The organism is Knoellia tibetensis, from assembly GCF_048606415.1.
Taxonomy (GTDB): Bacteria; Actinomycetota; Actinomycetes; order Actinomycetales; family Dermatophilaceae; genus Knoellia; species Knoellia tibetensis.
This window is the reverse complement of the sequence record NZ_JBMBWF010000002.1, coordinates 284,798-400,140: the sequence shown is the minus strand read 5'-3', so window position 1 is coordinate 400,140 and position 115,343 is coordinate 284,798. Positions and strand designations below refer to the sequence as shown.

Below are 115,343 nucleotides of genomic sequence, written 5' to 3'. Positions count from 1 at the left end.
GCTCGTCTGCATCCTCGGTGGTGACGGGTCGATCCTGCGCGCGGCCGAGCTCTCCCGCGGATCCGGCGTGCCACTGCTCGGCGTCAACTTCGGGCACGTGGGCTTCCTCGCCGAGGTCGAGCGTGACGACCTCGACGTCACCGTCGAGCGCATCGTCGAGCGCAGCTATGCCGTCGAGGAGCGGATGACCCTCGAGGTCATCGCCTTCCACGACGGCGAGACCGTCTTCGAGAGCTGGGCCCTCAACGAGGTCACCGTCGAGAAGGCCTCCCGCGAGCGGATGATCGAGCTCACCGTCGAGATCGACGGCCGGCCCCTCTCGACATGGGGGTGCGACGGCGTCGTCATGGCCACGCCGACCGGGTCGACGGCATACGCCTTCTCCGCCGGTGGGCCCGTCGTCTGGCCGGACGTCGAGGCGCTGCTCCTCGCCCCCATCAGCGCGCACGCCCTCTTCGCGCGGCCGCTCGTCGTCGGTCCCGAGAGCCAGCTCGCCGTCGAGGTGGTGCCCGGCACCCAGGGGTCCGGGGTCGTCTGGTGCGACGGCCGCCGAGCCGTCGACCTGCCCCCGGGCTCGCGCATCCAGGTCCACCGAAGCGGCGACCCCGTGCTGCTCGCCCGGTTCGCCGCGTCGCCGTTCACGGACCGGCTCGTCGAGAAGTTCGACCTCTCCGTCCACGGGTGGCGCGGCGCCGCCCGTCGCGCCAACAGCTCCGACCCCGAGGCAGGCTGACGCGAGCCGTGCTGCAGGAGATCAGGATCAAGGACCTCGGCATCATCGACGAGTCGCTCATCGAGTTCGGGCCGGGGCTCACCGTGCTCACGGGCGAGACCGGTGCCGGCAAGACGATGGTCGTCACGAGCCTCGGGCTGCTGCTCGGCGCCCGCTCCGACTCCGGTCTCGTGCGCGAGGGCTCGGACCGCGCAGTGATCGAGGGCGTCTTCGAGGTGCCCGCCGACCACCCGGCCACGATCCGTGCCGTCGAGGCCGGCGGCGACGTCGACGACAGCCTCGTCCTCGTCCGTTCGGTCAGCGGGGAGGGCCGCTCGCGCGCCCACGTCGGCGGGCGCAGCGCTCCCGTCGGGGTCCTCGGCGAGCTCGGCGAGCATCTCGTCGCCGTCCACGGGCAGGCCGACCAGTGGCGTCTGCGCCGCCCCGAGGAGCACCGCGAGCTGCTCGACGCGTTCGGCGGGGCGGGGCTGGGACGGGTGCGGACGGCATACGACGAGGTGTATGCCGCCCACGCGGCTGCCGTGACCGAGCTCGAGTCCCTGCGTGCCGCCGCGCGCGAACGCGCGCAGGAGCTCGACCTGCTCCACCGCGGTCTCGAGCGGATCGAGGCCCTCGAGCCACAGCCCGGCGAGGACGTGAGCCTGCGCACCGAGGACGAGCGGCTGGCCCACGCCGAGGAGCTACGCTCGGGCTCGTCGCAGGCGCAGGTCCTCCTCGCCGGCGACGACGACGCCCTCGGTGGAGGGAGCGCAGGAGTCATGGGCCAGCTGGCCGAGGCGAGGACCGCACTGTCGCAGGTGAGCGACAACGACCCCGCCCTCGCGGAGCTCGAGCGCCGGCTCGTCGAGGTGTCGCACCTCGTCACCGACCTCGCGTCCGACCTCTCGGCCTATGTCGCCGACGTCGACCTCGACCCGGGCCGGCTGGCGTGGGTGCAGGAGCGCAGGGCGGCCCTCAGCGACCTCACCCGCAGCTACGGCGACACCGTCGACGAGGTGCTCGCCTGGGGTGAGGCGTCGGCGCGCCGGGTCCTCGAGCTCGAGGGCGACGACGACCGCATCACCACGCTGGAAGCGACGGTGACCCGGCTCGAGGCCGAGCGCACGGCGGCCGCCGCAGCCCTCACCGCCGCGCGCCAGAAGGCGGCCAAGGCCCTGTCGAAGCGGATCGGCGAGGAGCTGCGCCACCTCGCCATGGGCTCGGCCACCGTCGTCGTCGGGGTCGAGCAGTCCGGACGCCTCGGCCCGCACGGCGCCGACGACGTCGAGATCGGGCTCGCCGCCAACGTCGGCAGCACCCCACGCAGCGTGAGCAAGGTCGCGTCCGGCGGTGAGCTGTCGCGCGTCATGCTGGCCATCGAGGTCGCGACGGCTCAGGCCGACCGGTCCCGCGCCGTCCCGACGTTCGTCTTCGACGAGGTCGACGCGGGTGTCGGTGGACGGGCCGCCCTCGACGTCGGTGCCCGGCTCGCGGCGCTCGCGACGAGTGCGCAGGTCATCGTCGTCACCCACCTCGCGCAGGTGGCGGCGCACGCCGACAACCACCTCGTCGTCTCCAAGGCGGACGACGGCAAGGTGACCCGCAGCGGTGTGCGTCGCGTCGACGGCGACGAGCGGGTGAGCGAGCTCGCCCGGATGATGGCGGGTAGCGAGAGCGAGGCGGCCCTCGAGCACGCACGCGACCTTCTCGGCGACGTCGCGAGGACCCCGGCCTGACGGGGTCCGGCGACCGCAGGGGTGCACGGCGGGGAGTCGTGAGCGTGGCACGATGGGCGGGATGCCCTTCACGACTCGCCTTCGACGACCTCGCGACCCCGGACCAGCCGGTGTGGGCGGGCCTGCGCGCGTCGACCCGCGCACCAAGGACCTGACCAAAAGGCTCCGGCCGGGCGACGTCGCCGTCATCAACCACGTCGACATCGACAAGGTGAGCGCCGAGGCCCTCGTGGCGTGCCGGCCCAGCGCGGTCGTCAACGCGGCCGAGTCGATCTCGGGGCGCTACCCGAACCTCGGCCCCGAGATCCTCCTCGCCGCTGGGATCCCGCTCCTGGACGCCGTCGGCGAGGACGTCATGACCGTCGACGAGGGGACGATGGTCCGGGTCGAGGGCGACGCGCTGCTCACCGGGGACACGGTCGTCGCGACGGGCCGGGCCCTCGATGCCGCCATCGTCACCGAGTCGATGAGCGAGGCGCGGTCGGGGCTCAACACCCAGCTCGAGGCCTTCGCCGCCAACACGATGGAGTACCTCAAGCAGGAGCGCGCGCTCCTCCTCGACGGCGTCGGCGTGCCCGACATCGAGACCGACCTCGAGGGACGGCACGTCCTCATCGTCGTGCGCGGCTACCACTACAAGGAGGACCTGCAGATGCTGCGGTCCTACATCCGTGAGTACAAGCCGATCCTCATCGGCGTCGACGGGGGAGCCGACGCCATCGTCGAGGCCCGCCACAAGCCGGACCTCATCGTCGGCGACATGGACTCGGTCTCGGATGCCACCCTGCGCTGCGGCGCCGAGGTCGTCGTCCACGCCTACCGCGACGGCCGGGCCCCCGGTCTGGACCGCGTGCGCCAGCTCGGCGTCGAGCCCGTCGTCTTCCCGGCGACCGGCACGAGCGAGGACGTCGCCATGCTGCTCGCCGACGACAAGGGCGCGACGCTCATCGTCGCCGTCGGCACGCACGCCACGCTCGTCGAGTTCCTCGACAAGGGCCGGGCGGGCATGGCGAGCACCTTCCTCACCCGCCTGCGCGTCGGCGGCAAGCTCGTCGACGCCAAGGGTGTCTCGCGTCTCTATCGTTCCCGCATCTCGGGCTGGTGGCTCGTCGCCATGGTCCTCGTCGGGTTGTGCGCCCTCACCGCCGCGCTCTGGGCGACGCCCGGCGGCAAGGTCGTGCTCCAGGTCCTCGGCGCCCGCCTCGACGACCTCTGGTCCGCTCTCGGAGGAATTGTCACGTGATCGACTTCCGCTATCACCTCGTCTCGATCGTCTCGATCTTCATGGCCCTCGCCGTGGGGATCGTTCTCGGTGCGGGCCCACTCAAGGGCACGATCGGGGACACCCTGACGCAGGAGGTGACCCAGCTGCGCGAGGACCGCACCGCGCTGCGGGCCGAGCTCGACGCCGCCCGCAAGGCGGGTGTCGCCCGCGACGGCATGACGACCGATGCGCGCGCCCGTCTCGTCGGTGGCACCCTCACCGGCTCCACGGTCGCGCTGGTCGTCCTGCCCGGGGCCGACGCGGACCACGTCGACGGCGTCGTCGACACCCTCGGTGCCTCCGGCGCCACGGTCGTCTCACGCACGACGGTCGACGAGTCCTGGGTGCCCGCCGACGATGAGGCCGGACGCTCGCAGTCCCAGCTCGCCACCGAGCTGCGTCGCTCCCTCGGCCTGCCGGTCGCCGGTGCGTCGGACACGGCGCCGCTCGACGACGTGCTCGCCGCCTCCCTCGTCGCCGCGGAGACCGGAGCGGTCACGGATGCGGGCAAGGCCGCGCTCGACGCCCTCGTCTCCGCCAACCTCGTCGACCTCGACAGCGCAGACCTGCGCCGCGCCAGCAACGCCGTCGTCATCGGCGGGCTCGTCAAGGGTGACGTCGTGGCCGAGCGGGATCGGGGGGCGAACCGCCTCGCCGGGCTCGCGCTCGCGCTCGACGAGGCCGGCAAGGGCGCCGTGCTCGCCTCCGACGTCGGCGTCACCGGGTTCGCCGGTGCCTCGTCGGTCGTGCGCGCCGCCCGTGGCGACGCCGGGACCTCCCGCAACCTCTCGACCGTCGACGACGTGAGCCTGGCGCTCGGCCAGGTGAGCGTCGCCTACGCCCTCGTCCAGCAGAACGCCGGCGGCGTCGGCCAGTACGGCCTCGGGGACGGAGTCTCCGCCGCCTACCCGCCGGTCCCGGCACCGTGAGCCGCCGGACCCTCGTCGCGGGCCTCGTCGCCGCGGCCGCCGCGGGTGGGCTGTCGGTGGCCCGGCGCTCGCTGCCCGCTGACGTCCGCGCACCGTGGGAGCGCACGAACCACGCCGGAGCGACCGTCACCCTCCTCGAAGGACCCGTGTATGCCGTCGCGGCGGCGGCGGGTGCCCTCGCCGGGGGTGCCCCGGCAGCGCCCGGTGTCGTCGCGGCCCTCGGCTCGGCGGGGTTCGGCGCCCTCGACGACCTCGCCGGGAGCTCGGACAGCAAGGGTCTCAAGGGCCACCTCGGCGCCCTCGCCCGTGGCGAGGTGACGACCGGGGCGGTCAAGATCGTCGGCATCGGCGCGACCGGGCTCGTGGCCACCGTGCTGGCCGACCGGGGCCGCGGCCGTGGGATGCTCGCCACCCTCGTAGGCGGCGCGGCCGTCGCCGGCGCAGCCAACCTCGCCAACCTCCTCGACCTCCGCCCAGGTCGCGCGCTCAAGGTCACCGTGCTCGCGGGCGTGCCCGCGCTCCTGCCACCCGGCGTGGCGGGTGCGGCCACCGCCGCGGCCGCCGTCGGCGCCGCCGCCGGCACCCTGCCCGACGACCTGCGCGGCAGGTCGATGCTCGGCGACACGGGGGCCAACGCCGCCGGCGCCCTGGTCGGCCTCGCCCTCGTCGAGCGCACCGGGCTTCGCGGGCGTCTGCTCGCCCTCGCCGTCACCGGCGGCCTCACCGTGCTCTCCGAGAAGGTGTCGTTCAGCAAGGTCATCGACGACACCCCCGTCCTGCGCCGCCTCGACCGCTGGGGTCGCGCGTGAGCGCCAGGTCCGTCGGACAGTCGGTGGCCAAGGCGGCGCTCGTCGTCGCCGTCGCGACCCTGCTCGCCCGCGTCGCCGGCTTCGCCCGCACGATGGTCTTCTCCGGCAGCGTGGGCACGAGCCCGGTCGGTGACGCCTACCAGACCGTCAACACCCTGCCCAACGTCGTCTACGAGGTCGCCGCCGGAGGCGCCCTCGCCGCCATCGCGGTGCCGCTCGTCGCGGGCCGGCTCGGCGCGGGTGCGCGTGAGGACGCCGACCGCAGCGCATCGGCCCTGCTCACCTGGGCCGTCGTCGTCCTCGTGCCCCTCTCGGCGATCGTCTTCCTCGCCGCGCCGTGGCTCAGCGACCTCCTGCTCGACGACACCACGCGCCCGGGCAGCGTGGCGCTGGGCACGACGATGCTGCGGATCTTCGCGCCACAGGTCGCGCTCTACGGCATCGGCGTCGTCCTCGCGGGTGTGCTTCAGGCCCACCGGCGCTTCCTCGCCGCCGCCCTCGCGCCGCTCTTCTCGAGCCTCGTCGTCATCGTCGCCTACGTCGCCTACGGGAGCCTCGTCCCGACCCCGGTCGGCGCCGACGAGGTGGGGGACAGGGCGGTCTGGGTCCTCGCCGGCGGCACGACGCTCGGTGTCGTCGTCCTCAGCCTGCCGCTGCTCGTGCCCGCGCTGCGGACGGGCACCCGGCTGCGGGCCACGCTCTCGTTCCCGGGCGGCCTCGGCCGCCGCGCGGCACAGCTCGCCGGCGCGGGAGTCCTCGCGCTCGCGGCCCAGCAGGCGGCGGTCGCTCTGACGCTCTGGCTCACCCACGCCCCGCGCACGCTCGACACTGGTGTCGTCAACGTCTACGCGATCATCCAGGCGATCTACCTCCTCCCGTATGCCGTCCTCGCGGTACCCGTGGCCACGGCCGCCTTCCCGGCGCTGGCCCACGCCGAGGGGGCCAGCACCGAGGGCGCCGAGCCGGCCGCCGCCGCCACGCTCTCGCGCAGCCTGCGCGGGATCGTGCTCCTCACCTCGGGAGCCGCCGCCACCCTCATCGCCGTCGCGCGCCCCGTCGGGGAGTTCTTCCTCGCCTGGGACCGCGGTGCGACGGGTGCGGGCCGGGACGCCCTCGCGGCCCTGCCCGGGGGTCTCGCGGCCTATGCCCCGGGGCTCGTGGGCTTCAGCATCGCGGCCCTGCTCACCCGCGCGCTCTACGTGCGGGGCGAGCCGATGCACGCCGCCGGTGCCGTCGCCGTGGGTTGGCTCGTGGCGGGCCTGCTGCCGCTCGCGTGGATCCCGACCGGGTCCGACGCCGGATCGACCCTCGGTCTGCTCGGCATCTCCTCGACCCTCGGCATGACCGGATCGGCGCTGGTGCTCGCGCTCCTCGTCCGTCGCGCCTGGGGTGCCGAAGCCCTCGCCGGAACCGGCCGCACGGTGGGCGCGGCGGTCGTCGCGGCGGCCGTCGCCATCGCCGTCGGCGACACCGTCGGCCGGGCACTCGACGGCTCGGGCCTCCTCGGCTCCCTCGTCGCCGGTCTCCTCATCGGTGCTGCCACGATGGGGGTCCATCTCGTCGTCATGTCCCTCGCGGACCGGGCCGGCTTCCGCCAGCTCGTCGAGCGGGGCCGACGTCGTCGTCAGCACCAAGGGCAGGAGCAGGGGCAGTGAGGGTCGCTCTGGTCATGGGGACGAGCGCCGGCGGCACCGGTCGCCACGTCCACGACATCGTCTCCGGGCTCGTCGGGGCCGGGCACGACGTCGTCGTCCTCGCGCCCGAGGGCGAGCTGGACCGGTTCGACTACGCCGGGACCGGCGCTGCGACCGTGGGGCTCGCCGTCTCCGACCGGCCCCATCCCGTGCGCGACGCGCAGGCGGTGTCGGTGCTCCGCTCGGTCTGCCGCGGCGCCGACGTCGTCCATGCCCACGGCGCCCGGGTCGGTGCGCTCGCAACCCTCGCCCTCGCCGGCCAGGACGTGCCGCTCGTCGTCACCCTGCACAACGCGTCGCCCGGCGGCGGTCTCGCCGGTCGCGTCCACGCCGTCCTCGAGCGGGTCGTCGCCAGGGGAGCGGACCTCGTCCTCGGGGTGTCGGCCGACATCGTTGCCACGCAGCGTCGCCTCGGTGCGTCCCGAGCCGAGCTGGCAGTCATCGCCGCCCCGCCTCCGCCGTCCGTGACCCGTGACCGCTGGGCCGTGCGCCACGACCTCGGCATCGAGCCGCGCACCCTGCTCCTCGTCACGGTCGCAAGGCTCGCGCCACAGAAGGACCTCGGCCTCCTCGTCGACGCGGTCGGCGAGATGCTCCAGCGGCACGACATCGACGTCGTCGCGGTCGTGGCCGGCGACGGCCCGGACCGCGAGCGGCTCCAGGCTCGCATCGACTCGGCCGGCGTGCCGGTCCGGCTGCTCGGGCAGCGCGATGACGTCGCCGACCTCATCGCCGCCGCCGACGCGGTCGTCTCGACGGCCCGGTGGGAGGGGCAACCGGTCGGCCTGCAGGAGGCGCTGCACGCCGGGGCCGCGATCGTCGCGACCGACGCCGGCGGCACGGGCGCCGTCGTCGGCGACGCGGCCATCCTCGTGCCTGTCGGGGACGTGGCCTCGATGGCCCGCGCCCTCACCGACGTCCTGCTCCACGGCGCCGTCCGCGACGACCTGCGGTCGCGGTCCATCGCCCGCGGCGGTGAGCTCCCGACGAGTGCCGACGCGCTCGAGGTCGCGCTCACGGCATACCGGTCCGTCCTGCCCTGAACCACGGCAGCGGAGGCCGCGCCGGAGAGTCGTGGTGAGCGTGACCGGCGGCATGACGTATTGTTGAAGCCCGTGGTGGCTCAGACGAAACAGATCTTCGTGACCGGAGGCGTCGCCTCATCGCTCGGCAAGGGCCTCACGGCGTCAAGCCTCGGATTCCTGCTCAGGGCACGCGGTCTGCGCGTGACGATGCAGAAGCTCGACCCTTACCTCAACGTCGACCCAGGGACGATGAACCCGTTCCAGCACGGTGAGGTCTTCGTCACCGACGACGGTGCCGAGACCGACCTCGACGTCGGCCACTACGAGCGGTTCCTCGACCGCAACCTCGTGGGCAGTGCGAACGTCACGACCGGTCAGGTCTACAACCAGGTCATCGCCAAGGAGCGCCGCGGCGAGTACCTCGGTGACACGGTCCAGGTGATCCCGCACATCACCAACGAGATCAAGGACCGCATGCGGGCCCAGGCCGCCGGTGCCCACGGCGTCGACGACCGCGAGGCGCCCGACGTCATCATCACCGAGATCGGCGGCACCGTCGGCGACATCGAGAGCCTGCCCTTCCTCGAGGCAGCCCGCCAGGTGCGCCACGACCTCGGCCGGGACAACGTCTTCTTCCTCCACGTCTCGCTCGTGCCCTACCTCGCACCGAGCGGCGAGCTCAAGACCAAGCCGACACAGCACTCCGTCGCCGCGCTCCGCCAGGTCGGCATTCAGCCGGATGCCCTTGTCCTGAGGGCGGATCGCGAGATCCCCGAGCCGATCAAGCGCAAGATCTCGCTCATGTGCGACGTCGACACCGAGGGTGTCGCGGCCGCAGTCGACGCGCCGAGCATCTACGACATCCCCAAGGTCCTGCACCGCGAGGGCCTCGACGCCTACGTCATCCGGCGCCTCTCGCTCATCTTCCGCGACGTCGACTGGACCGACTGGGACCGCCTTCTCGGCCGGGTGCACCACCCCGAGCACGAGGTCGAGGTCGCCCTCGTCGGCAAGTACATCGACCTGCCCGACGCCTACCTCTCGGTCACCGAGGCTCTGCGCGCGGGCGGGTTCCACCACGACGCCAAGGTGCGCATCCGCTGGGTCGCCAGCGACGAGTGCCAGACCCCCTCGGGGGCGCAGAAGTCCCTCGGCGGCGTCGACGCCGTCCTCGTGCCCGGTGGCTTCGGCGTCCGCGGCATCGAGGGCAAGCTCGGCGCCCTCACGTGGGCCCGCGAGCACCGCGTGCCCACCCTCGGCATCTGCCTCGGCCTGCAGTGCATGGTCATCGAGTTCGCGCGCAACGTCGCCGGCATCGAGGGCGCGAGCTCGACCGAGTTCGACCCCGAGACCCCGGCTCCCGTCGTCGCGACGATGGAGGAGCAGAAGGCGTTCGTCGAGGGCGCGGGTGACCTCGGCGGGACGATGCGCCTCGGTTCGCAGCGCGCCGACCTGCGCGAGGGCTCGGTCGTCGCCCAGGTCTACGGCGCGACGAGCGCCGACGAGCGCCACCGCCACCGCTACGAGGTCAACGAGTTCTACCGCGAGCAGCTCGAGTCCGCCGGTCTCGTCATCTCGGGCACGCACCCCGAGCTCGGGCTCGTCGAGTTCGTCGAGCTCGCCCGTGAGGACCACCCCTACTACGTCGCGACGCAGGCGCACCCCGAGTTCAAGTCGCGCCCGACCCGCGCGCACCCCCTCTTCGCCGGGCTCATCGGCGCGGCCATCGAGGAGCAGCGCGCCGCGCGCCTCGTCGAGGTCGAGCGCCCCAAGGTCCCGGTGGAGGCCGACGCCCCGTGACGTCGCAGCCGCTCCAGGACGACCTCGACCCGCAGCCTGTCCGGCACAGCGAGGTCGTCATGGAGGGCCGCGTCTGGGAGGTCGTCCGTGACGAGGTCGACCTCGGCGACGCCGGGACGCACGTGCGCGAGTACGTCCGCCACCCCGGCGCCGTCGCCGTCGTCGCGCTCGACGACGAGGACCGCGTGTGCCTCGTCCAGCAGTACCGCCACCCCATCCGCACCCGCGACTGGGAGATCCCCGCAGGGCTCCTCGACGTCGCGGGGGAACCGGCGTGGAAGGCGGCTGCTCGCGAGCTCCACGAGGAGGCGGACCTCACCGCCGGCCGATGGGACCTGCTCGTCGACCTGCACCCGTCACCCGGTGGCCTCGACGAGGCGATCCGGGTCTTCCTCGCCCGTGACGTGCAGTCGGTCGCGGAGGACGAGCGCCACGCCCGCGAGGCGGAGGAGCACGGTATGCCGGTCGCCTGGGTCGCGCTCGACGACGTCGTCGCCGCGGTGCTCGCCGGTCGCCTCCAGAACGGCATCCTCGTCAGCAGCCTCCTCGCCGCGCACGTCGCGAAGGAGCGGGGCTGGCGGGACCTGCGCCCGCACGACGCCCCGTGGCCGCAGCGCCCGGATGCGCAGGGTCCCGACGCGCAGGGTTCCGATGCGCAGGGTTCCGGCAGCGCGGGCGGCGCGTGATCCCCGGCGGCAGCGGGCCCTGCCCCTGCGGCGGCGTGCCCGCGGGTGCTGCGCTCAGCGCGTGCTGCGGGCCCTACCTCGCGGGGGAGTCCTGGCCACCCACCCCGGAGGCCGTGATGCGGTCGCGCTACACGGCATACGTCGTCCGTGATGAGGACCACCTCTTCCGCACGTGGCACCCCGCGACCCGGCCCGAGCGGGTCGAGGCCGACGCGAGCCTCACGTGGACCGGTCTCGACGTGCTGTCGGCGACCGAGGGCGAGGAGGAGGGGACGGTCGAGTTCGCCGCCCACTGGACGTCGGGGGAGGGTGCGGTGCGGCAGCGCGGAGCCGTGCGCGAGCTGAGCACGTTCACCCGGCGGGCCGGGCGGTGGTTCTACCGCGACGGCGTCACGTCCACCGACTGACGGCCGCACACGCCTCGTAGCACCCGAATCCGGTTCGTGCCCGTGGGGCGCGACTCCGTAGGATGACGGGCGTTCATCCACCCCCGTCCCGAAGGACCCCCCGTGCTCCGCACCCATGAGGCCGGCACCCTGCGCGCCGACCACACCAGCTCGACCGTCACGCTCACCGGTTGGGTGGCCAAGCGTCGGGATCACGGCGGAGTGGCGTTCATCGACCTGCGTGACGCGAGCGGTGTCGTCCAGGTCGTCGCGCGCGACGAGGTCCTCACGGGCGCCGCGCACGACCTGCGCGCCGAGTTCTGCATCAAGGTCACGGGTGAGGTCGTCGCGCGCAGTGAGTCCAACGTCAACGCCGAGCTCCCCACGGGTGAGGTCGAGGTCGTCGCCTCCGCGATCGAGGTGCTCGCCCCCAGCGCGCCGCTGCCGTTCCAGATCGACGAGCGCGTCACCGTCGGCGAGGAGGCGCGCCTCAAGCACCGCTACCTCGACCTGCGCCGCCCCGGCGCGTCGTCGGCCGGTGCCGCGATCCGGCTGCGCTCGCGCGTCAACGCGGCCGCCCGCACGGTGCTCGGCGAGCGCGACTTCGTCGAGATCGAGACCCCGACGCTCACCCGCTCCACGCCCGAGGGTGCCCGCGACTTCCTCGTGCCCGCGCGTCTCGCCCCAGGCTCGTGGTACGCCCTGCCGCAGAGCCCGCAGCTCTTCAAGCAGCTGCTCATGGTCGCCGGCATGGAGCGCTACTACCAGATCGCCCGCTGCTACCGCGACGAGGACTTCCGCGCCGACCGCCAGCCCGAGTTCACCCAGCTCGACATCGAGATGAGCTTCGTCGAGCAGGAGGACGTCCTCGAGCTCGGCGAGGCGATCGTCAAGGAGGTCTGGAAGCTCATCGGCGTCGACCTGCCGACCCCGTTCGAGCAGATGACCTACGCCGACGCCATGGCGCGCTTCGGCTCGGACAAGCCGGACCTCCGCTTCGGCAACGAGCTCGTCGAGTGCACCGACTACTTCAAGGACACCCCGTTCCGGGTCTTCCAGGCGGAGTACGTCGGCGCCGTCGTCATGCCCGGCGGCGCGAGCCAGCCGCGCAAGCAGCTCGACGCGTGGCAGGACTGGGCCAAGAGCCGCGGCGCCAAGGGCCTTGCCTACGTCCTCGTGCAGGAGGACGGGGAGCTCGGTGGACCGGTCGCCAAGAACCTCTCCGACGAGGAGAAGGCCGGCCTCGCCGCCCACGTCGGCGCGAAGCCCGGCGACTGCGTCTTCTTCGCCGCGGGACCGACGAAGTCCTCGCGCGCCCTCCTCGGCGCCGCGCGCCTCGAGATCGGCAAGCGGTGCGAGCTCATCGACGAGGACGCGTGGAGCTTCCTCTGGGTGCTCGACGCGCCGCTCTTCGAGCCCGCCTCCGAGGCCGTCGCCGCCGGTGACGTCGCCGTCGGTGGGGGGGCGTGGACGGCCGTGCACCACGCCTTCACCTCGCCCAAGGCCGAGTTCCTCGACACCTTCGACACCGACCCGGGCCCGGCGCTCGCCTACGCCTACGACATGGTCTGCAACGGCAACGAGATCGGCGGTGGCTCGATCCGTATCCACCGCCGCGACGTGCAGGAGCGGGTCTTCAAGGTCATGGGCCTGTCCGACGAGGAGGCACAGGAGAAGTTCGGCTTCCTCCTCGACGCCTTCGCCTTCGGTGCGCCCCCGCACGGCGGCATCGCCTTCGGCTGGGACCGCATCGTCTCCCTCCTCGCCGGCACCGAGTCGATCCGCGACGTCATCGCCTTCCCCAAGTCCGGTGGCGGCTACGACCCCCTCACCGCGGCCCCGGCGCCCATCACGCCGGAGCAGCGCAAGGAGGCCGGCGTCGACGCCAAGCCCGAGGCACCGGGCGAGAAGGCCTGATGTCCTCGGCGGCCGACCTCTCCGTGCAGGCGCGGCCGCTGGACTCCGCGCGCCCCGTCGGCGTCCTGCTCTGGGACGCCGACGGCGTGCTGCAGCACCCACGCCACGAGTGGCGGCCGCGGCTCGAGGACTGGGGCGGCCCGGGCTTCGCCGAGGCGCTCTTCGCCGCCGAGATCCCGGCCCTGCGCGGTGAGGAGCCGTTCCGCGAGTCGCTCGCTCGGCTGCTGCGCGAGCGACCCGAGGTCACCGCCTCGCTCGACGACCTCCTGGGCCTCTGGGAGCAGGTCGACGGTGACCCGGCCGCTGTGGACCTCGTGCGCGAGGTCGCCGAGTCGGGCGTGACGTGCGTCCTCGCGACGAACCAGCAGGACCACCGCAAGGCCTTCCTGCGCCGCACGTTCGGCTACGACGACGTCTTCTCGCGCTCTTTCTACTCGTGCGACCTCGGGGCGATGAAGCCCGAACCCGCGTACTTCGAGCGGGTCCTCGAGGGCCTCGGCATCGCCCTCGAGGACGCAGGCACCGTCGGGTTCGTCGACGACAGCCTGGCCAACGTCGAGACCGCGCGCGGTCTCGGCATCCGCGCGGTGCACCACGACCCGGCCTCCGGCGTCGCGGGCCTTCGCGCCGCCCTCGGGTGGGCCGCATGACCGAGCACCCCGCCGGCCAGCCCGCCGCCTCGTCCGGCAGCGTCCCGGCCGCCGTGCACGACGCCGTCCAGCGCTACGCCCAGCTCCAGCCCGAGCTGCGCCGGGTGGCCGACCAGTTCGTCACGATGGTCACCGCGTTGCTCGACGACGCCGGCATCAACTACGTCAGCGTCACCGGCCGCGCCAAGAGCGTCGCCTCGTTCGCCGGCAAGGCGTCGCGGATGATCGGCGACGTCCCGGCCTACGCCGACCCGCTCACCGAGATCACCGACCAGGTCGGCGTCCGCGTCGTCACCTACCTCCAGCGCGACGTCGCCGCGGTGGCCGACCTCCTCGCGGGCGAGTTCAGCGTCCTCGACGACCGCGACCTCGGTCGTGAGACCGCGCAGCAGGGTCGCTTCGGCTACTCGAGCCGGCACCTCCTCGTGACGCTCGACGGCGAGGCGAGCGACCCGGCATACGCACACCTCAAGGGGCGCTCCGCCTCGGTGCAGGTGCGCACGATCCTCCAGCACGCCTGGGCCGAGTTCGAGCACGACGTCCGCTACAAGGGGTCCGTCCCGGCCGCCGACGTGAGCGACCTCGACCGCCGGTTCACGCTCGCCGCAGGCCTGCTGGAGCTCGCGGACCGCGAGTTCACGGCGATCAGCGACCGACTCCAGACGGCCGGACCGCTGGACACCGGCAGCCTCGACGACGACCCGCGGATCGCCGGTGCCGACCTGGCGGCGTTCCTCACCGCGCAGTTCAGCGACGCAGGGTGGTCGCGCACGGACCACTACTCGTGGATCTCCGGCCTGCTGCTCGAGCTCGGCATCACCTCGCTCGACGAGCTCGGTGGCCTCCTCGGCACGGTCGACGCGCAGGGCATCAACGAGCGGATGGACTACCGCTACCCGGCCGGAGCCGTGCGCCGCCTCGACGACGTGCTCCTCGCCGTCTTCGGCCCGCGCTACATCAACCTCCACGGCAACGCGCACCGCGTCGAGTCGCTCACCGCCCGACTCGAGAAGGTCCGCGGCTCCCAGCCCTGACCGGGAAGCCGGTGCGCGCCCGGAGCCCGACGGCGTAGCCGAGCCGCTCGTAGAGACCACGCGCGTGGTCGTTGTCGGCAAACACCCCGAGCGTGCACGCGCCGGTCCGCTCGAGGCCGTCCCGCGTGAGGTATGCCGTCACGGCTGCTCCCAGCCCACGTCCCCTCTGCGTTCGGTCGACGACGATGCCGCCGATGAGGGGGACGTCGGTGTTGCCCGGCTCGGTACAGCCGCAGGCGACGAGCCGGCCGGACTGGCGCACGACCACCCAGCGCTGGTCGGGGTGCCGGCCGGGCAGTGCGTGCGGCTGCTGGTTGTGCGTCCGCACGAAGTCGGTGAGCTCGTCGTCGTCACCGTCGTGGGGGGCGACGTCGCGCTCGGCCGGGATCGCCGGTGGGGGAGTCGTCGTCCACGTGCGGTCCCATGCGTTGCCGCCTCGCAGGTCGAGCCCCTCGCGCAGCGGCTCGTAGGCGTCTGCGGGTGCGGTGACGTGGTCGGGTGCGAGCCGTTCGACCCAGGCGCGGGTGGCGTCCTCGGCGGCGAGGGCGGTCACGCCGTCCGGGTCGCCGAGGACGATGACCCCGAGCCGGCCGTCCGACCAGTGCTGCGCCCACGCGACGGTGCTGGAGCCGATGACGCGCAGGCCGGGGTCGACGACGGTGGGCGCGAGGTCGAAGCGGGCGAAGGCGTGGTCGGCGGTCGCGGCGACGAGCTCGTCCCGGGACTGGAGCGGCTCGACGCCGCGACCGGACCGGCTCACCGGGTGAGGAAGGAGACCAGGGCCTCGTTGAACTCGTCGCGGTGGCTCGTGTTGATGCCGTGCGGGCCCTTCTCGAGGACGACGAGCTCGCTGCCCGCGACCTGCTCGTGGGTGCGCTGGCCGGACACCTCGACCGGCACGATGGCGTCGGAGTCGCCGTGGATGACGAGGGTCGGGACGGTGACCTTGGCGAGGTCGCCGGTGAAGTCCTCGAGCCACGATGCGATGCACGCGACGGCGGCGTCGAGGTCGGCCTGCGCGGCGAGCGCCTTCGCCTCCTCGCGCTGCTCCTGCGTCACCTTGAGCTCGCCGTCGGCGCTGAAGAAGTTCGTCGTGAACTCGTCGAGAAAGCCCTCGCGGTCGGCGCGCAGGCCTTCCTGCATCTTCTCGGCCTCCTCGCGGGGGAGCCCACCGTCGGGGTTCTCGTCGCTCTTGAGCAGCCACGGCGGGATCGCGCCCGCGAAGACGAGGCTGTGCACGCGGTCCTCGCCGCGCGTGCCGACGTAGCGGGCGACCTCGCCGCCGCCCATCGAGAACCCGACCAGCGAGACGTCACGCAGGTCGAGCCGCTCGATCAGGTCGGCGAGGTCGGAGGTGAGCGAGTCGTAGTCGTAGCGGCCGTCGGGGTCGGGCGCGGACTGGCCGAACCCGCGCCGGTCGTAGGTGATGACGCGCAGGCCGGCCGCGGTGAGCGCGGGGACGGTGTCCTTCCACGAGGCGCCGGACAGGGGCCAGCCGTGGATGAGGACGACGGGGCGACCGTCGCCGCCGGTGTCCTCGTGGTGCAGCGGCGTGGAGGTGGAGGTCGTGTCGGACATGTGTCACCTTTCGTGGAGCCGGACAACATCAGGGCACCTTCGACCCTAGGCACGGAGTTCGGCACACGCTCAACGGGCGCCTGGTGTGATGCGGGTCACATGTCATCCCCTCCGGCTAGGGTGCTCGGGTGTCTGCTGCCGACCTCTTCGCCTCCACCGACGGCGGTGGCGCGTCGACGCTGCCGCCGCTCGCGGTCCGGATGCGGCCGGCGAGCGTCGAGGAGGTCCGCGGTCAGGGCGAGATCCTCCGCCCCGGCAGCCCGCTACGCCGGCTCATCGAGGGCTCGGGCGGCACCGCCGGCCCGCTGAGCGCGATCCTCTGGGGCCCGCCCGGCACCGGCAAGACGACCCTGGCCCACCTCGTCGCCACCGCCGCCGACCGCGAGTTCGTCGAGCTCTCCGCGGTCACTGCCGGCGTCAAGGACGTGCGGGCGGTCATGGAGGCCGCGGCCCGCAACCGCGACCTCTACGCGCGGCAGACCGTGCTCTTCCTCGACGAGATCCACCGCTTCACCAAGGCGCAGCAGGACGCCCTCCTGCCCGGCGTCGAGACGCGCCAGGTCATCCTCGTCGCGGCGACGACCGAGAACCCCTCGTTCTCGGTCATCGCCCCGCTGCTGTCGCGCTCGATGCTCATCACCCTCACCTCGCTCGACGACGCGCAGGTCGCCGACGTCCTCGACTCGGCGGTGACGGACGCGCGCGGTCTCGACGCGGCATACGTGCTGTCTGAGGAGGCGCGCGAGCACCTCGTGCGCATCTCCGGCGGCGACGCGCGGCGCGCCCTCACCTCGCTCGAGGCGGCGGCAGGCGTGGCCCAGGACGACGCCCCGATCACCTCCGACGCGGAGGAGGTGACAATCACGCTCGCCCACGCGGAGCAGGCGGTGGCGCAGGCCGCAGTCCGCTACGACAAGACGGGCGACCAGCACTACGACGTCGCGTCGGCGTTCATCAAGTCGATGCGAGGCTCGGACGTCGACGCCGCGCTGCACTACCTCGCCCGCCAGCTCGAGGCGGGGGAGGACCCCCGGTTCATCGCGCGCCGCATCGTCATCGCCGCGAGCGAGGACGTCGGCATGGGCGACCCGACGGCTCTGCAGACCGCCGTCGCCGCGATGCACGCCGTCGCCCAGATCGGCATGCCCGAGGCGCGCATCATCCTCGCGCAGGCGGTCGTCCACAACGCGCTCGCGCCCAAGAGCAACGCGGCCTACTCCGGCATCAACGCCGCGATCGCGGACGTGCGCGCCGGGCGCGGCGGGGCAGTGCCTCCTCACCTCCGTGGCAGCGGGTATGCCGGTGCCTCCCGTCTCGGGCACGGCGACGGCTACGTCTATGCGCACGACCAACCCGACGGCGTCGCGAAGCAGCAGTACCTCCCCGACGACCTGCACGGCAAGACGTCGTACTACGAGCCGACCGACCGGGGGTTCGAGGCGCGGCTGCAGGAGCGCTGGACCTGGCTCAAGGAGCGCCTGGGCCGCGGCTGACCGCCACCGAGCCGGGCGGCACCTTCGTGCGAGGGGCCCCAGCCCGGCGACCTGCCGGGAACGCGAGCGCGACCCAGGGGGCGCGACACGTAGGATTCATCGGTGCCCCACTCCGGGCCGATGCTCCGACACGCCGCACGACGACCCCAGGACTGACTCTGCATGGAAACCGCTGAGATCCGGCGCCGCTGGCTCGCCTTCTTCGAGAAGAACGGCCACACGGTGGTGCCCTCCGCGCCCCTCATCCACGACGACCCCAACCTGCTCTTCGTCAACGCCGGGATGGTGCCGTTCAAGCCCTACTTCCTGGGGCAGGAGACGCCGCAGTGGGACCGGGCCACGAGCGTGCAGAAGTGCGTCCGCACCGGTGACATCGAGGAGGTCGGCAAGACCTCGCGCCACGGCACGTTCTTCCAGATGAACGGCAACTTCTCCTTCGGCGACTACTTCAAGAAGGACGCCATCAAGATGGCGTGGGAGCTGCTCACCTCCTCGCAGGACGAGGGCGGCTACGGCCTCGACCCGGACCGCCTCTGGGCCACCGTCTACGAGGACGACGACGAGGCCGAGCGCCTCTGGGCGGAATACACCGCGATCCCGCTCGAGCGCATCGTCCGCCGCGGCAAGGCCGACAACTACTGGCACATGGGCGTCCCGGGCCCCGGTGGCCCGTGCAGCGAGATCTTCTACGACCGCGGTCCCGAGTACGGCCAGGAGGGCGGTCCGGCGGTCGACGAGGACCGCTACATGGAGATCTGGAACCTCGTCTTCATGCAGTACGAGCTGAGCGCCGTCCGCTCCAAGGTCGACTTCGATCTCGCGGGCCCCTTGCCCGCCGAGAACGTCGACACCGGCATGGGCCTCGAGCGGATCGCGAGCATCCTCCAGGGCGTCGACAACCTCTACGAGATCGACGAGGTCTACCCCGTCCTCGAGAAGGCGGCCGAGCTCACCGGCAAGACCTACGGCGCGACGTCCGGGCACGCCGCCAGCGAGTCGAACCCCGACGACGTGCGCCTGCGCGTCGTCGCCGACCACATCCGCTCCTCGCTCATGCTCATCGGCGACGGCGTCACCCCCGGCAACGAGGGCCGCGGCTACGTCCTGCGCCGCATGCTGCGCCGGGCGGTCCGCTCGATGCGCCTGCTCGGCTTCGACGACCCGGCGCTGCCGCTGCTCCTGCCCGTCTCGATGGAGCGGATGAAGCAGTCCTACCCCGAGCTCGAGACCGGCTTCGACCGGATCAGCCAGATCGCCTACGCGGAGGAGGAGGCCTTCCGGCGCACCCTCGCCGCGGGGACGACGATCCTCGACACCGCAGTCAGCCGCACCAAGGAGAGCGGCGGCTCGACGCTTGCGGGCGACCAGGCCTTCCAGCTCCACGACACCTACGGCTTCCCGATCGACCTCACCCTCGAGATGGCCGAGGAGCAGGGCCTGTCGGTCGACCGCGAGGGCTTCACGCGACTCATGCAGGAGCAGCGCGACCGCGCCAAGGCCGACGCGAAGGCCAAGAAGTCCGGCCACGCCAACACCGAGGTGTGGAAGGAGCTGCGTGCGGCCGGCGAGACCGACTTCCGCGCGTGGCAGGAGCTGACGAGCGAGGCCAAGGTCCTCGGTCTCGTGGTCGACGGCCAGCGTGTCGAGGAGATCGAGCCCGGCCAGCGCGGCCAGGTCGTCCTCGACCGGACGCCGTTCTATGCCGAGTCCGGTGGCCAGATCGCCGACGAGGGCATCATCACCGCCGACGGCGTGCACCTCAAGGTCATGGACGTCCAGCGCCCGGTCAAGGGCCTCATCGCCCACACGGTCGAGGTCGTCCACGGCCCGTTGCGCTCCGGTGTGCCCGTCCTCGCCGAGGTCGACCCCGAGTGGCGTCTCTCGGCGTGCCAGGCGCACTCCGGCACCCACGTCGTGCATGCGGCGCTGCGGCAGGTGCTCGGCCCCTCGGCCCTGCAGTCCGGCTCCTACAACAAGCCCGGCTACCTCCGTCTCGACTTCGCGTGGGGTCAGGCCCTCTCGGCCGCGACCCGCAGCGAGATCGAGGAGGTCGCCAACCTCGCGGTCCGCAAGGACCTGCCCGTCTCGGCGGCGTGGATGCCGCTCGCGCAGGCGCGCGAGATCGGTGCGCTCGCGCTCTTCGGCGAGACCTACGGCGAGGACGTGCGCGTCGTCGAGATCGGCGGCGAGTGGTCGCGCGAGCTCTGCGGTGGCACCCACGTCGGGCACTCCTCGCAGGTCGGGGCGCTCACCGTCACAGGCGAGTCCTCGGTCGGCTCCGGTGTGCGCCGGCTCGAGGCGTTCGTCGGCATGGACGCACTCCGCTTCCTCGCCCGCGAGCGGGCCATCGTCGCCGAGCTCTCGGGCCTCGTCGGCGCCCAGCCGGGTGAGCTGACCGAGCGCGTCGGCGCCATGGTCACCCGCCTCAAGGAGGCCGAGCGCGAGCTCGAGCGCTCCCGCAAGGAGGCCGTCCTCGCGGCCGCCGGCTCGCTCACCGAGCAGGCCAAGGACGTCGGCGGGGTCCGCTTCGTCGGCCACGACGCCGGTGGCGACGCCGCCGCCGACGACGTGCGCGCCATGGTCCTCGACGCCCGCCAGCGCCTCGGCGACGGAGCGCCGTCTGTCGTCGCCGTGACCGGTGGCGCCAAGGGCCGCCCGGTCGTCGTCATCGCGACCAACCAGGCCGCCCGCGACCGCGGCATCAAGGCCGGGGAGCTCGTGCGCATCGCCGCACAGACCCTCGGCGGCGGTGGCGGCGGCAAGGACGACATCGCCCAGGGCGGTGGACAGGACCTCAGCAAGACCGGTGAGGCCATCAACGCCGTCGAGTGGCGCGTCGGGGAGCTGGTCGGTTGAGCATGCGCCCCGGGGTCCGCTTGGGGGTCGACGTCGGCACCGTGCGCGTCGGGGTGGCCGTCAGCGACCCCTCGGGCGTGCTCGCCAGCCCCCACGCGACCCTGACCCGGACCTGGCCGACCGACGACGGTGCGGGGGAGGACGACATCTCCACGATCGTCTCGCTCGCCCAAGAGCGGGAGGCGCTCGAGGTCGTCGTCGGCCTGCCCCGGTCACTTTCGGGTGGCGAGGGACCGGCCGCGGAGGCCGCACGCAAGTATGCTGCGGAGTTGGCCCGTCGGGTGACTCCCGTGGGCGTCCGTCTCGTCGACGAGCGCCTCACGAGCGTCGACGCCCACCGGGCCCTGCGCCAGAGTGGTGTCGACGGACGACGGCAGCGCGCCGTCGTCGACCAGGCTGCTGCAGTCCTCATCCTCCAGGCCGGACTGGACGAGGAGCGGAGCACGGGTCGACCACCCGGAGAGCCCGTGCGGGACAAGCGGCGCAGGCCGAAGACGAAGGACGGACAGCGGTGACCCAGAACCACCTCGACACGACGATCTTCGGCGAGCCCCCACCCGACGAGCAGCGCCGCCGCCAGCGTCACCAGCGTCGTCGCCGCGGCAAGGGCCGCCGCCTCCTCACCCTGCTGCTCGCGCTCGTCCTCGTCGGTGGCGCCACGGCCATCGCCTTCACCTTCCTCAAGCCACTCGTGTCGTCGGTCCTCGGCGGCAGCTCCGAGGCCGAGGACTTCCCCGGGCCCGGGGAGGGCGACGTCCAGGTCACGGTCAAGGCCGGCGACAGCGGCGAGTCGATCGCCACCGCGCTCAAGGCGGCAGGAGTCGTCAAGACGCGGACGGCATACCTCGACGCCTCGGCGGCCGACCCGGAGGCGAGCGCGGCCATCCAGGCCGGCACCTACTCCCTCAAGAAGGGGATGAAGGCGAGCGAGGCCTTCGCGCTGCTCACCGACCCCGCCAACCGCACGGTCACGCGAGTGACAATCCCCGAGGGGCTCTGGGTCAACGAGATCTTCGCCCGCCTGAGCAAGGCCACGGGCGCCCCGGTCGCCGACTACCAGGCTGCCGCCAAGAACCCGCAGGCGCTCGGCCTGCCCGAGTCGGCGAAGGGCCGGCTCGACGGCTACCTCTTCCCGTCGAGCTACGAGTTCGACGACAAGGTCCCCGCCGCCAGCCAGCTCAAGCAGATGGTCGCCCAGACCCTCGCGGAGCTCAAGAAGGCCGGGGTGGAGCCGGACGACTACAACCGCATCCTCACCATCGCCTCGATCATCGAGGGCGAGGTCAACGGTGACGCCGACCGCGCCAAGGTCGCGCGCGTCATCGAGAACCGCCTCAACGACCCCAACGGCCCGACCGTCGGCATGCTGCAGATGGACTCCACCGTCCACTACATCGAGCAGGAGCGCGGCCGCGCCGGCACCTCGAACGAGGCCCGCAACTCCGACAGCCCCTACAACACCTACAAGGTGAAGGGCCTCCCCCCGGGGCCGATCAACAGCCCGGGTGCCGCGTCGATCGAGGCAGCCGCGGCTCCGGCCGACGGGCCGTGGTTCTACTTCGTCGCGGTCAACCCGACCACGGGCGAGACGAAGTTCGCGACGACCCAGGCCGAGCACGACGCCAACGTCCGCGAGTTCAACGAGTGGTGCTCCGCCAACAAGGACAAGTGCTGAGGGCGGCCGTCCTCGGGTCGCCGGTCGCGCACTCGCTCTCACCCGTCCTCCACGCCGCGGCGTATGCCGTCCTCGGCCTTTCCGACTGGACCTACGTCCGTCGTGAGGTCACCGAGGCCGAGCTCGCGGACGTGGTCCGCGGGCTCGACGACGAGTGGCGTGGGCTCAGCCTGACGATGCCGCTCAAGGAGGCCGCGTTCGAGGTGGCCGCCACGGTGACGGACGTGGCGCAGGCGGCTGGAGCCATCAACACGCTGGTCCGTCGCGACGACGGTGGCTGGGACGGGGCCAACACCGACGTCGCCGGCATCGTCGGCGCCGTGGGACACGTCGACCACGGCGGGCCCGCCACGATCCTCGGGTCGGGCGCGACGGCCCGCTCGGCCGCGCTCGCGCTCGTCGACCTCGGGGTGCGCGACGTCCTCGTCGCCTCGCGCAACGCTTCGACCGCCGAGGCCGTCGTCGCCCTCCTCGCGAACCGTGGGGTGGCCGCACGTCACGTCGCCCTCGACCGCTGGGCCGACGAACCGCGCCGGCTCGTCGTCTCGACGCTGCCACCGGCCGCGAGTGCGGTGACAGCCGAGGCGCTGGACGAGGCCGGATCGACGGTCGAGGGGATGACCCTGCTCGACGTCATCTATGCCGACTGGCCGACGCCGCTGGCCCGGACCGCCCGCGCCCACGGCGCCGAGGTCGTCTCCGGTCTCGACATGCTCGTCCACCAGGCGGCCGTCCAGGTCGAGCTCTTCACCGGCCTGCGGCCTCCGCTCGAGCCGATGTTCGCCGCCGCCCGCGAGAGCGTGGGGGGCTGATGTCCGCAGACGTGCTCGCGGTCCTCGCCCTCGTTCTGCTCGTCGTCGCCGCGCTCGTCGTCGGCCGGCTCACGGCGCGTGAGCTCGCGACCGGCGGCTACCGGATCGTCGAGGACGAGGCGGACCACCCGACTCCGCCGTCGTGGTGGGTCGCCCCGCTGCTCGGCGTCCTCGTCCTGGTCCTCGCGCTCACGGTCGGTGAGACGGCAGCGTATGCCGCGTTGCCGGCATACCTGTTGTTCGCCTGGCTCACGGTGTGTCTGGTGTGGATCGACATCGACGTCCACCGGCTGCCCGTGGGACTCACTCGGCCGGCGCTGCCGGCGTTCGCGCTGCTGCTCGTGCCGCCGACGGCGGCGACGGGGGAGTGGGACCGGCTGCTCACGGCAGGACTGTGCAGCGTCGGGCTCACCGTGCTCTACCTCGCGTTCGCCTTCCTGCCCGGCGGCGGGTTCGGGGGTGGCGACATCCAGCTCGCTCCGACGATCGGCCTCCTGCTCGGGTGGCTCTCGGTCGGGCACGTCGTCGTCGGGACGATGGCGGCCTTCGTCGTCGGCGGGCTCACCGCCCTCGTCCTGCTCGTCACGCGACGTGCGGCGCGGACGTCGGCGATGGCGTTCGGTCCGGCGATGTGCGCGGGCGCGATCGTGGCTGTGGCGTGGGGGCAGCCGCTCATGGACGGTTATCTCGGCCGCTGAGCCCGCCGGAGCAGGACTGTCAGAACTGCTGGATGGGACCGGGTGCCGGGACGCCGAACTCCTCGCGCAGGTGCGAGCGCCGTCCCGACGCCTCCAGGGCGTCGGCGACCTTGCCGACCGGACGCGCCCACGGCCAGACGTGGACGACCATGAGGACGAGCGACACGACTGCACCGACGGCATACGCGAGGATCCCGCCCTCAACCACGAAAGCCGCCACGAGCGACGCGATGGCGATGGCCTCGCTCAGCGCGAACCGCAGGACCATCGAGCTCTGCCACCGGGCCCGGGCCGCCGTCTCGGCGTCGGCGTCGGACAGGTCCGGGTCGAGCGGCTGCACGCGGTAGCCGACCGACTCCAGCAGCAGGTGGACGACGACACCAGCCACGAGCTGGGCGACGGGCAGCCACAGGGGCGGCGTGTCGTCGGTGCCGAGCACGAAGAACATCGCGACGCCGATGAACACCAGCCCCGCCATGAGGGCTCCGGCGAGGATTCGGACGGACTGGGCGAACGGTGCGGCCGGTGGGGGAGTCGTCGTCATGGCGCGAGGGTAGCCGCGCGCGCTCGGTTCAGGACGTCGCCGCGGTCCGCGCGTCGTCGAGCCGCTCGGCGAGGTGGACGGTGACCTCGTCGCCGGTGCCCTTGCCGATGGCGTCGCGGACCTCCCGCGTCACGGCGAGCTTGTGGGTGCCGTCGCCGAGCGCCATGAACGAGCCCCGGAACGGGTGGTCGTCGATCGTGCCCGCCACCTTGACGAGGCCGCGCGTCCCAAAGAACTCCGCGGTCCAGTCGGTGACGAGGTAGGTCCAGCCGCCGGGCGCGCTGCTCGTGGCGAGGGTTCCGGTGAAGGTCCGGTCGAGTGCGGTCATGGTCTGCTCCTGCGTGGGTCGAAGGGTCGGGGGTGGGGTCGGGGAGGAGCTCAGCCGTACATGAGGGAGCCGGGCGTGGTGAGCTCGGTGCCGGTCTCGAGCCAGGTCTTGAGGCCCGAGAGCACCATCGGCCAGCCGCCGTGGATCGCCTCGCTCACGTCGTCGGGCAGCTGGTCGTGGACGACGGTGAGGCGGCACGAGTCGCCGACCTCCTCGATCTCCCACGTGACGCGCGACGTGCCGGCGGACTCGGCGTCGTCGTCCCAGTGCGCCCGGAAGCTCTGGACGAGCCGGCGCGGCGGGTCCACCTCGAGGTTCTCGCCGTCGACGAGCGGACGGTCGACCCCGTCGTGGGTCATGGCGTAGCGCGACCCCGGCGTCCAGTCCGACTCGATGGTGTTGCCGAAGTGGAAGCGCCGTCGCGTCTCGGGGTCGGTGATCGCGTGCCACAGCCGGTCGGGCGTCGTGCGGATGTAGATCTCGAAGACCTTGGTCGTGCTCATGCTCCCTGCCTCCAGCTCGTCCTTGAGCCCGACGAGGCCGGCGGCCCAGGGCTCGGTGTACTTGCTCACCCAGCGGTCGTGGACCTGCCGGATGCCCACGGCGTTGAGGAAGTGGTGCTTCTCGCGACCCTGCCGCCGGGTGGCGACGAGACCGGCCTCCTCGAGCACGGCGAGGTGCTTGGCCACGCCAATGCGGGTCATCTCGAACCGGGACACCAGGGCGCCGAGCGTCTGCCCGTCCTCCTCGAAGAGCGCGTCGAGGAGCGCTCTGCGAGTGGGGTCCGCCAGGGCCCGGAAGACGAGGTCCACATCCACTACAATAGGAAACCTATCGGTTTCCTGTCAAGGCTCCGTATGCCGTCCGCCCCCGACCGCGCCCACGTGCTGACCGCGCCCGTGGGGTCGGTGGGGTGCATGGGAGGATCGGTTTATGCTCCGATGGTTGACCGCAGGCGAGTCCCACGGCCCTGCCCTCCTGGCCACGATCGAGGGCCTGCCCGCCGGTGTCGAGGTGACGCGCAAGGACCTCGCCGACGCCCTCGCCCGCCGCCGTCTCGGCTACGGCCGCGGCGCGCGGATGAAGTTCGAGCAGGACGAGGTCGAGTTCCTCGGCGGTGTGCGCCACGGCCTGACGATGGGCTCACCCGTCGCCATCCGCATCGGCAACACCGAGTGGCCGAAGTGGGAGACCGTCATGTCGGCCGACCCCGTCTCCGACGAGGCCTATGAGGCGTCGAACGACGTCAACGCCGAGAAGGAGGTCGCGCGCAACAAGCCGCTGACGCGACCCCGGCCCGGGCACGCCGACCTCGTCGGGATGCAGAAGTACGCCTTCGACGACGCCCGCCCCGTCCTCGAGCGGGCTTCTGCCCGCGAGACCGCTGCGCGGGTGGCGCTCGGTGAGGTCGCCGCGCGCTTCCTCGAGCAGGCCTATGGCATCCGGCTCGTCTCGCACACGGTCTCGATGGGTCCGGCCGGTGTCGCCGACGACGCGCCGCTGCCCACGCCCGACCAGGTCGCCGAGATCGACGCCGACCCCGTCCGCACCCTCGACGCCGCCGGATCCGCCGCCATGGTCGCCGAGGTCGAGGCCGCGAAGAAGGACGGCGACACCCTCGGCGGCGTCGTCGAGGTGCTGGCCTACGGGCTGCCCCCGGGTCTCGGCTCGCACGTCCACTGGGACCGGCGGCTCGACGCCCGTCTCGCTGGCGCCCTCATGGGCATCCAAGCCATCAAGGGTGTCGAGGTCGGCGACGGCTTCCGCACCGCCGCCCGCCGCGGGTCGGCCGCCCACGACGAGATGGAGCGCGACGAGTCCGGCACGATCCGCCGCCGCACCGGCCGCGCCGGAGGCACCGAGGGCGGCATGTCCAACGGTGACGTCCTGCGGGTTCGCGCCGCGATGAAGCCGATCTCCACCGTCCCGCGTGCGCTCGACACCATCGACACGACGGGGGAGGGCGAGGCCAAGGCAATCCACCAGCGCTCCGACGTCTCGGCCGTCCCCGCCGCCGGCGTCGTCGCCGAGGCCATGGTGGCGCTCGTCCTCGCCGACGCCTGCCTCGAGAAGTTCGGCGGCGACTCGGTCGAGGAGACGCGACGCAACCACGCGGCATACCTCGCCGCCGTGCCCGAGACGATGCGCTCGTGGTGAGCGGGGAGCGGCCCGTGGTCGTCCTCATCGGGCCGCCCGGGTCGGGCAAGACGACGATCGGGCAGGCGCTCGCGGGCGCGCTCGGCGTCGCGTTCCACGACACCGACGCCGCGATCGAGGCCGACCAGGGCTGCTCGATCTCCGACATCTTCGTTCTCGACGGCGAACCGGCCTTCCGCGCGCTCGAGCGCGCCGAGGTGGCCCGGGCCGTCGCGGCCCACGCCGGGGTCGTCGCGCTCGGTGGCGGAGCGCCGATGGACGCCGAGACGCAGCAGGTCCTCGACGGTCAGGTCGTCGTCTTCCTCGACGTCGGCATCGCCGATGCCGCCAAGCGCGTCGGGTTCGACGCGAGCCGGCCGCTGCTCGCCATCAACCCCCGCGCCGCGTGGACCAAGCTCATGAACGAGCGCCGCCCGACCTACGAGCGCCTCGCCACCCACCGCGTCGACACCGCCGGGCGCGAGGTCGACGACGTCGTCGCCGAGATCGTCTCGCTGCTCGGGGGCAGCGAGTGAGCGTCGTCTCAGTCGGCGGTGACTACGACGTCGTCATCGAGGCCGGCTGCTCGGCGCGCGTCGCGGAAGTCGTGGGAGACGGCGTTCAGCGCGCGCTCGTCGTGCACCCCGAGTCGATGCGCTCGCTGGGGGAGTGGGTCACGGCATCGCTGCGCGACAGCGGAATCGAGGCGTATGCCGTCGGCGTCCCTGACGCCGAGGACGCCAAGACCGCGGTCGTCGCCGCCGAGCTGTGGTCGATGCTCGGCCGGCACGGCTTCACTCGCACCGACGTCGTCGTCGGCGTCGGGGGAGGGACGGTCACCGACCTCGCCGGGTTCGTCGCCGCGACGTGGCTGCGCGGGGTGCCCGTGGTCCAGGTGCCCACGACGCTGCTCGGCATGGTCGACGCGGCCGTCGGTGGCAAGACGGGGATCAACACCGCCGAGGGCAAGAACCTCGTCGGCTCCTTCCACCCGCCGCGGGCTGTGCTCTGCGACCTCGACTTGCTCTCGACGCTGCCACGCGAGGACTACGTCGCCGGGCTCGCCGAGATCATCAAGGCCGGGTTCATCGTCGACCCGGTGATCCTCGACCTCGTCGCCGGGGATCCGGAGGCGGCTGGGCGACCCGACGGGCCGCACACGCTGGAGCTCGTCGAGCGCGCGATCCGCGTCAAGGCCGACGTCGTGAGCCAGGACCTCAACGAGTCGTCGCTGCGCGAGATCCTCAACTACGGGCACACCTTCGGCCACGCCATCGAGCAGGTCGAGCAGTACCGCCGCCGACACGGTGAGGCGGTGGCGATCGGCATGGTCTACGCCGCCGAGCTCGCCGCCGCGGCAGGTGTCCTCGGCCGTGACGTCGTCGACCGCCACCGCGAGGTGCTCGCGTCAGTGGGGCTGCCGACGTCCTACGAGCCCGGGCGCTGGCCCGAGCTCGAGGCGGCGATGCGCCGCGACAAGAAGACGCGCGGGTCGCTACTCCGGTTCGTCGTCCTCGAGGACGTCGCTCGCCCCGTCCGCCTGGAGGGCCCGACCGACGACCAGCTGCAAACCGCATACGCCGCGGTCTCGGGCTGAGGACGGATTCTCGAAGCATCGGGCCGCGCCTCGGCTTTCCGCTCATGGCTCCCTTCTGTGTCAGACGCCCGCGGGAGGCTGGTCTTAGGCTTAGTGGTGGCGGGTCCGGGAAGTGGCTTGTCCGAAGAGCCGGTGTGGGGTTGTGAGCCGGCCGCGCTGGAGTCAGAGTCGTTGCCCCGTTGCCCTCCCGGGCCCGTCACCTTGCTCGCGGTGTAGTCGCCGAGCATCGTTCGGTAGACGAGGTCGGACAGGCGCCGTTTGAGGCAGCGCATGGCTTCCATGGAGGTTTTGCCGGCGGCTTTCTTCCGGTCGAAGTACGCGCGGCCCTCGGGTGGGGGTGCGCAGCTGCACGGTGGCCATGATGTGCAGCACCCGGTTGATCTGTCGGTTCCCGCCGCGGGAGAGGCGGTGGCGGACGTGGTCCCCGGAGGAGGCGTCGATCGGGGCGGTGCCGGTCCAGGACGCGAAGTGGTTGCGGTCCGGGAAGCGGGACAGGTCACCGACCTCGACCAGCAGCCGTGCGGCGCCGGAAGGACCGATGCCGTGCAAGCCGAGCAGCGAGGTCCCGGTTGCGGCGACGAGGTCCTTGAGCTCCTTGTCCGCGGCCTTCTTGCGGGCATGGATCCGTTCCAGGTCGGCGACGAGCTCGGCCGCGACCCGCTTGCGGGTCTTGCCCACCGCGTCGCGTGGCCGCACGCCGGCGAGCAGGACCTTTGCCTGGGCGGCAGAGAGGTACTTCTTGGCGCCACCGGGCAGCATTTCCAACAGGATTCGGTGCAGCTGGCTGATCTTGCGGGTGTGCTCGTCCCCCGATCGAGCGGCGCCGGTCCACGAGCAGCTGCAGCACCTCGAACTGGGCATCAGAGACGACCGGTCGCAGCCCGGCCATGCGGGTGCCGACCAGTGCGACCGAGTGCGCGTCGGTGGCGTCGGTCTTGCGGCCCTGCCCGATGCGAACACCCGCGCCCGCGCGGACAGCTTGGCCGGCACGTCGACGATGTCCTGCCCGTCGGCCAGGAGGCGGTGGGCGATGTGTCGGCCGATGCCCTCGCAGCCCTCGATCGCCCACACCCGCTCCGGCCACCCGGCGACGAAGTCGAGCATCGCCTCGTAACCCTCGACCGTGGTGTCGAACCGGCCGCCACCGGCCACCGTCTCGTCGGCGAGCATCACCGCCATCGTGACACTGCGTCTGTGCGGGTCCATCCCGATGACGACCCGCGGAACCTGCTCTTCCATGACGTCCTCCCGCTGCCTCGCACCTGTGATGGTTGGGCGTGGAGGGCACCGCTACTTCGAGCAGAGCAATCCCTTCTTGAGCCCCTCCTGCCCGACGGTGCCCGGGCGGCGCAGTCCATGTGAGAGCCACACGATCATCGTGGGCAGCCGCGATTGAGAGCGACGACCCGGCCACCTGAACCGAGCCTGCGCAGGCGCCGGTCCTGCCGTCAATGAAACACGTAGCCGCAGGGCGTGGGGCAGGCCGAAGAAGTCTAGGCCGGTGGTGGCAGGTTGGTCCTGTAGCAAATTGACGCCGGACTCGACAGCAGCGTGGAGCCGGCGCAACGTCTGGCTGACGTGTCTTTCAGTAACGGGCGTACCTGTCGTGCCGTCCCCAGCTCCGACCGGGCGCGGTGGCCTGCGGTCCCACATAGTCACTTGGGCCCCTTGCCGCGCAGGCAGGTTCGCTGCGGCCCGGGCCCAGATGAACATCCGAGGGTTCGGCGACGACTTGCTGCGTCAAGCCGTCGGACTCGACCCTGGGAGACGCCACGGGCTTTGGCGGCCTCGATCCCTTCGCGTTGCCCGGCACGGATCAGGGCGCGTTCGAGTTGGGCGAACGCTCCCATCACCTACAGCTGAAAGACGGCAGCGGATCAGCTTGGCCAGCAGCTTGGAACGCCAACCCTTCCATGAGGAGGCGGACCTTGACGCCGCCAGCCGTGCACTTCTCAAGGCGCAGCCAATCATCGGCGGCTGAACCTTCGGCCCGGCAATAGGTGACCCCACCCTCCCCGTGGGGCGGGCGAGGGCGGGCGTTGCCCGACAGGGTGAACAGTGCGGGCAATACCCACATCCCGAGGGTGTAACCCCACCAGCGCAAGGACACATGCTGCTTAGGGACTATCGCCTTGGGGTAACTACCCGGTGTCCACCCGCACCAATGAAGAGGAGCACAACAATGCGCATTCGACTCGCAGCAGCAGCAGCACTGACCGGTGCCGTCATGCTCTTCCCCTCCGCCGCCATGGCGGACATGGCGGCCGAGACCACGCCTCCTACTTCGACCACCGAGACCGATGAAGGTGGGGACTCGGGCAGGTGGGGTCTCCTGGGCCTGCTGGGCCTCGCCGGGTTGGCCGGGCTCAAGAAGAAGAACGACCACCACGACGACCGCACGACGAATACGCGCTGAGACCACGGCCGCGTACACCGATACCCGCTCGAGCAAGGAACAGCCTCGCGTCCGACAATCGTCGGACGCGAGGCTGTGAGCCTCTGGTGTCAAGACCGGGCGTCTACCCCGTGCACGGCTTCGACTCCAACAGTGCGGGTCGAGGGACAGGCCGTACCCGGCTTCCCGGGTGCGGCCTGTCCGCTCGGCGATGCCGTGGCAGAAGCCGCGCCCGAATCCACCCACACGGCCAACGCGGCTTCCGCTTCTTCGTACCTTAGGTTTGATCGCATGGACGAGGACCCGCCCGTCGGCGTACCCGAGCTGCAGGGGCAGATAGACGATTTGCGTTCCCGCGTTGACGCCTCCGACAAACGGGCTCTGGCCTTGGAGTCCCGTGCGGATAAGGCCGAGTTGTGGGCTGACGACAGCACCACCCGAGCTGATGCGGCCGAGCGCCGGGCGGACTTGGGCAGCAGGCGCTCGGAGGATGACCACCGCAGGCTCGCAGACGTCGAAGGGCGACTCGACGTCCACGACGAGATCATCGCTGAGCTGCAGGCCGAAGGGCTCATCAGCAGCAAGCAGGCAAAGAACCTCGAAGGCGCCCTGCAGACCGCCCGCACGATCGGTGCCGCCGTGGGGATCGTCATGACTCACCACCGCCTCAGCGAGGCCCAGGCCTTCGAGCTCCTGCGGAAGGCAAGCATGGACGCCAACAGCAAGCTGCGGCTGGTGGCCGAGGACGTCGTCCTGACAGGTGCCGTCCCAGGACTCCCGCCCCGTCAGTGAGGACCTGGGACTGTCGTCGCCCTGAGGTTGTCCGGCCGGCTGTCGGGGATGCGCCGGGGGCTTCAGATGGGGTGAGGGGCTAGGGCGGGCAGCAACCAGACGTGCGGTCCTCACCGTGATGGTTGTAAGGCTCCATGACCAGGTCTGCCGCCGACACCTGAGGTCATCGGCGCCCCTCGCGCTCATGCCGATGGTCGGGCGAAACCGACTGGTCCAGTCCGAGTGCGTTGTCGAGCCCTTGAACGCAGGTCCTGCTCTACTCGATGAGGTCTGACGGAACCCATGGAAAGGCCGAGCCGCACTCTGTTGGGTCCTGGAATCGGCTAGTCATGGACAGGAAGCGGTCAGGGCGCTGATCGATGCGGCTTCCTTGGTACGTGAACACCTCGACGAACTCGAAGAACCCTTCCTCCGACTGACGGGACAGGCACACCAACTGTCCTCTCAGCGACGGATTTTGCAGACCACCTGTGTGTCTCCGGGAAGGCGTCTTGGTAGAAGGCGAGCAAGTCGTGCGCGTCCGCGCCCGGCATGTCGAGAACCTGTCGGCGAGACCGCATCGGCTCGTCATCGTCAAAGCCGGTATCGGAGACCACCTTCGTGGCCGACGGCGGGACAGGCGGTTCCGCTGGTAGTCGGGGCCTGACGCGAAGAAGCCGCAACCGGCGAGGGTCGGGGTCGCGGCAAAAAGCACAGGGCACCGCGGACGTCCGACGTGCGAGTTCTGCGTCACGAGTGAAGGATATGCACCGGGAGGGAAGGCGGGTGTCGCGCACGGGCTCAGAACGTGCGGAATTGCCGCGGTCAGGGCGGCGCGAGGACGGTAGAGTGCGCGATCGGCCGCGGCGAGACCGGTGGGCGTGGTTGGGTGGACCATGGCTCCCGAGATCCTCAGGCCGGTCATCATCGGCGGTCTTGCCGCGGGCATCTGGGCATGGCTGCGCAGGAAGCCGCCGATCCTCGTCGCGACGACCCGCGTCGTCGACGCCTCCACCGGCAAGGGCGTCACCGGTGTCGTCGTCTCCGCAGTGCGGATCAACACCGAGGACGTGCTGACGTCGGTGACGACGGGCACCGGCGGCGGCTACACCCTCGGGACGGTCGCCGAGGAGGAGTTCGGGCTGAGGCTCGACGGCAGGGCTGTCGGCTACGAGTCCGGCTGGGTCCACGAATCGTCGACCGGCACGGCACACGTCGTCGGCACGTGGGGCGAGGCCAACTCTTGGGGGCCGGACGCGCCCGCCCTTACGCGGATCACGAAGCTGAGCTGACGGCGGGCGTTACGTCATCGCGGTGGCTGACTCCGGCGCCTCGGTGTCCATGTCGCGCTCCGGCCACATGACCTGCGTGATCTCACGGGCGAGCTTTGGGCCGAGAGTGCCCCACCCGGGCTCGTAGCCGAACACCTCGCGCAGCGGCGTCCCCACCCGGTTGCCGTCGAGGATCTCGACCGCGTCGGCGTCGATGAGCCCGGGGTGCGGCACCCCGCAGGCCTCGGAGACCTTGAGCAGGTCGCGCCGCAGGGTCTGCAGGTAGTTGGCCACCCGCACCGACTTGAGCGTCGGGTCGAGCCCGTGCGCGAGCCAGGCGTCCTGGGTCGCGACGCCGGTCGGGCAGCGGTCGGTGTGGCACTTCTGCGCCTGGATGCAGCCGAGCGCGAACATCGGCTCGCGCGCGACGTTGAGCATGTCCGCACCCAGAGCGAAGGCCACCAGGGCGTTGTCGGGCAGGCCGAGCTTGCCGCTGCCGATGAAGGCGACGTCGTCGGTGAGCCCGGCCCGCGCGAAGGTCGAGTAGACCCGCGAGAAGCCGATCCGGAAGGGGAGGGCCACCGTGTCGGTGAAGACGAGCGGAGCCGCACCGGTCCCTCCCTCGCCACCGTCGACGGTGATGAAGTCGACGCCGCGAGTGCGTGACGACATCTGCTCGGCGAGCTCGGTCCAGAAGTCCAGCTCGCCGACCGCGGACTTGATCCCTACGGGCAGCCCCGTCTCCTGCGCGATCCGCTCGACCCAGTCGAGCATGCTGTCGACGTCGTCGAACTCCGCGTGACGCGACGGGCTGGCGCAGTCCTGGCCCATCGGTATGCCGCGGATCGTGCTGATCTCCTCGGTGATCTTCGCTGCCGGGAGCAGTCCGCCGAGGCCGGGCTTGGCACCCTGGCTCAGCTTGACCTCGATGGCGCGCACCGGTGCCGACTGGACGAGGTCCTTGAGCCGGGCGAGGTCGAAGCGGCCCTGCTCGTCGCGGCAACCGAAGTAGGCCGTGCCGATCTGGAAGATGAGATCGCCGCCCTGCCGGTGGTGGTCGGACAGCCCGCCCTCACCCGTGTTGTGAAGCGCGCCGGCGAGGGCGACGCCGCGGTTGATCGCCTCGATGGCGTTGCCGGAGAGCGACCCGAAGCTCATCGCCGAGACGTTGACGACGGACGCCGGGCGGAAGGCATGGGTCCGACCGCGCGGTCCGCCGAGGACCTTGGCGGCCGGCAGGTCGACGTCGTCATCGTGGTGCCCGTGGGCCACGGCCGTCGACGGCGCCGAGGGGGCGAAGGTGCGGTGCTTGACGATGACGTAGCCCTCGGTGTGCTCGACGTCGTTGTCGGTGCCGAACCCGACGTAGTTGTTCTCCTTCTTGCTGCTCGCATAGACCCACGACCGCTGGTCGCGCGAGAACGGGCGCTCGGCGTCGTTGCTCGTGATGATGTACTGCCGCAGCTCAGGACCGATCCGCTCCAGCCAGTAGCGGGCGTGCGCGATGACGGGGAAGTTGCGCTTGAGCGAGTGCTTCTTCTGGGTGAGGTCGCGGGCGGCCACCCCGGCCAGCCCGACGGCGACGGCTCCGACGATCGACTTCGCTCTCATGCTGGGAAGTCTGCCCCGGCGGGGCTCCGTGAAACGGGAAGGGGACCGGCCGGCATACGGACGTCTGGATCGGGACGGGGGAGGACCAGCAACGGGTCGGGCCTAGACTCCGGTCCATGGCAGCCGAGAAGACGCCCGACGGCGACGGGTCCGAGGTCCTCACCTACCTCCTCGTCGACGGTGAGAACATCGACGCCACCCTCGGCACCTCGATCCTCGGCCGCCGGCCGCAGCCGGACGAGCGTCCCCGCTGGGACCGGCTCATCGCCTTCGCGCGCGACGCGTGGGAGCAGGACGTCAAGGGCCTGTTCTTCCTCAATGCCTCGACGACGATGCCGATGTCGTTCATCCAGGCGCTCAACGCCCTCGGCTTCCAGCCGGTGCCGCTCTCCGGCGACTCCGACGTCAAGGTCGTCGACGTCGCCATCCAGCGCACCCTGCGGGCCATCAAGGACCGCGACGCCGACGTCATGCTCGTCAGCCACGACGGCGACTTCCTCGAGGAGGTCGAGGCCCTCCTCGAGGACGACGACCGCCGCGTCGGCCTCATGGCCTTCCGCGAGTTCCGCAACAGCGGGTTCACCGCGCTCGAGGCCGACGGGCTCGAGAGCTTCGACCTCGAGTACGACGTCAAGGCCTTCACCTCGGCGCTGCCGCGCATCCGGGTCATCCCCATCGAGCAGTTCGACCCGGCCCAGTTCCTCTGACCGGTTCCCCCGACCCGAGCGAATTCGGGGTGTGGGCCCTCGCCGGATAGACTTCCCGGCGATCTCCGACACCCAAGGGAAGCGAACTCACTCGTGGCATCGACGAACGACCTCAAGAACGGCCTCGTCCTCAACCTCGAAGGCCAGCTCTGGTCCGTCGTGGAGTTCCAGCACGTCAAGCCCGGCAAGGGCCCGGCCTTCGTGCGGACCAAGCTCAAGAACGTCCTCTCGGGCAAGGTCGTCGACAAGACGTTCAACGCCGGCGTGAAGGTCGAGACGGCCAACGTCGACAAGCGCACGATGCAGTACCTCTACAACGACGGCACCGACTACGTCTTCATGGACGGCGACACCTACGACCAGATCTCGGTCTCGCCCGAGATCGTCGGCGACGCCGCGAAGTTCATGCTCGAGAACCAGGACGCCATCGTCGCGCGCCACGACGGCAACGTGCTCTTCATCGAGCTCCCGCCGTCGGTCGTCCTCGAGATCCAGTACACCGAGCCCGGCCTGCAGGGCGACCGCTCCACCGGTGGCACCAAGCCGGCGACCCTGGAGACCGGCGCCGAGATCGCCGTCCCGCTCTTCCTCAACACCGGCGACAAGGTCAAGGTGGACACCCGCGACGGGTCCTACCTCAGCCGCGTCAACTGACCTGTGGCCGCACGCACCAAGTCACGCCGCCGCGCGATCGACCTCCTCTTCGAGGCCGAGCAGCGCAAGGTCAACGCCAGTGAGCTCCTGCGCGAGCGCCTCGCGGCGCCCGTGACCGAGGCTCCGCTCAACGAGTTCACCGCCGACCTCGTCACCGGCGTCGTCGACCACTGGACGCAGATCAACGACCTGCTCACGACCTACTCGCAGGGCTGGTCGCTCGAGCGGATGCCCGCCGTCGACCGCGCGATCCTGCGCGTCGGCGCGTTCGAGGTGCTGTTCGGCCAGGTGCCGGAGGGCGTCGCGATCAGCGAGGCCGTCGCCATCGCGACCGAGCTCTCGACCGACGACAGCCCCAAGTTCGTCAACGGGCTCCTCGCCCGCCTCGCCGAGGTCAAGCAGACCCTGGCCTGATCCGCCGCGTTCGTGTCTCGACGGCCGTCGTCCCTTCCCGGGTCGGCGGCCGTCGTGCGTTGCTGGGGCCTGGACTTCTTCGGCGTATGCCGTCCGCGCGCCGAGTGCGATGGCCGCCGGACACGCAGTGCTCGCCTCGGGGTCCCTCATGCTCAGCGGTGCCAACCGGCGACGCCGGGAGGTGCCTTTGCACGTCCGCCGGTGCGGACGGCATACGGAGGTTCGCCCGAGCGGTGGGCTCAGGACGCCTGGGGGAGGCGGGCACCGAAGACGACCTCGGGCCACGCGGCCCGGGCCAGCCAGGCGCGGTAGGTCTCGAGGTCGGCGTCCGCAGGCGGGAAGAGCGGGGCCCGCTCCGGGGAGGTGGCGCACGTGTTCGCGGAGTCGGGTGTCGTGAGCGTCTGCGGGTGCACGGTGCCTCCTTCGGCCGGTGTGGTGAGACTCCAGTACATCACGGGAAGTTGGGGCTGGCATAGCAATCGGTTATGTGTTCCGAAGCGTGGACGCGCCGGTCGGGGTCGAGTTGGGGGCGCGGTCGGCCAGTCGCTACAGTGATCGCGACCGACATCCTTTAACGACCTGTCCCGTGAGGCAGGGAAGGAGGTCACGGCACAGATGTGTCCTGACGCAGCCACACCCCCCATGTCAGACCCCCGCTCCTCGAGCGAGACCGACCCCGCGACCGACGACGGGAGGACGGTCCTCGGAGCGGCCGACATCTCCCGGGCGCTGCGTCGCATCGCCCACGAGATCCTCGAGGCCAACAAGGGCGCCGACGGGCTCGTCCTCCTCGGCATCCCCTCGCGCGGCGTCCCGCTCGCCAGACGCCTCGCTGCGGTCATCGCCGAGTTCGAGGGCAGCGAGATCCCCGTGGGCAGCCTCGACATCACGATGTACCGCGACGACCTGCGCCGGCAGCCGACCCGGGCGCCGATGCCGACGCAGATCCCGGACTCCGGGGTCGACGGCAAGACGGTCGTGCTCGTCGACGACGTCCTCTACAGCGGGCGCACCGTCCGGGCCGCCCTCGACGCGCTCGCCGACCACGGCCGCCCCGCCGCCGTGCGGCTCGCCGTCCTCGTCGACCGGGGCCACCGCGAGCTGCCGATCCGCGCCGACCACGTCGGCAAGAACCTCCCGACCTCGCAGGCCGAGAAGGTCCGCGTGCGGCTTGCCGACTTCGACGAGGCCGACAGCGTGACGATCACCGGAGGTGTCCGATGACCGCGACCCAGACGGCGCAGAGCACGCAAGGCACGCAGACCACGCAGAGCACCCAGAGCGCCGCGACCATGCCGCGCCACCTGCTCTCGATGGCGGATCTCGACGCCGGCGCCATCCGCACCGTCCTCGACACCGCGACCCAGATGCACGACGTCCAGAAGCGCGAGGTCAAGAAGATCCCGACGCTGCGCGGCCGCACGATCATCAACCTCTTCTTCGAGGACTCGACCCGCACGCGGAGCTCGTTCGAGATCGCCGGCAAGTGGATGAGCGCCGACACGATCAACATCACCGGCAAGGGATCGTCCGCCTCCAAGGGCGAGTCGCTGCGCGACACGGTGCGGACGATCGACGCGATGGGGGTCGACGCTCTCGTCATCCGCCACGGTGCCTCGGGTGCCTGCCACCAGGTCGCCGGCTGGGTCGACGCCCACGTCATCAACGCCGGCGACGGCACCCACGAGCACCCCACGCAGGCCCTGCTCGACGCCTACACGATGGAGCGGCGGCTCGGCTCGCTCGAGGGCCGCCACGTCGCGATCGTCGGCGACCTCACCCACTCTCGGGTCGTGCGCTCCAACCTCATCTGCCTGCGCCGTCTCGGTGCCGAGGTCACGCTCGTCGCGCCGCCAACGCTCATGCCGAGCGGCATCGGGGCGTGGGCCGAGCGCGACGGCTTCACCATCGGCCACGACCTCGACGCGGTGCTGCGCGGCGACACCGGCCCCCGCGTGGACGCGCTCATGATGCTTCGTGTCCAGAAGGAGCGGATGAGCGGCGGCTACTTCCCGACCGCGCGTGAGTACACCGTGGGCTACGGCCTCACCCGCCCGCGCCTCGCCGCCCTCACCGACACCAACCCGGAGATCGTCATCTGCCACCCCGGCCCCATGAACCGCGGACTCGAGATCAGCGCCGACGCGGCCGACGCCGCGCAGAGCCTCGTCCTCGACCAGGTGAGCGCCGGTGTCGCAGTGCGGATGAGCGTGCTCTACCACCTGCTCGCGGGGGCCGACGTGCCCACCGGAGCGGTGGCCGGATCAGAGGGGAGTGCCGCGTGAGCGACCTCCTCATCACGGGGGCCCGACTCCTCGGGGGCGAGGCCAACGACGTCCTCGTCCGCGAGGGCACGATCGCCGAGGTCGGCCGCGGCCTCGACGCACCCGCGGGCACCGAGACCCTCGACGCCGAGGGGCTGGCCCTGCTGCCTGGTCTCGTCGACCTGCACACGCACCTGCGCGAGCCGGGCCGTGAGGACGCCGAGACGATCGCGTCAGGTGCCGCGGCCGCCGCGGCCGGTGGCTTTACCGCGGTCCTCGCCATGGCCAACACCAACCCGGTGACCGACACCGCCGAGGCCGCCGAGCGCGTCCTCGACCTCGGTCGCGACGCCGGGCTCGTCGACGTCCAGCCGATCGGCGCCGTGACCAAGGGTCTCGCGGGGGAGGAGCTCGCCGAGCTCGCCCTCATGCACCGCTCGCGCGCCGCCGTTCGGGTCTTCTCCGACGACGGCCGCTGCGTCGCCGACGCGCGCGTCATGCGCCGCGCGCTCGAGTACGTCCGTGCCTTCGGTGGCGTCGTGAGCCAGCACAGTCAGGACCCCGACCTCGCCGGCCCGAGCGCCTGCTGCCATGAGGGCGAGCTGAGCGGCCGCCTCGGCCTGCCCGGCTGGCCCGCCGTCGCCGAGTCGAGCATCATCGCCCGCGACGCCCAGCTCGCGCGCCACACCGGCAGCCGGGTGCACATCGCGCACGTGAGTACCGCCGAGGGCATCGAGGTCGTGCGCTGGGCCAAGGCGCAGGGCATCGCGCTCACCGCCGAGGTCACGCCGCACCACCTCCTCCTCACCGAGGACCTGCTCAGCGGCTACGACCCGACCTTCAAGGTCAACCCGCCGCTGCGTCCGAGCGAGGACGTCGAGGCACTGCGGGAGGCGCTCGCGGACGGCACGATCGACGCCGTCGCGACCGACCACGCACCGCACGCCCGCCACGACAAGGAGCACGCCTTCGTCGACGCGGCGTTCGGCATGCTCGGTCTCGAGACGGCCTTCGCGGTCGTCCACGACACGATGGTGCGCGGCGGTCTCATGGACCTCGCCACGCTCGCCGAGCGCATGTCGACCGCGCCCGCCCGCATCGCCGGGCTCCGCGACCACGGCGGCGCGATCGAGGCCGGCGCCCCCGCCAACCTCGTCCTCGTCGACACCGAGGCCAACCGGACGGTGGACGCCGCTGCATCGCGGTCGCTGTCGCGCAACAATCCGTGGCACGGCCGCAGCCTCACCGGCGCCGTCCACACGACCATCCTGCGTGGCAGGGTCACCGCTTCGCTCGAGGGAACCGCATGAACACGACAACCACCACCCGCGAGCCCGCCGTGCTCGTCCTCGAGGACGGACGCACCTTCACCGGACGCGCGTTCGGCCACCAGGGCGAGACGGTCGGCGAGGCGGTCTTCTGCACCGCGATGACCGGCTACCAGGAGACGCTCACCGACCCGAGCTACCACCGCCAGGTCGTCGTCATGACCTCGCCGCACGTCGGCAACACCGGCTGGAACGACGAGGACGACGAGTCCTCGCGCATCTGGGTCTCCGGCTTCGTCGTCCGCGACCCCGCGCTGCGCCCCTCGAGCTGGCGCTCGCGCCGCACCCTCGAGGACGAGCTCGACGCGCAGGGCGTCGTCGGCATCTGCGACATCGACACCCGCGCGCTCACTCGCCACCTGCGTGAGCGCGGGGCCATGCGCGTGGGCATCTTCTCCGGCGACGACGCCCGTATGCCGGCCGAGCACCTCCTCGAGCGCGTCACCTCGGCGCCCCTCATGGAGGGCTCGGCGCTCGCGCAGGAGGTGAGCACCGACGAGACCTACGTCGTCGAGGCGGTGGGGGAGAAGCGGTTCACCGTCGCCGCCGTCGACCTCGGCATCAAGTCGATGACCCCGCAGCAGATGGCCGAGCGCGGCATCGAGGTGCACGTGCTCCCCGCGACGGCCACCGCCGAGGACATCCGCGCCGTCGAGCCCGACGGCGTGTTCTTCAGCAACGGCCCGGGCGACCCGGCGACCGCCGACCACGAGGTCGGCGTTCTCCGCGAGGTGCTCGCGGACGGCATACCGTTCTTCGGGATCTGCTTCGGCAACCAGCTCTTCGGACGGGCGCTCGGCTTCGGGACCTACAAGCTCAAGTACGGCCACCGCGGCGTCAACCAGCCGGTCATGGACCGCACCACCAGCAAGGTCGAGGTCACTGCGCACAACCACGGTTTCGCCGTCAACGCCCCGCTCGACCGCGACACCGACACCGAGTTCGGGTCGGCGCGCGTCTCGCACGTCTGCCTCAACGACGACGTCGTCGAAGGGCTCGAGCTGCGTTCTGCCACAGGCGCTCTCACCGGGTTCTCGGTCCAGTACCACCCGGAGGCGGCAGCGGGACCGCACGACGCGGCATACCTTTTCGACCGTTTTGTCACCCTGCTCGAGACGAACCAGAAGGTGAATGCCTGACATGCCGAAGCGCGACGACATCACGAGCGTCCTCGTCATCGGGTCCGGCCCGATCGTCATCGGCCAGGCCTGCGAGTTCGACTACTCCGGCACCCAGGCCTGCCGGGTGCTGCGCGAGGAGGGCGTGCGCGTCATCCTCGTCAACTCCAACCCGGCGACGATCATGACCGACCCCGAGTTCGCCGACGCGACCTACATCGAGCCGATCACCCCCGAGGTCGTCGAGAAGATCATCGACAAGGAGCGCCCCGACGCGGTGCTCGCGACCCTCGGCGGCCAGACCGCGCTCAACTGCGCCATCGCGCTGCACGAGGCGGGCGTCCTCGAGAAGTACGGCTGCCCGCTCATCGGCGCCAACGTCGAGGCGATCCAGCTCGGTGAGGACCGCCAGCTCTTCAAGGGCGTCGTCGAGCGCTGCGGCGCCGAGAGCGCCCGCTCGGTCATCGCCCACACAATGGACGAGGTCCTCGCCGCCGCCGACGAGCTCGGCTACCCGATGGTCGTGCGCCCGTCGTTCACGATGGGCGGTCTCGGCTCCGGGTTCGCCCACGACGAGGCCGAGCTGCGCCGCATGGCCGGCGCCGGTCTCCAGGCGAGCCCGACGACCGAGGTCCTCCTCGAGGAGTCGATCCTCGGCTGGAAGGAGTACGAGCTCGAGGTCATGCGTGACCACCGCGATAACGTCGTGGTCGTCTGCTCGATCGAGAACCTCGACCCGATGGGCGTCCACACCGGCGACTCGATCACCGTCGCGCCCGCGCTCACCCTCACCGACCGCGAGTACCAGCGGCTGCGCGACATCGGCATCGCCGTCATCCGCGAGGTCGGCGTCGACACCGGCGGCTGCAACATCCAGTTCGCGGTCAACCCCGTCGACGGCCGCATCATCGTCATCGAGATGAACCCGCGCGTCTCGCGCTCCTCGGCTCTGGCGTCGAAGGCGACCGGCTTCCCGATCGCCAAGATCGCCGCGAAGATGGCCATCGGCTACACGCTCGACGAGGTCCCCAACGACATCACCCGCGAGACGCCGGCGAGCTTCGAGCCGAGCCTCGACTACGTCGTCGTCAAGGTGCCCCGGTTCGCGTTCGAGAAGTTCCCGGCCGCCGACGACACCCTCACGACGACGATGAAGTCGGTCGGCGAGGCCATGTCTATCGGCCGCAACTTCACCGAGGCGATGCAGAAGGCGCTGCGCTCGGTCGAGCGCAAGGGGTCCTCGTTCCACTGGCGCGGTGAGACCCCCACGCGCGAGGAGGCCCTCGAGCTGCTCCGCGTCGCGGCCCGCCCGACCGACGGTCGCATCGTCACCGTCCAGCAGGCGATGCGCGGCGGCGCCACCGTCGAGGAGACGCACGAGGCGACCGGTATCGACCCGTGGTTCCTCGACCAGCTCGAGCTCCTCAACGACATCGCCCGCGAGGTGGGGGAGTCGGCCGAGCTCACTCCGGAGCTCCTCCGCCACGCGAAGCGTCACGGCTTCAGCGACGCCCAGCTCGCCGAGATCCGCCGTATGCCGGAGAGTGTCGTCCGAGGCGTCCGTCACGCCCTCGGTGTGCGCCCGGTCTTCAAGACGGTCGACACCTGCGCGGCCGAGTTCGCTGCGCAGACGCCCTACCACTACAGCTCCTACGACGAGGAGACCGAGGTGGCGCCGCGTGAGCGCGAGGCCGTCCTCATCCTCGGCTCGGGCCCGAACCGGATCGGCCAGGGCGTCGAGTTCGACTACTCGTGCGTGCACGCGAGCTTCGCGCTGCGCGACGCCGGCTACGACACGGTCATGGTCAACTGCAACCCCGAGACGGTCTCGACCGACTACGACACCTCGAGCCGGCTCTACTTCGAGCCGCTCACGCTCGAGGACGTGCTCGAGGTCTACCACGCCGAGAAGCAGGCCGGTCCGATCGCGGGCGTCATCGTCCAGCTCGGCGGCCAGACCCCGCTCGGCCTCGCGACCGCCCTCAAGGATGCAGGCGTGCCGATCGTCGGCACCTCGCCGGAGGCCATCGACCTCGCCGAGGACCGCGGCGCCTTCGGGCGCGTCCTCGCGGAGGCGAAGCTGCCCGCTCCGGCGCACGGGACGGCATACAGCGCTTCCGAGGCACTCGAGGTGGCGCAGCGGATCGGCTACCCCGTCCTCGTGCGCCCGTCCTACGTCCTCGGCGGACGTGGCATGGAGATCGTCTACGACGACGACACCCTCGTCACCTACGTCGAGCGCGCGACGAACGCCTCCCCCGAGCACCCGGTCCTCGTCGACCGCTTCCTCGACGACGCCATCGAGATCGACGTCGACGTCCTCTACGACGGCACCGAGATGTATCTCGGCGGAGTCATGGAGCACATCGAGGAGGCCGGCATCCACTCCGGTGACTCCGCGTGTGCGCTGCCGCCGGCGACGCTCGGCAACGCCGAGATCGAGCTCGTCCGCGAGTCGGCTCGCAAGCTGGCGCAGGGCATCGGTGTCGTCGGGCTCATGAACGTCCAGTTCGCGCTCGCCCAGGACATCCTCTACGTCCTCGAGGCCAACCCGCGTGCGTCGCGCACCGTCCCGTTCGTCGCCAAGGCGACCGGGGTGGCCCTCGCGAACGCCGCGAGCCGGGTCATGCTCGGCGCGACGATCGCCCAGCTCCGCGAGGAGGGCGTCCTGCCCCCGACCGGCGACGGTGGCACGCTGCCGCCGCACGCGCCGATCTCGGTCAAGGAGGCCGTGCTGCCGTTCCACCGGTTCCGCACGGCCGACGGCACGATGGTCGACAGCCTGCTCGGCCCCGAGATGCGCTCGACCGGCGAGGTCATGGGCATCGACTCGACGTTCGGGCGCGCGTTCGGCAAGAGCCAGCTCGCGGCATACGGAGGCCTGCCCAACGAGGGCACGGTCTTCGTCTCGGTGGCCAACCGCGACAAGCGCGCGATGCTGTTCCCGGTGAGCCGGCTCGTCGACCTCGGTTTCACCGTCGTCGCGACCTCCGGCACGGCGGATGTGTTGCGGCGCAACGGGATTCCCGCCGAGGTCATCCGCAAGATCACCGAGCGCGAGGGCGACTCCGCGGCGAGCGACACGCGCAGCATCGGCGAGCTCATCCTCGACGGCGAGATCGCCATGGTCATCAACACGCCGACCGGCCAGAGCGCGCGGGCCGACGGCTACGCCATCCGCGCCGCGGCCAACACCGCCGACGTGCCGCTCATCACGACGGTGCAGGAGTTCGCGGCGGCGGTGCAGGCCATCGAGGCGCTGCGACGCGGCGACCTCACGGTGACCTCGCTGCAGGAGCACGCGCGGTCGCTCGACCTCCTCCAGGTGGCCGGCCGATGAGCGCTGGTCGTCCCGAGGGGGGTGCGCGTCCCATCGGCGCCGCTCGCCCCGACAGCGGTGTCGTGCAGGTGAGCGGTGAGGTCATCGCGACCCGTCGCGTCGGCGCCTACCACCACCTGACGATCGTCGCGCCCGGCGTGGCCGAGCTCGCCCGCCCGGGCCAGTTCGCCGCCCTCGCGGTCGGCGGGCCGACGACCGGCAACCTGCTGCGGCGCTCGTTCTCGATCCACAAGGTGAGCCCGTCCGGCACCTACGGCGGCACGCTCGACCTCGTCATCGCGGCCAAGGGTCCGGGGACCGAGTGGCTCGCGGCCCTGCGCGCCCACGACGCCGTCGACGTCGTGGCGCCGTTGGGTCGGCCCTTCCCGCTGCCCACCGAGCCGGTGGCGACCGTCCTCGTGGGCGGTGGCTACGGCTCGGCGCCGCTCTTCTGGCTCGCCGACGTCCTGCGCGAGCGCGGGTGCACCGTCGAGATGGTGCTCGGCGCGGCGTCCGAGGACCGCCTCTTCGGTGTCGTCGAGGCCCGGCGCGCCGCCGACGGGGTCACCGTGACGACCGACGACGGTTCGGCCGGCCACAAGGGCTGGGTGAGCGACGTGCTGCCCGAGGTCTTCGAGCGCACCGGTGCCGCCGTCGCCTACGCCTGCGGACCGATGGGGATGCTCCAGTCGGTGACACGGGTCGCCGGCGAGCACGGTGCCGTCGCGCAGGTCGCCGTCGAGGAGGCCATGGCCTGCGGCGTCGGGGTCTGCATGACCTGCGTCATGCCGGTGCGCGACAAGGAGGGCGTGACCAAGATGGTCCGCTCCTGCGTGGAAGGGCCGGTGTTCCGCGGGGACCGCATCCGGTGGGAGGCGTTCCACGACGGCGTCTGCGGTGTGCCCGCCGACGCGGTCGGCGCTCCCAGGGTGGGAGGTCACTGATGGCCGTCGACCTGTCCGTGACCCTCTCGGGCCGCACCCTGCCCAACCCCGTGATGACGGCGTCGGGCTGTGCCGCGAACGGCCGTGAGCTGCACCGGTTCTTCGACGTCTCGACGCTCGGGGCGTTCGTCACCAAGACGGTGATGATGGACCCTCGCTCGGGGCGTGGCACCCCACGCATGGCCGAGACCGCCTCCGGGATGCTCAACTCGATCGGCCTGCAGGGCCCCGGCATCCACGCGTTCGTCGAGAACGACCTGCCCTGGCTGAAGTCGGTCGGTGCCCGCGTGCTCGTGTCGATCGCCGGCAACACCGCCGGCGAGTTCGCCGACGTGGCCAAGGTCCTCGCCGACAGCGACGCGTTCGACTGCGTCGTCGGCGTCGAGGTCAACATCTCCTGCCCCAACGTCGCCAACCGCGGGCTCGTCTTCGCCTGCGACCCGCTGTCGTCGGCCAAGGTCGTCGCCCTCGTGCGCGAGCAGCTGCCGCGCGACGTACCGATGTTCGCCAAGCTCACGCCCGACGTCACCGACATCGTCTCGATCGCCGACGCCGCGGTGAAGGCCGGGGCGAGCGGGCTCACGATGATCAACACCCTCCTCGGCATGGTCATCGACACCGACCGGCTGCGCCCGCACCTCGGCGGCATCACCGGCGGGCTCTCCGGTCCGTCGATCCGCCCCGTGGCCGTCCGGGCGCTCTGGCAGGTGACCGCCGCGATGCGCGACGGGCGCTTCCAGACCGTGCCGCTCATCGGTGTCGGGGGAGTGCGCACCGGCCGCGACGCGCTCGAGCTCATCGCTGCCGGCGCCTCCGCGGTCCAGGTGGGCACCGCGACGTTCAACGACCCGACCGCTCCCCAGCGCGTCCTCACAGAGCTCGAGGCCCTCGCCGAGTCCCACGGCGTCGCCCGCCTCACCGAGCTCGTCGGAGTCGCACACGACAGGATGGTGATCCCGTGAGCACGACCTCCACGTTCGGGCAGCGGCTGCGCGAGGCGACCCGTCGCCACGGGCCGCTCTGCGCCGGCATCGACCCGCACCGGGCCCTCGTCGAGTCGTGGGGCCTCACCTACGACCTCGACGGACTGCGTGCCTTCACGCGGTCGTGCGTCGAGGCCTTCGGCGGCCACGTCGCGGTCGTCAAGCCGCAGTCGGCCTTCTTCGAGGTCTTCGGCTCGGCGGGCGTCGCCGTCCTCGAGGAGGCGGTCCGTGACCTGCGTGACGCCGGGACGCTCGTCCTCGTCGACGCCAAGCGCGGTGACATCGGCACGACGATGGACGCCTACGCCGAGGCCTTCCTCGGCAAGGACGCGGTCGACGCACCCGACGCGGTCACCCTCAGCCCCTACCTCGGCTACGGCTCGCTCCGTCCCGCCATCGACCTCGCCGAGCAGACCGGCCGTGGGGTCTTCGTCCTGGCTCTCACCTCGAACCCCGAGGGCCCCGAGGTCCAGCACGCCGTGCGCGACGACCGCTCGGTGGCCGGCACGGTGGTGACGGGTGCGACCGCCGACAACGCCGCCGCGGCCGCACGCGGCGAGCTCGGCCACGTCGGCCTCGTCGTGGGCGCGACGGTCGGCTCCGCGGTCCAGGACCTCGGCCTCGACCTCGCGGCGGTCAACGGCCCCCTGCTCGCGCCGGGGGTCGGTGCCCAGGGCGGCACCGCCGAGGACCTCAAGCGCGTCTTCGGCGACGCCCTCGCCAACGTCCTGCCGGCGAGCAGCCGCGAGGTGCTCGGCGCGGGACCCGACGTGGCGGCGCTGCGGGAGCGGGCGGCCCGGACCAGCGAGGCCATGGCCTCGTTGCTCGCCTGACCCATTCGCACCACTCACCTGCTGGCGACCACCGGTGACCAGCAAGAACCCGTCGCGACCACACATCGGGCACGTGGTTAAATCGCCGGGAAGGCGTTGAGAAGCAGCGTCGTCATACTCGTTGGAGGATTTCCGCCATGGCTCTGCCGCCGCTGACACAGGAGCAACGCTCCGCCGCGCTGGAGAAGGCTGCCCAGGCACGCCGTGAGCGGGCATCGGTCAAGAACCGGCTCAAGTACGCACAGGGTGACCTCAGCGAGGTCATCACCGAAGGGAAGACGAACGACGTGATCGGCAAGATGCGGGTCTCCGCGCTGCTCGAGTCGATGCCCGGCGTGGGCCGGGTCAAGGCCAAGGCGCTCATGGAGGAGATCGGCATCAGCGAGAGCCGGCGCGTGCGGGGCCTCGGCCAGAACCAGATCTCGGCGCTGTTGACCCACTTCGGCAAGGCGTGAGCCCGGCCTCACGCCTCACCGTGCTCGCCGGGCCGACCGCGGTCGGCAAGGGCACCGTCGCGGCCTGGGTCCGCGAGCACCACCCCGACGTCTGGCTGTCGGTGTCCGCCACGACCCGCAAGCCACGCCCGACCGAGGTCGACGGCGTCCACTACCACTTCGTGTCCAACGAGGAGTTCGGCCGCATGGTCGACCACGGCGAGCTGCTCGAGTTCGCCACGGTCCACGGCCGTGCCCAGTACGGCACGCCCCGCGGTCCGGTCGAGGCCGCTCTCGCCGAGCGGCGACCGGCGCTGCTGGAGATCGACCTCCAGGGCGCGCGCCAGGTCCGCGAGACGATGCCCGACGCGCTCTTCGTCTTCCTCGCCCCGCCGAGCTGGGACGAGCTCGTCCGCCGGCTCGTCGGCCGGGGCACCGAGAGCGCCGAGGAGCGCGAGGTCCGGCTCACGACCGCGAGGGCCGAGCTGGCGGCCGCCGAGGAGTTCGACGTCACCATCGTCAACGACGACGTTCGGCGGGCTGCCGACGAACTCGTATCATTGATGCGCACCCCTCATTGATGCGCACCCCCCACCAGACGAAACGAGACTGATTCCGTGTCAGGCACCAAGGCCAACCCCATCGGCATCACCAACCCGCCGATCGACGAGCTCCTCACGCACGCCGACTCCAAGTACTCCCTCGTCCTCTACTCGGCCAAGCGCGCACGCCAGATCAACGCCTACTACGCGCAGCTCCAGGAGGGCCTCCTCGAGTACGTCGGCCCCCTCGTCGACTCCGAGGTCCACGAGAAGCCGCTGAGCATCGCCCTGCGCGAGATCAACGGCAACATGCTCACCTCAGAGAAGATCGAGGACTGAGCCCCTCGTGCGCGTCGTCCTCGGTGTGGCGGGCGGCATCGCGGCATACAAGGCCTGTTCGCTGCTCCGCCTGCTCTCCGAGGCGGGGCACGAAGTCACGGTCGTGCCGACGGCGGCGGCGCTGAAGTTCGTCGGCGCGCCCACGTGGGCCGCCCTGTCGGGCAAGCCGGTGAGCACCGACGTCTGGACCGACGTCCACGAGGTGCCGCACGTGCGCCTGGGGCAGGAGGCCGACCTCGTCGTCGTCGCCCCGGCGACCGCCGACCTGCTCGCGAAGGCCGCGACCGGCCAGGCCGACGACCTCCTCACCAACGTGCTGCTCACGGCGCGGTGCCCGGTCGTCCTGGCTCCCGCGATGCACACCGAGATGTGGGACCACCCGGCCACCCAGGCCAACGTCACCACCCTCACCGAGCGCGGCGTCCACGTCGTCCCGCCCGCGAGCGGTCGCCTCACCGGCAAGGACACCGGTCCCGGACGGCTTCCCGAGCCCGAAGCCCTGTATGCCGTGTGCGAGCGTGAGCTCGCCCGCTCCCGTCACCAGCCGTCGCCGGCCGAGGTGGCGGGTCTTCGTGGTCCCTCCACCGATCCGGCTGCCGGAGTCGCCTCGACCGGCGACACGTCAGCGACCGGCGCTCGATCCGCGACCGACCCAGCGTCTGCGGATACGACGGCGAGAACCACCACATCCGCACACGCTGGGGTGGGTCGACGGGACCTCGCCGGACGACGGGTCGTCGTCACCTCCGGCGGCACGCGCGAGCCGCTCGACCCGGTGCGCTTCCTCGGCAACCGCAGCTCGGGCAAGCAGGGCCATGCTCTCGCCGCCGCGGCCGTGACCCGCGGCGCGCAGGTCACCCTCGTCACCTCCACGCCCACCGACCTCGCGGGGGTCGAGGTCGTCACGATCGAGACCGCGCTCCAGCTGCGCGACGCCGTCGTGGCCGCCACCGCCGACGCCGACGCGGTCGTCATGGCCGCGGCTGTCGCGGACTTCCGCCCGGCTGCCTACGCGCCCACGAAGATCAAGAAGTCGCACGACACCGGCGACGACGGGTCCGCCGACGAGTCGGCCCCGACGATCACGCTCGTGCGCAACCCCGACATCCTCGCCGAGCTCGTCACGAGCCGGGGGAGTGCCACCAGCCCGGTCATCGTCGGCTTCGCCGCCGAGACCGGCGACGACACCGGTTCGGTGCTCGACCACGGCCGGACCAAGCTCGAGCGCAAGGGGTGCGACGTGCTCGTCGTCAACGAGGTGGGCGAGCACAAGACGTTCGGCGCCGACGACAACACCGTGACGATCCTGCGCCGGGGGAGTGACGAGACCGTCGAGGTCGGGCCCGCCAGCAAGGCCGCCGTTGCCGACGCCGTCTGGGACGTCGTCACCGACCTGCTCTGACCCGGCCGTCATCGGCCTCCGCCCGCAGGTCGGGTGCGGGGACTGACCGTGTGCGGGAAGCACGGAGCCCGGCCGGCGGTGACACACCGCCGGCCGGACTCGTCGTCCTGGGACTACTTCTTCTTCTTGCGGCCGCCCTTGGTGTCGGACGCACCGGCCAGCTCGGCCTCGCGCCCCGCGCCCTCGGCCTGGCTCTCGGCGGCGGCCTCGGACTCGGTCTCGTCCGTGGTGAGCTCCGCCGCCCCGTCGGTGGGGTTCTCCGCGGCGTCGGTCGCAGGGCCGGTCTCGGTGTCCGCCTTCGCGACCTCGGTCTCGGCAGCGGCCTCCGCCTCGGGCTCGTCCGTTGCGACCGGCCCGCCGGTCGCCTCGCCGCCGAACCCGGCTTGGCCGAGCGCGGCGGCGCCACCGAGGGTGGCGAGCATGTTGCGGACGTTGCTCAGCTGGGCGGTGATGCTGTCGCGGCGGGCGGTGGCGGCGGCGAGCTCGCGCTCGGAGTCGCGCTTGATCCGGTCGGCCTGCTCCTTGGCCGTCGTCACCATGGCCGACGCCTCGGCCTTGGCCTGGTCGAGGATCGTCACGGCCTCCGCCGCGTGCGCGGCACGCTGCTCCTCGCCCTCACGGGTGAGCAGGTCGGCCTGCTCCTGCAGCTCCTGCAGGCGCAGCTCGTGGGCGCTCTCGGCCGTCATGAACTCCTGCGCCGCCCGACCGCGCCGCTCCTGCAGGGTGCTCTCGAAGTCGGCGGCGGCCGCGGCGGCACGGGCCCGCTGGCTCTCGAAGTAGGCCTCGGCCTCCTCGCGACGGGCCGACGACTCGCGACCCGCGTCGTCGAGCAGGGTTGCCGACTCCTGCTTCGCCTTGGCGACGATCTCGGACGCCTCGACGTCGGCGCGCTGGCGCACCTCGTCGGCGTAGCGGTCGGCCGCGATGCGGACCGACGTGGCCGACTCCTCGACGAGGCGGCGGTGCTCCTCGGCGTCCGCGGTGGCGGATGAGCGGATCGAGGCGGCCTCCTCGTCGGCGAGCGTGAGCATCGACCCGATGCGCTCACCGAGATGGGCGAAGGAGGGCGAGGAGGGCTGGACCTCGCGAGCCTCGAGGTCCGCGACGACCGCCTTCTGCTTGGCCAGTCCCTTGGCGAGCTCGGCGTTCTCCTGCGTGAGCTTGGTGAGCTCGACGGTGAGGCGGGCCACCTCCTGGCGAGCCGACTCGGCCGTCTGCTCGACGGAGGCGAGGTGGCGGTCGACCGCAGCCGGGTCGTAGCCGCGGAAGATCGTCGGGAAGGCGGGCGTGTTCATGACTGCTCCTGGTGCGGGGTGGGGATCGGGGAGGACGGGTTCGGCTCGCCGACGGCGAGGGCGTCGATGACGCCGCTGAGGTCGGCCAGCTGGGCGGTGATCGCGTCGCGCCGGGCCGCGAGGGCGGCGACCTCGTCGCGGGCCCGGGCCACGCTGGCCTCGGCCTCGGCGCGGATGGCGTCGGAGCGGGACTGCGCCTCGCTCGTGATGCGGAGGATCTCGGCGCGGGCGGTGCGGTGCTGCTCGTGGGCCTCGCGCTGGAACCGCTCGACGTCGTCGGCGGCGCCACGCCGGACGAGCTGGGCGCCACGCTCGGCCTCGGCCAGCCGTCGCTCGGCCCGGGCCTCGGCCTCCTGGACCCGCTCACTGGCCGCGCGCGTGATGCGCTCGGCCTCGCGGCGCGCGTCCTCGAGGGTCCGTGCAGCATCGGCCCGGGCCTCCTCGAGCACGGTCGTGGCCTGAGCCCGCAGGTGGGTCGACTCGGCCTCGGCCTCCGAGGTGAGGTCGGCGGCTCTCGCGGCGGCGCTGGCCGCGAGCGCGGTGATGCGCTCGCGCTGCGCACGCGCGCGCTCGGACAGCGAGCGGTGGTGCTCGCGGCGCTGGGCCATCGTCTCGCGCTCCGTCGTGCCCACGATGTCGCGCACGGTGGCCTGGGCCCAGGCGAGGTGCGCCTCCGCCGAGCGGATGAGCTCGTCGGCCTCCGCGCGGGAGCGGTCGAGGTGCTCGGCGGCCTCGGTGCGTGCTGTGGCGAGCAGGGCCTCCCGCTCCTGCTCCGCGGCGGACGTGCGGTGCTCGGTCTCGACTCGAGCGGCCTCGGCGGCGAGCTCGGCCTCGCGACGGTGGCGGACGGCATACGCGTCCGCCTCGGATCGCAGCCGGGAGGCGTCCTCCTCTGCGCGCGTACGCAGCCCGGTGATCTCGCTCTCGTGAGTGGCGCGCTCGGTCGCCCACTGCTCGCGGGCGGTGGCGATCTCCCGGGTCGCGGCCTCGAGCCGCTCGCGGGCAGCGCGCTCGGCGTCCGCGACGAGGGCGGCGGCGCGCTGCTCTGCCTCGGCGAGACGGGCCTCGGCGTCCTCCTCGGCGATCGACAGCGCCTCGTCGGCCGCCTTCGACGAGCGCGTGCGCACGAGCGAGGCCTGGTCGGCGGCGTCGGCGAGCAGGGCGCTCGCCTCCTCACGTGCCGACTCGATGACGGCCTCGGCCTCCGCGCGCGCCCGGTCGAGCGTGGCCGTGACGCCCTCGAGCTCGCTCATGGCGTCAGCGGTGCGGGCACGCACCTGGGCCGCGTCCCGGCGGGCCTCGGCGACCTCGCGCAGGGACTCGACACGGACCTCCTCGGCCAGGCGCTGAGCCCTCACCAGGAGGTCGAGGGGGTCGTTCACGCCGCACATCATGCCGCACTCCGGCGCGGTGCGCCCGGGCCAAGCGGGCCGGACGCCCGGGCCCGCGGACCAGGTCGTGGGCGAGCGTGCTGTCCCGGCTGGCCGAGGGGTTAGATTTGCCCCCAGTGCCGTTCGGCACGCGATTCCTGACCCCGCACGAAAGAGAGCCCCGGGTGGCTGCACGCCTGTTCACGTCCGAGTCCGTCACCGAGGGGCACCCCGACAAGATCTGTGACCAGATCTCCGACTCGATCCTCGACGCGATGCTCCAGCAGGACCCCCGCGCTCGCGTCGCCGTCGAGACGATGGTCACGACCGGGCTCGTCCACGTCGCCGGCGAGGTGACGACCGAGGCCTACGTCGAGATCCCCAAGATCGTGCGTGACACCGTTCTCGGCATCGGCTACGACAGCTCGACCAAGGGCTTCGACGGCGCCTCCTGCGGCGTCGAGGTCTCGATCGGCCAGCAGAGCCCGGACATCGCGCAGGGCGTCGACACGGCATACGAGAGCCGCACCGGTGGCGTCGACCCGCTCGACAAGCAGGGTGCCGGCGACCAGGGCCTCATGTTCGGCTACGCCTGCGACGACACCGCCGAGCTCATGCCGCTGCCGATCTTCCTGGCGCACCGCCTCTCCGAGCGCCTCACCGCCGTCCGCAAGTCCGAGGAGCTCCCCTACCTGCGGCCCGACGGCAAGACCCAGGTGACGATCGGCTACGAGGGCGACAAGGCGGTCCGCCTCGACACCGTGGTCCTCTCGACCCAGCACGCCGACGGCATCTCGCTCGACGGCCTGCTGAGCCCCGACATCGAGAAGCACGTCATCGCCCCCGTCCTCGCCGAGCTCGCCGAGACCGGCACCGACCTCGACACGAGCGACTACCGCTCGCTCATCAACCCGACCGGCACCTTCGTCATCGGTGGCCCGATGGGCGACGCCGGTCTCACCGGCCGCAAGATCATCGTCGACACCTACGGCGGCATGGCCCGCCACGGTGGTGGCGCCTTCTCGGGCAAGGACCCGTCGAAGGTCGACCGCTCCGCCGCCTACGCCACCCGCTGGGTCGCCAAGAACGTCGTCGCCGCGGGTCTCGCCCGCCGCTGCGAGGTCCAGGTCGCCTACGCCATCGGCAAGGCCCAGCCCGTCGGCATCTACGTCGAGACCTTCGGCACCGAGGCCGTCCCCGCCGACAAGATCCAGGACGCGATCCTCTCCGTCTTCGACCTGCGCCCGGCCGCGATCCTCGACGCGCTCGACCTGCTCCGCCCCATCTACAAGCCGACCGCCGCCTACGGCCACTTCGGCCGCACGACCGCGGACGGTGTCAACGACCCGTTCACGTGGGAGCGCACCGACCGCGTGGAGGACCTCCAGCGCGCGGTCAAGGGCTGACCCTGACCACCGACGCCTCAGGCCCGCTCCTCCTCGCCCACGACGACGAGGGGAGCGGGCCCGTCGTCGTCCTGCTTCATGCGGGCGTCGCCGACCGTCGCATGTGGGCGCCCGTCACGGCGTCGCTCGCAGCCGACCACCACGTCGTCGCTCCGGACCTGAGGGGGTTCGGCGGCACGCCGCTGCCGGGTGAGGCCTATGCCGACGCCGACGACGTCGTGCACCTTCTCGACGCGCTCGGCATCGAGCGGGCGGCCGTCGTCGGTGCCTCCTTCGGCGGGCGCGTCGCCCTCGAGCTCGCCACCCGCCACCCTGACCGCGTGGCTTCGCTCGTCCTGCTCTGCGCGGCCCACCGCGGGCTCAACGTCACGGACCCCGTGCTCCTCTCGTTCGGAGAGCGCGAGGACGCCCTGCTCGAGGCGGGCGACGTCGAGGGCGCGACCGCCCTCAACGTCGAGACGTGGGCCGGGCCGGACATGACCGCCGCGGCCCGCGACGACCTGACCGCGATGCAGCGACGGGCCTTCGAGGTCCAGCTCGCCGCCGACGAGCTCGACCCACCGCCCCAGCCCGAGCGCGTCGAGGTCGAACCGGCCGACGTCGCACCGCCGACCCTCGTCGTCTCCGGCGCGCACGACGTCCAGCACTTCCGCGACCTGGCGGCGCTGCTGGCCCGCGAGATCCCCGGTGCCGAGCTCGTCGAGCTCGACTGGGCCGGGCACCTCCCCGCGCTGGAGCGCCCGCACGACACCACGGCGCTGCTCCGGACCCGGCTCGGCGGCTGACCTGTCCGGACGGTCGTCTAGTTTCGGAGCATGACCGGGCCGGGTGAGGGGACGCAGCTGGAGCTCATCCAGCCGTCCGTCCGGTCGCGGCCCAAGCCGGTCTCCGGGGGCGAGCCCGTCACCGAGACCGACCCGGTCGCGTCGGTCCTCGTCGACACCGGCCTCGCCCACCTCGACCGCCCGTTCGAGTACCTCGTCCCCGCTGCGATGGCCGACGGCGTCGCGCCCGGCGTGCGGGTCAAGGTGCGCTTCGCCGGTCAGGACCTCGACGGCTTCGTCGTCTCGCGCGCCGCCGACGCCGAGCACGAGGGCAGGCTCGCGGTCATCCGGCGTCTCGTCTCGCCCGAGCCGGTGCTCACCCCGTCGGTCCTCGAGGCGGCACGAGCCGTCGCCCGGCGGCAGGGCGGCGTCGTCGGCGATGTCCTCCGGCTCGCCGTCCCGCCCCGCCACGCCGCCGCCGAGAAGGCGCTGCCCGTCGACGCGCCCGAGACCGAGCCGCCCGAGACCGTCGACTCGCTCGCCTGGAGCCGGTATGCCGGCGGGCCGGCCTTCCTCTCGCACCTCACCTCGGGCGGGTCCCCGGCGGCGTCGCTGCTCGCGGCTCCGACGGTCGAGCCCGACGAGGACTGGCCGCGCCTGCTCGCCGACGCTGCCGCCGCGGCGCTCGCCGGCGGGCGCGGCAGCATCCTCGTCGTCCCCGACGGGCGCGACGTCGCCCGGGTCGAGGAGGCGCTCACCCGCCGGGTCGGCAAGGGCCACCACGTCCGCCTCACCGCCGACCAGGGACCGCAGGCGCGCTACACGGCATACCTCAAGGTCCTGCGCGGGCACGTGCGGATCGTCGTCGGGACGCGGGCGGCGACCTTCGCACCCGTGCACGACCTCGGGCTCGTCGCCTGGTGGGACGACGGCGACGACCTCCACGACGAGCCGCGGGCGCCCTATCCGCACGTCCGCGAGGTCGCTCGGATCCGGGCGGGCATCGAGGGTGCGGCCCTGCTCGGCGCCGGGTTCACGCGCACGGCAGCCGTCGCGCAGTGGTGTGCTGACGGTGTCGTCGTGCCCCTCGGAGCCGACCGCTCACTGCTGCGCCGGGTCGTCGCGCGGGTGCGGGTGGCCGGTGAGGGCGCCGACCTCGCCCGCGACCCGGCCGCCGCACGGGCCCACCTGCCGTCGGCGGCGTGGCAGGCGGCCAAGGAGGCTCTGGAGCGGGGGCCGGTCCTCGTGCAGGTGCCGCGTCGGGGCTACCTGCCCACGCTGTCGTGCCAGGACTGTCGGCGCCCGGCCCGCTGCCGCATCTGTGCCGGGCCGCTCGGGCTGCGTGGTCCGGGCCAGCCGCCGACCTGCCGCTGGTGCGGCGCGGTGGAGACGAGGTTCGAGTGCCCGAACTGCGGGTCCCCGCGGCTGCGGTCCTCGGTCGTCGGTGCGCGACGGACCGCCGAGGAGCTCGGCCGCGCCTTCCCCGGGGTCCCCGTGGCGACCTCGGGCGCCGGCAACGTCGTCGACCACGTCGACGACCGGCCACGGCTCGTCATCTCCACGCCCGGGGCCGAGCCGGTCGCCGAGGGCGGCTACGCCGCCTGCCTCCTGCTCGACGCGTGGGCGCTGCTCGACCGCTCGTCGATGGACGCGGGGGAGGAGGCTCTGCGCCGGTGGATGGGTGCGGTCGGCCTCACCCGTGGCGCGGCGGACGGCGGTCTCGTCGTCCTCGCCGGCGCGCCCTCGCACGCCACCGTGCCCGCCGTCGAGGCGCTCGTGCGCTGGGACCCGGTCTGGTTCGCGGACCGCGAGCTCGAGGAGCGCCGCCAGCTCTCGCTGCCGCCGACGTCCCGGGTCGCCACGCTCACCGGCCCGAGGGCGGCGCTGCGCTCCGCCGTCGACGAGATGCGGCTGGGGTCCTCGGTTCGGGTGCTCGGCCCCCTGCCCGTCGAGGGGGAGACCGAGCGCCTCGTGCTCACCACCACGCTCGCCGACGGGCCCGAGCTCGCGGCGGAGGTCGCGGCCATGCGGGCTCGCCGGTCGGCGCGCAAGGACACCGCGCCGCTCGTCGCCCGGCTCGACCCGCGCGACCCTGCGGGCTGAGCGTCGCCGCACACGACGGCCGCCCCCCGCTGGTGCCGGAGCACATGGCCAACCCGTCGTCGGGGCACGTACGGTCCGGCCATGGGTGACATCGTCGACGCCGGTGGGGTTCGTCAGCACGTCCGGACCTGGGGACCGGAGGACGGCGTGCCCGTCCTCCTCCTGCACGGCAACTGCTCCTCCGGTGGCTACTGGGAGCCGTTCGTGCGCGACCACCTCGGCGCCGACGGGCGGTGGAGGGTCGTGGCGCCCGACCTGCGCGGTTTCGGCTACAGCGAGCCCGCCCCCGTCGACGCGACGCGCGGCCTGCGGGACTTCGCCGACGACGTCGCCGCGCTCGTCGACGCGGCCTTCGCCCCCGGTGCCCGCCCCGTCGTCGTCGGGCACTCCATGGGGTGCGGTGTGGCGATGCAGTATGCCGTCGACCACCCCGAGCGGGTCGCCGGTCTGCTCCTCACCGCCCCGCTCTCGCCCTACGGCTTCGGTGGCACCCGCGACCTCGACGGCACCCCGACGACGGACGACTTCGCCGGCACCGGCGGTGGCACCGTCAACCCCGACTTCGTCGCGCGCATCGACGCCGGCGACCGCAGCGGCGACGAGCCGACGAGCCCTCGCAACGTCATGCGGACGGCATACGTCGCGGACCCGGAGGTCTTCGGCGACGACGAGGACGCCCTCGTCGAGACGGTGCTGTCGACGGCGACGGGCGACGACCACTACCCGGGTGACTCGGTGCCGAGCGAGAGCTGGCCGATGGTCGGCCCGGGCACGCGTGGAGTGGCCAACGCGATGAGCCCGCGTTGGTTCCGGGTGGCCGAGGCCCTCGTCGACCTCGACCCGAAGCCGCCGGTCGAGTGGCTGTGGGGCACCGCCGACGCGATCGTCAGCGACACCTCGCTCTTCGACATGGCGCACCTCGGCCAGCTCGGCGTCGTGCCTGGCTGGCCCGGCCTCGACGCGTGCCCGCCGCAGCCCATGGTGGGCCAGACCCGGGCGGTCCTCGAGCGCTACGCCGACGCGGGCGGCGCCTTCACCGAGACGCGCCTCGAGGGGTGTGGGCACTCGCCGCACCTCGAGCGTCCTGCCGAGGTGCGTGCCGCGCTCGAGCGGCTCGCGTCCGGCGGGGAGCGCTGACCCGACGCCGGCGCACGCTTCGTAGACTGACGGCGTGACGAGCGAGCGCTGGCAGACCCGATGAGGCTGGTCTTCGCCGGCACCCCCGAGACCGCGGTGCCCGCCCTCGAGGCGCTCCTCGCCTCCGACCACGAGGTCGTCGCCGTCGTCACCCGGCCCGACGCCCGCGCCGGTCGCGGGCGCACGCTGCACCCGTCGCCGGTCAAGTCGGTGGCGGTCGAGCGCGGCATCGAGGTTCTCACGCCGACCTCGCCGAAGGACGCCGAGTTCCAGGCCCGGTTGCGCGAGATCGCGCCGGACGCCTGCCCCGTCGTCGCCTACGGCGCGCTCCTGCCGCCCGAGGTCCTCGACGTGCCCACCCACGGCTGGGTCAACCTCCACTTCTCGGTGCTGCCCGCCTGGCGCGGCGCGGCACCCGTGCAGCGGGCGATCATGGCCGGCGACGAGGCGACCGGCGCGACGACCTTCGTCATCGAGGAGGGCCTCGACACCGGCCCCGTCCTCGGAATCATGACCGAGGCGATCCGCCCCGACGACACCTCGGGCACCCTGCTCGACCGCCTCGCGCACGCCGGCGCCGGGCTGCTCGTCGCGACGATGGACGGCCTCGCCTCCGGCGACCTGGTGCCCGTGCCGCAGCCCGCCGAGGGTGTCTCGCACGCCGCCAAGCTCACGACCGCCGACGCGCAGGTCACGTGGACCACCCCCGCGTATGCCGTGCACCGCCACGTCCGCGGGTGCACCCCCGCTCCCGGCGCGTGGACGACCTTCCGTGGCGAGCGCCTCGGGGTCGGTCCGGTCACGCTCGCCGACGCCGACGCCGAGGTCGCGGCACGTCCGGACGGCACGGCGCTGGCGCCCGGCGAGATCCTGGCCACGAAGCGCGCGGTCCACGTCGGCACCGTCGCGGGCGCCGTGACGCTCGGTGAGGTCCGCCCGCAGGGCAAGAAGCCGATGGCCGCCGCCGACTGGGCCCGTGGGGTGCGGATCGACGCGGGCGAGGCCTTCGCCACCGCCACTACGCTGTCCTGATGCCCGCACCGGACCAGCGCCCCCAGTCCCGCCGTCCCCAGGGCGGCGGCGCCCGTGGTGGCCAGCGCGGCAGCCAGCGCTCGCGCCAGAGGCCGAGCGACCGGGCCAAGCACGCCGAGCCCGCACGGTTCGCGGCCTACACGCTGCTGCGGGCCGTCGCCGATGGCGCCTACGCCAACCTCGAGCTGCCGGCGATCCTCCGCCGTCACCGGCTCGACACGCGCGACGCCGCCTTCGCCACCGAGCTCGCCTTCGGGACGCTGCGGATGCAGGGCTTCTACGACGCCGTCATCGAGCGGGCAGCCGACCGGCCGACGTCGAAGATCGACGGGGGAGTCCTCGACGTCCTGCGGCTCGGCGCCCACCAGCTGCTCGGCATGCGCGTGCCTCCCCACGCCGCGGCCGACCAGACCGTCGGGCTCGCGCGCACTGTGAGTGGTGCCGGGGCCAGTGGCTTCGTCAACGCCGTGATGCGCAGGGTGAGTGAGCGGACCCGCGAGGAGTGGGTCACCGAGGTCGTCCCCGAAGGCGGGTCGACCGGGGCCCTGGCCGTCGAGTACTCCCACCCGGAGTGGGTCGTCAGCGCACTGCGCGGGGCGCTGCTCGGGCACGGGCGGGCGACCGCCGAGACGGTCGACGCCGAGCTGCGAGCGCTGCTCGAGAGTGACAACACCCCGGCCAAGGTGAGTCTCGTGGCCCGTCCCGGCCTCGCGACGGTCGACGAGCTCGTCGACGCCGGTGCGACGGCGAGCGAGACCTCGCTGCACGGCGCGGTCCTGGGCTCGGGCGACCCCGGCGCCATCGCCGCGGTGCGGGAGCGACGGGCCGCGGTGCAGGACGAGGGATCGCAGCTGCTCGCGGTCGCGCTCGCGACCGCGCCCGTCGCGGCGGACGTGCCGGCACGGTGGCTCGACCTCTGTGCGGGTCCCGGCGGCAAGAGCGGCGTCCTCGGGGCGCTCGCGCTCCGGGCGGGCGCCGACCTCGTCGCGGTCGAGGTGAGCGAACACCGCGCGGAGCTCGTGCGCTCGACGCTCGGGCCGGTGGCGACCCTGGCGAAGGAGACCGGCCGCACGGTCGAGGTGCGGACCGCGGACGGCCGCGAGGTCGGCGAAGGCGAGCCCACGGCATACGGGCGGGTCCTCGTCGACGCGCCGTGCACGGGGCTCGGCGCGCTCCGTCGGCGACCGGAGGCGCGCTGGCGGCGCCAGCCGGGTGACCTCGCGCAGCTCGGACCGCTCCAGCGCGACCTGCTGCGCAGCGCGCTCGACGCCGTCGCACCCGGTGGGGTCGTGGGCTACGCGACGTGCAGCCCGCACCCGGCGGAGACGACGTTCGTCGTCCGTGACGTCATCAAGAAGCGCGACGACATCGAGGTCCTCGACGCGCGGGAGCTCTTCCGCGACGCCTCGGGCGAGGTCCTGCACGACCTCGGCGACGGGCCCGAGGTGCAGCTCTGGCCGCACGTCCACGGCACCGACGCGATGTTCCTCACCCTGCTGCGCAAGAAGGCCTGACGGCTCAGGCCGCCGTCGGCCGCCGTGGATAGGGTGAGCGCCGTGCAGATCTCACCGTCGATCCTCTCCGCCGACTTCGCCAACCTCCAGTCCGAGCTCGACGCGATCTCGAACGCCGACTGGGCGCACGTCGACGTCATGGACAACCACTTCGTCCCCAACCTCACGCTGGGGCTGCCGATCGTCGAGGCGCTGCTCAAGGTCTCACCGATTCCGCTCGACTGCCACCTCATGATCGAGGACCCCGACCGGTGGGCGCCGGGCTACGCCGAGGCGGGGGCGCAGTCGGTCACCTTCCACGTCGAGGCGGCGAAGGACCCGCGCACGCTCGCGCGCACGCTGCGTGCCGCCGGCGCCCGGGCGGGCATGGCGATCAAGCCGGGCACGGCCTGGACGCCCTACGAGGAGCTGCTGCCTGAGCTCGACATGGTGCTCGTCATGACCGTCGAGCCCGGGTTCGGCGGCCAGTCGTTCATGGCCGACCAGATGCCCAAGGTGGAGCAGGTCCGTGAGTCGGTGCGACGCCGCGGTGGCGAGATCTGGGTCCAGGTCGACGGCGGCGTCTCGGCGAAGACCATCGAGCAGTGTGCGGAGGCCGGCGCCGACGTCTTCGTCGCCGGGTCGGCGGTCTACGGCGCCGAGTCCGCGGCGGCTGCCGTCGACGAGCTCCGGGCCCTCGCCGCGTCGCACGCCCACCGCTCGTGACCGAGGCGGCGTTCGGCTCGCTGGGCCCTGGTGAGGTCGTGCGCGGTCGAGAGGTCGTGGGGGAGGAGCTGAGCGGTCTCACGTGGGAGGGCGCCTCGCTCGTCGGGTGCACGTTCGAGGAGGTCACCTTCACGGGCTGCAACCTGTCGATGACCAAGCTCACCGACACGAGGTTCGTCGACTGCACCTTCGTCGGCTGCAAGATGCTCGCGGTGAACTGGACGGCCACCGGCGCGGGCTCGATGCTCGCGCAGCCGCTGCGGTTCGAGCGGTGCCGCCTCGACGGGACGACGTTCGCCGGGCTCGACCTCACCGGCTTCGTCTTCCGGGACTGCCAGCTCACCGATGTCGACCTCACCGAGGCCGACCTGCGCCGTGCCGACCTCGGCGGGAGCGACCTGTCGGGCGCCCGGTTCTTCGAGACCGACCTGCGCGAGGCGGACCTGCGCGGCACCCGCGGGCTCGCGCTCGACCCGCGCCAGAACCGGCTCAAGGGCGCCCGCATCGACCTCGACGCGACGCCGGGCCTGCTCGAGGTCTTCGGCCTCACCGTCGGCTGAGCCCGTCAACGTCCCGCAAGGTGACGGCCTGGCCACCAGAGCTGCGGACGCAAGCGGTCGGGGGGCGGACGGCATACGCCAACGTCCGGCACGGTGACGGCCTGGCCACCACAGGTGCGGACGCAAGGGAGGGCGCCGCGGGAGACGAGGGTCACGGCGGACGGGAGTTCGGCGTGAGGCCCCGGCTGCGGCATACTGGACGACGACGTGCTCCGGGGTCGGTGCAATTCCGAACCGGCGGTGACAGTCCGCGACCCGACCGCAGCCAGCGGCCGGTTGACTGGGTGGAACTCCCAGACCGACGGTGAGAGTCCGGATGGTAGGCAGCACGTGACAGCGAGGCCCGAGAGGGTCGCGCCGTCCGGCGTTCTGCACGAACCGTGCGCGACCGTCGGCGGCGCCACGTCGCCCGCACGTCCCCCGGAGCTCGACCGACAGGTCTCGAGCACGAGGGCAGGACGCATGGAGCAGACGAGCAGCACCGACGAGCAGTGGATGCGTCATGCGCTCGTGCTCGCCGAGCGCGGCCCGGAGGCCGACCCCAACCCGCGCGTCGGCTGCGTCCTCGTCGCCCCCGACGGCACCCTCGTCGCCGACGGCTGGCACCGCGGGGCGGGCACCCCGCACGCGGAGGCGGCGGCCCTCGCGGCCGCGGGTGCGCGCGCGGCCGGCGCGACGGCATACGTGACGCTCGAGCCCTGCCACCACACGGGCCGCACGGCTCCGTGCTCGCAGGCGCTGGCGGACGCCGGCGTCACCCGCGTCGTGTATGCCGTCCCCGACCCGAACGCCGCGGCCGCCGGTGGCGCGTCGTGGCTGGCGGAGCAGGGCGTCGCCACCGAGCCCGGCCTGCTCCGCGACGAGGCCACCGAGCTCAACCGCTCATGGCTGCACCGGGTGCGCACCGGCCGGCCGTGGGTGACGTGGAAGCTGGCGACGACGCTCGACGGTCGCAGCGCCGCCGCCGACGGGACGAGCATGTGGATCACCGGGCCGCAGGCACGCGCGGACGTCCACGACCACCGGGCCCGCTGCGGCGCGATCCTCGTCGGGACCGGGACCGCGCTGGCCGACGACCCGCACCTCACGGCGCGCCACCCCGACGGCACCCTGCGCGAGCACCAGCCGCTCCGGGTCGTCATGGGCCAGCGCGACCTGCCCCCGGGCGCGCGGGTCTTCGACGACGCCGCACCCACCGTGCACCTGCGCACCCGCTCACCGCGAGAGGTCCTCGCGCACCTCGCCGGGAGCGAGGTCCACCACGTCTGGCTCGAGGGCGGGCCGACCGTCGCCGCGGCCTTCATGGCCGACGGGTTCGTCGACGAGATCATCGCCTACGTCGCGCCCGTCCTCCTCGGCCGTGGACGCCAGTCGGTGAGCGACCTCGGCATCACGACCATGGCCGACGCCCTCCGGCTCGACCCGACCGACACGCGGATCATCGGCGACGACGTCCGCATCACCGCCGTCCTCCAGGAGTCCCACTGATGTTCACCGGAATCGTCGAGGAGCTCGGTCGCGTCGACCGCGTCGAGCTCGGTGAGGAGTCGGCGCGGCTCACGCTGCGCGGACCGCTCGTCACGAGCGACGCCGTCCACGGCGCCTCAATCGCCGTCAACGGCGTCTGCCTCACCGTCGTCGAGCACGACGTCGAGAAGGGCTGGTTCACCGTCGACGTCATGGCCGAGACGCTCGCCCGCACGGACCTCGGCGACCTCGCCGCCGGCGCCCCTGTCAACCTCGAGCGCGCCATGGCCGCCTCGGCCCGCTTCGGCGGCCACATCGTCCAAGGGCACGTCGACGGCACCGCGACCGTCGTCGAGCGGGTGCCCGGCGACCGCTGGGAGGTCGTGACCTTCACCCTGTCGCCGGCGCTCGCGCGCTACGTCGTCGAGAAGGGCTCGATCACCGTCGACGGCGTGAGCCTCACCGTCTCCGATGTCACCGAGCGCACGTTCAGCGTCTCGCTCATCCCGACGACCCTCGCGATGACGACGTTGGGGTCCAAGGCCGTCGGCGACACCGTCAACCTCGAGGTCGACGTCCTCGCGAAGTACGTCGAACGGCTCCTCGCCGGCCGCACCCTCCCTGCCGACCTGCCCACTCCTTCCACGACCTCGGAGGTCCACGCATGAACATCCTCGAGCGCCTCTTCGAGGCCCAGCTGACCATCGGCAGCTCGCACATCCTCTGGCGCGAGGTCGTCGGCAACCTCTTCGGCTTCGCGTCCGCCATCGGCGGCATGCGTCGCCGCGTGTGGGCGTGGCCGGTCGGCATCGTCGGCAACCTGCTCCTCTTCACCGTCTTCTTCGGCGTCGCCTTCGCCAACCCGCAGCAGCAGACGCTCTACGGCCAGGCCGGGCGGCAGGTCTTCTTCATCGTCACGAGCGTCTACGGGTGGTGGCGCTGGCAGGAGCACCGCAAGGCCCGCGGCGCCGACGCCCCGGCGATCACGCCCCGCTGGGCGACCGTGCGCGAGCGCGCGGCCTACCTCGGCGTGTGGGCCGCCGGCCTCGTCGTCGGCCAGTGGGTCTTCGCGACGATCGGTGCCAACTGGCCCGCGCCGCGCTGGTACTTCTGGTGCGACGCATGGATCTTCGTCGGCTCGATGCTCGCGACCTACGCGATGGCCCGCGGCTGGAACGACTTCTGGCTCATGTGGATCGCCGTCGACCTCGTCGGGGTGCCGCTGCTGTGGCACTCGAAGTTCTATCCGTCCGCGGTCCTGTATGCCGTCTACGGCGCCCTCGTCCTCTACGGCTTCACGGTGTGGCTCAGGGCATCCCGCACCGAGCGTGACCCCGACCGCGAGCTGACCGAGGCCGTGCGATGACCCGGCTCTCGACCATCGAGGAGGCGCTCGACGCCCTGCGCGTCGGCCGGCCCGTCCTCGTCACCGACGACGCCGACCGCGAGAACGAGGGCGACGTCGTCCTCGCCGCGCAGACCCTCACCGACGAGTGGATGGCGTGGACGATCCGGCACTCGTCGGGCTACGTCTGCGCGCCCATGACCGACGCCGTCGCCGACCGCCTCGACCTGCCGCTCATGGTGAGGGACAACGCGGACCGGCTGCGGACGGCATACACGGTCACGGTCGACGCTGCGGAGGGCGTGACGACGGGCATCAGCGCGGCCGACCGCGCCCTCACCGTGCGGCTGCTCGCCGACCCGACCGCCACGGCGACCGACCTCGTGCGTCCCGGCCACGTCGTGCCGCTGCGCGCCCGCGACGGGGGAGTGCTCGTCCGGCGCGGCCACACCGAGGCGGCCGTCGACCTCTGCCGGCTCGCGGGCCTCGCACCCGTCGGCGCCATCGCCGAGCTCACCCACGACGACGGCTCGATGATGCGGCTGCCCGCCGTTCTCGACCTGGGCGCCGAGCACGACCTGCCCGTCGTCACCATCGAGCAGCTCGTCGCGCACCGGCAGCGCCACGACCGCGTCGCCCGGCACGCGAGCACCACCCTGCCGACGCCGGACGGGACGTTCACGGTGCATGCCTACCGCGACACGCTCACCGGCGACGAGCACCTCGCCCTCGTGAGCCCGCGCGGCCTCGGCGACGGGCCGGTCCTCACGCGCCTGCACAGCGAGTGCCTCACCGGCGACGTCTTCGGCTCGGGACGCTGCGACTGCGGGCCCCAGCTCCGCCGTGCCCAGACCCGGGTCGCCCGCGAGTGCGGTGTCGTCGTCTACCTGCGCGGGCACGAGGGGCGCGGTGTCGGTCTCGCCGACAAGATCGCCGCGTATGCGGTGCAGGACACCGGGATCGACACCGTCACTGCCCAGGTGGAGCTCGGCCTGCCGGTCGACGCTCGGGACTACGCCGCGGCGACGGCGGTCCTCCACGACCTCGACGTCGCGTCGGTCCGCCTCCTCACGAACAACCCCGACAAGGTCGGCGCCGTGCGCGACGCCGGCATCGAGGTGGCCGCCGTCGAGCGGCTCCAGGTCGCGCCGGTCGCGACGAACGCGGCCTACCTGCGCACCAAGCGCGACCGGCTCGGCCACGACCTCGTGCTGGGCCACGACTCCACCACCGCCACCGAGGAGAGCGCATGAAGGCCGGAGCACCCGAGGTCACCGTCGACGGGACCGGGCTGCGGGTCGCCGTCATCGCCGCGTCGTGGCACGACGTCGTCATGGACGGGCTCATCGCCGGCGCGACCAGGGCGCTGACCCAGGCCGGGATCCCCGACGCCCCGGTCATCCGCGTCCCCGGCACCGTCGAGCTCTCGGTCGCTGCCGCGCGCCTCGCCCCCACCCACGACGCTCTCGTCGCGCTCGGTGTCGTCATCCGCGGCGGCACCCCGCACTTCGACTACGTCTGCAGCGGCGTCACCCACGGCCTCACCGACGTGAGCACCCGCACCGGGGTGCCCGTCGGGTTCGGCGTCCTCACCTGCGACACCGAGGAGCAGGCCCTCGACCGGGCCGGTCTCGAGGGGTCGAGCGAGGACAAGGGCGCCGAGGCCGCGCTCGCCGCCGTCGCGACCGCGGTGACGCTGCAGGGTCTCGCAGCCCGTCCGCGTGCCGGGGCATGACCTCGCCCCTCGTACGATTGACGCCGTGAAGACCTTCGACGCCCTGTTCGCCGAGCTCACCGACAAGGCTGCCGCCCGTCCCGAGGGCTCGGGCACCGTGGCGCAGCTGGACGCCGGCGTGCATGCCATCGGCAAGAAGATCGTCGAGGAGGCCGCCGAGGTGTGGATGGCCGCCGAGCACGAGAGCGACGAGCGGGCGGCCGAGGAGATCTCGCAGCTGCTCTACCACCTCCAGGTCCTCATGGTCGCCAAGGGGCTCACCCTCGACGACGTCTACACCCACCTCTGACCCGCTAGGCCACCCATGCTGCGCATCGCCGTCCCCAACAAGGGCTCGCTCGCCGAGCCCGCCGCCGAGATGCTGCGCGAGGCGGGCTACCGCACGCGCCGCGACTCCAAGGAGCTCGTTGTCACCGACGAGGCCAACTCGGTCGAGCTCTTCTACCTCCGTCCCCGCGACATCGCCGTCTACGTCGGCTCCGGCACCGTCGACTGCGGCATCACCGGCCGTGACCTCCTGCTCGACTCGGGCAGTGCCGCGACCGAGGTCATGACCCTCGGCTTCGGGGGCTCGACCTTCCGGTATGCCGGCCGCCCCGGTTCGGTCTCCTCGCTCGCCGACATCGCCGGTCGCCGCGTGGCGACGAGCTACCAGGGCCTCGTCGAGAAGCACCTCGCCGACCACGGCGTCCAGGCCGAGGTCGTCCGCCTCGACGGCGCGGTCGAGACCGCGATCACGCTCGGCGTGGCCGACGTCATCGCCGACGTCGTCGAGACCGGCGCGACCCTGCGCAGCCAAGGGCTCGAGGTCTTCGGCGACCCGATCCTGCGCAGCGAGGCGGTGCTCATCCGGCGCGACGGCAGCCACGACGAGTCCGCCGTCGAGGTGCTCCGCCGCCGCATGCTCGGCGTCGTCACCGCGCGCCACTACGTCATGCTCGACTACGACGTCCCGGCCGCCCTCGTCGACGAGGCCTGCGCGATCACGCCGGGTCTCGAGTCTCCGACGGTCTCGAGCCTGCAGAACCCGGAGTGGAAGGCCGTGCGCGCCATGGTCCCGCGCTCGGGCACCAACCAGGTCATGGACCGTCTCTGGGAGATGGGCGCGCGCGCCATCCTCGTCACCGACATCGCCGCGTGCCGTCTGTGACCGAGCAGGGGCACGGCGGCGCGACCGGCGGACCCGGCTCCGGGGACGCCTCGGGTCCGGTCTCGCGCGAGCCCTTCCGGTCGCGCCGCGGACGCGTCATGGCGATGGTCATGGCCGCGGTCTCGCTCGTGCTCTTCGTCGTCCTCGCCCTGCTCGTCTCGGGCGTCGACGAGGGCGGCTGGGTCATCGCCGACCGGCTCATGATGGCCGTCATCGGCCTCGGGCTCGCGCTCGTGCTGTGGCGCTGGGCCGCCATCAAGGCCGTGCCGGGCGACACCGGGCTCATGGTGCAGAACCTCCTCGGGCAGCGGCACATCCGCTGGTCCGAGATCCGCGACGTCACCTTCGACGAGGGCGACCCGTGGGTGAGCCTGCACCTCACCGACACCGAGACCGTCGCCGTCATGGCGATCCAGCGGGCCGACGGCCCCTCGTCGCGCAGCGAGGCCCAGCGCCTGGCCCACCTCGTCGCCGAGTCCCGCCGCGCCTGACTCGCACCCCCCCGTGCCGAACGAGGGGAATTCCTGAGTTGCGCACACCCCGCGCGTGCCGAACGAGGGGAATTGGTGAGTTGTGCGCGGGCGTGACAGGTCAGCGGACGGGTGGTCGGCTGGGTCGCAGCAGCAGCGCGAGGCCGAGCTGGGCGAGCATGAGCACGGCGAGCACGAGCCAGATCGAGGAGTAGTCCCCTGAGAGGTCGCGCACCGCGCCCATCGTCGTCGGACCCATCGACGCCACGGTGTAGGAGACGAGGAAGGCCATCGCGGTGAAGCGGGCCGCGGCGGCGGGCGAGCCGGCATACCGGACGAGCAGGACCAGGCCGATCGCGAACGACGCACCCTGCGCGACGCCGAGCAGGACCGCCCACACCCACGGCGCGGCGTCGGGTGCCGCCCACACACCAGCCTGTCCGGCGAGCCCGCACAGCGCCGCGGCCACGAGGGGCACGCGCCAGTCGCCGACCCGGTCGGTGACCGCCGGTCCGACGAGCCCCGACACGAACTGCGCCCCGGTGAAGACCGAGAGCAGGAGGCCGGCGTCCTGCGCCTCCCAGCCGTGCCCGACGTAGGTCGGCGACAGCCAGGCCAACGACGAGTAGAACTGCCACGACTGCACGGCGAGGAAGCCCGCGACGCACCACGCGGTGCCGCTGCGCCACGGAAGTCGGTGGCTCGAGTCCGGCGGGTGCTGGTCGTGGTCGCCGCCGTGGTGCACCGCCCGGTCGACGGGCAGCCAGAGCGCGAGGCCGACGACCGCGAGTAGCCCCCAGAAGCCGAGCGCGAGGTCCCAGTCGCCGAGGGCGCCCGCCAGCGGCACCGACACCGCTGCCGCGACGGCCGCGCCGCCCATCATCGCGAACATCTGCAGCCCGGTCGCCAGTCCGGCCCGCCCCGGCGGGAACGACGCCTTGACCATGCCGGGCAGCAGCGTGCCCGCGAGGGCGATGCCGGCGCCGGCGCAGAGGGTGCCGAGATAGAGCGCGGGCACCTCGTGGCCCAGCGTCCGGACGAGGTTGCCGGCGGCGACGGCGACCATGGCGATCGAGATGCACCGCGCCACACCGAGCCGCAGCCCGAGCCGCGCCGATGCGGGGGCGAGCAGCCCCATGCAGAGCACCGGCAGCGTCGTGAGCACACCGAGCCAGACCGAGCTGAGGCCGAGGTCCTCGCGGATGCGGGGGAGCAGGGGCGGGAGCGAGGTCATGAGGGTGCGCATGCTCAGCGAGACCGCGACGACACCGAGGACGACGAGCCACAGCGGGGGACCGGTGTGAGGTGTCGGGGGCGGAACGGGATCGGTGAGTGACCGGTGCCCGGGGAGAGTGGGCCGGTCGTGCGGAACGGGAGGAATTGGCGAGCTGTGCACGGGCGCCGCACCCTCGGCGGTGTCGACGGCGAGGTCGGCATCGGTGCGCCCGGAAGACACCCTCCAGAGCCGGCGCTCCTGGTCGGCCCACTCGTCCCAGTGGCGCTCGAAGACCTCGCCGTCGCGGGCGATGGCCCGCACGTGTCGCTCGTCGTCGGGCGCCTCGACCCAGACCCGGGCCGACGCCGAGTCGCCGGCGATGGCGAACGCGCCCACGCCCTCGAGGACGACGAGGTCCGCACGCGGCACGGCGCACGCCGGGCCCGCCACGTCCTCGTCCCAGTCCCACGTCGGGTGGCTGGCCGGCTCGCCCTCGACCCACGCGGAGACGAGGGAGGCGCGCGCGAGGTCCACGGTCTCGAGGACGCCGGTCCAGCCCTGGTGCATGTCGTCGACGTGGAGGACGAGAGCGCCGAGGTCGTCGCCGAGCCGCGCGGCGAGCGTCGTCTTGCCGGAGCCGCTCGGGCCGTCGACCGCGACGACCGTCACCGACCCGGCCCGGGCGCCGCGTTCGGCGACGAGGCGCCGGACCTCGTCCCTGAGGTCGTCCACGTCCGTCACCGTCTCGACTGCCACATGGGCAACCCTAGGTCGGCTCCTCGTCGACGTCGTCGTCGACCACCTCATGGTCGTCCCGATGGCCGCGGTCGCGCCCGGAGACCGGCACGAGCTCGGCCGCCTCGTCGACGGGCATCCCGGTGAGCACGAGGAGGTCGACGACCATCGACCGCACCTGCGCCCGGATCACCTCGCCGGACAGCCCCGACCCGGCGTCGATGACGGTGCTGCGCTCCCCGAGGCGATGCAGACCGGCTCGCGCCGCCGTCGGCTCATGGCGCTCGTGCAGCTCGCGCGCGATGTCGTCGCACGACCTCGCGAGGTCGTCGAGGAGAGCGGTGTATGCCGGTGGGATCACCTCGCCGCGCCGCGTCCCGACGAGTGCACGGCGGACGAGCACCCGCAGGTTGCGGATGGCGCGGTCCAGCGGCTCGAGGAGGTCGGCGACGGCCTGCGCGCCGGGGAGGTGGCGCCTCCGGAAGGGCGAGAGCCGCACGACCGCCACCCCCTCGGAGGCGAGCGACCGGAGCTCGTCGAGCATCCCCTCCGACGCCCGCGCCCGCTGGAGGGTCGCGCCCGCGAGCTCGCCGTCGTCGGTGCGGATGACCGTGGCGGTCTGGCGCAGGATCGCCGAGATCTCCTCGACGACGAACGCGGCCTTCTGCCGAGGCCGCTGGAGCCCGGTCGCCGGCACGAGGACGCTGATGACGAGGGCCACGCCGCCGCCGATGACGGCGTCGACCCACCGGGTGAAGGCCTGCCCGGGCGCGGCGAGAAGGGTCGTGATGATCGCGGCCTGGACCCCCGCCTGGATCGTCATGAGGATGCCGGCGCCGACGAGCGAGGCGATCGTCATGGCGAGGACGACGACGACGAGCAGCTGGGGCACGCCGTTGCCGAAGAGGTGGGCGAAGAGATCGCCGACGAAGACACCGAGCGCGACACCGATCATCACCTCGACGGCGCGACGGACCCGCTGCCCGTAGGACATGCCGAGCGTGATGATCGCGGTCACCGGGGCGAAGAACGGCATCCGGTGGTCGAAGACGTCGCCGGCGAGCCACCACGCCAGCGCCGCGCCGACGCCGCACTGGAGGATGAACGCGATCCGGCTCTGGAGCCGGTCGGTGCGGATCCGCGCCTCGGACCGCGAGCGCCGGGCGACGCGGGCGGGCAGGTCGGAGGCGGACGGCATACGAGGCATCATCTCCCGCCGGATAGCCTGCCCACGTGAGCGTCGCCATCCGTGTCATCCCGTGTCTCGACGTCGACGCGGGCCGCGTCGTCAAGGGCGTGAACTTCGAGAACCTGCGTGACGCCGGCGACCCCGTCGAGCTCGCCCGCTCCTACGGCGAGCAGGGCGCCGACGAGCTGACCTTCCTCGACGTCACGGCGAGCAGCGGCGACCGGGCGACGACCTACGACGTCGTGCGCCGCACCGCCGAGCAGGTCTTCATCCCGCTGACGGTCGGCGGGGGAGTGCGCACGGTCGACGACGTCGACCGCCTCCTGCGCAGCGGGGCCGACAAGGTCGGCGTCAACACCGCGGCGATCGCCCGCCCAGAGCTCATCGCCGAGACCGCGGACCGCTTCGGCTCGCAGGTCCTCGTCCTCTCCGCGGACGTGCGTCGGCGCCGTGGCGACGACGGCAGCGTCACCGACGACGTCGAGGTGACGACCCACGGCGGCCGCACCGGCACCGGCCTCGACGCCATCGAGTGGTGCGTGCGCGCGGCCGAGCTCGGTGCCGGCGAGATCCTGCTCAACTCGATGGACGCCGACGGCACCAAGGCCGGGTTCGACCTCGACCTCATCGCGCGGGTGCGTCGCGAGGTGACGATCCCCGTCATCGCGAGCGGTGGTGCGGGCGCCGTCGAGCACTTCGCGCCGGCCGTGCGGGCCGGGGCCGACGCCGTCCTCGCCGCGAGCGTCTTCCACTTCGGCGACCTCACGATCGGCGAGGTCAAGGACGCGCTGCGCGCCGACGGCCAACCGGTGCGCTGACGAGCGGGGCCGGCAGACCGCGACGCTGCTCAACGCAGCTGCACGACGCAGAGTCCGACGAGGACCAGCGCGAGCACGGCGTAGACGCCGGTGATGACAAGCCGTCCCTGACCGTGGTTCGCGACGCGCGTCCCCTCGAGCACCTCGCCGGAGCGGGTCCAGGCGAGGACCGGCATGACGAGGACGAGCAGCGCGATGAGCCCCGCCGCTCCGCCGATGCCCCAGCTGCCGAAGAACGTCCACACCCCCGTGATGGGCCCGACCCCGTCGTCCCACCAGTAGTGGAAGCCGCCGTTGGCGTCCGCCGCCGCGCGCACGGTCCGGCCCGCGGCCGGGAGGGCGCTCAGCCCGCCGACGACGAGTGCGCTGACGACCGCCGACGGCAGCGGTGCGCTGATGCAGGCGAGGAAGAGCCGGGTCGGCAGTGGCATGTCCGTGTGCCGCCAGACGAGCTCGAGGACCGCCCACGCCGACACGACGGCGGGCGCGGCGGTCGGCACGAGCAGCCCGAGGCCGTCGCCCCCGGCGTCCCCCATCGACCGCCACGTCGTCACGACGGCCAGCGCACCGAGCAGCGCGGTGAGCGCCCACAGCCAGGGCGAGAACTCGTCGCGCAGCGCGGTGAGGACCCGTGGGCCGCCTGAGCGCGCGGGCACCTCAGAGACCGAGGCGCGCGGCGCCGAAGGCCGCCACGGCGTCCTCTGGCCCGTCCACCTCCACGTCGGCGGCGCTGCGACGCCCGTATGCCGTGAGCAGCACCTCGACCGGCGCGCCGGTCACCGTGACGGTCGCCTCACCGCTGCCCGCCGTGAGGGTGCGACGCCCGGGGGAGTGCAGCTCGACGGCGGCCGGGACCCGGCGGAAGAGGAGGCGGCCCATCCGGGACAGGAGCGACCACACGGCGGACTCGAGGTGGGCCGAGGGCTCACGCCGGGGGCCGGTCGCGCCGTCGCCTCGGAGGACGTCCTCGTGGTGGATGACCATCTCGGCGAGGTTCATGGCGTTGTCGACCGCGCCGAGCTTCGCGGGGTGCCAGGCCGGCGGGCCGGAGCGGACCGCCTCGACGAGGTCCGTCCACGGCTGCGCCGCGACCCGGGACTGCTCGCGCTCGGTGCGGCCGGCGAGGAACGGCACCCAGATGCCGGAGGCGAGGTCGGGTCGACCCTCACGGACGACGAGGTGCGCCGCGAGGTCGCGGGTGGTCCACGGCATACAGAGGGTGGGTGCGTCGGGCCCCACGGCCTCGAAGGTGTCGCAGAGGGCGAGGCGCTCGGCGCGCGCGATGGGCGTGGAGCCGGAGGTCATGGGCCCATCCTCGCGCCTCGGTGCGGGCGCGGCACAATGGCGGGCGTGCCCGACCTCGACCCCGCCGTCTCCCGCCGCCTCCGCTTCGACGACTCCGGCCTCGTCGCCGCCGTCGTCCAGCAGCACGACACCGGTGAGGTCCTCATGCTCGGGTGGATGGACGCCGAGGCGGTCCGCCGGACGCTCACCGAGGGACGCGTGACCTTCTGGTCGCGTAGCCGCCAGGAGTACTGGCGCAAGGGCGACACCTCCGGGCACGTGCAGTTCGTGCAGTCCGTCGCCGTCGACTGCGACGGCGACGCCCTCCTCGTCCGGGTCGACCAGGTCGGCGCGGCCTGCCACACGGGGGACCGCACGTGCTTCGACGCCGGCGCCCTCGAGGTCGTCGTCGGGGAGGCCCGGCGGTGACGACCCCGCAGCCCTCGCCCGACCTCTCCTTCGGCGCCACCTGGCCCTCGCTCCCGCTCTTCCAGGTGCTCGCCGAGGACCGCCGCGTCATCCCCGTCGTCCGCCGCCTCATGGCCGACGCCGAGACGCCGGTCGGGCTCTACCGCAAGCTCGCCCAGAACCGGCCCGGCACCTTCCTCCTCGAGTCCGCCGAGCACGGTGGCGTGTGGAGCCGCTACTCGATCATCGGCGCCGCGAGCCGGGCCACCCTCACCGAGAAGGACGGCGAGGTGCACTGGATCGGCGAGCCACCCGTCGGGGCGCCGACGACCGGTCTCGCCACCGACGCCCTGCGCGAGACGGTCACCGCGCTGGCGACCGACCCGATCCCCGGGCTCCCGCCGCTCACCGGCGGCATGGTCGGGATGATCTCCTACGACGCCGTGCGCCGCTGGGAGCGCGTCCCGTCGACGACACCCGACGTGCTGCACCTCCCCGAGATCGCGATGATGCTCGCGACCGACCTGGCGGTCCTCGACCACGCCGACGGCTCGGTGCTGCTCATCGCCAACGCCGTCAACTACGACGCCACCGACGAGCGGGTGCAGGACGCGTGGACCGACGCCGTCGCGCGCCTCGACGCGATGACGCACGACCTCGCGGCGAGCGCGGAGAGCACCGTGTCGGTCGTCGACGCCGAGCAGGTCGACGCGGCGATGGACGGCGTAGGCGCCAACCTCACCCGAGACGACTACGAGGCGATGGTCGAGAGCGCCAAGGAGGACATCCGCGCCGGCGAGGTCTTCCAGGTCGTCCTCTCCCAGCGCTTCTCGATGCCGTGCCCCGCGGACGCGCTCGACGTCTACCGGGCGCTGCGGGCGGGCAACCCCAGCCCCTACATGTACCTCTTCCGGTTCAGGCGACCGGACGGGACGGCATACGACGTCGTCGGCAGCTCGCCCGAGGCGCTCGTCAAGGTCACCGGCAGCCAGGCGATCACCCACCCCATCGCCGGGTCGCGCCCGCGCGGCAAGACGCCCGAGGACGACGTGCGGCTCGCCGAGGACCTCCTCGCGGACCCCAAGGAGCGCTCCGAGCACGTCATGCTCGTCGACCTCGGTCGCAACGACCTCGGGCGCGTGTGCCGGCCCGGCACCGTCGACGTCGTCGAGTTCATGGACGTGCGCCGCTACAGCCACGTCATGCACCTCGAGTCGACGGTCGTCGGCGAGCTGCGCGAGGGCGTGCGCGCCTACGACGTGCTCGTCTCGACGTTCCCGGCCGGGACGCTGTCGGGTGCGCCGAAGCCGCGGGCGCTCGCGCTCATCGAGGGCTACGAGCCGTCGCGCCGTGGGGTCTACGGCGGTGTCGTCGGCTACCTCGACTTCCACGGCGACCTCGACATGGCCATCGCCATCCGCACCGCTCTGCTCGACGGCGGCACGGCCCACGTCCAGGCGGGTGCCGGCATCGTCGCCGACTCGGTGCCGCGCGCGGAGTACGACGAGTGCGTCGCCAAGGCCACCGCCGCGCTGCGGGCCGTCGCCACCGCGTCCGCGCTGAGGAAGGTGCCGTGAGCATGCTGCGACGCCGTGGCGTGCTCATCCTGCTCGTCGTCCTGGGGGCGCTCGTCGTCATCGCCACCGCCTCGCGCACCTGGGTGAGCGGCTCGGTCGACGACGTCGTCCTCGGTCAGACCTCGGTGTCCGCCAGTGGGTCCGAGGTCGCCGGGGGAGTGGTCGCGCTCGCCCTCGTCGTCGTCGCCGGTGCGGTGGCGTCAGCGACCGCCGGCCCGCGTGCGCGTGTCGTCGCCCTCGTCCTCACGCTGCTCGCCTCGCTCGGCGGGGTGGCCCTCGTCGCCCGGGTCCTCCTCGACCCCGACGCGGCCCTCGGGCCGGTCGCCGCCGCGGCTGCCGGACGGACCGGGTCGATCGAGACGCATGCCGCCGCCAACGCGTGGCCGTGGACGGCGACGGCCGGCTTCGTCCTCGCCGGTCTGGCCGTCGCCGGCCTCGCCCGGGCCCGACGCGCCGCGCCCGGGCTGTCGTCGCGCTACGAGGCGCCGGGCCGCTCGTCAGCCAGCGACTGGGACCAGCTCACCGCCGGCGAGGACCCGACCGATGTCGGCCCGAGCTCGCGAGAATGACACAATGACGCACGACCGACCCACTTCTCACGGAGGCATCCATGGCTGACCACGACGACGACCACCACGGCCACAGCCTCGCTGCCTGGGTCATGGTCGGGGTGGTGCTCCTCGGCTCGGCCGTGGTCTCCATCGGCATCGTCATGTGGAGCCTGGTCGTGAGTGTCATCGGTGTCGTCGTCATCCTGGCCGGCCTCGTCGCCGGCAAGGTGCTCGCCCTCGCGGGGCACGGCGTCGACGGCGCGATTGCCCGCGCCGACGGCAACCTCTCCTGAGCCCGCGCGCATGACCACCGTGCTCGACGCCATCGTCGCCGGTGTGCGCGAGGACCTCGCCGTCCGCACCGAGGCGGTCAGCCAGTCCGACCTCGAGCGACGCGTCGCCGACGTCCCGGCCGCGATCGACGCCGAGGAACGCCTCCGCGCGCCGGGCCTCTCGCTCATCGCCGAGGTCAAGCGGGCCAGCCCGAGCAAGGGCGAGCTCGCCGAGATCGCCGACCCCGCCGCCCTCGCCGCGACCTACGCCTCCGCCGGTGCCACGGCGATCAGCGTGCTCACCGAGCAGCGCCGCTTCCGGGGCAGTCTCGACGACCTCGACAGCGTGCGCGCCGCCGTGCAGGTGCCGGTGCTGCGCAAGGACTTCATGGTCACCGACTACCAGCTCTGGGAGGCGCGCGCCCACGGCGCCGACATCATCCTCCTCATCGTCGCCTCCCTCACCGACGCCGAGCTGGCGCGGATGCACGCCCTCGCCCGTGAGCTCGGCATGACCGCGCTCGTCGAGGTCCACGACGAGGGCGAGACCCAGCGCGCCGTCGATGCCGGTGCCTCCGTCATCGGGGTCAACGCCCGCAACCTCAAGACCCTCGAGGTCCACCGCGACACCTTCTCGCGCCTCGCCCCGCTCATCCCGCCGGGCGTCGTCAAGGTCGCCGAGTCCGGCATCACCGGAGCGGACGACGCCGGGATGTATGCCGTCCAGGGCGCCGATGCCGTCCTCGTCGGCGAGGCGCTCGTCAAGGGTGCCGACCCGGCCGCGGCCGTGCGCGACATCCTCGCGGCAGGTGCGGCGTGAGCACTGCGGACGCCGGCTCCACCGGCACCGACACCGCCGGACGCTTCGGGGCCTTCGGCGGGCGCTACGTCCCCGAAGCCCTCGTGCCCGCTCTCGAGCAGCTCGACGCGGCGCGCAAGGCCGCGATGGAGGACCCCACCTTCCTCGCCGAGCTCGACGAGCTCCACCGGACCTACACCGGCCGGCCCAGCATCATCACCGAGGTGCCCCGCTTCGCCGCCCACGCCGGCGGCGCCCGGATCATCCTCAAGCGCGAGGACCTCAACCACACGGGCTCGCACAAGATCAACAACGTCATCGCCCAGGCGCTGCTCACCAAGCGCATGGGCAAGACGCGGGTGATCGCCGAGACGGGCGCCGGCCAGCACGGCGTCGCCACGGCCACCGCGGCCGCGCTCATGGGCCTCGAGTGCCGCGTCTACATGGGCAAGGTCGACACCGAGCGCCAGGCGCTCAACGTCGCCCGCATGCGCATGCTCGGGGCCGAGGTCGTCGCCGTCGAGCACGGCAGCGCGACCCTCAAGGACGCGATCAACGAGGCGCTGCGCGACTGGGTGACCAACGTCGAGCACACGCACTACCTCATCGGCACCGTCACGGGGCCGCACCCGTTCCCCGAGATGGTGCGCGACTTCCACCGCATCATCGGCGTCGAGGCGCGCGAGCAGGTGCTCGAGCTCACCGGACGGCTGCCCGACGCGGTCGTCGCCTGCGTCGGTGGCGGATCCAACGCCATGGGCATCTTCCACCGGTTCATCGAGGACGAGGGGGTGCGCCTCGTCGGCGTAGAGGCCGGGGGAGAGGGCCTCGAGGGCCGGCACGCCGCCCGCTTCGCCAGCGCCGTCCCGGGCGTGCTGCATGGTGCGATGAGCTACCTCATGCAGGACGAGGACGGCCAGACGATGGAGTCGCACTCCGTCTCGGCGGGCCTCGACTACCCGAGCGTGGGGCCGGAGCACTCGTTCCTGCGCGACTCGGGTCGGGCGGACTACGTCTATGCCACCGACGAGCAGGCGATGGAGGCGTTCGCGCTGCTGTGCCGCACCGAGGGGATCATCCCGGCGATCGAGTCGGCGCACGCCCTCGCCGGAGCCCTCGTGCTGGGTCGCGAGCTCGGACCCGACGGGACCATCCTCGTCAACCTCTCCGGGCGCGGCGACAAGGACATGCACACGGCGGCCGAGTGGTTCGGTCTCGTCGACCGGGATCCCGGGGCCGAGACGGTGCCGGAGGGCACGTCCGACGACCCGGGCGCCACCGGCGACGGGCGGACCCAGCTGTGAGCGCCGGGCTCGGGGTCTCCGACGTCCTCGCCCGTTGCCGCGAGGAGGGGCGGGCCGCCCTCATCGGCTACCTCCCCGTTGGCTTCCCCGACGTCGAGGGCTCGATCCGTGCCATGGTCGCGATGGTCGAGTCCGGCGTCGACATCGTCGAGGTCGGACTGCCCTACTCCGACCCGCTCATGGACGGCCCGGTCATCCAGCACGCCGCCGAGACGGCGCTGGCCGCCGGGACCCACGTCGTCGACGGCTTCCGCGCGACGCGCGCCGTCCGGGACGCGGGCGCGCCGGCGCTCGTCATGAGCTACTGGAACCTCATCCTGCGTCGCGGCGTCGACCGGTATGCCGCGGAGCTGGCTGCTGCCGGCGGCGCCGGCCTCATCACGCCGGACCTCATCCCCGACGAGGCCGAGGAGTGGATCGCGGCCAGCGAGCGCGAAGGGCTGGACCGGGTCTTCCTCGTCGCGCCGAGCTCGACGCCGGAGCGGCTCGCGCGGGTCACCGACTCCTGCCGCGGCTTCGTCTACGCCGCCTCGACGATGGGCGTCACGGGGGAGCGGTCGAGCGTCGGCTCCTCGGCGCGGGACCTCGTCGAGCGCACCCGCGCCGTCACGGACCTGCCGGTGTGCGTCGGCCTCGGGGTGTCCAACGGCGACCAGGCTGCCGAGCTGGCCGGCTACGCCGACGGGGTCATCGTCGGCACGGCCTTCGTCCGGGTGCTCTCCGGCGAGGGGGAACTCGGTGCCCGTCTCGACACGTTGCGCGAGTTGACGGCCGACCTGGCCCGGGGAGTGAGGGAAGGAGCGCGGTGAGCAGGCGTGTCGCGGACGGTCTCGGGTCGATCGCCCGTCTCGTCCTCGGCGTCGTGTTCGTCGTCGCCGGTGGCCTCAAGGTCACCACCCCCGAGGCGTCCGCCAAGGCCACGCAGGCCTACCAGGTGCTCCCGCACGACGTCGCCGCCTACGTCGGCTACGCGCTGCCCATCGGCGAGGTCATCCTCGGGCTGCTGCTCCTCCTCGGGCTCTTCACCCGCGTCTCCGCTGTCGTCACCTCGCTCCTGCTCGTCGTCTTCATGGCCGGCATCGCTCAGGCGTGGGCCCGCGGCCTCACGATCGACTGCGGCTGCTTCGGCGGCGGCGGCACCGTGGCGGCCGACGAGACGTCCTACCTGCCGCGCATCCTCGAGGACGTCGGCATGCTCGCGTGCGGGCTGTGGCTGTCGCGGCGGCCCTCGTCGCACCTGTCCCTCGACCGCGCGCTCTTCCGCGCCCCCTGACCCGACTGACCCCGACCGCCCCACCAGGAGAAGCTGCACCATGGCCCAGAAGTCCATACCGAAGAGCGCGCGTCAGGCGAAGATCGATGCGGTCCGCAAGGACGGTGGCGGCGGGGTCAACCGCATCGTCGTGGGCGCCGTCGTCGCCGTGGTCGCGATCGTCGCGGTCGTCGGCGGTGTCGTCGTGGCCGAGCGCAACAAGCAGGACCGGGTCGGCACGAGCACCGCCGTGCCCGCCGGCGCGTCCGGCATGGGCCAGGGCTTCGTCGCCAACGCCGACGTCACGCTGCAGCCCGGCGCCCCGACACTCGAGGTCTACGAGGACTTCCAGTGCCCGGCGTGCGCCCAGTTCGAGCAGGTCATGGGCCGCACCGTGGCCGACCTCGCCAAGGAGGGCAAGATCAAGCTCGTCTACCACCTCAAGACCTTCCTCGACGCCAACCTGCGCACGACGCACTCGCTCACGATGGGCAACGCCGCCATGTGCGCCGCCGACGCCGGCAAGTTCCAGGCGTTCCACGACTCCGTCTACGCCAACATGCCGGCACAGGAGGGTCAGGGCTGGCCCACGGCCACGGTCAAGGGCTTTGCCGAGGGCGCCGGCATCACCGGCGGGGCGCTCGACACCTGGGAGACCTGCGTCGACGAGCGGAAGTACGGCACCTACGTCGAGTCCACCGAGGAGTCCTCGAGCAAGGCGGGCATCAACTCGACGCCGACCGTCGTCCTCGACGGCCAGAAGCTCGACTTCAACGCCGTCCCCGACCCTGCCGCCCTCACGGCCGCCGTCGAAGCAGCCACGAAGTGACCACCCTCATCCCCGCGGTCATCCCGAGTCCCACCGCGGGAGTCCTCCACCTCGGTCCGCTGCCCATCCGTGGCTACGCCCTGTGCATCCTGCTCGGCATCGTCGTGGCCGTCTGGCTCACCGACCGGAGGATGCGCACGCGCGGAGGTGAGCCGGGGCAGGTGCTCGACGTCGCGGCATACGCCGTCGTGGCCGGCATCCTCGGCGGCCGGCTCTACCACGTCATCACGACGCCCGACCCCTACTGGGGCGAGAACGGCCGCCCGCTCGACGCGCTCAAGATCTGGGAGGGCGGCCTCGGCATCTGGGGCGCCGTCGCGCTCGGCGCGCTCGGTGCGTGGATCGGGTGCCGCAAGGCCGGTGTGCCCTTCCTCGACTTCGCCGACGCCGCCGCGCCCGGTGTCGCCATCGCGCAGGGGATAGGGCGCTGGGGCAACTGGTTCAACAACGAGCTCTACGGCGGGCCGACCGACCTGCCGTGGGGCCTGACGATCCACAAGTGGGACAACGGCGCCGGCCGGGCCGTACGCGACGCCTCCGGCGACCCCGTCGTCCTCGGCACGTTCCATCCGACGTTCCTCTACGAGTTCTTCTGGGTGATGCTCCTCGCCGCGGTGCTGCTTCTCGTCGACCGGCGGTTCTCGCTCGCGCGCGGCCAGCTCTTCGGCCTCTACGTCGCGGGCTACCCGATCGGCCGCATCATCATCGAGAAGATGCGCACCGACGAGGCCGAGCTCATCCTCGGGCAGCGGCTCAACGTCTGGACGAGCATCGTCGTCTTCCTTCTGGGGATCGCCATCTACGTGTACACGGGCCGACGCGCCCGCCGCGCCTCTGAGGCGGACGCGCAACCATCCACGATGTGAGATTCTTCGTTCTCATTGCAAGACGGTGTTGGGCTAGCATCCCTGTCACGTGGCCACCGCTGTCCGCGTCCGATGACCTCCTGTGCCCGGACACCTCGTGTTCGACGCCCCCGACTCCCAGAGGACGGTGACCCGACGTGTCCCAGACGCGCTTCTCCGCCCACCCGGCCGACACCGGTCTCTACCGGCGCGCCCACGAGCACGACGCCTGCGGCGTGGCCATGGTTGCGACGATGCGCGGGACGGCGGGTCACGACATCGTCGAGCACGCGCTCACCGCGCTGCGCAACCTGGACCACCGTGGCGCGACCGGAGCCGACCCGCTCGTCGGTGACGGCGCAGGCATCCTCATCCAGGTGCCCGACGCCTTCTTCCGGGCCGTCGTCGACGCCGAGCTGCCCGAGGCCGGCGCGTACGCCGCGGGCATGGCCTACCTGCCCCTCGACGAGTCGGAGCGCGTCGCCGCCGAGGAGCGCATCGCCCAGATCGCGACCGAGGAGGGCCTTGAGGTCCTCGCGTGGCGCGACGTGCCCGCCGCACCCGAGCTCGTGGGCGAGATGGCACGCGCCTGTATGCCGTTCTTCCGCCAGCTCTTCGTCGCCGCCCCCGACCGTGCCACGAAGGGTCTCGAGCTCGACCGGCTCGCGTTCTGCCTGCGCAAGCGCGCCGAGCGCGAGGTCGAGGTCTACTTCCCGTCGCTGTCCTCGCGCACGATCGTCTACAAGGGCATGCTGACGACCGGGCAGCTCGAGCCGTTCTTCCCCGACCTGTCCGACGAGCGGGTGGCCTCCGAGCTGGCCCTCGTCCACTCGCGCTTCTCGACCAACACCTTCCCGAGCTGGCCGCTGGCCCACCCCTACCGGCTCATGGCGCACAACGGCGAGATCAACACCGTCAAGGGCAACCGCAACTGGATGCGCGCCCGCGAGAGCCAGCTCGTCTCCGACGTCATCCCGGGCGACCTCGAGCGCATCTTCCCGACGTGCACCCCGGACGCGTCCGACTCGGCGAGCTTCGACGAGGTCCTCGAGCTCATCCATCTCGGCGGCCGCTCGCTGCCGCACGCCGTGCTCATGATGATCCCGGAGGCGTGGGAGAACCACGCCGACATGGACCCGGCCCGCCGCGCCTTCTACGAGTTCCACTCGACGTTCATGGAGCCGTGGGACGGCCCCGCGTGCGTCGCGTTCACCGACGGCACGCTCATCGGCGCCGTCCTCGACCGCAACGGCCTGCGCCCCGGCCGCTACTGGGTCACCGAGGACGGGCTCGTCGTCCTCGCCTCCGAGGCCGGCGTCCTCGACCTGCCCGCCGACAAGGTCGTCAAGCGCGGTCGGCTCCAGCCGGGCCGGATGTTCCTCGTCGACACCGCCGCCGGCCGCATCGTCAGCGACGACGAGGTCAAGTCCGAGCTCGCCGCCGAGCACCCCTACGAGGAGTGGCTGCACGCCGGCCTGCTCACCCTCGACGAGCTGCCCGAGCGCGAGCACATCATCCACACCGCCGCCTCGGTGGCGCGCCGTCAGCGGACCTTCGGCTACACCGAGGAGGAGCTCAAGATCCTCCTCGCGCCCATGGCGCGCACCGGTGGCGAGGCGCTCGGCTCGATGGGCACCGACTCGCCCGTCGCCGTCCTCTCCGACAAGCCGCGCCTGCTCTTCGACTACTTCACCCAGCTCTTCGCGCAGGTGACGAACCCGCCGCTCGACGCGATCCGCGAGGAGCTCGTCACCTCGCTGGGCACCGTGATCGGCCCCGAGGGCAACATGCTCGAGGCCTCCCCGGTCCACGCCCGCCAGGTCGTCCTGCCCTTCCCGGTCATCGACAACGACCAGCTCGCCAAGATCGTCCACATCAACGCCGACGGCGACCTGCCGGGCTACGCCACCCACGTCGTCCGGGGCACCTACCTCGTCGGCGAGGGCGAGCCGGCCCTGCGCGCGCGCCTCGACGAGATCTGCCGTGAGGTGAGCGAGTCCATCGCCCGCGGGGCCCGCTTCGTCGTCCTCTCCGACCGCGACTCCGACCGCGACCACGCACCGATCCCGTCGCTGCTCCTCACCTCGGCGGTCCACCACCACCTCATCCGCGAGAAGACCCGCAACATGGTCGGCCTGCTCGTCGAGGCCGGCGACGTCCGCGAGGTCCACCACGTCGCCCTCCTCGTCGGCTACGGCGCGGCGGCGATCAACCCCTACCTCGCCATGGAGACCGTCGAGGACATGGTGCGCACCGGCGCCATCACCGGCGTCACCGCGGAGGAGGCCGTCAGGAACCTCATCAAGGCGCTCGGCAAGGGCATCCTCAAGGTGATGTCCAAGATGGGCATCTCGACCGTCGCCTCCTACCGTGGCGCGCAGGTCTTCGAGGCCCTCGGCCTCTCCCAGGAGCTCGTCGACCAGTACTTCACCGGCACGGTCTCGCAGCTCGGCGGCATCGGCCTCGACGTCATCGCGGCCGAGACGGCGGCCCGACACGACTCGGCCTACCCGACCGACGGCGTCATCCTGTCGCACCGCAAGCTTCGCGTCGGTGGCGAGTACCAGTGGCGCCGCGAGGGCGAGCCGCACCTCTTCGACCCCGACACCGTCTTCCGGCTCCAGCACGCGACCCGGCAGCGCCGCTACGACATCTTCAAGCAGTACACCGAGCGGATCGACAACCAGGCCGAGCGCCTCATGACCCTGCGCGGGCTCTTCGAGCTCGGCGGCAGCGCCCGCCGCGAGCCGATTCCGGTCGACGAGGTCGAGCCGGTGAGCGAGATCGTCAAGCGCTTCAACACCGGTGCGATGAGCTACGGCTCGATCAGCCAGGAGGCGCACGAGACCCTCGCGGTCGCGATGAACCGACTCGGCGGGCGCTCGAACACCGGCGAGGGCGGCGAGGACCTCGAGCGGCTGCTCGACCCCGAGCGCCGCTCGGCGATCAAGCAGGTGGCCTCGGGCCGCTTCGGCGTGACCTCGGTCTACCTCACGAACTCCGACGACATCCAGATCAAGATGGCGCAGGGCGCCAAGCCCGGCGAGGGCGGCCAGCTCCCCGGCCCCAAGGTCTACCCGTGGGTGGCCCGGACCCGCCACAGCACGCCGGGCGTGGGTCTCATCAGCCCGCCGCCGCACCACGACATCTACTCGATCGAGGACCTCGCCCAGCTCATCCACGACCTCAAGAACGCGAACCCGTCCGCCCGCATCCACGTCAAGCTCGTCTCCGAGATCGGCGTCGGCACGGTCGCGGCCGGTGTCTCCAAGGCGCATGCCGACGTCGTCCTCATCTCGGGCCACGACGGCGGCACCGGCGCCTCGCCGCTCACGAGCCTCAAGCACGCGGGCGGCCCGTGGGAGCTCGGCCTGGCCGAGACCCAGCAGACGCTCGTCCTCAACGGCCTGCGCGACCGGATCGTCGTCCAGGTCGACGGCCAGATCAAGACCGGACGCGACGTCGTCATCGCGGCCCTGCTCGGCGCCGAGGAGTTCGGCTTCGCCACCGCACCGCTCGTCGTGAGCGGCTGCATCCTCATGCGCGTCTGCCACCTCGACACCTGTCCGGTGGGCATCGCCACCCAGAACCCGGAGCTCCGCTCGCGCTACACGGGCAAGCCGGAGTTCGTCGAGACGTTCTTCGAGTACATCGCCGAGGAGGTGCGCGAGCACCTCGCCTCGCTCGGCTTCCGCAGCATCGAGGAGGCGGTCGGCCAGATCACCTCGCTCGACACGAGCAAGGCGGTCGAGCACTGGAAGGCGTCCGGTCTCGACCTCGCGCCGATCCTCGCCGAGGTCGAGAGCCCCGACGGCTCGGGCAAGCGCCACCGCATCGCCCAGGACCACGGCCTCGAGAAGGCACTCGACCACCAGCTCATCGCCGTGGCCCGTGAGGCCATCGACGACGGCACCCCGGTCACCGCCGAGTTCGCGGTCCGCAACGTCAACCGCACCGTCGGCACGATGCTCGGTCACGAGGTCACCCGTGCCCACGCCTCGGGCCTGCCGGACGGCACGATCGACCTCACCTTGCGCGGCTCCGCCGGCCAGTCCTTCGGCGCGTTCGTGCCCAGGGGCGTCACCCTGCGGCTCGTCGGCGACGCCAACGACTACGTCGGCAAGGGCCTGTCCGGCGGTCGCATCGTCGTCGCGCCCGACCCGTCGGCCCCGCTCACCGCCGAGGACAACGTCATCGCCGGCAACGTCATCGGCTACGGCGCGACCTCGGGCGAGATCTTCCTGCGTGGCCGGGTCGGCGAGCGCTTCTGCGTGCGCAACTCCGGCGTGACCGCGGTCGTCGAGGGCGTGGGAGACCACGGCCTCGAGTACATGACCGGCGGCACCGTCGCCATCCTCGGCTCCACCGGGCGCAACGTCGCGGCCGGCATGTCGGGTGGCGTCGCCTACGTCCTCGACCTCGACGAGGCCAAGGTCAACCGGGAGCTCGTGGACGTGAGCGGTCTGCGCGAGCGTGACGTCGAGGTCGTGCGCGCCCTCCTCGAGAAGCACCGCGAGCTCACCGGGTCGCCGGTGGCCGGGCGCCTCCTCGACGACTGGGCCACGGCCCGCGACCGCTTCTCGCTCATCCTTCCCCGCGACTACCAGCGTGTCCTCGACGTGCGTGCCGCCGCCGAGGCCGAGGGCCTCGACCTCGACGGCACCGAGGTCTGGGACCGGATCATGGAGGCTTCCCGTGGCTGACCCCCAAGGCTTTCTCAAGACCCGTGAGCGCGAGCTCCCGGCCCGACGCCCCGTGCCCGTCCGCATCAGGGACTGGCGCGAGGTCTACGAGGAGCAGGAGCTCGGCCAGCTGCAGCGCCAGGCCGGTCGCTGCATGGACTGCGGGATCCCCTTCTGCCACAGCGGCTGTCCGCTCGGCAACCTCATCCCCGAGTGGAACGACCTCGCGTGGAAGGGCGACTGGCGCCAGGCGATCGAGCGCCTCCACGCGACGAACAACTTCCCGGAGTTCACGGGCCGGCTCTGCCCGGCTCCGTGCGAGACCGCGTGCGTCCTCGGCATCAACCAGCCGGCCGTGACGATCAAGCAGGTCGAGGTGACGACGATCGAGAAGGCGTTCGCCGACGGTGGCGTCGTGCCGCGCCCGCCGGACCGCCTCTCGGGCAAGACCGTCGCCGTCGTGGGCTCCGGTCCCGCCGGCCTGGCGGCCGCCCAGCAGCTCACCCGCGCGGGCCACACCGTCGCGGTCTACGAGCGCGCCGACCGTCCCGGTGGCCTGCTCCGCTACGGCATCCCCGAGTTCAAGATGGAGAAGTCGGTCCTCGACCGGCGGCTCCAGCAGATGCAGTCCGAGGGCACCCGCTTCCGCAGCTCGGTCGACGTCGGCAACGACGTCACGTGGGAGCAGCTCCGCGCCCGCTACGACGCCGTCGTCATCGCCATGGGCGCGACCGTGCCGCGCGACCTCGAGGTCCCGGGCCGGAAGGCCGAGGGCGTCCTCCAGGCGATGGACTTCCTCCCGCCCGCCAACCGTGTGGCCATCGGCGAGGCCGTCGACGGCCAGGTGACCGCCGAGGGCAAGGACGTCATCGTCATCGGCGGCGGTGACACCGGTGCCGACTGCATCGGCACCTCCCACCGCCAGGGCGCCCGCTCGGTGACGAGCCTCGAGATCATGCCGCAGCCGGGGGAGCAGCGTGCCCCGGGCCAGCCGTGGCCGACCTACCCGATGACCTTCCGGGTCGCCTCGGCGCACGAGGAGGGCGGCGACCGCCTGTATGCCGTGAGCACCCAGGAGATCCTCTCGGACGACGAGGGCCGCGTGAGCGGACTGCGGATCCACGAGGTGCGCCGCGGCGAGACCGGGTTCGAGCCGGTCGAGGGGACCGAGCGCGTCCTCCCGGCGCAGCTCGTGCTCCTCGCCATGGGCTTCCTCGGTCCGCAGACCGAGGCGCTCGTCGGCCAGCTCGGGGTCGAGCTCGACGAGCGGTCGAACGTCCGACGCGGCTCCGACTACATGTCGAGCGTGCCCGGCGTCTTCGTCGCCGGCGACGCCGGACGGGGCCAGTCGCTCATCGTCTGGGCCATCGCCGAGGGCCGCGCGGCGGCCCACCACGTCGATGCGTTCCTCTCCGGCAAGCCGTCGCGGCTGCCCCGTCCGGTCAACCCCACCGACCGCCCTCTCACGGTGTGACCCTCGTCACCGCGTAAACGTTTGCCTCGATAGGCTTCGGGCCATGCGCCGCGCGAAGATCGTCTGCACCCTGGGTCCGTCCACGTCCAGCCCCGAACAGCTGCGAGAGCTCGTCCGTTCGGGGATGGACGTGGCCCGGTTCAACCTCTCCCACGGCGACCTCGCCGACCACGCCCGTGTCTACATGGACGTGCGCCGGGCGAGCGACGAGACCGGGCATGCCGTCGGCATCCTCGCCGACCTGCAGGGCCCCAAGATCCGCACCGGCCGCTTCAAGGACGGCTCGGTCATGCTCGAGCAGGGGGCCCGTTTCACGATCACCAACCGTGACGTCGAGGGCACCCAGGACGTCGTGGGGACGACGTATGCCGGCCTGCCCGCCGACGTGTCGGCGGGCGACACGATCCTCATCGACGACGGCAAGCTCAACCTCGTCGTCGTCGAGTCCGACGAGACCGACATCGTCTGCGAGGTCGTCGAGGGCGGGGTGCTGAGCAACAACAAGGGCATCAACGTCCCGGGCGCGGCGATGAGCGTCCCCGCGCTGTCCGAGAAGGACGAGGACGACCTGCGCTGGGCGCTCGACCAGCGCGTCGACATGATCGCGCTGTCTTTCGTCCGCAGCGCGGCCGACATCGAGCCGGTGCACAAGATCATGGACGAGAAGGGCGTGCGCCTCCCCGTCATCGCCAAGATCGAGAAGCCGCAGGCCGTCGACAACCTCGACGAGATCGTCCGGGCCTTCGACGGGCTCATGGTCGCCCGCGGCGACCTCGGCGTCGAGATGCCGCTCGAGACCGTCCCGCTCGTCCAGAAGCGGGCCTGCGAGCTCGGCCGCCGCAACGCCAAGCCGGTCATCGTCGCCACCCAGGTGCTCGAGTCGATGATCAGCAACAGCCGGCCGACCCGCGCCGAGGCCTCCGACGCCGCCAACGCCGTGCTCGACGGCGCCGATGCGCTCATGCTCTCCGGCGAGACGAGCGTCGGCGCTCACCCGATGGAGGCCGTGGCCACGATGGCGCGGATCATCGAGAACACCGAGGAGCACGGCCTCGGCCGGATCCTTCCGCTCGACACCAAGCCTCGCACCAAGGGCGGTGCCGTCACGGCGGCTGCCGCCGAGATCGGCGAGCTGCTCGGCTGCCGCTACCTCATCACCTTCACGGTGAGCGGCGACTCCTCACGCCGGCTCTCCCGCGTCCGGCCGCGGATCCCCATGCTGGCCTTCACGCCGCACCAGTGGACCCGCTCGCAGCTCGCCCTCACGTGGGGCGTCGAGACCTTCCTCACCGCTCCGGCCCGCCACACCGACCAGTTCGCGATGCAGGTCGACGAGGAGCTGCTCGCCTGCGGCAAGGTCTCCGAGGGCGACCTCGTCGTCATCGTCGCCGGCTCGCCGCCCGGCATCCCCGGCTCCACCAACGCGCTTCGCGTGCACCGGATCGGTGACGCGAAGAACCGGGTCGCGCCGGCATACGAGGACGAGCCGGCCGACGTCTGAGGCGGTCGGCGACCAGGGCACGTCCCGCGGGTCGGTAGACTGCGTCCACCCCCGGCCGGGGTGGTGGAATGGCAGACACGGGGCACTCAAAATGCTCTGCCCGCAAGGGCGTGCGGGTTCAAGTCCCGCCCTCGGCACCGCCGGTTCGCCCGTCCCCTAGGCTGCTGCCGTGAGCGAGACGACAGCCGAGAGCCCCGCACCCGCCAAGCGCATCCTCGTCGCCGAGGACGAGGCGATCATCCGCATCGACCTCGCCGAGATGCTGGGGGAGGCGGGCTACGACGTCGTGGGACAGGCGAGCAACGGCGAGCAGGCCGTCGAGCTCGCGACCGAGCTCCGTCCCGACCTCGTCATCATGGACGTCAAGATGCCCGTCCTCGACGGCATCAGCGCGGCCGAGCAGATCGGCAAGGAGCGCATCTGCCCGGTCGTCATGCTCACCGCCTTCAGCCAGACCGAGCTCGTCGAGCGTGCCCGCGACGCCGGCGTCATGGCCTACATCGTCAAGCCGTTCACGGCGACCGATGTCGTGCCGGCCATCGACATCGCGCTGTCCCGCTGGGGCGAGCTCAAGACGCTCGAGAACGAGGTCGCCGACCTCGGCGAGCGCCTCGAGACGCGCAAGGCGGTCGACCGCGCCAAGGGCGTGCTCATGAGCAAGCTCAAGATCAGCGAGTCCGAGGCGTTCCGGTGGATCCAGAAGACCGCGATGGACCGTCGCATGGGCATGAAGGAGGTCGCGGACGCGGTCGTCGCCGGCATGGAGAAGGCCTGACCTGCTCGCCCTCGTCCCCACCCTCGTCGAGTTCGACGTCGCCGACACGTTTGCGCGGCCTCCTGAAACCCCGCCCACCTCGTGGGGTGGGCACGACCACGTATGCCGGCCGGCCGGCATACGTGCGCCTGTCACCTGAGTGAGATGACGACCTGGGTGAGAAGCGGAGCGACGACGAGCGCCGGCAGCATGTCGGCCACGGGCACGTCCTTGATGCGGAGCAGCCGCAGGCTGATGCCCGCGAGCATGAGCCCACCGGTCGCGGTGAGCGCGAGGATGTGCGGCTCGGGCAGGACCGAGCCGAGGAGGACCCCGATGACGGTGAGCGCGCCCTGGACGACGGCGACCGACACGGCGGAGAGCAGCACGCCGACGCCGAAGGACGACGCGAAGGCGAGGGCGGCGAAGCCGTCGAGCACCGACTTGAGGAGGAGCTGGTCGATGCCGCGGCCGAGGCCGTCGGAGAGTGACCCGAGGATCGTCAGCGGTCCGACGCAGAAGAGGAGCGAGGCGCTGAGCCAGCCCTCGATGAACTTCTCGCGCGCCGTCGTCATGTGACCCGTGGCGTCGGCGTCGTCGGTGTCGGCGAGCGCGGGGGAGCGGCGGGCGAACCACGACTCGATCGTGCCGGCGAGCGACTCGAGCCGGTCGCCGATGCGCAGCAGCGATCCGAGGATCGACCCGATGAGGAGCGATCCGAGGACGATGAGGACGGGTGCGCCGGAGCCGGTCGCGTCCGAGAGCACGGCGTCGGTGACGCTCACCGCCGACAGCCCGGCCATGAGCAGCGTCGTGAGGCCGAGGCAGTCGGTGACGACGGAGCGGGTGCGGTCGGGGAAGCGGTGACCGATGGCCATGCCGGCGAGTGCGCCGACGACGACGGTGACGACGTTGACGGCCGTCCCGAGCCCGGGGAAGGAGGGATCCACGACCGGCACTCTACGATTCGTCGGACGAAATCACGCCAAGGCCTTCCGCCGGGACCTACCGGGCCGTAATGTCGGGATGTCATTGCGCAGGGGGCTGTGCAGTCGAGGAGGCGCGTGTGGCGCGCAACATGGTCGAGGTGTCCGCCGTGCGCGGGGACGACCTCGAGGACCTGGTGGGGCTCTGGCTGGCTGCCAAGGTCGATGCCGGTGTGCCCTTGGAGGTGGCGACCCGGTTCGCCAACGACGGTCGCTTCCACTCCGCCCTCGAGCGCCCCGAGGTGTGTGCCCACATGGCCCGGCTCGACGGCCGGCCGGTGGGCTACGTCATGACGTCCGAGAACCCGTTCGGCCTCAGCCCCGAGCCCGAGATCGCGGTCGAACAGCTCTATGTCGACCCGTCGGCCCGTCGCCACGGGGTGGCCAGGTCACTGCTCTGCGCCGTCGTCGGCCACGCCGAGCGCGCCGGGTCCGAGGTCATCGTGAGCAACGTCCCGACCCAGAGCCGCGAGGCGCACCGCTTCTTCGCCCGGCTCGGGTTCTCGTCGGTCATCGTCCGCCGCGTCGTCGGCACCGGCGCGCTGCGCCGCAGACTGTCGCCGCAAGGTGGGGTCGGGTCGGCCGTCGAGCACCTCATCCGCCGACGGCGCTCCCTCCGCTCGGAGTCGCGCGCCAGCTGACGACGGGCTGCGTCAGCGGGTCTTGGCGCCCGGAGGGGCATCGCGCACGAGGCAGGTGATGCGCGACGTGCAGACCCGCTTGCCGTCCTCGTCGGTGACGACGACCTCCCACGAGCACAGGGTGTTGCCGAGCGAGATCGGCGTCGCGACCCCCGTGACGAGACCGCTGCGCGCCGCGCGGTGGTGGGTGGCGTTGATGTCGGTCCCGACGACGATGCGGTCGGGGCCGGCGTGGATGGCCGAGCCGATCGAGCCGAGGGTCTCGGCGAGGACGACCGACGCGCCGCCGTGGAGCAGGCCGTAGGGCTGGGTGTTGCCCTCGACGGGCATCGTCGCGACGAGCCGGTCGGGTGCCGCCTCGGTGACGTCGATGCCCATGCGGTGGAGGAGGGACGTCGGGTTGAGCGCCTTCATCTGGTCGACGAGGGCCATGACGTCCGGGTGCGCGCTGCTCATGAGTGGTCGCCTTCTCTGCTGTCGGGGGCTGGCCATAGGCTGCCACGTGTGAGTCGCCTCCTCCTCCTCGACGGTCATTCCCTCGCCTACCGCGCGTTCTTCGCGTTGCCGGTGGAGAACTTCTCGACGAGCACGGGGCAGCACACCAACGGCGTCTACGGCTTCACTTCGATGCTCATCAACGTCCTGCGCGACGAGGCGCCGACGCACGTGGCCGTCGCGTTCGACGTGTCCCGCCAGACCTTCCGTTCGGAGGAGTACGCCGACTACAAGGCGACCCGGTCGGCGACCCCGAGCGAGTTCCAGGGTCAGGTCGCGCTCGTGCGTGAGGTCCTCGACGCCCTGCGCATCAGGCACGTCGAGGTCGACGGGTTCGAGGCCGACGACGTCATCGCGACCCTGACGACGATGGCCGAGGCCGAGGACATGGAGGTCGTCATCTGCACCGGCGACCGCGACGCCTTCCAGCTCGTCACCGACAAGGTCTCCCTCATCTACCCCGTCCGCGGCGTCTCCGACGTGTGGCGGATGGACCCCAAGGCCGTCGAGGAGAAGTACCTCGTGCCGCCTGAGCGCTACAGCGACCTCGCCGCCCTCGTCGGCGAGACGAGCGACAACCTCCCGGGCGTGCCGGGGGTGGGTCCCAAGACGGCGGCGAAGTGGCTCGGTCTCTACGGCGACCTCTCCGGCGTCGTCGCGCACGCCGACGAGATCAAGGGCAAGGCGGGGGAGTCCCTGCGCGAGCACCTGAGCAGCGTCCTGCGCAACCGGCGGCTCAACCAGCTCGTTCGCGACCTCACGCTGCCGGTGACGATCGCCGACCTCGAGCGCGCCACGTGGGACCGCGAGGAGGTCCACAAGGTCTTCGACGGCCTCGAGTTCCGTGTCCTGCGCGAGCGGCTCTTCGAGACCTTCGAGGCCGCGCCCGACGAGGCCGAGGGCGGCTTCGACCTCGACGCCTCGGTGCTCACGTCCGCCGACGTCGCGGGCTGGCTCGACGAGCACGCGACGACGGAGCCGACCGGCGTCCACGTCGTCGGTGCGTGGGGCCGGGGGACCGGTGACGTCACCGCCATCGGCCTCGCGACCGCCGGCAACGCCGCCGCCTACGTCGAGGTGGCCGAGCTCGACGAGACCGGTGAGAAGGCCCTCGCCGACTGGCTCGCCGACGAGTCCCGCCCCAAGATCCTCCACGACCTCAAGGGCCAGATGCACGCGCTCGCGGCGCGGGGTATGCCCGTGCGTGGCGTGACGATGGACACCGCGCTCGCGGCCTACCTCGTCAAGCCCGACCAGCGCAGCTTCGACCTTGCCGACCTCGTCGTGCGCCACCTCGGCCGCGAGCTCAAGGCGGAGGCCCCTGCCAGTGGCCAGGGGATGCTCGACCTCGGCGGCGAGGACGAGGTCGTCGGCCAGGACGCCATGGTGCGGGCCCGCGCCGTGCTCGACCTGTCCGTCCCGCTCGCCGACCAGCTCGAGTCGACCGGCGGCACCGAGCTCCTGCGCGACCTCGAGCTCCCGCTCGTCGACATCCTCGCGTCGATGGAGCGCACCGGCATCGCCGTCGACACCGACGCCCTCAGCTCGCTCGAGGCCGACTTCGCCGCGAAGGTGCGCGAGGCCCAGCTCGACGCCTACGACGCGATCGGCGGCGACGAGATCAACCTCGGCTCGCCGAAGCAGCTCCAGACCGTGCTCTTCGAGACCCTCGGTCTGCCCAAGACGCGGCGGACCAAGACCGGCTACACCACCGACGCCGACGCGCTCTCGGACCTCTTCGCCAAGACCGAGCACCCCTTCCTCGAGGCGCTGCTTCGCCACCGCGACGCGACCCGTCTGAGGATCACCGTCGAGGGCCTCATCAAGTCGGTGGCCGAGGACCAGCGGATCCACACGACCTACATCCAGACGATCGCTGCGACCGGGCGACTCAGCTCGACCGACCCCAACCTCCAGAACGTGCCGATCCGCACCGAGGAGGGCCGGCGCATCCGTGACGTCTTCGTCGTCGGCGAGGGCTTCGAGTCGCTCATGAGTGCCGACTACAGCCAGATCGAGATGCGGATCATGGCGCACCTCTCCGGCGACGAGGGCCTCATCGAGGCGTTCCGCACCGGCGAGGACCTCCACCGGTTCGTGGGCGCCCGCGTCTTCGGTGTCGAGCCTCAGGACGTCACCGCCGAGATGCGCAGCAAGGTCAAGGCAATGAGCTACGGGCTCGCCTACGGCCTGTCCGCGTTCGGCCTCTCGAAGCAGCTGACGATCTCCACCGGCGAGGCGCAGGGGCTCATGGACGAGTACTTCGCCCGCTTCGGTGGGGTGCGCGACTACCTCCGCGAGGTCGTCGCCGAGGCCCGCGCCACCGGCTACACCGCGACGATGCTCGGCCGCCGCCGCTACCTGCCCGACCTCACGAGCGACAATCGGCAGCGTCGCGAGGGTGCCGAGCGGATGGCCCTCAACGCCCCGATCCAGGGCTCGGCCGCCGACATCATCAAGCTCGCCATGATGGGCGTCGACAGGGCGCTGCGCGAGTCGGGCGCGACGTCGCGGATGCTGCTCCAGGTCCACGACGAGCTCGTCATCGAGGTCGCGGCGGGCGAGCGCGAGGACGTCGAGGCGCTCGTGCGCCGCGAGATGGGCAATGCCATCGAGATGGACGTCCCGCTCGACGTCAGCGTCGGCCTCGGCCGCAGCTGGCACGACGCCGCGCACTGACCGCCCACGCCAACGGCACGGGCTGCGCCGTTCGCGGCTCGAGCGATGCCCCCGGTCGTAGTCTGCAGGCAACGGCTCCGGCGCCCGGCGAGGACGCCGGCTGCCGGGTGCGGGTGACCGGACGGAGCGCGCCATGACGATCACGAAGGCGGTCAACACCGCCATCGGCCTGCTCACGCTGGTGGTCAGCTTCTGCGCGTCGTGGGCTCGCTACGACAGCGACCGGGGAATCGGGCCGAGGCTCCTGCTCACGGCGGCGGTTTTCGGCTTCGTCGCCGTTACCCTCACCGTGGCGTGGCGCCGGCGCCCGGACCCGGGGAGCGCGCCGATGAGCGCCGGCTTCCTGTGGCTCGTCCTGCTCGTCCTCACGACGATGGCTGTGTGGGACCTCATCCCCGTCGACCAGCGGCCTGCGGTCGGTCTCCTCCTCGCCCTCCTCGTTGGCGCCACGGTCGGCATGGCTGTCGCCCCACGGGTCGACCTCGGGGCCGACGACGAGCAGCCCGGGGGACGCGGCGTCAGGCGCTGGTGACCGTCGCGGCGTCCGACGGGTCCGAGGTCGCGGGACGCGGCAGGCTGACGAGGGTCCCCACGACGGCGACGACGAGCGACGCCATGAGGAATGTCGTCGCCACCTCGCCGACCCCGTCGTGCCGCCAGCCGACGACGACCACGGTCGCGAGCGCAACGGCCGACCACACGAGGTAGCCGACGGCATGCCGTCCGCGTGCCGCACCCCAGAAGACGAGGACCTGAGAGAGCGCCCACGCGCCGCCGAGGGCCGTGAACGCCGGCACGAGCCCGGCGAGGTGCTCGTAGCCGGGGCCGCCGACGACCCGCACGAGCGGCCCCGACAGCACGGCCGAGAAGGTCACGCCGATCGCGACGATGGCGCCGGTCCCCGCGAGGGCCAGCAGCAGGGGGCGGGCGCCCCGGGCACGGGACATGCCCGGGTAGAGGACGGTCACGAGGAAGGCAGGACCCCAGAAGGCGGCCTTCGCGAAGAGGCTGAGGACGGCATACGCGCCGGAGTCCTCACCGGGGAGGACGTGACGGGCGACGGGTGTGTCGATCGTCGACGCGACGAGCAGGGCGGAGGTGCCGGCCATGCCCGCGAGGACGCGGCGCACCTGCGTCGGCACGGTCGGGTCGAGGCTGCGACGGAGGTGACCGCGGACGAGGAGGACCGCCCCGGCGGCCACGACCCACGCCGCCACCGCGGTGAGGGCCATCACCCCGGTGACGCCCCAGCCGAGCCACGCCGCGACGGCACCGCCGGCGGTGCGCAACATCGACACGACGGCATACAGCGTGCCGAGCGCGACGAAGCGCTCGCCCCCCTGGAGCGTCCCCTGGACGGCCGCGGTGACGCAGGTCGGCAGCATCGACGCCGCGACGAGGAGGACCGGGAGCGGTCCGTCGAGGTGGAGGAGGGGCGCGACGACTGGCGTGAGAAGCAGGACGGCCATGGTGACGACGAGGCCCACGACGGCGCCCGTGCGCAGTGCGGTCGCATGGGCGTCCGGGCGGTGGAGCGCGACCCGCCAGGCGCTGACGAGCTGGGTCGAAAGCGCGGCGACGCCGGCGATGACGACGAGGTTGAGGAGCGAGGCGACCGCGCCGAGCTCGTCGGCCCCGAGCTCGCGGTTGAGGACGAGGAAGAGCGCGTAGCCGAAGACGTTGGCGACGAGCGTGCCCGCGCCGACGACCCCTGCCCCCACCCCGCGTCGCCTCGGCGCGACGACGGGGGTTGGTGGCCCGGCGGGCTGCTGCGTCGCCTCGCTCACGGCTCCGTGACGGCCGGCTTGCGGACGACGTACATGAAGGAGGTGTAGCGGGGGCCCGCCATGAACTCGCGCTCGACGTGGACGACCTCGGCGCCGGCTGCCCGCAGGACGGCCTCGACCTTCGACCGCTTGAGCGGGTGGAACTCCATGACGTCGTCGTAGCCGTAGCGGCGGCGGCGGTAGACGTTCTGCCACGAGTTCGGCAGGCGGCGCACGATGCCCTCGACGCTCCAGTCCCCGTGGCTGGGCACGGTGAACGCGGCGACGCCACCGGGCCGCAGCACGCGGACGAACTCCTCGAGGTAGCCGGTCTTGAGCTCGTTGGGGATGTGCTGGAGGACGATGATGCTCAGCACGAGGTCGAAGGTGTCGTCGGCGAAGAGCGAGAGGTCGCTCGACTCGTTGAGGTGATAGGTCACGCGGTCGCCGGCGCGGTTGTGCCGGCGCGCGAGCTCGACCATCGACGACGCGATGTCGACGCCGTCGACACGCTCGAGGTGACCGGCCAGACCCTGGGTGAGCCGGCCCGCGCCGCAGCCGAAGTCCATCGCGCGGTCCATCGACGCCGGGGTCGCGCCGACGCGGTCGAGCATCGCCATGACCTCGTCGACGGCCTGACGGCCGGTGGCGAAGAAGTCGTCCTCGTGACCCTCCCAGCCGCCACGGTGGCGCTCGGGGTAGGCGAGGATGGCCCAGAGGGGGTCGACCCTGCCGAGTCCGTCCCAGTTGCGTCGCAGGTCGTCGAGTTTCATCGGCAGTTACATTAGTACCCGCTGGTAGGCCTGACGATGGAGTGACGTGAACAGCACACGGTCGCGCGACCCGGGGGCGCGCCTCGCGTCGGTGTCGACCGAGACGCGTGTGCTCGCCCTCCTCGCCGTCGTCCTCGTCGTCGTGGTCTTCGCCAGCGACTTCGGCGTCCTCACCCCCGACACGAAGCCCGAGATCTTCCTCCAGCCCTCGCAGACCGCGGCCCGCTTCGCCTCGGCATGGCTCGACACGCCCAACCTCGGAACCTCGAACTACAACACCGGCATCGTCCCCGTCGCGGCGCTCTTCTCGCTCTTCGAGCTCGTCGGCGTGCCGGCCTGGGTCATCATGCGGCTCTGGCGCATCGCCCTGCTCGTCACGGCGGCGTGGGGGGCTCGGCTCGTCGTGCGCGAGCTCATGACCGGTGGGCTGCGTGGGCGGGCACTCGCCGCCGGGTCGTCCGGCCAAGCCGTCGCCGGGGTGGCCGCCGCGGTGGTCTATGCCGCCAACCCCTACGCCGTCGTCGGGGGTGGCACGACGCCGACGTTGCTGCCCTACGCCCTCCTGCCGTGGCTCGTGCTCTGCTGGGTCCGCGGGTTCCGCGACCCGTCGTGGCGGTGGGCCTGCGCCGCCGCGCTCGTCCTCGCCGGCATGAGCGGGCTCAACGCGGGAGTCGTGCCCCTGCTCCAGCTCGTCGTCCTCATCCCCGTCGTCGGGCACGCGCTCGTCGTCGAGGGGCACCGCTTCGCGCCCGTCGCCTGGCTCGTCGTGCGCAGCGGGCTCGTGTATGCCGTCCTCTCGGCCTACTGGGTCGTCCCCGCCATCTCCGCCCTTGGCGTGGGCACGGCGATCGCCGAGGCGACGGAGTCGACCCCCGCCATCAACACGGTCAACTCGTTCCCCGAGGTCCTGCGCGGCCTCGGCATGTGGACGCTCTACGGCGCCGACGCCGACGGACCCTTCGACCCCGGTCGGCTGTCCTACGTCCTCGGCCCGGTCGTCATCCTGCTCACCTTCGCGGCCCCCATCCTCGCCGGGCTCGGTGTGCGCCTGTCGCGCTCTCCCGCGCGCCTCTTCGGTGCCACGAGCGTGCTCGTCGGCGCGCTCGTCATGGTCGGGACGTTCCCCAACGACGACAAGAGCGCGTGGGGCCGCGCGGTCGGTGCCGCGATCGAGGACGTGCCCGGGCTCATCGCCTTCCGCACGACGAACAAGGCCGGAGCCGTGCTCGAGCTCGGCCTCGCCGTCCTCGTCGCGCTCACGGCGGCGGCGATCGTGCCGCGGCTCACGCACGTCACGACCCGGTGGGTGGCCGGCTGGACGGCGGCGGCCCTCGTCGCGGGCGCGGTGGCCCCCGCGCTGAGCGGGGACCTCTTCTGGGTGCGGATGGACGTCCCGCGCTACTGGGACCAGGCCGCCAAGGCGGTCAACGCCCGGCCGGGTGAGAGCAGGGTCCTCATGGTGCCCGGCACCGGAGTGCCCGGCTACTCGTGGGGCTACACCGGGCCCGACGAGATCGGACCGTCGCTCTTCCGCCGTCCCTTCGTCTTCCGCAGCGCGTCCCCGTCGGGTGGCGAGTACGCCGCCAACCTCCTCGCCGAGGTCGACCGCCGGCTCTATCAGGGCACCCTGCCGCAGGGCGCGGTGTCGACCCTGGCGGCCTACATCGGGGCCGGCGACGTCGTCGGCCGCTACGACGTCAAGGGCACCGGGTCGACGGGGGCCCGCGTCGAGGAGCAGCTCGCCAAGGACCCCGGGCTCGCCCCCGGGGAGGCGTTCGGTCCGCCCGAGGCCGCCCACGGCGCCCAGGCCCCGGCCGTCGTCCGCCCGGTCGCCGGTGAGCTGCCGCGGACGGCCGCAGCGGTGCGGTCGTCCTCGGGAGCGCTCGTCGTCGACGGAGCGGGCACGGCGCTGCCGAGCCTGCAGTCCGCGGGGCTGGTCGAGGACCGCCCGGGTCTCCTGCTGGCCGGCGCGCTCACCGACGAGCAGCTCGCCGAGGCGCTGCGCGACGAGGCCCGGGTGGTGCTCACCGACAGCAACGGCCGTCGTGAGTGGAGCAACAACAACCCGTCGGTCGCGGGTCCGCTGCTCCCCGCATCGGTCGAACCCGAGGCGACCCGCTCCCTCTTCTCGGCAGGTGACCAGACCGTCGCCGTCGTCCGCGGGACCGCCCGCATCGAGACCCGCGGTCAGGGGCTCCTCTTCGGTCCCCACGCCTTCGGTGACGTGACCCAGGCCTTCGACGGTGACCGCACGACCGGGTGGCGGTTCGGCAACTTCGGCACGGGCGTGGGCAACGCTGCGGTCATCACTCCGCGGAGCCCGCTCGCCATGCCGTTGGTCACGCTCGCCCCCATGCAGGGTGGGACCTCACGCATCACGTCCGTGCGCCTCACCGCGGAGGTCGAGGGGGAGTCGGTCATCAAGGACGTGTCCTTCACCGAGTGGAACACCTTCCCGGTGACGACCGAGGTGAGCGACCGGCCGGTCTCGCGGCTCACGGTCGAGGTCACGGGTGTCGCCGGTCCGGGCACCAGCCCGGTCGGGTTCTCCGAGATCTCGGTGCCGGGGGTGCTGGTCGACCGTGCGGCAGCGCTGCCCACCCGACTTCCCCGTCGGCTGCCGGCAGCGGCGGAGGCGGCGGGCGTCGACCTCGAGGACGTCCCGCTCGACGTCGTCCTGCGTCGCAGCACCGGTGACGTGGACGGCCTCTCGACCGAGGAGCCGCGGCTCGAGCGCGAGTTCACGCTCCCCGACGAACGCCGCTTCGAGGGGTCGGGAACCGTCCGGCTCTCCGGTGGCGTCACCGACGCCGAGATCGACGAGTTCGCCGGTCTGTCCGACGACGTCGTGGCCCAGTCGAGCTCGCGGGCATTCGGCAACCCGAACGCGCGGGCCGCGATGGCGTTCGACGACGACGGCGGCGACCCGGACCTGTCGTCCGCCTGGGTGCCCAATGAGCCGGTCGTGGGGGAGTGGATCTCGCTCGACTTCCCGGAGCGTCGGCTCTTCTCCTTCACCTTCACCCAGGACTCGGCGAGCTGGGCCACCAAGGCCCTGGTCTCGGTCGACGACGGCGAGCCCATCGAGGTCGCGCTCGAGAAGGGCACGTCGCGGATCACGCTGCCCGAGACCGTCGACGCCGGGCGGGTCCGCATCCTGCTCACCGAGCGCACCGGCGTGGGCTTCGTCCGCGTCACCGACATCGGCCTGCCGCGCAAGGTCACCACGCCGTCGCCCCCGGAGGGCTGCGTCCAGGTCGGCACCGTCGACGGACGCCCGCTCGAGGCCGACCTGCGCGAGGGCTTTGCCTACCTGCTCGACGGGCAGGCCGTGCCGTTCGACGCCTGCGGCGCCGGACTTCCTCTCGCAGAGGGCCGGCACCGGCTCTCGGGCGTCCCCGCCCTCGCGATCGACGACCTCCGGCTGAGCTCGCCGGGCACGCCCCCGACGCAGGTCGCGGCGCCCACCTTCGAGGTCGTGCGGCACGGCTCGGCGTCGATGGACCTCAGGCTCACCTCCGGGTGCTCGCCCTGCCTCGTCTCCTCGGGGCAGTCCTTCGACGACCGGTGGACCGCGTCGGTGCGGGGCAAGGACCTCGGCATCCCGCTGGTCGTCGACGGATTCGCCGCGGGGTGGCGGGTCAACGCCGCACCCGGCGACGTCGTCTCCATCTCGTTCGGACCCTCGAGGGTCGCCCTCGTCGCGTGGCTCGTGAGCGGCGGCGCGCTCCTCGCCTGTCTCGCCGTCCTCCTCCTCGGGTCACGCCGGGGCACGGACCCGCTGCCGCTCCGGCCGGGCCGTGCCGGCCGACGCAGGAGGGGAGCGGCATGACCACCGCACCCCGCCGGGCCCGGGACGCCCGTCCCGTCGTGCGTCGACTTTCCCTGTGGGAGCCGCCGCTCTGGCTCCTCGCCGGTGCCGCCGTGTGGGCCACCGTCGGCTGGGTCGCCGCGATCGCCGCCGTCCTGCTGCTCGTCGCCGACCGGCTGCTGTGGCCCGGTCGCCGGATCCTCGCGACGGCCGCCGTCGGCGTGCTCGTTGCCGTGCCGGTGGCGTGGTTCCTCGGGTCCTCACTGCCGCTCTTCCCACCGTCCACCCGTCTCAACGACAACCTCGTCGCCCACCACCTCGGTGGCCTCGCCGTCTGGACCCTCTTCCTCGCCGCCTGCGTCGAGGCCGTCCCCCGAGAAAGTGACTCCGCATGAATGCGTCCGACTCCCCGCAGGTGTGGGTCCTCCGGCTCCTTCGCGTCGCGGCCGCGGCGCTGCTCGGCTCGGCGATCCTCGTGTGGGTCACCCCGGTGAACTCGCTCGGCCAGAACCTCGTGCCGGTCGGGTGCGGGTCGCCCGCCACACCCGTGACCGACGAGCTCGCGGACTTCGTCTGCCGTGACTTCGTCGGCGGCGCGAAGGTCGTCGCGGTGGCGCTCGCCGTGGCCGCCGGTCTGCTGCTCCTGCTCAGCGAGCTCGTCCTCCCGCGGCTGCGCGGGGCGGCCTGGCTGCCCGGCACGGCCCTCGCGGCGGTCGTCGCCGTGCCGGTGCTCACCCTCGCGGTGGGCTCGCTCTTCGCGACGGTCGCCGGGTCCGGTGCCGACGGCACGCTCATCCGGTGCGGCACGCCCATCGCGCCCGCGACCGACGTCATCTCGACGAGCCTGTGCGGCCAGCTCGCCGAACGCGAGAAGACCCTTGCGATCGGAGCCGTGGGGCTGGCGCTGCTCGCGATGATCGGGGCGGGCTACGTCTCGTCGGCCGTCGGCCCGCGCCGCCCCACCACGGACGACCCCACCACGGACGACCCCACCACCCAAGGCCCGGAGCCGACGGGCGATGCGAGCGAGCCGACTGCCAGTGGTGAGGCGGCCACGGAGCGGGACAGGACGGCATACGCTCCCACCGGCGACCCGACGACGCAGGGTGCGCCGGGCGCGCCGGCGGACGCGAGCGACGGCTGGACCACCCCACACGGCAGGCACGAGAAGGACGGCTCATGAGCTTCGAGGAGTACTACCGGGGCAACGTCACCTACATCTCGCGGGTCGACCCGCGCCTCGCCCGGATCATCGAGCTCGTCACCGAGCTGCGTCCCCGGACCCTGCTCGACATCGGCTGCGGGCGGGGGTTCCTCCTCGACCGGCTCGCCGACGCCGGGCTGTCGGGACTCACGGGGATGGACGTCTACGACGACGTCGCCAGCGACCGCTTCGCCTACGCCCGCGGTGACGTGACCCAGCGCCTGCCCTTCGACGACGCGTCGTTCGAGTGCGTCGTCGCCGGGGAGATCATCGAGCACGTCCCCGACCCGGACGCCTTCCTGCGCGAGATCCGCCGGGTCCTCGTGCCCGGCGGGACCCTCGTCGTCTCGACGCCCAACATGGTGTCGTGGGCGAACCGCGTCCTCGTGCCGTTCGGCGTCCAGCCGCTCGGGACGGAGACGAGCAGCGAGGTCGCGCTCGGCCGACGGCACCGCATCCTCGGACAGGGCAACCAGGTCCAGGGCCACCTCAAGGTCTTCACCTTCCGGGCGCTCACCGAGATCCTCGAGCGCTACGGCTACACGGTGCGCCGGCGCGAGGGGGTCCCCGCCTTCTTCCCGAAGCCGATCGACCGGTTCGACCGGTTCGTGTCGCGCTCGGCGCTCCCGCTGGCCTCCGGTCTGCTCTACGTCGCCACCGCGCCGGAGGGAGAGTGGCCGACCCCGCCGGCAGGCAGGCGGCACGAGGGCTGCTGAGGCGGCGCTCGGCCCCCCCCGGCTCAGCGCAGGTGCAGCGGGACGCCCTTGCTCCACGCGATCGCCGGGCGCTCGACGAAGTGGTAGGTGAGCGCGCCGAGGGGGATGGCCACCGCGAGGAGGATCGCCATCCAGATGACGAGGCCGCCGACACCGGGGCCGATCGACAGCTCGTTGGCGACGAGCAGCATCGCCGGCATGTGCCAGAGGTAGATGCCGTAGGACCAGCGACCGGTGGCGACGAGCCAGCGCATCGAGAAGAAGCGGTTGAGGGGCGAGTCGTCCTTGCCGACGGCCACTCCCACGAGCAGCACGAGGGCGAGCAGGGTGCACGCCGCGGTCCGGATCGTCACCTCGGTGAAGGTCGCGGGCTGGAAGGTCCACGGCCCGCCGAGCCGCGAGTTGCCGACGAGCCCGAGGACGACGGCGACGATGATGACGAGCCACTGGTGCGAGGCGAACCAGCGCAGCGGCCGCATGCTGCCCAGGCCGTGATGCTCGGCGATCATGAGGTGCGCGACGAGGGCGCCGAGCATGAAGCAGATGATGAACGCCGGCAGCCAGAGCGGGAAGGTGATCATCTGGCCGAACTCCTCGACCCGGAAGAAGATGTGGTACCTCCACGCCGCCGAGACGAGGAACGCGACGAGCACCGCGACGACCATCGCCCGCACCGGGTGCGACGACCCACGCAGCCGTGACAGCGTCGCGACGGCGATGGCGACGAACGGCACGGCGACGTACCACGAGAGCTCGGTCCCGAGGCTCCACGTGTGCTCCATCCCGTGGCGCAGCCCGTCGGAGCTGAACGTGTTCGTCAGGGTGAGGGCGCGGAACCAGCCGTCGGCCTCGATGGGACGCGACTCCGGCAGGACGAGGGCGGTGACGACGAGGACGACGAGGTAGGCCGGGAAGATGCGCCACACCCGTCGCCGCGCGAACGTCGACACCGACGGCTTCTCCGAGACCCCGACGATCCACCGCGACCAGGGCTGGATGAGCAGGAAGCCCGACAGGACGAAGAGCGCGATCGGGCCGTAGCCGTGCAGGCCGAGCCAGGGGTAGGCCGTGAGCCCGGACCCGTGGACGAAGACGACGACCAGCGCCGCGAACCCGCGCAGCCCAGTGAGGCCGTCCACGTGACCCGCCGACCCCGAGCGTCGCCGGCCGGCGCGGGGCCCGGAGGATGCGTCGGCGAGGATCTCGGGACTCGTGGCGGCCACGGGCGCCATTCAAACATGCACGACCGCGCCTCGTCCTGCCTCTAGGCTTCGTCGTCATGACCTCGCGCCGGTGGGACGTGCCGTCCCCGCGGGTGGCGGTGCCGGTGGTCGTCGCGGTGCTCCAGGCGCTGCTCGTCCTCGGTCCCGCGCTCGGCCGGGGGGTGGCGGTCACGCACGACATGGCGTGGTCGCCGGACCCGCGATGGACGCCCTTCGTCCTCGGGCTCGACACCCCGGCTCCCCGCGCCGTGCCGAGCGACGCGGTCGTCGTCCTCCTCGGCAAGGTCGTCGGCGCCTCGCTGGCCCAGCACCTCGTGCTGCTGACGATCCTCGTCGGGCTGGCGCTCGGGGCCTGCGCACTGCTCGACGAGATCGTGCCCGACGTGGGCGTCCTGGGCCTGTCCGCCGCCGCGGTCGCCGCCGTCTGGAACCCCTTCGTCTCCGAGCGCCTCGCCGTCGGCCAGTGGGCGGTCGTCCTCGGTCTCGCCACGGTGCCGTGGGCTCTGCGCGCGGCCCTGCGTGTGGTCCGGCACGGCACGAGCCCGTATGCCGTCGCGCCCGCCCTCGTGTGCGCTGCAGTCGGCGGGGGCAACTCCCTGCTCATCGTGGGAGGGACGGTGCTGGCCGTGCTCCTCGCCGGGGCGGTCGTGGCCCGCTCACGACGGGTCCTCCGTGCCGCCGGCGCCGCGGCCCTCATGTGTCTCGCTCTCTCCGCGGCGTGGGCGCTGCCGGCGCTGACGGCCTCGCCCCAGACGGACACGGCGGGGGCGCGCGCCTTCGCCCCCGTCGCCGACGGTCCGCTCGGGGTCGTCGTGTCGCTGCTGGCGGGTGGCGGGTTCTGGAACACCGGGTCGCACCCCGAGGCACGGGCGCAGGCCCTCATCGCGCTCACCTCCGCGTTGCTCGCCATGGCGGGCGTGGCGGCCGTCCTGCTCGTGGGATGGTTCCGTCGCGGCAGCCCGGGCATGCTGCTCGTGGTCCCGGTCCTCGTCTGCTGGGTCCTCGTCCTGCTCAGCCTCGGTGGTCCGGTCGAAGGGGTCTGGGACGTCCTGGTCTCACGGGTACCGGGCGGTGGCCTGCTCCGCGACAGCCACAAGCTCCTTGCCGTCTGGGTCGTCCTCGCGGCGACCGGGCTCGGCGTCCTCACCGACGGTGCGGCGCGACGCGTGCCGGCGGGACTCGTCGGACCCGTCGTCGGGCTCCTCGTGGGTCTCCCGGTCGTACTCTCGCTCCAGCTCGTCTGGGGGATCGGCGGACGCCTCGACGCCGTGTCGGTGCCTCACGACTACCGCGCCGGCCTCACCCGCGTCGCGAGTCTGCCGCCCGGCGACGTGGGGCTGCTTCCATGGAGCCAGTACAGGCGATATGCGTGGAACGAGAGCCGCGTCTCGCTCACTCTCGCCCCCCGGATGGTCGACCGCGTCGTCCTCTTCGACGACTCGCTCACGCTTCGCTCGGGCACGGTGGCAGGGGAGAGCCCGAGGGCCGCGGCCGTCTCGGAGCGCATCCGGGACGGGGCCGCTCCCGCGCAGGCGCTCGCGGACGAGCGGGTGCGCTACGTCGCCGCCGAGCTGGGCGGCGCGCAGGAGGTCGACACCGATGCCGTGCGCGCGCTGGGACGCGTCGTCGTCGACGGGCCGTCGCTGCTCGTCGTCGACACCGGCGGCACGAAGGAGCCGACGGGGCCGAGAGGCGCCGTCCTCGCCGGGTGGGGAGTGACGCTCCTCACGGCGCTCGTGCTCATCGGGCGCCGCGCCGTTCGGGAGGTGGTCCGGAAGTTACCCGCGGGTCTGATACGCTCGCGCGCATGAATCCGCTCGCCGCCGTCGGCTCCGTCGTCACGGGTGCCGTCCTCGCACTGTTCGCCATCATCGGTGGCGTCCAGGCCGTCTCCCCGGACGCCAACGCCCCCGCGAAGAGCGAGCAGGTCGTCATCTACGACGCACCGTGACGCGCGTCGGCACCTCGCCGACATCCTGAAGCCCCGATGCGGACCACCGCCCGGGGCTTCTTCGCGTCCTCGTGCGGGCAGTGCCCGGTCCTGAGGGTCGGTGCCGGCGACGGACGGACGGTGGGTCGCGTCAGTCGCGGTGGGCGTCGACCGTGCGCTGGAGCAGCTCCTCCCACCGGTCGACCGTCTCGTCCCAGTGGAACTGGCGCACCCAGGTCGCGACCTCGGCGCTCATCCGGGCGCGCAGATCGTCGTCCTCGAGGAGCGAGCGCATCGCCGCGGTGAACTCCTCCTGGCCGCCCTCGACGAGCAGGCCGGTGCGGTCGTGGACGATCGAGTCGGTGGGGCCGCCGGCCTTGGCGAACGCGACCGTCGGCGTGCCGTGCACCCCTGCCTCGACGACGACGAGGCCCCACCCCTCCTTGAGGCTCGGCATGACGTGCACCCAGGCCCGGGCGAGCAGGTCGTGCTTCTCGGCCTCCGAGACGTGCCCGTGGAAGGTCACGTGCTTCTCGATGCCGAGGTCGCGGGCCTCCTGCTCGAGGTGGGGGAGCGACCATCCCGACCCGACGATGTCCAGGGTGATGTCCGGGTGCTCGTGGGCGATCTCGGCGACCGCGCGCATGGCGATCTCGACCCGCTTCTGCGGGACGAGGCGGCCGAGGACGACGACCGACGGGTTGAGCGAGCGAGGAGTGTCGTCGAGCGGCACCGCGTCGGTGCCGTTGTGGATGACCTCGATCCGGTCGGCGTCGATCCCCAGGCCCACGAGCTCGCGCCGGGTCGAGTCGCTCACGGCGACGTAGGGCGTGCGGCGGTAGACGACCGGTGCGAGCCGTGACTCCAGCCACCACCCGGCGTGGCTGAGCCGGGGGCCGAAGAGCACCGGCCACTGCTCCTTGTGCACGTGGTGGACGAGGTTGACCACCGGGCGGCGGGAGGTGAGAGGGCTGAGGTAGGGCACACCGTTCTGGACGTCGATGACGACATCGACGTCGTAGCGACGCACGAGGTGGGCGACGACCGAGCGGGCATAGATGTCGAAGCGCCCACCGCGGCGGATGTAGTGGATGCCGTCGACGACCTCGTCCGGCAGCCCGCCGGGGTAGCCGGCGGTCCGGAAGATGACGTGGTGCCCCTTCGCGGCCAGACCCTTGGCGACCGTGACGAGGTACTTCTCGGCGCCTCCGGCCTCGGGGTGGTCCATGTCGCGCCAGTTGAGCATGAGGATGCTCAGGGCCACGGGTCTCACCTCGATCTCTGCCGTCCAACGCGGGTCATGGGTCACAGCGGACACTCGACCGGGGATGGTTAGATTCCCGTCATGCGACGCGCGCCGACCAAAAGGTACCGGACAGTAGCAAGGTCGGTGAACCTGTTCCGCTCGTTCCTCGTGGAGCAGACGGACCCAGAACGGTTCTACACCGACGTCGCCGACGACACCATCACCCTCATCACCCGGCACGAGCCCCTCGAGGGCCGGACGGTCCTCGACGTCGGCGCGGGGCAGGAGCAGTTCGGCCGCCGGTTCGTCGAGCGCGGCGCCCGCTACGTCGCCGTCGACCTCGAGCGCGAGTCGCTGAACCCCGGGCCCGGCAACGGGGCCGTCGTCGGGCGCGGCGAGAACCTGCCCTTCCCGGACGGATTCGCCGACATCGTCATGTCCAACAACGTCATGGAGCACGTGACCCAGCCGGGCGTGCTCGCCGACGAGATGCTCCGCGTGACGAAGCCAGGCGGCCTCGTCTTCATCTCCTACACCGCGTGGGCCTCGCCGTGGGGAGGCCACGAGACCTCGCCGTGGCACCTCCTCGGTGGCCACTACGCGCGTCGCCGCTACGAGCGCGTCCACGGCCACCCGCCCAAGAACCGCTACGGCGAGACGATGCACGCGGCCACCGTCGCGGGCGGTCTCAACTGGGCCAGGCGGCAGACCGGAGCCCGGCTCGTCGAGGCCGCGCCGCGCTACCACCCCGACTGGGCCGACCCGCTGCTCAAGGTTCCCGGGCTGCGTGAGGTGCTCAGCTGGAACCTCATGCTCGTGCTCCGGCGCACGTGAGGTGGCGCCGCCTCCCTGACCCCGCCACCGCAGCGGGCCTGCTCGTCGTCTGGGCCGTGGCGTGGTCGGTGACGCCCGGCCGCATCGCCGAGGACACGAAGAACGACCTCTACGTCGACCCGTGGGGCTTCCTCGCGCGGTCGCTGCACCTGTGGGATCCCCAGGTCACCTGGGGCGGCCTGTCGAACCAGGGCTATGGCTACCTCTTCCCGATGGGACCGTTCTTCGCCCTCGGGTCGGAGATCGCGCCGGTCTGGGTCGTCCAGCGGCTCTGGTGGACCGTGCTGCTCACTGCCGGCTTCGTCGGGACGCTCGGCCTGCTCCGCGCCCTCGGGGTCGGGACGCCGCGCACGAGGATCGTCGGTGCCCTCGCCTACGTCCTCGCCCCGCGGGTCGTGTCGTCGGTCGCCGGGCTGAGCGCCGAGATCCAGCCGCAGCTGCTCGCGCCTCTTGTCCTCTGGCCGCTCGTCGCGGCCTCGCGCGGCCGGCTGTCGACGACCCGGGCGGCATCGCTCAGCGGGGTGGCCGCGCTGTGCTGCGGCGGCGTCAACGCGACGGCGACGCTCTGCGCCCTCGTGCCCGCCGGCCTGTGGCTCCTGACCCGGCGACGGTGGTGGCGCTCGAGGCTCACGTGGTCCTGGGCCGCCGCCATCGTCGCCGCCACGGCGTGGTGGCTCGGGCCGCTCCTCGTCATGTCGCGCTACTCGCCCCCGTTCCTCGACTGGATCGAGAACGCGCAGGCGGTGATGCGACCGGTCGGGATGCTCGACGTCGTCCGCGGCACGACGCACTGGCTCGGGCACGTCCTCACCCCCGGAGGCGCGTGGTGGCCGGCGGGTCACGAGCTGGTGGCGAGCCCGATCCTCATCGTCCTCACCTCCGCCGTCGCCGCCCTGGGCCTTGCCGGTCTCGCACCGGCGCACGTGCCCGAGCGGCGGTGGCTGTGGGCCAGCCTCCTGCTGGGCGGGGTGCTGCTCACCGTGGCGCACTCGGGGCCGCTCTCCTCGCCGCTCGTCGGGACCGCGCAGGCCGCGCTCGACGGTCCGCTCGCGCCGCTGCGCAACGTCCACAAGGTCGACCTCCTCGTGCGACTGCCGCTCGTGGTGGGCCTGACCCACGTCCTCGGCCTGCTCGCGGGGTGGCGGCTACGAGCGGGGTGGCACCGCCAGCTCGCCCTCGGCGCGGCCGTCGTCACCGTCGTCGCGGCCGCGGCCCCGGGCTTCACCGGAGCCATCGCCGTCCGGGGCACCTTCGAACGGATGCCGCAGCACTGGGTCGACACGGGGCGCTGGCTCGGCGCGCAGCGAGGCGAAGGGCAGGCTCTCGTCGTCCCCGCGGCGAACTTCGGCGAGTACCAGTGGGGACGGACCATCGACGAACCGCTCCGCCCCCTCACCCGAGCCTCGTATGCCGTCCGCGACGCCGTACCGCTCGCACCCGCCGGGACGATCCGCCTCCTCGACGAGATCGAGCGGCGCCTCCAGACGGGCAGAGGGCTCGACGGCGGAGTCGAGGTCCTCGCCCGAGCCGGCATCAAGCACCTCGTCGTCCGCAACGACCTCGCGACCAACGAGTCCGGCCAGCCGCCGGTCGCGTTCGCACGCTCCTCGGTCCGGGCCACCACCGGGGTCACGCTCGCCAAGGGCTTCGGACCGACCTTCCTCGACGCCACGGGGGAGCGGGTCTTCCCTGTCGAGGTCTACGACCTGCCCGTCGCGGCGTCCGCCTCGCTCGAGCTCTGGGACGTCGCCGCTGCGGTCGGAGCGTCCGGCGCCAGCGAGGACCTCGTCCGGCTGGCCGACGCTGGTCTCCTCACCGGCCCCGTCGTCTTCGACGGTGACCGCACGAACGCGACACCCACCCCCGCGACCCGGGTCGACACCGACGGCCTTCGCCTGCGCGAGCGGTGGTTCGGGGCGCCCCGCGGCCAGGACCTCACACCGACGCTCACGGCGGCGCGCGGGCGCGACGTGCCGGACTACCTGCCGTGGACCGACAGGTCGCTGCAGTCGTCCGTGACCTACACCGGCATCGCCGACGTCGGAGCGTCGTCGTCGGTTGCCGAGGACCTCGGGTTCGCCGGTCTCCGGCCGGCGCGACGTCCCTTCGCCGCTCTCGACGGCGACCCGGGCACCGGCTGGGCGGCCATGTGGGACGAGCGCCCGACCCTCACGGTCGACCTCTCCGAACCCGTGTCCTTCGACCACGTCGTGCTCACCGGGCTCGGCCCGGTGAGCAGCCTCGGTGACAGCGTGCGCCGTCCGACGCGCGTGCGCGTCAGTGCGGACGACGCCCACGTGGAAGCCACCCTCGGCGTCGGCCCCCAGAGGGTGGACCTGCCCGCCGGCCCGCACTCGAGCGTGCGCGTCGAGATCCTCGAGACCGAGGAGGACGCCCCGGGCCGGGTCGTCACCGGCCTCGCCGAGCTGACCATCCCCGGGGTGGCGCCTCGCGAGGTCGTGGACCTGCCCGACGGTGCGGACGCACCGAGGGACACCTCGGCTGTCGTCCTCGGATCAGGCCTGCCGGGGCGTGACGGCTGCACGAGCACCGACGCCGAGTTCGTATGTCTCTCAGGGCAGTCGGCCGACCCCGAGCAGACCGGGTCGCTCGTGCGCTCATTCTCAGGAGAGCGGCCGGGGGAGTGGGACGTCCGGGGGACGCTCGCCCCCCGGGGCGCGGGTGCGGCGCCGGCCCTGACGTCCTCGCCAGGGGTCGTCGTCACGACGAGCAGCGTCCGGACCGACGCGCCGCAGGCACGCCCGGACGCCCTCGTCGACGGTGACGACCGCACCGCCTGGAGCCCGGCCTTCGATGACGAGACCCCCGAGGTCCTCCTCGAGTTCGACCGCCCGGTGACGGTGTCGACCGTGCGCCTCCAGGCACGACGCGACTGGGCCGAGCGGGCCGCCCCGGCCGTCGTCCTCGACATCGGTGGCAAGGAGGTCACCCGCCGCGTCCAGCCCGGAGGCGTCGTCGAGATCCCCCCGACGACGGGCACCTCGCTGCGGCTGACCTTCGTCCGGGTCCCGACCACCGACGACGACGCCCTGCCCAACGCCGCGCTCGAGCTCGAGGCCGTCGACCTGGCCGGGACGACCTTCCGGGCGCCGCGCGACGCCGTCGAGGCCACCTGCGGCAGCGGACCGCGGCTCGTCGTCGACGGCAGGGAGGTGCCGACGCGTGCCTCCGTGACGCGGGACCAGCTCTTCGGCCTCGGCGCGGGCACGTGGAGCGCCTGCGAGCCCGTGCGGTTCGACGACCGTCGCCGGCACGCGGTCGAGGTGGGGGCCTGGCAGGGCCTCACCGCTCGGTCGGCGGTGCTTCGCATGGAAGGGCAAGGCGCCCCGAGGACCGCCACGCCGACGTCCGTCGCCGCCGCCACGTCGGGCTCGGGGTGGATCGCCACGATCACCCCCTCCGACGGGGCGAGGCTCCTCGTCCTCGACCAGAACGCCAACGCCGGCTGGGTCGCCCGGGTCGCTGGCACGGAGCTGCGGCCGCAGGTCGTCGACGGGCGACGCCAGGCGTTCGTCGTGCCGGCGGGAGCATCCGGAGAGCTCAGCATCTCCTTCGGTCCCGACGGCGCCTACCGTGCTCTGCTGCTGCTCGGGCTCGCCCTCGCCGCGGGCCTGGGGCTCACCGCCCTCATCGCGCTGCGTCGCCCCACCACGGTCACGGTCGGCGTACTCGTGGACGCCCGCGACGAGGCCGCACGTCCCACGCGACGCACCCCTGCCGTGGTCCTCAGCGCTGCCGCGGTCCTCGCCGGGACCCTCGTCGCCGGGCCCGCAGGCGCCGGCGCGGCGCTCGCGGGCGTCCTCGCGGCCCATGCGCTCGGTCGCGGTGGCCGCCGCCGCGCCACGGGTGCCCGGCCCGCGGCCCTCACGGTCGCAGCCGGAGTCCTTGCGTGCGGCGTCGCCCAGGCGGTGGTGTCACCCGGCAGCCTGGGCCCCGCGGTCCTCGAGGGGGCGCTCCGGGTCGTGCTCGTCGCGGTCGTCACGCTCGCGGCGCTCGCGGCGGTGGGCGAGCAGCCGCGACGTGAGGCGTGAGGCCGGCACCTCGACGAGCTGGTGGCTGAGAAAGCCGAGCAGCAGGCTCACAGGCACCCCCACGGCCAGGAGGGGCAGCAGGCCGCCGCGGAAGAACTCGGCGCCCGTCACGGCATACACGGCTGTGAGGACCGGGAGGTGCCAGAGGAAGACGCCGTAGCTCACGACGCCGAGCCAGCGCGCGGCGGGGCGCGACAGCACTCGTGAGAGGCCGGAGGGCGAGCCGAGGGCGAGGGGCACGAGGAGGGCGGCGGCGACGAGCGTGGCGAGACCGGTGCGCAGGAGCAGTGCGACGCCGTGCGCCGGGTCGAGCGTGAGCGAGCCCGCGATGGGCGTCGTCGACGCGAGGTAGGCCGCCGCGGCCACGGCGAGGCACCCGACCGGGTCGCGCGCGAGACGCGTCAGCCCACGCGCGACACGGTGGCCCGGCACGCGCAGCGCCTCCGCACAGACCATGCCGAGGAGGAAGTGCGGTGCGCGCCACGGCAGCCAGCGCTCGAGCAGCAGGTCCTCGCCGAACTCGGCGGGAGCGGTGAGGAGCGGGAGCAGCGACGTGACGACGAGCGCGGCGACGAGAACGGTCAAGGGCCGGGAGGGGTGACCGCGGCGCAGCCGCTCGAGGAGGACGACGACGAGGGGGAGTGCGGCATAGAAGCTGATCTCGGTCGCGATGCTCCACGACTGGCCGAAGGACGCGATGACGGCGTCGGGGACGTAGATGTGCAGCGCGAGGGCGTGCAGGACCGTGTTCCCGACGTCCGGTCGGGTGGCGACAACCACGGCGGCGAGGGCGAGCCAGTAGGCGGGCACGACCCGGGCGAACCGTCGTGCCGCGTAGCCGAGTGCGTCGACGCGACCGGTGTGCTCGAGGTGGTGGGCCAGGCCCCGGTGCAGCAGGAAGCCGGAGAGGGCGAAGAAGATCGACACCCCGAAGTCGCCACGCGCGAGGAGGTGTCCGGCGAGCCCACCGGTCGTCCCGACGCCCGTGAGAAAGGCCGCGTGGGTGAGCACGACGAGGCCGGCCGCGACCCCGCGGAGACCGTCGAGGGCGGGCAGCACCTGAAGGCGCGCGGGGACGTGCGCTGCCGCGGGCGCACCGGTGCTCATGACAGGGAAGCGTAGGCGAGTGACGTGTCACACCCGAGGTACGGCAGGAAAGCCGTACCGGCTGGTAGTGTCCCCCCGAACGTCCTCCCCACCCTTGAGACAAAGGTGTCCCACTGATGCGCAGAATCATCGGTCTGGTGCTGATGGGCCTTGCCGGCTTCCTCGTCACCACCGCGCTGCTGGCGTTGATCTACGTGCCCGGCCAGGTCAAGAAGACCCCGCTCGACACCGACTCCTACACCCGTCTCACGGGAGAGGCCTCCGCGCTGCCGTCCGGTGACGGCGCGCCCGTCAAGGCCCTGAGCCACACGGTCGCCGACGGCGCCAAGTCCGACGGTGACGTCGTCGTCTTCGACACCTTCACCTGCCTCATCACCAACCCGAACGGCGACTCGCCCGACTGCGTCGACGACACCGACCCGGACAAGCGCCTCGTCACCGCGTCGACCGACCGCTTCGCGACGGACCGCAAGACCGGCCTGTCGGTCAACGACGAGAAGTACATCGGCGACGCCACGCCGCACGAGGGCCTCGTCAACAAGTTCCCGTTCGGCGTCGAGAAGAAGACCTACCCGTTCTGGGACGGCCTGCTCAAGCGCGCCGTCGAGGCGAACTTCGAGGGCGAGGAGAAGGTCAACGGCTGGAACACCTACAAGTTCGTCATCGACGTCAACGACGAACCGGCCGAGATCTCCAACGGCATCCAGGGCACCTACTCGTCGCTCAAGACGATGTGGGTCGACCCGCGGACCGGCGCGATCCAGAAGCAGACCGAGCAGCAGAAGCGTGTCCTCGAGAGCGGCACCACGGTCCTCGACCTCGACTTCGGCTTCACCGAGGAGACCATCAAGGCCAACGTCGAGGACGCGAAGGCCAACGACAGCAAGCTCGGCCTCGTCGAGAAGCTGCCGCTCATCGCGGGCATCCTCGGCCTCATCGCGGCCGCGGTCGGCTTCTTCCTCTGGAACGGCGCCCGTGGCAACGACGGTGGCGACGTACGGACCCGACGTGACGGCGACGGCGGCGAGCCCACATATGCCGGTCGTGACGACCTCGACGTCTTCGGCGACAACGACAACGACGCGACGCGCAGCCGCGCGGACGTTCGAGGCCGCTGACGCGCACGACGCACAGAACGGGAGGCCCCGCGGACCGAGACGGTCGGCGGGGCCTCCCGCATGTGTCGGCCGTCGCGGCGCCTCAAGCTGGTCAGGCAGGTCGGCGGCACACGAAGATCGCGGTGCCGGGGATCACGGCCCCCCGCGTCGGCGACCACCCGCCCCACGTCTCGGTGTTGTCGGCCGGCCACTCGGGCTCGACGACGTCGTCGAGCAGCAGCCCGGCCGCGACGACCTCGCGGACCCGGTCGCCCATCGTCCGGTGGTGCTCGACGTAGGTCGCGCGCCCGTCGGCCCCGGACTCGACGTAGGGCGTCCGGTCGAAGTAGCTGAGCCGCGCCACGAGCCCCGCCTCGGTGGGGTCGTCGGGGAAGGCCCACCGGATCGGGTGCGTCGTCGAGAACACGAACCGCCCACCGGGGCGCAGCACCCGCGCCACCTCGGCCATGACGGCCGCGCTGTCCGCGACGAACGGCACGACCCCGTATGCCGTGAAGACCGTGTCGAACACCCCGTCACCGAAGGGGAGGGCGAGGGCGTCGCACTGGAGCAACGGGGGAGCGACACCGGTCCGGGCGCTCACCTCGGAGCCGACGCGGAGCATGCCGATCGAGAGGTCGGTGGCCACGACCGACACGTCCTGCGTGCGCTGCAGCCACCGCGCGCCCTGGCCGGCGCCCGCGCCGATCTCCAGGATCCGCTGACCCGCGGTGGCGCCGAGCAGCCCGAGGTTCTCCTCTGTCCAGCCCTCGGGTCCCCAGACGAGGTCGTCGTCGCCGAGGAAGGCGCCGTGCTCGGCGTAGTAGTCCGTGGCCTCGCCGTCCCACCAGGCCCGGTTGGCCGCCTGGGTCTCGCCGGTCCCGGCGGTGCGGCGGCCGACGTCCTCGTTCACCGGCATACCCCGCTTTGACCGTGGTCGGACAGGGTCGGTAGTCTGGACGAGCATTCGTGTGCGTTCACGCATGCCCTCACGGGCTCAAGGACGCGGCACGAACACCGAGTTCCACCCCATCGAATCCATCTGTCCACAACGGAGTTCCTACTACATGACTGCCAGCACGGTCGCCAAGACCGCCCCTCAGATCGCCATCAACGACATCGGCTCTGAGGAAGACCTTCTCGCCGCCATCGACGCGACGATCAAGCACTTCAACGACGGAGACATCGTCGAAGGCCGCATCGTCAAGGTCGACCGCGATGAGGTTCTGCTCGACATCGGCTACAAGACCGAGGGTGTCATCCCCTCGCGTGAGCTCTCCATCAAGCACGACATCGACCCCAACGAGGTCGTCAAGGTCGGCGACGAGGTCGAAGCCCTCGTTCTCCAGAAGGAGGACAAGGAAGGCCGCCTCATCCTGTCCAAGAAGCGGGCTCAGTACGAGCGCGCCTGGGGCACGATCGAGAAGGTCAAGGAGGAGGACGGCGTCGTCACCGGCACCGTCATCGAGGTCGTCAAGGGTGGCCTCATCCTCGACATCGGCCTGCGTGGCTTCCTCCCCGCCTCCCTCGTCGAGATGCGTCGCGTCCGCGA

At 72.4% G+C, this 115,343-nt stretch carries 105 protein-coding genes, 1 tRNA gene, 1 pseudogene and 1 riboswitch (2 of these 108 running past the window's edge); of the genes and pseudogenes, 85 read left to right on the top strand and 22 right to left on the bottom strand.

Going from position 1 to position 115,343, the window contains the following annotated elements:
* The 13 genes from ACOJV7_RS13725 to ACOJV7_RS13665 all read left to right on the top strand — a co-directional run.
* Positions 1-733, top strand: the 3' portion of a protein-coding gene (locus ACOJV7_RS13725) for an NAD kinase (RefSeq protein ID WP_420190772.1). It extends 200 nt beyond the left edge of the window; the window shows 733 of its 933 coding nt (coding positions 201-933); the start codon falls outside the window, past its left edge; the stop codon is at positions 731-733.
* A gap of 8 nt (positions 734-741) precedes the next feature.
* Positions 742-2,448 carry a DNA repair protein RecN gene (recN, locus tag ACOJV7_RS13720; protein ID WP_420190771.1) on the top strand — a complete coding sequence of 569 codons (1,707 nt, stop codon included), beginning with the start codon at positions 742-744 and terminating at the stop codon, positions 2,446-2,448.
* A 61-nt stretch (positions 2,449-2,509) separates the two neighbouring features.
* On the top strand, positions 2,510-3,691 hold the full coding sequence (steA, locus tag ACOJV7_RS13715; protein WP_420190770.1) for a putative cytokinetic ring protein SteA: 1,182 nt from the start codon (positions 2,510-2,512) through the stop codon (positions 3,689-3,691).
* The gene (locus ACOJV7_RS13710; protein ID WP_420190769.1) at positions 3,688-4,641 is read left to right on the top strand and encodes a copper transporter; all 954 of its coding nucleotides are present in this window, start codon (positions 3,688-3,690) and stop codon (positions 4,639-4,641) included. The genes steA and ACOJV7_RS13710 overlap by 4 nt, the downstream gene beginning before the upstream one ends.
* Positions 4,638-5,450: a hypothetical protein gene (locus ACOJV7_RS13705; protein ID WP_420190768.1), complete on the top strand. Its 813-nt coding sequence runs from the start codon at positions 4,638-4,640 to the stop codon at positions 5,448-5,450. The genes ACOJV7_RS13710 and ACOJV7_RS13705 overlap by 4 nt, the downstream gene beginning before the upstream one ends.
* Positions 5,447-7,105: a murein biosynthesis integral membrane protein MurJ gene (gene murJ, locus ACOJV7_RS13700; protein WP_420190767.1), complete on the top strand. Its 1,659-nt coding sequence runs from the start codon at positions 5,447-5,449 to the stop codon at positions 7,103-7,105. The genes ACOJV7_RS13705 and murJ overlap by 4 nt, the downstream gene beginning before the upstream one ends.
* The gene (locus tag ACOJV7_RS13695; protein ID WP_420190766.1) at positions 7,102-8,187 is read left to right on the top strand and encodes a glycosyltransferase family 4 protein; all 1,086 of its coding nucleotides are present in this window, start codon (positions 7,102-7,104) and stop codon (positions 8,185-8,187) included. Before murJ ends, ACOJV7_RS13695 begins: the two co-directional genes overlap by 4 nt.
* A 75-nt stretch (positions 8,188-8,262) precedes the next feature.
* A complete protein-coding gene (locus ACOJV7_RS13690; RefSeq protein ID WP_420190765.1) occupies positions 8,263-9,969 on the top strand; it encodes a CTP synthase in 1,707 nt (568 codons plus the stop codon).
* Positions 9,966-10,655 carry an NUDIX domain-containing protein gene (locus ACOJV7_RS13685; protein ID WP_420190764.1) on the top strand — a complete coding sequence of 230 codons (690 nt, stop codon included), beginning with the start codon at positions 9,966-9,968 and terminating at the stop codon, positions 10,653-10,655. Before ACOJV7_RS13690 ends, ACOJV7_RS13685 begins: the two co-directional genes overlap by 4 nt.
* Before the next feature lie 35 nt (positions 10,656-10,690).
* Positions 10,691-11,062, top strand: coding sequence for a YchJ family protein (locus ACOJV7_RS13680; protein ID WP_420190763.1), 372 nt, complete (start codon positions 10,691-10,693; stop codon positions 11,060-11,062).
* A gap of 102 nt (positions 11,063-11,164) precedes the next feature.
* Positions 11,165-12,958, top strand: a complete 1,794-nt coding sequence (aspS, locus tag ACOJV7_RS13675) for an aspartate--tRNA ligase (RefSeq protein WP_420190762.1) — start codon at positions 11,165-11,167, stop codon at positions 12,956-12,958.
* Complete coding sequence (locus tag ACOJV7_RS13670) at positions 12,958-13,608, top strand: HAD family hydrolase (protein WP_420190760.1); 651 nt, start codon at positions 12,958-12,960, stop codon at positions 13,606-13,608. The genes aspS and ACOJV7_RS13670 overlap by 1 nt, the downstream gene beginning before the upstream one ends.
* Entirely contained in the window at positions 13,605-14,642 is a 1,038-nt protein-coding gene (locus ACOJV7_RS13665) for a GTP pyrophosphokinase (protein WP_420190759.1), read from the top strand. The genes ACOJV7_RS13670 and ACOJV7_RS13665 overlap by 4 nt, the downstream gene beginning before the upstream one ends.
* Here the strand turns inward: ACOJV7_RS13665 and ACOJV7_RS13660 are convergent.
* On the bottom strand, positions 14,602-15,402 hold the full coding sequence (locus ACOJV7_RS13660) for a GNAT family N-acetyltransferase (RefSeq protein ID WP_420190758.1): 801 nt from the start codon (positions 15,400-15,402) through the stop codon (positions 14,602-14,604). The two genes, ACOJV7_RS13665 and ACOJV7_RS13660, sit on opposite strands and share 41 nt — an antisense overlap.
* The gene (locus tag ACOJV7_RS13655) at positions 15,399-16,220 is read right to left on the bottom strand and encodes an alpha/beta fold hydrolase (RefSeq protein ID WP_420190757.1); all 822 of its coding nucleotides are present in this window, start codon (positions 16,218-16,220) and stop codon (positions 15,399-15,401) included. The genes ACOJV7_RS13660 and ACOJV7_RS13655 overlap by 4 nt, the downstream gene beginning before the upstream one ends.
* 200 nt (positions 16,221-16,420) lie before the next feature.
* On the opposite strand from ACOJV7_RS13655, the gene ACOJV7_RS13650 reads away from it, so the two are divergent.
* From ACOJV7_RS13650 to ACOJV7_RS13625, 6 genes are all read left to right on the top strand, one after another.
* A complete protein-coding gene (locus tag ACOJV7_RS13650; RefSeq protein ID WP_420190788.1) occupies positions 16,421-17,713 on the top strand; it encodes a replication-associated recombination protein A in 1,293 nt (430 codons plus the stop codon).
* 162 nt (positions 17,714-17,875) lie between these two features.
* The gene (alaS, locus tag ACOJV7_RS13645) at positions 17,876-20,569 is read left to right on the top strand and encodes an alanine--tRNA ligase (protein WP_420190756.1); all 2,694 of its coding nucleotides are present in this window, start codon (positions 17,876-17,878) and stop codon (positions 20,567-20,569) included.
* A 2-nt stretch (positions 20,570-20,571) separates the two neighbouring features.
* Positions 20,572-21,084: a Holliday junction resolvase RuvX gene (gene ruvX, locus ACOJV7_RS13640; RefSeq protein WP_420190755.1), complete on the top strand. Its 513-nt coding sequence runs from the start codon at positions 20,572-20,574 to the stop codon at positions 21,082-21,084.
* On the top strand, positions 21,081-22,244 hold the full coding sequence (gene mltG, locus ACOJV7_RS13635) for an endolytic transglycosylase MltG (RefSeq protein ID WP_420190754.1): 1,164 nt from the start codon (positions 21,081-21,083) through the stop codon (positions 22,242-22,244). Before ruvX ends, mltG begins: the two co-directional genes overlap by 4 nt.
* Positions 22,238-23,056 carry a shikimate dehydrogenase gene (locus ACOJV7_RS13630; protein ID WP_420190753.1) on the top strand — a complete coding sequence of 273 codons (819 nt, stop codon included), beginning with the start codon at positions 22,238-22,240 and terminating at the stop codon, positions 23,054-23,056. The genes mltG and ACOJV7_RS13630 overlap by 7 nt, the downstream gene beginning before the upstream one ends.
* On the top strand, positions 23,056-23,754 hold the full coding sequence (locus ACOJV7_RS13625) for a prepilin peptidase (RefSeq protein ID WP_420190752.1): 699 nt from the start codon (positions 23,056-23,058) through the stop codon (positions 23,752-23,754). The genes ACOJV7_RS13630 and ACOJV7_RS13625 overlap by 1 nt, the downstream gene beginning before the upstream one ends.
* A gap of 19 nt (positions 23,755-23,773) precedes the next feature.
* Here the strand turns inward: ACOJV7_RS13625 and ACOJV7_RS13620 are convergent, their stop codons facing one another.
* Genes ACOJV7_RS13620 through ACOJV7_RS13610 form a run of 3 tightly spaced genes read right to left on the bottom strand, consistent with a single transcriptional unit; the run spans position 23,774 to position 25,438 of the window.
* The gene (locus ACOJV7_RS13620) at positions 23,774-24,298 is read right to left on the bottom strand and encodes a hypothetical protein (protein ID WP_420190751.1); all 525 of its coding nucleotides are present in this window, start codon (positions 24,296-24,298) and stop codon (positions 23,774-23,776) included.
* A 28-nt stretch (positions 24,299-24,326) separates the two neighbouring features.
* Positions 24,327-24,626, bottom strand: a complete 300-nt coding sequence (locus ACOJV7_RS13615; protein ID WP_420190749.1) for a DUF1905 domain-containing protein — start codon at positions 24,624-24,626, stop codon at positions 24,327-24,329.
* A 50-nt stretch (positions 24,627-24,676) separates the two neighbouring features.
* The gene (locus tag ACOJV7_RS13610; protein ID WP_420190787.1) at positions 24,677-25,438 is read right to left on the bottom strand and encodes an ArsR/SmtB family transcription factor; all 762 of its coding nucleotides are present in this window, start codon (positions 25,436-25,438) and stop codon (positions 24,677-24,679) included.
* Between the two features lie 121 nt (positions 25,439-25,559).
* Here ACOJV7_RS13610 and aroC point away from each other — a divergent pair, with 121 nt between their 5' ends.
* Genes aroC through aroB form a run of 3 tightly spaced genes read left to right on the top strand, consistent with a single transcriptional unit; the run spans position 25,560 to position 28,359 of the window.
* Positions 25,560-26,783 carry a chorismate synthase gene (aroC, locus tag ACOJV7_RS13605; RefSeq protein WP_420190748.1) on the top strand — a complete coding sequence of 408 codons (1,224 nt, stop codon included), beginning with the start codon at positions 25,560-25,562 and terminating at the stop codon, positions 26,781-26,783.
* A complete protein-coding gene (locus ACOJV7_RS13600) occupies positions 26,777-27,298 on the top strand; it encodes a shikimate kinase (RefSeq protein WP_420190747.1) in 522 nt (173 codons plus the stop codon). Before aroC ends, ACOJV7_RS13600 begins: the two co-directional genes overlap by 7 nt.
* A complete protein-coding gene (gene aroB, locus ACOJV7_RS13595) occupies positions 27,295-28,359 on the top strand; it encodes a 3-dehydroquinate synthase (protein WP_420190746.1) in 1,065 nt (354 codons plus the stop codon). Before ACOJV7_RS13600 ends, aroB begins: the two co-directional genes overlap by 4 nt.
* A 62-nt stretch (positions 28,360-28,421) precedes the next feature.
* Here aroB and ACOJV7_RS13590 read toward each other — a convergent pair.
* Positions 28,422-29,598 (bottom strand): annotated as a pseudogene (locus tag ACOJV7_RS13590) (IS110 family RNA-guided transposase); the annotation flags it as partial.
* Positions 29,599-30,469: 871 nt separating this feature from the next.
* Here ACOJV7_RS13590 and ACOJV7_RS13585 point away from each other — a divergent pair.
* The 3 genes from ACOJV7_RS13585 (at position 30,470) to ACOJV7_RS13575 (ending at position 32,817) form a co-directional block, all read left to right on the top strand.
* Positions 30,470-30,775, top strand: coding sequence for a WGxxGxxG family protein (locus ACOJV7_RS13585; RefSeq protein ID WP_420190744.1), 306 nt, complete (start codon positions 30,470-30,472; stop codon positions 30,773-30,775).
* A gap of 270 nt (positions 30,776-31,045) precedes the next feature.
* The gene (locus ACOJV7_RS13580; RefSeq protein ID WP_420190743.1) at positions 31,046-31,546 is read left to right on the top strand and encodes an ANTAR domain-containing protein; all 501 of its coding nucleotides are present in this window, start codon (positions 31,046-31,048) and stop codon (positions 31,544-31,546) included.
* Between the two features lie 875 nt (positions 31,547-32,421).
* Positions 32,422-32,817 (top strand): hypothetical protein, encoded by a 396-nt coding sequence (locus tag ACOJV7_RS13575; protein WP_420190742.1) that lies wholly within the window; start codon positions 32,422-32,424, stop codon positions 32,815-32,817.
* A gap of 9 nt (positions 32,818-32,826) precedes the next feature.
* Here the strand turns inward: ACOJV7_RS13575 and ACOJV7_RS13570 are convergent, their stop codons facing one another.
* Positions 32,827-34,407, bottom strand: a complete 1,581-nt coding sequence (locus ACOJV7_RS13570) for an FMN-binding glutamate synthase family protein (RefSeq protein ID WP_420190741.1) — start codon at positions 34,405-34,407, stop codon at positions 32,827-32,829.
* Between the two features lie 116 nt (positions 34,408-34,523).
* On the opposite strand from ACOJV7_RS13570, the gene ACOJV7_RS13565 reads away from it, so the two are divergent.
* From ACOJV7_RS13565 to nusB, 3 genes are all read left to right on the top strand, one after another.
* Positions 34,524-35,114, top strand: a complete 591-nt coding sequence (locus ACOJV7_RS13565) for an NYN domain-containing protein (RefSeq protein WP_420190740.1) — start codon at positions 34,524-34,526, stop codon at positions 35,112-35,114.
* A 93-nt stretch (positions 35,115-35,207) separates the two neighbouring features.
* Positions 35,208-35,768 carry an elongation factor P gene (efp, locus tag ACOJV7_RS13560; protein WP_035947734.1) on the top strand — a complete coding sequence of 187 codons (561 nt, stop codon included), beginning with the start codon at positions 35,208-35,210 and terminating at the stop codon, positions 35,766-35,768.
* A 3-nt stretch (positions 35,769-35,771) separates the two neighbouring features.
* Positions 35,772-36,182: a transcription antitermination factor NusB gene (nusB, locus tag ACOJV7_RS13555; protein ID WP_420190739.1), complete on the top strand. Its 411-nt coding sequence runs from the start codon at positions 35,772-35,774 to the stop codon at positions 36,180-36,182.
* Positions 36,183-36,421: 239 nt separating this feature from the next.
* Here nusB and ACOJV7_RS13550 read toward each other — a convergent pair whose 3' ends face one another.
* Positions 36,422-36,595 carry a hypothetical protein gene (locus tag ACOJV7_RS13550; RefSeq protein WP_420190738.1) on the bottom strand — a complete coding sequence of 58 codons (174 nt, stop codon included), beginning with the start codon at positions 36,593-36,595 and terminating at the stop codon, positions 36,422-36,424.
* Positions 36,596-36,824: 229 nt separating this feature from the next.
* Between ACOJV7_RS13550 and pyrR the strand changes: the two genes are divergently transcribed.
* From pyrR to ACOJV7_RS13490, 12 genes are all read left to right on the top strand, one after another.
* Positions 36,825-37,406, top strand: a complete 582-nt coding sequence (pyrR, locus tag ACOJV7_RS13545) for a bifunctional pyr operon transcriptional regulator/uracil phosphoribosyltransferase PyrR (RefSeq protein ID WP_420190737.1) — start codon at positions 36,825-36,827, stop codon at positions 37,404-37,406.
* Positions 37,407-37,474: 68 nt separating this feature from the next.
* On the top strand, positions 37,475-38,467 hold the full coding sequence (locus ACOJV7_RS13540) for an aspartate carbamoyltransferase catalytic subunit (protein WP_420190786.1): 993 nt from the start codon (positions 37,475-37,477) through the stop codon (positions 38,465-38,467).
* Positions 38,464-39,756: a dihydroorotase gene (locus ACOJV7_RS13535; protein ID WP_420190736.1), complete on the top strand. Its 1,293-nt coding sequence runs from the start codon at positions 38,464-38,466 to the stop codon at positions 39,754-39,756. Before ACOJV7_RS13540 ends, ACOJV7_RS13535 begins: the two co-directional genes overlap by 4 nt.
* On the top strand, positions 39,753-40,913 hold the full coding sequence (gene carA / locus ACOJV7_RS13530) for a glutamine-hydrolyzing carbamoyl-phosphate synthase small subunit (protein WP_420190735.1): 1,161 nt from the start codon (positions 39,753-39,755) through the stop codon (positions 40,911-40,913). The genes ACOJV7_RS13535 and carA overlap by 4 nt, the downstream gene beginning before the upstream one ends.
* A gap of 1 nt (position 40,914) precedes the next feature.
* Positions 40,915-44,232, top strand: a complete 3,318-nt coding sequence (gene carB / locus ACOJV7_RS13525; RefSeq protein WP_420190734.1) for a carbamoyl-phosphate synthase large subunit — start codon at positions 40,915-40,917, stop codon at positions 44,230-44,232.
* Positions 44,229-45,155 (top strand): dihydroorotate dehydrogenase electron transfer subunit, encoded by a 927-nt coding sequence (locus tag ACOJV7_RS13520; RefSeq protein ID WP_420190733.1) that lies wholly within the window; start codon positions 44,229-44,231, stop codon positions 45,153-45,155. The genes carB and ACOJV7_RS13520 overlap by 4 nt, the downstream gene beginning before the upstream one ends.
* Positions 45,155-46,117 (top strand): dihydroorotate dehydrogenase, encoded by a 963-nt coding sequence (locus ACOJV7_RS13515; protein ID WP_420190732.1) that lies wholly within the window; start codon positions 45,155-45,157, stop codon positions 46,115-46,117. The genes ACOJV7_RS13520 and ACOJV7_RS13515 overlap by 1 nt, the downstream gene beginning before the upstream one ends.
* Entirely contained in the window at positions 46,114-46,971 is an 858-nt protein-coding gene (gene pyrF, locus ACOJV7_RS13510; protein WP_420190731.1) for an orotidine-5'-phosphate decarboxylase, read from the top strand. The genes ACOJV7_RS13515 and pyrF overlap by 4 nt, the downstream gene beginning before the upstream one ends.
* A gap of 137 nt (positions 46,972-47,108) precedes the next feature.
* The gene (gene mihF, locus ACOJV7_RS13505; protein WP_420190730.1) at positions 47,109-47,426 is read left to right on the top strand and encodes an integration host factor, actinobacterial type; all 318 of its coding nucleotides are present in this window, start codon (positions 47,109-47,111) and stop codon (positions 47,424-47,426) included.
* Positions 47,423-47,986 carry a guanylate kinase gene (gmk, locus tag ACOJV7_RS13500; protein ID WP_420190729.1) on the top strand — a complete coding sequence of 188 codons (564 nt, stop codon included), beginning with the start codon at positions 47,423-47,425 and terminating at the stop codon, positions 47,984-47,986. Before mihF ends, gmk begins: the two co-directional genes overlap by 4 nt.
* A 36-nt stretch (positions 47,987-48,022) precedes the next feature.
* Positions 48,023-48,286: a DNA-directed RNA polymerase subunit omega gene (gene rpoZ / locus ACOJV7_RS13495; protein WP_420190728.1), complete on the top strand. Its 264-nt coding sequence runs from the start codon at positions 48,023-48,025 to the stop codon at positions 48,284-48,286.
* A 7-nt stretch (positions 48,287-48,293) separates the two neighbouring features.
* Positions 48,294-49,688 (top strand): bifunctional phosphopantothenoylcysteine decarboxylase/phosphopantothenate synthase, encoded by a 1,395-nt coding sequence (locus ACOJV7_RS13490; RefSeq protein WP_420190727.1) that lies wholly within the window; start codon positions 48,294-48,296, stop codon positions 49,686-49,688.
* Positions 49,689-49,801: 113 nt separating this feature from the next.
* Here ACOJV7_RS13490 and ACOJV7_RS13485 read toward each other — a convergent pair whose 3' ends face one another.
* Both ACOJV7_RS13485 and ACOJV7_RS13480 read right to left on the bottom strand, forming a co-directional pair.
* Complete coding sequence (locus ACOJV7_RS13485) at positions 49,802-50,983, bottom strand: hypothetical protein (RefSeq protein WP_420190726.1); 1,182 nt, start codon at positions 50,981-50,983, stop codon at positions 49,802-49,804.
* Positions 50,980-52,365 (bottom strand): hypothetical protein, encoded by a 1,386-nt coding sequence (locus tag ACOJV7_RS13480; RefSeq protein WP_420190725.1) that lies wholly within the window; start codon positions 52,363-52,365, stop codon positions 50,980-50,982. Before ACOJV7_RS13480 ends, ACOJV7_RS13485 begins: the two co-directional genes overlap by 4 nt.
* 173 nt (positions 52,366-52,538) lie before the next feature.
* Here ACOJV7_RS13480 and metK point away from each other — a divergent pair, with 173 nt between their 5' ends.
* The 16 genes from metK (at position 52,539) to ACOJV7_RS13400 (ending at position 67,762) form a co-directional block, all read left to right on the top strand.
* Positions 52,539-53,759, top strand: a complete 1,221-nt coding sequence (metK, locus tag ACOJV7_RS13475; protein WP_420190724.1) for a methionine adenosyltransferase — start codon at positions 52,539-52,541, stop codon at positions 53,757-53,759.
* Positions 53,756-54,544 carry an alpha/beta fold hydrolase gene (locus ACOJV7_RS13470; protein WP_420190785.1) on the top strand — a complete coding sequence of 263 codons (789 nt, stop codon included), beginning with the start codon at positions 53,756-53,758 and terminating at the stop codon, positions 54,542-54,544. Before metK ends, ACOJV7_RS13470 begins: the two co-directional genes overlap by 4 nt.
* Positions 54,545-54,574: 30 nt before the next feature.
* Positions 54,575-56,626 (top strand): primosomal protein N', encoded by a 2,052-nt coding sequence (locus tag ACOJV7_RS13465; RefSeq protein ID WP_420190723.1) that lies wholly within the window; start codon positions 54,575-54,577, stop codon positions 56,624-56,626.
* An 81-nt stretch (positions 56,627-56,707) separates the two neighbouring features.
* Positions 56,708-57,763, top strand: a complete 1,056-nt coding sequence (locus ACOJV7_RS13460) for an alpha/beta hydrolase (protein WP_420190722.1) — start codon at positions 56,708-56,710, stop codon at positions 57,761-57,763.
* A gap of 60 nt (positions 57,764-57,823) precedes the next feature.
* On the top strand, positions 57,824-58,795 hold the full coding sequence (gene fmt / locus ACOJV7_RS13455; protein WP_420190721.1) for a methionyl-tRNA formyltransferase: 972 nt from the start codon (positions 57,824-57,826) through the stop codon (positions 58,793-58,795).
* On the top strand, positions 58,795-60,309 hold the full coding sequence (locus ACOJV7_RS13450) for an RsmB/NOP family class I SAM-dependent RNA methyltransferase (RefSeq protein ID WP_420190720.1): 1,515 nt from the start codon (positions 58,795-58,797) through the stop codon (positions 60,307-60,309). Before fmt ends, ACOJV7_RS13450 begins: the two co-directional genes overlap by 1 nt.
* A 42-nt stretch (positions 60,310-60,351) precedes the next feature.
* Complete coding sequence (gene rpe / locus ACOJV7_RS13445; protein WP_420190719.1) at positions 60,352-61,014, top strand: ribulose-phosphate 3-epimerase; 663 nt, start codon at positions 60,352-60,354, stop codon at positions 61,012-61,014.
* Complete coding sequence (locus tag ACOJV7_RS13440) at positions 61,011-61,574, top strand: pentapeptide repeat-containing protein (RefSeq protein ID WP_420190718.1); 564 nt, start codon at positions 61,011-61,013, stop codon at positions 61,572-61,574. Before rpe ends, ACOJV7_RS13440 begins: the two co-directional genes overlap by 4 nt.
* Before the next feature lie 203 nt (positions 61,575-61,777).
* Positions 61,778-61,908, top strand: a riboswitch (FMN riboswitch).
* A 128-nt stretch (positions 61,909-62,036) separates the two neighbouring features.
* Positions 62,037-63,062: a bifunctional diaminohydroxyphosphoribosylaminopyrimidine deaminase/5-amino-6-(5-phosphoribosylamino)uracil reductase RibD gene (gene ribD, locus ACOJV7_RS13435; RefSeq protein WP_420190717.1), complete on the top strand. Its 1,026-nt coding sequence runs from the start codon at positions 62,037-62,039 to the stop codon at positions 63,060-63,062.
* Complete coding sequence (locus tag ACOJV7_RS13430) at positions 63,062-63,709, top strand: riboflavin synthase (RefSeq protein ID WP_420190716.1); 648 nt, start codon at positions 63,062-63,064, stop codon at positions 63,707-63,709. Before ribD ends, ACOJV7_RS13430 begins: the two co-directional genes overlap by 1 nt.
* The gene (pnuC, locus tag ACOJV7_RS13425) at positions 63,706-64,407 is read left to right on the top strand and encodes a nicotinamide riboside transporter PnuC (RefSeq protein ID WP_420190715.1); all 702 of its coding nucleotides are present in this window, start codon (positions 63,706-63,708) and stop codon (positions 64,405-64,407) included. Before ACOJV7_RS13430 ends, pnuC begins: the two co-directional genes overlap by 4 nt.
* Positions 64,404-65,639, top strand: a complete 1,236-nt coding sequence (ribB, locus tag ACOJV7_RS13420; protein WP_420190714.1) for a 3,4-dihydroxy-2-butanone-4-phosphate synthase — start codon at positions 64,404-64,406, stop codon at positions 65,637-65,639. The genes pnuC and ribB overlap by 4 nt, the downstream gene beginning before the upstream one ends.
* A complete protein-coding gene (gene ribH / locus ACOJV7_RS13415; RefSeq protein WP_420190713.1) occupies positions 65,636-66,121 on the top strand; it encodes a 6,7-dimethyl-8-ribityllumazine synthase in 486 nt (161 codons plus the stop codon). The genes ribB and ribH overlap by 4 nt, the downstream gene beginning before the upstream one ends.
* Positions 66,122-66,146: 25 nt before the next feature.
* The gene (locus ACOJV7_RS13410) at positions 66,147-66,410 is read left to right on the top strand and encodes a phosphoribosyl-ATP diphosphatase (RefSeq protein ID WP_420190712.1); all 264 of its coding nucleotides are present in this window, start codon (positions 66,147-66,149) and stop codon (positions 66,408-66,410) included.
* Between the two features lie 15 nt (positions 66,411-66,425).
* A complete protein-coding gene (hisG, locus tag ACOJV7_RS13405; RefSeq protein WP_420190711.1) occupies positions 66,426-67,271 on the top strand; it encodes an ATP phosphoribosyltransferase in 846 nt (281 codons plus the stop codon).
* Positions 67,259-67,762, top strand: a complete 504-nt coding sequence (locus ACOJV7_RS13400) for a PH domain-containing protein (protein ID WP_420190710.1) — start codon at positions 67,259-67,261, stop codon at positions 67,760-67,762. Before hisG ends, ACOJV7_RS13400 begins: the two co-directional genes overlap by 13 nt.
* 100 nt (positions 67,763-67,862) lie before the next feature.
* On the opposite strand, the gene ACOJV7_RS13395 is transcribed toward ACOJV7_RS13400, so the two are convergent.
* Entirely contained in the window at positions 67,863-69,689 is a 1,827-nt protein-coding gene (locus ACOJV7_RS13395) for an MFS transporter (protein WP_420190709.1), read from the bottom strand.
* A gap of 34 nt (positions 69,690-69,723) precedes the next feature.
* Positions 69,724-70,890, bottom strand: coding sequence for an FUSC family protein (locus ACOJV7_RS13390; RefSeq protein ID WP_420190707.1), 1,167 nt, complete (start codon positions 70,888-70,890; stop codon positions 69,724-69,726).
* Positions 70,891-70,925: 35 nt separating this feature from the next.
* On the opposite strand from ACOJV7_RS13390, the gene hisF reads away from it, so the two are divergent.
* Positions 70,926-71,699: an imidazole glycerol phosphate synthase subunit HisF gene (gene hisF, locus ACOJV7_RS13385; RefSeq protein ID WP_420190706.1), complete on the top strand. Its 774-nt coding sequence runs from the start codon at positions 70,926-70,928 to the stop codon at positions 71,697-71,699.
* 29 nt (positions 71,700-71,728) lie between these two features.
* On the opposite strand, the gene ACOJV7_RS13380 is transcribed toward hisF, so the two are convergent.
* Both ACOJV7_RS13380 and ACOJV7_RS13375 read right to left on the bottom strand, forming a co-directional pair.
* Entirely contained in the window at positions 71,729-72,355 is a 627-nt protein-coding gene (locus tag ACOJV7_RS13380; RefSeq protein ID WP_420190705.1) for a hypothetical protein, read from the bottom strand.
* 1 nt (position 72,356) lies between these two features.
* A complete protein-coding gene (locus ACOJV7_RS13375; RefSeq protein WP_420190703.1) occupies positions 72,357-73,004 on the bottom strand; it encodes a TIGR03085 family metal-binding protein in 648 nt (215 codons plus the stop codon).
* A 36-nt stretch (positions 73,005-73,040) separates the two neighbouring features.
* On the opposite strand from ACOJV7_RS13375, the gene hisI reads away from it, so the two are divergent.
* The 15 genes from hisI to ACOJV7_RS13300 all read left to right on the top strand — a co-directional run bounded on the left by hisI (position 73,041) and on the right by ACOJV7_RS13300 (position 89,252).
* Positions 73,041-73,412 carry a phosphoribosyl-AMP cyclohydrolase gene (gene hisI / locus ACOJV7_RS13370; protein WP_420190702.1) on the top strand — a complete coding sequence of 124 codons (372 nt, stop codon included), beginning with the start codon at positions 73,041-73,043 and terminating at the stop codon, positions 73,410-73,412.
* Positions 73,409-74,968: an anthranilate synthase component I gene (locus tag ACOJV7_RS13365; protein ID WP_420190701.1), complete on the top strand. Its 1,560-nt coding sequence runs from the start codon at positions 73,409-73,411 to the stop codon at positions 74,966-74,968. The genes hisI and ACOJV7_RS13365 overlap by 4 nt, the downstream gene beginning before the upstream one ends.
* Before the next feature lie 2 nt (positions 74,969-74,970).
* Positions 74,971-75,537, top strand: a complete 567-nt coding sequence (locus tag ACOJV7_RS13360; protein WP_420190784.1) for a Trp biosynthesis-associated membrane protein — start codon at positions 74,971-74,973, stop codon at positions 75,535-75,537.
* Between the two features lie 41 nt (positions 75,538-75,578).
* A complete protein-coding gene (locus tag ACOJV7_RS13355) occupies positions 75,579-75,812 on the top strand; it encodes an HGxxPAAW family protein (RefSeq protein ID WP_420190700.1) in 234 nt (77 codons plus the stop codon).
* A 10-nt stretch (positions 75,813-75,822) separates the two neighbouring features.
* On the top strand, positions 75,823-76,611 hold the full coding sequence (gene trpC, locus ACOJV7_RS13350; protein ID WP_420190699.1) for an indole-3-glycerol phosphate synthase TrpC: 789 nt from the start codon (positions 75,823-75,825) through the stop codon (positions 76,609-76,611).
* Entirely contained in the window at positions 76,608-77,894 is a 1,287-nt protein-coding gene (gene trpB / locus ACOJV7_RS13345; RefSeq protein ID WP_420190698.1) for a tryptophan synthase subunit beta, read from the top strand. Before trpC ends, trpB begins: the two co-directional genes overlap by 4 nt.
* A complete protein-coding gene (gene trpA, locus ACOJV7_RS13340) occupies positions 77,891-78,703 on the top strand; it encodes a tryptophan synthase subunit alpha (RefSeq protein ID WP_420190697.1) in 813 nt (270 codons plus the stop codon). Before trpB ends, trpA begins: the two co-directional genes overlap by 4 nt.
* Positions 78,700-79,167, top strand: coding sequence for a MauE/DoxX family redox-associated membrane protein (locus ACOJV7_RS13335; RefSeq protein ID WP_420190696.1), 468 nt, complete (start codon positions 78,700-78,702; stop codon positions 79,165-79,167). Before trpA ends, ACOJV7_RS13335 begins: the two co-directional genes overlap by 4 nt.
* 40 nt (positions 79,168-79,207) lie before the next feature.
* Positions 79,208-79,975 (top strand): DsbA family protein, encoded by a 768-nt coding sequence (locus ACOJV7_RS13330; protein ID WP_420190695.1) that lies wholly within the window; start codon positions 79,208-79,210, stop codon positions 79,973-79,975.
* Positions 79,972-80,841, top strand: a complete 870-nt coding sequence (lgt, locus tag ACOJV7_RS13325; protein ID WP_420190694.1) for a prolipoprotein diacylglyceryl transferase — start codon at positions 79,972-79,974, stop codon at positions 80,839-80,841. Before ACOJV7_RS13330 ends, lgt begins: the two co-directional genes overlap by 4 nt.
* Before the next feature lie 137 nt (positions 80,842-80,978).
* A complete protein-coding gene (gltB, locus tag ACOJV7_RS13320; RefSeq protein ID WP_420190693.1) occupies positions 80,979-85,523 on the top strand; it encodes a glutamate synthase large subunit in 4,545 nt (1,514 codons plus the stop codon).
* Positions 85,516-86,976 carry a glutamate synthase subunit beta gene (locus ACOJV7_RS13315; RefSeq protein ID WP_420190691.1) on the top strand — a complete coding sequence of 487 codons (1,461 nt, stop codon included), beginning with the start codon at positions 85,516-85,518 and terminating at the stop codon, positions 86,974-86,976. Before gltB ends, ACOJV7_RS13315 begins: the two co-directional genes overlap by 8 nt.
* Before the next feature lie 43 nt (positions 86,977-87,019).
* The gene (gene pyk / locus ACOJV7_RS13310) at positions 87,020-88,477 is read left to right on the top strand and encodes a pyruvate kinase (protein WP_420190690.1); all 1,458 of its coding nucleotides are present in this window, start codon (positions 87,020-87,022) and stop codon (positions 88,475-88,477) included.
* A 54-nt stretch (positions 88,478-88,531) separates the two neighbouring features.
* Positions 88,532-88,614 (top strand) — tRNA-Leu (locus ACOJV7_RS13305).
* A gap of 32 nt (positions 88,615-88,646) precedes the next feature.
* Complete coding sequence (locus ACOJV7_RS13300) at positions 88,647-89,252, top strand: ANTAR domain-containing response regulator (protein WP_420190689.1); 606 nt, start codon at positions 88,647-88,649, stop codon at positions 89,250-89,252.
* Positions 89,253-89,383: 131 nt separating this feature from the next.
* Here the strand turns inward: ACOJV7_RS13300 and ACOJV7_RS13295 are convergent, their stop codons facing one another.
* Positions 89,384-90,181: a DUF554 domain-containing protein gene (locus ACOJV7_RS13295; RefSeq protein ID WP_420190688.1), complete on the bottom strand. Its 798-nt coding sequence runs from the start codon at positions 90,179-90,181 to the stop codon at positions 89,384-89,386.
* Between the two features lie 116 nt (positions 90,182-90,297).
* Here ACOJV7_RS13295 and ACOJV7_RS13290 point away from each other — a divergent pair, with 116 nt between their 5' ends.
* Positions 90,298-90,858, top strand: coding sequence for a GNAT family N-acetyltransferase (locus tag ACOJV7_RS13290; RefSeq protein WP_420190687.1), 561 nt, complete (start codon positions 90,298-90,300; stop codon positions 90,856-90,858).
* Between the two features lie 12 nt (positions 90,859-90,870).
* On the opposite strand, the gene ACOJV7_RS13285 is transcribed toward ACOJV7_RS13290, so the two are convergent.
* On the bottom strand, positions 90,871-91,314 hold the full coding sequence (locus tag ACOJV7_RS13285; RefSeq protein ID WP_420190686.1) for a hotdog fold thioesterase: 444 nt from the start codon (positions 91,312-91,314) through the stop codon (positions 90,871-90,873).
* Positions 91,315-91,362: 48 nt separating this feature from the next.
* Here ACOJV7_RS13285 and polA point away from each other — a divergent pair, with 48 nt between their 5' ends.
* Both polA and ACOJV7_RS13275 read left to right on the top strand, forming a co-directional pair.
* Complete coding sequence (polA, locus tag ACOJV7_RS13280) at positions 91,363-94,032, top strand: DNA polymerase I (RefSeq protein ID WP_420190685.1); 2,670 nt, start codon at positions 91,363-91,365, stop codon at positions 94,030-94,032.
* 133 nt (positions 94,033-94,165) lie between these two features.
* Positions 94,166-94,564, top strand: a complete 399-nt coding sequence (locus ACOJV7_RS13275; RefSeq protein ID WP_420190684.1) for a Bax inhibitor 1 family protein — start codon at positions 94,166-94,168, stop codon at positions 94,562-94,564.
* Here the strand turns inward: ACOJV7_RS13275 and ACOJV7_RS13270 are convergent.
* Both ACOJV7_RS13270 and ACOJV7_RS13265 read right to left on the bottom strand, forming a co-directional pair.
* Entirely contained in the window at positions 94,551-95,819 is a 1,269-nt protein-coding gene (locus ACOJV7_RS13270; protein ID WP_420190683.1) for an MATE family efflux transporter, read from the bottom strand. The two genes, ACOJV7_RS13275 and ACOJV7_RS13270, sit on opposite strands and share 14 nt — an antisense overlap.
* Entirely contained in the window at positions 95,816-96,571 is a 756-nt protein-coding gene (locus ACOJV7_RS13265; protein ID WP_420190682.1) for a class I SAM-dependent methyltransferase, read from the bottom strand. The genes ACOJV7_RS13270 and ACOJV7_RS13265 overlap by 4 nt, the downstream gene beginning before the upstream one ends.
* Before the next feature lie 46 nt (positions 96,572-96,617).
* On the opposite strand from ACOJV7_RS13265, the gene ACOJV7_RS13260 reads away from it, so the two are divergent.
* The 4 genes from ACOJV7_RS13260 to ACOJV7_RS13245 are packed head-to-tail and all read left to right on the top strand — an operon-like array spanning position 96,618 to position 102,302.
* Entirely contained in the window at positions 96,618-100,403 is a 3,786-nt protein-coding gene (locus ACOJV7_RS13260) for an alpha-(1->3)-arabinofuranosyltransferase domain-containing protein (protein WP_420190681.1), read from the top strand.
* On the top strand, positions 100,400-100,777 hold the full coding sequence (locus tag ACOJV7_RS13255) for a hypothetical protein (RefSeq protein ID WP_420190680.1): 378 nt from the start codon (positions 100,400-100,402) through the stop codon (positions 100,775-100,777). The genes ACOJV7_RS13260 and ACOJV7_RS13255 overlap by 4 nt, the downstream gene beginning before the upstream one ends.
* Positions 100,774-101,565: a hypothetical protein gene (locus ACOJV7_RS13250; protein ID WP_420190679.1), complete on the top strand. Its 792-nt coding sequence runs from the start codon at positions 100,774-100,776 to the stop codon at positions 101,563-101,565. Before ACOJV7_RS13255 ends, ACOJV7_RS13250 begins: the two co-directional genes overlap by 4 nt.
* Positions 101,562-102,302, top strand: a complete 741-nt coding sequence (locus tag ACOJV7_RS13245; protein ID WP_420190678.1) for a class I SAM-dependent methyltransferase — start codon at positions 101,562-101,564, stop codon at positions 102,300-102,302. The genes ACOJV7_RS13250 and ACOJV7_RS13245 overlap by 4 nt, the downstream gene beginning before the upstream one ends.
* A 23-nt stretch (positions 102,303-102,325) precedes the next feature.
* Here the strand turns inward: ACOJV7_RS13245 and ACOJV7_RS13240 are convergent, their stop codons facing one another.
* Positions 102,326-103,525 carry an acyltransferase family protein gene (locus tag ACOJV7_RS13240; RefSeq protein WP_420190677.1) on the bottom strand — a complete coding sequence of 400 codons (1,200 nt, stop codon included), beginning with the start codon at positions 103,523-103,525 and terminating at the stop codon, positions 102,326-102,328.
* Between the two features lie 56 nt (positions 103,526-103,581).
* Here ACOJV7_RS13240 and ACOJV7_RS13235 point away from each other — a divergent pair, with 56 nt between their 5' ends.
* On the top strand, positions 103,582-105,336 hold the full coding sequence (locus ACOJV7_RS13235; protein ID WP_420190676.1) for an MmpA family trehalose lipid delivery protein: 1,755 nt from the start codon (positions 103,582-103,584) through the stop codon (positions 105,334-105,336).
* The gene (locus tag ACOJV7_RS13230) at positions 105,333-105,476 is read left to right on the top strand and encodes a hypothetical protein (RefSeq protein ID WP_420190675.1); all 144 of its coding nucleotides are present in this window, start codon (positions 105,333-105,335) and stop codon (positions 105,474-105,476) included. The genes ACOJV7_RS13235 and ACOJV7_RS13230 overlap by 4 nt, the downstream gene beginning before the upstream one ends.
* A 130-nt stretch (positions 105,477-105,606) precedes the next feature.
* On the opposite strand, the gene ACOJV7_RS13225 is transcribed toward ACOJV7_RS13230, so the two are convergent.
* Positions 105,607-106,719: a glycosyltransferase family 4 protein gene (locus tag ACOJV7_RS13225; RefSeq protein ID WP_420190674.1), complete on the bottom strand. Its 1,113-nt coding sequence runs from the start codon at positions 106,717-106,719 to the stop codon at positions 105,607-105,609.
* A 126-nt stretch (positions 106,720-106,845) separates the two neighbouring features.
* Here ACOJV7_RS13225 and ACOJV7_RS13220 point away from each other — a divergent pair, with 126 nt between their 5' ends.
* Entirely contained in the window at positions 106,846-107,535 is a 690-nt protein-coding gene (locus ACOJV7_RS13220; protein WP_420190673.1) for a class I SAM-dependent methyltransferase, read from the top strand.
* Positions 107,532-111,587 (top strand): alpha-(1->3)-arabinofuranosyltransferase domain-containing protein, encoded by a 4,056-nt coding sequence (locus tag ACOJV7_RS13215; RefSeq protein WP_420190672.1) that lies wholly within the window; start codon positions 107,532-107,534, stop codon positions 111,585-111,587. Before ACOJV7_RS13220 ends, ACOJV7_RS13215 begins: the two co-directional genes overlap by 4 nt.
* Here the strand turns inward: ACOJV7_RS13215 and ACOJV7_RS13210 are convergent.
* Entirely contained in the window at positions 111,471-112,694 is a 1,224-nt protein-coding gene (locus ACOJV7_RS13210; protein ID WP_420190671.1) for an acyltransferase family protein, read from the bottom strand. The genes ACOJV7_RS13215 and ACOJV7_RS13210 overlap by 117 nt on opposite strands.
* A gap of 116 nt (positions 112,695-112,810) precedes the next feature.
* Here ACOJV7_RS13210 and ACOJV7_RS13205 point away from each other — a divergent pair, with 116 nt between their 5' ends.
* Positions 112,811-113,812 (top strand): PorA family protein, encoded by a 1,002-nt coding sequence (locus ACOJV7_RS13205; protein WP_420190670.1) that lies wholly within the window; start codon positions 112,811-112,813, stop codon positions 113,810-113,812.
* Between the two features lie 91 nt (positions 113,813-113,903).
* Here ACOJV7_RS13205 and ACOJV7_RS13200 read toward each other — a convergent pair whose 3' ends face one another.
* Complete coding sequence (locus ACOJV7_RS13200; RefSeq protein ID WP_420190669.1) at positions 113,904-114,710, bottom strand: class I SAM-dependent methyltransferase; 807 nt, start codon at positions 114,708-114,710, stop codon at positions 113,904-113,906.
* Positions 114,711-114,858: 148 nt separating this feature from the next.
* Here ACOJV7_RS13200 and rpsA point away from each other — a divergent pair, with 148 nt between their 5' ends.
* Positions 114,859-115,343, top strand: the start of a protein-coding gene (rpsA, locus tag ACOJV7_RS13195; protein WP_420190668.1) for a 30S ribosomal protein S1. The gene runs 1,018 nt beyond the window's last position; the window shows 485 of its 1,503 coding nt (coding positions 1-485); the start codon lies at positions 114,859-114,861; its stop codon lies beyond the right edge, outside the window.

Coding starts and splice junctions, on each gene's coding strand:
- ACOJV7_RS13430 (WP_420190716.1), top strand. CDS start 63,062: ATGTTCACCGGAATCGTCGAGGAGCTCGGTCGCGTCGACCGCGTCGAG.
- ACOJV7_RS13330 (WP_420190695.1), top strand. CDS start 79,208: ATGGCCCAGAAGTCCATACCGAAGAGCGCGCGTCAGGCGAAGATCGAT.
- ACOJV7_RS13650 (WP_420190788.1), top strand. CDS start 16,421: ATGCGGCCGGCGAGCGTCGAGGAGGTCCGCGGTCAGGGCGAGATCCTC.
- ACOJV7_RS13360 (WP_420190784.1), top strand. CDS start 74,971: ATGCTGCGACGCCGTGGCGTGCTCATCCTGCTCGTCGTCCTGGGGGCG.
- ACOJV7_RS13250 (WP_420190679.1), top strand. CDS start 100,774: ATGAATGCGTCCGACTCCCCGCAGGTGTGGGTCCTCCGGCTCCTTCGC.
- carB (WP_420190734.1), top strand. CDS start 40,915: ATGCCGAAGCGCGACGACATCACGAGCGTCCTCGTCATCGGGTCCGGC.
- ribH (WP_420190713.1), top strand. CDS start 65,636: ATGAAGGCCGGAGCACCCGAGGTCACCGTCGACGGGACCGGGCTGCGG.
- ACOJV7_RS13540 (WP_420190786.1), top strand. CDS start 37,475: ATGCCGCGCCACCTGCTCTCGATGGCGGATCTCGACGCCGGCGCCATC.
- hisG (WP_420190711.1), top strand. CDS start 66,426: ATGCTGCGCATCGCCGTCCCCAACAAGGGCTCGCTCGCCGAGCCCGCC.
- ACOJV7_RS13625 (WP_420190752.1), top strand. CDS start 23,056: ATGTCCGCAGACGTGCTCGCGGTCCTCGCCCTCGTTCTGCTCGTCGTC.
- ACOJV7_RS13615 (WP_420190749.1), bottom strand. CDS start 24,626: ATGACCGCACTCGACCGGACCTTCACCGGAACCCTCGCCACGAGCAGC.
- carA (WP_420190735.1), top strand. CDS start 39,753: ATGAACACGACAACCACCACCCGCGAGCCCGCCGTGCTCGTCCTCGAG.
- mihF (WP_420190730.1), top strand. CDS start 47,109: ATGGCTCTGCCGCCGCTGACACAGGAGCAACGCTCCGCCGCGCTGGAG.
- ACOJV7_RS13200 (WP_420190669.1), bottom strand. CDS start 114,710: ATGCCGGTGAACGAGGACGTCGGCCGCCGCACCGCCGGGACCGGCGAG.
- ruvX (WP_420190755.1), top strand. CDS start 20,572: ATGCGCCCCGGGGTCCGCTTGGGGGTCGACGTCGGCACCGTGCGCGTC.
- ACOJV7_RS13620 (WP_420190751.1), bottom strand. CDS start 24,298: ATGACGACGACTCCCCCACCGGCCGCACCGTTCGCCCAGTCCGTCCGA.
- ACOJV7_RS13450 (WP_420190720.1), top strand. CDS start 58,795: ATGCCCGCACCGGACCAGCGCCCCCAGTCCCGCCGTCCCCAGGGCGGC.
- ACOJV7_RS13665 (WP_420190759.1), top strand. CDS start 13,605: ATGACCGAGCACCCCGCCGGCCAGCCCGCCGCCTCGTCCGGCAGCGTC.
- pyrR (WP_420190737.1), top strand. CDS start 36,825: ATGTCAGACCCCCGCTCCTCGAGCGAGACCGACCCCGCGACCGACGAC.
- ACOJV7_RS13580 (WP_420190743.1), top strand. CDS start 31,046: ATGGACGAGGACCCGCCCGTCGGCGTACCCGAGCTGCAGGGGCAGATA.
- ACOJV7_RS13460 (WP_420190722.1), top strand. CDS start 56,708: ATGGGTGACATCGTCGACGCCGGTGGGGTTCGTCAGCACGTCCGGACC.
- ribD (WP_420190717.1), top strand. CDS start 62,037: ATGGAGCAGACGAGCAGCACCGACGAGCAGTGGATGCGTCATGCGCTC.
- fmt (WP_420190721.1), top strand. CDS start 57,824: ATGAGGCTGGTCTTCGCCGGCACCCCCGAGACCGCGGTGCCCGCCCTC.
- ACOJV7_RS13670 (WP_420190760.1), top strand. CDS start 12,958: ATGTCCTCGGCGGCCGACCTCTCCGTGCAGGCGCGGCCGCTGGACTCC.
- ribB (WP_420190714.1), top strand. CDS start 64,404: ATGACCCGGCTCTCGACCATCGAGGAGGCGCTCGACGCCCTGCGCGTC.
- aroC (WP_420190748.1), top strand. CDS start 25,560: ATGCTCCGATGGTTGACCGCAGGCGAGTCCCACGGCCCTGCCCTCCTG.
- hisI (WP_420190702.1), top strand. CDS start 73,041: ATGGCGGGCGTGCCCGACCTCGACCCCGCCGTCTCCCGCCGCCTCCGC.
- ACOJV7_RS13585 (WP_420190744.1), top strand. CDS start 30,470: ATGCTGCTTAGGGACTATCGCCTTGGGGTAACTACCCGGTGTCCACCC.
- ACOJV7_RS13210 (WP_420190671.1), bottom strand. CDS start 112,694: ATGAGCACCGGTGCGCCCGCGGCAGCGCACGTCCCCGCGCGCCTTCAG.
- steA (WP_420190770.1), top strand. CDS start 2,510: ATGCCCTTCACGACTCGCCTTCGACGACCTCGCGACCCCGGACCAGCC.
- ACOJV7_RS13390 (WP_420190707.1), bottom strand. CDS start 70,890: ATGCCGTCCGCCTCCGACCTGCCCGCCCGCGTCGCCCGGCGCTCGCGG.
- ACOJV7_RS13205 (WP_420190670.1), top strand. CDS start 112,811: ATGCGCAGAATCATCGGTCTGGTGCTGATGGGCCTTGCCGGCTTCCTC.
- ACOJV7_RS13655 (WP_420190757.1), bottom strand. CDS start 16,220: ATGTCCGACACGACCTCCACCTCCACGCCGCTGCACCACGAGGACACC.
- ACOJV7_RS13520 (WP_420190733.1), top strand. CDS start 44,229: ATGAGCGCTGGTCGTCCCGAGGGGGGTGCGCGTCCCATCGGCGCCGCT.
- ACOJV7_RS13285 (WP_420190686.1), bottom strand. CDS start 91,314: ATGAGCAGCGCGCACCCGGACGTCATGGCCCTCGTCGACCAGATGAAG.
- pnuC (WP_420190715.1), top strand. CDS start 63,706: ATGAACATCCTCGAGCGCCTCTTCGAGGCCCAGCTGACCATCGGCAGC.
- ACOJV7_RS13245 (WP_420190678.1), top strand. CDS start 101,562: ATGAGCTTCGAGGAGTACTACCGGGGCAACGTCACCTACATCTCGCGG.
- ACOJV7_RS13485 (WP_420190726.1), bottom strand. CDS start 50,983: ATGAACACGCCCGCCTTCCCGACGATCTTCCGCGGCTACGACCCGGCT.
- ACOJV7_RS13565 (WP_420190740.1), top strand. CDS start 34,524: ATGGCAGCCGAGAAGACGCCCGACGGCGACGGGTCCGAGGTCCTCACC.
- trpC (WP_420190699.1), top strand. CDS start 75,823: ATGACCACCGTGCTCGACGCCATCGTCGCCGGTGTGCGCGAGGACCTC.
- ACOJV7_RS13230 (WP_420190675.1), top strand. CDS start 105,333: ATGAATCCGCTCGCCGCCGTCGGCTCCGTCGTCACGGGTGCCGTCCTC.
- ACOJV7_RS13465 (WP_420190723.1), top strand. CDS start 54,575: ATGACCGGGCCGGGTGAGGGGACGCAGCTGGAGCTCATCCAGCCGTCC.
- pyk (WP_420190690.1), top strand. CDS start 87,020: ATGCGCCGCGCGAAGATCGTCTGCACCCTGGGTCCGTCCACGTCCAGC.
- ACOJV7_RS13235 (WP_420190676.1), top strand. CDS start 103,582: ATGACCTCGCGCCGGTGGGACGTGCCGTCCCCGCGGGTGGCGGTGCCG.
- ACOJV7_RS13570 (WP_420190741.1), bottom strand. CDS start 34,407: ATGAGAGCGAAGTCGATCGTCGGAGCCGTCGCCGTCGGGCTGGCCGGG.
- ACOJV7_RS13265 (WP_420190682.1), bottom strand. CDS start 96,571: ATGAAACTCGACGACCTGCGACGCAACTGGGACGGACTCGGCAGGGTC.
- alaS (WP_420190756.1), top strand. CDS start 17,876: ATGGAAACCGCTGAGATCCGGCGCCGCTGGCTCGCCTTCTTCGAGAAG.
- ACOJV7_RS13375 (WP_420190703.1), bottom strand. CDS start 73,004: ATGACCTCCGGCTCCACGCCCATCGCGCGCGCCGAGCGCCTCGCCCTC.
- ACOJV7_RS13275 (WP_420190684.1), top strand. CDS start 94,166: ATGACGATCACGAAGGCGGTCAACACCGCCATCGGCCTGCTCACGCTG.
- ACOJV7_RS13355 (WP_420190700.1), top strand. CDS start 75,579: ATGGCTGACCACGACGACGACCACCACGGCCACAGCCTCGCTGCCTGG.
- ACOJV7_RS13515 (WP_420190732.1), top strand. CDS start 45,155: ATGGCCGTCGACCTGTCCGTGACCCTCTCGGGCCGCACCCTGCCCAAC.
- ACOJV7_RS13575 (WP_420190742.1), top strand. CDS start 32,422: ATGGCTCCCGAGATCCTCAGGCCGGTCATCATCGGCGGTCTTGCCGCG.
- ACOJV7_RS13255 (WP_420190680.1), top strand. CDS start 100,400: ATGACCACCGCACCCCGCCGGGCCCGGGACGCCCGTCCCGTCGTGCGT.